We start from the raw sequence: 115343 nt of genomic DNA, 5'->3' as shown, positions 1-115343 counted from the left end.
ACCGGCGCCTGCCGCGATTCCGATGAGGATGGCCGCATAGGGATCGACGTTCGCACACGCCGGGGTGATCGCGACGAGGCCGGCGATCGCTCCCGAGACGCTGCCGATGCTGCTCGGTCGCGAGGCCCGCAGGCGTTCGATCATGATCCAGGTGATCATGCCGGCAGCAGGTGCTGCCAGCGTGTTGATCCAGATGAGTCCGCCCTGTTCGATGGTGGTGGCGGCACCGCCGTTGAACCCGAACCAGCCGAACCACAGCAGCGCAGCCCCGAGCACGGTGATCGGGATGTTGTGCGGCTTGTGCGGGGTCGAGAAGCGGGCACGACGACCCATGACGACGACGAGCACGAGGGCGGAGATGCCGGCATTGATGTGGACGACCGTGCCTCCGGCGAAGTCGATGGCCGGCCCGAACAGACTGCCGATCGCACCGGATTCGCTGAGCAGTCCGTCTCCCCAGACCATGAACGCCAGGGGGCAGTACACGAGGGTCACCCACGCGGCGGAGAAGACCAGCCAGGTGGAGAACTTCGCCCGGTCGGCGACCGCGCCGGCGATGAGGGCGATCGCGATCATCGCGAACGTCGAACCGTAGCCGATGGAGATCAGCGAGGCCGGGTCGTTCGCGACCGAGCCGGTGAGTCCGAGTTCGGACAGCGGGTTGCCGACGATTCCGGCGATCGAGTCACCGGAGCTCAGTCCGTAGCCGAAGAGGACCCAGACGAGTCCACCGACGGCCATCGCGGAGAAGACCATCATCATCATATTGATCGCCGAGGTGATCCGCGTCATTCCTCCGTAGAAGAACGCCACCCCGGGGGTCATGAGCAGCACCAACCCTGCGGCGACCATCATCCATACATTCACTGCATCGAGTTCCATGTCGTCTCTTTCGTGTCTCGGCCGGTTCCGAATCGAACCGGGCAGACACAGTCTGCATGACACATGTCACAGTGGTGAGTCGTCAATGTTTCCGGAATGTGACGAGCCTCGTCTCACCCTGCGAATATGCGGGTGAGACCAGGCTCGAAGAATGCGCGGGATCAGTTGCGCGACAATGCAGTCGGGACTGCTGAGCGTTCAATCAGCCCTCAGTCGAGCAGGGCGTCGACGAACCCTTCGGCGGTGAATGGCGCCAGGTCGTCCGCGCCTTCGCCGAGGCCGATGAGTTTGACCGGCACCCCGAGTTCACGCTGGACGGCAACGACGATTCCGCCCTTCGCTGTGCCGTCGAGCTTGGTGAGCACGATCCCGGTGATGTCGACCGCCTCGGCGAAGACCTTCGCCTGCTGCATGCCGTTCTGACCGGTGGTCGCATCGAGGACGAGGAGCACCTCGTCGATCTCGTGGCCCTCCCCCAGCGGTCGGGTGGCCACTCGTTTGACCTTGCCGAGTTCGTCCATGAGTCCGCGTTTGTTCTGCAGACGTCCGGCGGTGTCGATGAGGACGACGTCGGAACCGTCGGCCTGTCCCTTCTCGACGGCTGAGTAGGCCACCGAGGCGGGATCGGCGCCTTCTTCCTTGCGCACGGTTTCGACGCCGACACGTTCACCCCATGTGGCCAGCTGTTCGGCCGCGGCGGCGCGGAAGGTGTCCGCGGCGCCGAGCAGCACGGACTTGTCCTCAGCGACGAGCACGCGGGCGATCTTGCCCACCGTCGTCGTCTTCCCGGCACCGTTGACCCCGACGACGAGGATGACCGAGGGGTCGCCGTCCTTGCCGGTATCGGCGAGCGAGCGGTCCATGGTCGGATCGACGAGTTTGATGAGCTCTTCGCGCAGCAGCCCGCGGACCTCTTCGGGATCCCGGGTGCCGAGCACCTTGACGCGTTCGCGCAGGCGGTCGACGAGCTCGGTCGTCGGTTCGACCCCGACGTCGGCGAGGATGAGCGTATCCTCGATCTCCTCCCAGGCGGACTCGTCGAGATTGTCGCGGGAGAGCAGGTTGAGCAGTCCGCGCCCGAGCCCCGAGTTCGACTTCGCCAGGCGCTCGCGCAGGCGGACGAGGCGGCTGGCCGGTTCGGTGGGAACTTCGGAACCGCGCGCTTCGGCTTTGTCCTTCTCGACCGCCTCGGCGACGTCATCGATGCTCAGCTCACCGGTGACCTCCGCATCGATGCCGCGCTTGTCATCGAGGCCCTTCTTGCGCGCGTTGACGCGCAGGGAGATGCCCAGCGTGACGACGAGAGCGAACACGATCGCCGCGACGATGAGCAAGATGATCGGCTGATCCATGGTTCTTCCGTCCTCCTTTGAGTGCCGCCGTTCTGGCCATTGGCACTCGAGTTCCCGGACTCTTCCGGTGGTGTCAGTGTGTCGGTGAGCGCGCCGGAATCAGTCGGCGCGGTCTCCATTGTCGCGGGCCTCGACCACTCGAGGCCGCATGGGTCTCAGGTCAGGATCCGCGGCTGCCGAAGAGCAGCCCGGCGGTGGTCTTCCACCCTGTTCCCGACTCGGGGATCTTCCAGTGGCGGGTGCGCGGGCGGACCGTGATGAGCGAGGGCGCGGCATGGCGTCGGGGCTGCGGCCGGAGCACATAGGAGTGATCGCGGATCGCGGTCACCGCCGCCTGTTCCCTGGTCGCTAGGTGCGAGGTGCCGTCATCATGGCCGAAGAATTCGTGGACTTCGTCGTCGTAGCCGGTCCACTCGGGCGGCAGACGGAATCGCTGCACGTCGGAGGAGTATCGCAGGCGTCCTTCGGCGCGCAGGCCGGGCAGAGCCACGAGAAGGACGACGACGAGTGCCAGGGCGAAGGAGATCGCGAGTCCGACGATGATGACAAGTACCGAATTCATGCCCTCGAGCCACCTCGCAGTACAGCAGCCTCGGCCATGGACGTCCCGCTCCTCACGTTCTTCGAATACCTGTGTCTCGGCCCAAGTCTATAGTCCCCGGCCACGACTATTGTGCTCGCCCGCCGTGCGGCAGTTGCAAAATTCCCTGGGACTGTCCTGGGCATCACCGTCAAACGGCCTTGTGCCCCAGCGGCGGGCCTACCACCTCGGGCGCGCCGGCCGAAGAGCGGACTGCCGATCACGGGATCCGCTGGGATATGACTTTCGACACTCCATCGCCGTGCATCGTCACGCCGTAGAGGGCGTCGGCGATCTCCATCGTCCGTTTCTGGTGGGTGATGACGATGAGCTGCGAGGAGTCCTGGAGCTCTTCGAACACCGTGAGCAGCCGCGAGAGGTTGAGATCGTCGAGGGCCGCTTCGACCTCGTCCATGACGTAGAACGGGCTCGGCCGGGCCTTGAAGATCGCGACGAGCATGGCCACGGCGACCAGTGACCTCTCCCCTCCCGAAAGCAGAGACAAACGTTTGACCTTCTTGCCGGCCGGGCGCGCGTGCACGTCGACGCCAGTGGTGAGCATATCGTCGGGATCGGTCAGGCTCAGTGCGCCCTCACCGCCCGGGAAGAGGCGGGAGAAGATGTCCTCGAACTCCCTCGCCGTATCCGCATAGGCTTCGGCGAACACGCGTTCGACGTGCCGGTCGACCTCCTCGACGAGCTGCATGAGGTCCTTGCGCGAGGATTCGATGTCCGCGATCTGCTTCTCGAGGAACTGATGCCGTTCCTTCAGCGCCTCGTATTCCTCGAGCGCGAGCGGATTGACCGTGCCGATGCGCTTGAGCTGCGACGCCGCCTGCTTCTGCCGCTTCTCCACTTCTGCACGCACATACGGACGATCCTCCCCGTCCTCGTCGAAGGACGGAACCGGCAGATGCGGCCCGAATTCGTCGATGAGGCGGTCGATGCCCAGCCCCGTCTCCTCTTCCGACCGATGCGCGATCTCTTCGAGCTTGAGTCGGAACCGCTCCTTCGCGAGTTCCGCCTCGGCGGCGGCGTCCTTGAGCTTCTGCAGCTGGGTTCGCGTCGACCCCAATTCCTCGCCGAGGCGGCCCTTCTCTTCGCGCAGACCGCCGCGTTCGTCAACGAGGACCTGGATCGCCTCACCGAGTTCGGCCACCGTGGAGGTGGCCAATTCCGCGGCTTCGGCCGCGGTTTCGGCGATGAGCTGCACCGAGCCGGCCGCGCGCTTCTTCTTCGCGATCGTGCGCTGAGTCTGCTCCCGCGCTGCCTCTTCGGCCTTCGCCGCCCGCAGGAGGGAGTCGACCCTATCGCTGAGGAACCGTGCTCGGTCGGCAGCGGAGCGGTGACTGATGCGGGCTTCGACGAGGTCTTCGGAGGATTGGGCAACCTGTGCGCTGAGTTCGTCGCGGGCGGCGGTGTCGACGACTTCGTCGACTTCGGCGGCTCCGTCCAGTGCCGCCGCTGCCGACTGAGAGTCGCGTTCGGCGGCGGCGAGGCGGGATTCGAGTTCGGTGGCGTTGTCTTCTGCTCGCTGCAGGCGAGTGCGGGCCACGCCGATCTCTCCGGTGATGCGTGAGACTTCTTCGGCGGCGGCCATGATCTTCGCGTCCGAAGAGTGGAGGGCATCGAGGGCTGCCCCCGATTCCTCGCGTGCTGCGGTCAGTCGCGGTTCGAGTTCCTTCAGCGCAGCATCGAGCTTCTCTGCCCGGCTCTCAAGATCGGCGATCTGGGAGTGAGTGTCATCGAGCGCGGTCTGTGAGGCCAGGCGTGTGCCCGAGGCCGTGCGGGCGCGGCTGATCCGGGTCGCGGTGAGGACTTCGCCGTGGACGGTAACGGCGGTGAGTTCGGGCCGAGCTTCCGTCAGCTCGATTCCGGTGCGCGCATCGGGGACGCAGACGACTCCGTGCAGTGCTCGTTCCAGCAGGGCGCGCAGTTCGGGGACGTCGCTGTCGACGACGTCGGAGAGCCAGCGCAGGTCGCCCTTCGCAGGCAGTTCGGCCAATGCGGGAAGGGCACTCCCGCCGCCTTTCCCGGACGATGCTTCGGCACCGGCGGGGATCGTCAGAGACACGTTCGTGTCCTCGCCGAGGTGGTCGAGCACTGCCAGCGCCACTTCGCTGTCATCGACGATGACACCGGAGACCGTGGTCGACAGGGCCGCTGCCGCGGCCATCTCGAACCCGTGGTCGACGCTCAGCCGTTCGGTCACGGCCGTGCGAACTCCCGGCAGCTCCGCATTGACGATGTCTTCGAGGTCGGCTTCCAGAGCGGTGCCCAGGGCCAGGGCCTCCGCGCGGGCCTTCGCCGAGGACAGTTCGGAGGCGACCTTTGCCCGCTGTTCCTGCAGCTCGGTGCGTTCGGTCTCCAGCTTCTCGAGCTTCTCCTGCGCGGCCTCGTAGGCGGAGTCGAGTTCGGTCTCTCCGGCTTCGACGTCTTCGACACCGGTCTCGGCGGTTTCGAGTTCCCGGCTGCGCTCGGTGATGCGAGCGGAGACGGTTTCGATCTCCGTCTGGTTGGCTTCGATCCGAGACTTGAGGTCGGTGATCCGCTCGGCCGCTTGGGTCTGCTTCGACTGCAGGGCCGAACGGTTCTTCACCGCCTCGGTGATGGCGATCTGTGCGGCCTTGACCTCGTCCTCGGCAGTCTTCAGAGCTTGGGTGAGCTCTTCCTTCCGCGCTTGGCTGGCTTCGAGTGCATTCGTCTTCTCGGTCACGGCATCTTCGGCGTCGCTGAGTTCGCCCCGGAACCGTTCGGCCTGGGCGCGCAGCTCTTCAGGTGACTTCGATTCCCTCTGACCCAGGCTCGTGACCTCGGAGAGCAGATGGGAGCGTTTGTCCTGGGCACGTTGGCTCAGTCCTTGGGCGCGCACGATCTGCGTCTGTGTCCGCGACTCCGCGGTGCGTTGGACTTCGAGTTCGGAGTCGAGTTCGGACAGACGGGCTTCGATCTCGGAGAGTCGCGCCTCGGTACGGGTGCGGCGGTGGTCGAGCTCGGCGATGCGGTCGCTGTGATCTTCGCCGTCGCTGGATGAGGCGAGCGAAGACTGCATCCGCACGGCATCGTCGGCGAGCAGCCTGGCGGTGGCGTCGCGCAGAGTCGCTTGGACGGTCGCGGCTTTCGCTGCCGCTTCGGCCTGCCGCCCCAGGGGCCCCAACTGGCGGTTGAGTTCGGTGCGCAGGTCGGTGAGCCGGTCGAGGTTCGTCTGCAGTCCGGTGAGTTTGCGGACCGCTTTGTCCTTGCGCCGTCGGTGTTTGAGCACCCCGGCGGCCTCTTCGATGAAGCTGCGCCTCTCCAGCGGGTCGGCGTGGAGGATCGCGTCGAGGCGGCCCTGACCGACGATGACGTGCATCTCCTTGCCCAGGCCGGAATCATTGAGCAGCTCTTGGATGTCGAGCAGTCTGGCCGGGGCACCGTTGACGGCGTATTCGGATCCCCCGGTGCGGAAGAGGGTCCGCGAGATGGTCACCTCGGTGTAGTCGACGGGGATGGCTCCGTCGGTGTTGTCGATGGTCAGAGTCACCTCGGCGCGTCCCAGAGCCTGACGTTTCGAGGTTCCGGCGAAGATGACGTCGTCCATCTTTCCGCCGCGCAGATTCTTCGCACCCTGCTCGCCCATCACCCAGGACAGGGCGTCGACGACGTTGGACTTGCCCGAGCCGTTGGGTCCGACGACGCAGGTGATTCCCGGCTCGAATCGGAGGGTCGTCGCCGAGGCGAAGGACTTGAATCCCCGCAGTGTCAGGCTTTTGAGATGCATATTGGCTCCCAGCATATCCGCAGGCGGCGGCAAGATCCTGAATCTTTTGGTAGAGTTTCTCCTCGTGCGTAGGCGACTGCGCTGTTTTCCTCCGTAGCTCAGTTGGCAGAGCATTCGACTGTTAATCGAAGGGTCGCTGGTTCGAGCCCAGCCGGGGGAGCTGGAAGGGGCCCTGTCGTGCGCGGCAGGGCCCCTCATCATTTAACGCCCCGTGGGGCGGTGAAGCACAGCGAAAGGCGACCGATGGGGGTCCGAGAAGAGGGATTTCCGACCATCTTCGCCCGTGTTCTGTCATGATCATGAGTGAGAAGTGTTCGGGTGCACTCGGCTCGGATTCCTTCGGCCACCTGTCCGATGCAGTCCATTCAAGGAAGGAACGCCGAGGCGGCAGCCCGTTCTCATCTGCTCCACTGAGGACCCGCGCCTGATCGGCCCGATCATATGAGCAGTGAACACACTAAGACTCAGGAGCTCATCGAGCACCTGAAGCATCCGACGACCGCACTCAAGCCCTTCAAACGTGAAGGTTTGGACAAGGTCGTGTTCTTTGCGGCAGGCATCCTGGCCGTCGCGTTCGTCGTCTGGGGCTTCGTCTCCCCCGACAGCCTCGGTGCGGTGGCGGGCACGCTGCTGACCGGCGTGATGGACAACTTCGGTTGGCTCTTCGTCATCGCCGCCACGGTCTTCACGATCTTCGTCATCGTCGTCGCCGTCAGCAAGTTCGGACGGATTCCGCTGGGCAAGGACGATGAGAAGCCGGAGTTCAAGACCTCCTCGTGGATCGCGATGATGTTCGCCACCGGCATGGGCATCGGCCTCGTCTTCTCCGCGGTCGGCGAACCCCTGTTCTTCTACATGTCGCCTCCCCCGAACACCGTCGACGGGTCCACGCCTCAGGCGATGGGCACGTCCATGGGCACGACGCTGTTCCACTGGACGCTCTACCCGTGGGCGATGTACGCCATCGTCGGCCTGGGTGTGGCCTACGGTTCGTTCCGTCTGGGTCGTTCGCAGCTGTTCTCGTCGATGTTCACCCCGCTCTTCGGTGAGCGCGCTGTCAACGGCTTCGGCGGCAAGGTCATCAACATCCTCGCGATCCTCGCGACTCTGTTCGGTTCGGCCTGCTCGCTGGGTCTGGGCGCCATCCAGATCGGCGGCGGCATCGAGTCCGCCGGCATCATGTCCGATGTCTCCTCACCGGTGCTCGTCATCATCATCGCCATCCTCACCGCGGCCTTCGTCGCTTCGGCGGTCTCGGGCGTGGAGAAGGGCATCCAGTGGCTGTCGAACATCAACATGGTGCTCGCCGTCATCGTCGCCCTCATCGTCTTCATCGGCGGACCGACGCTGTTCATCCTCAACGTCATCCCCTCCTCGGTGGGTTCGTTCATCCAGGATCTGCCTCAGCTGGCTTCCCGGACGGCCGCCGATGGTCAGGGCGTCAATGAGTGGCTGTCGTCGTGGACCGTCTTCTACTGGGCATGGTGGGTGTCATGGTCGCCCTTCGTCGGTCTGTTCATCGCGCGCATCTCGCGTGGTCGCACCGTCCGTCAGTTCGTCACCGGTGTGCTCATCGTCCCCTCCGTCGTCTCGACCATCTGGTTCGCGATCTTCGGTGGCGGCGCCATCGGCATCCAGGAGCGCGCCGAGCGCGGTGAGGGCACGGTCAAGGCTCTCGCGAAGGTCGTCGACGGCGAACCGGACATCAACATGGACACGATCCTGTTCGACCTCCTCGGCGCTCTGCCGCTGCCGAACCTCATCGCGATCATCCTCATGATCGTCACGGTCATCCTCATCGCAATCTTCTTCGTCACCGGTGCGGATTCCGCGTCGATCGTCATGGGCACCCTGTCGGCCAACGGCATGCAGGAGCCGGGTAAGGGCCTCGTGATCTTCTGGGGCACCGCGACCGGTGCCGTGGCTGCGGTCATGCTCTTGGCGGGTGGCTCCGATCCCGCCGAGGCACTCGACGGGCTGAAGAACATCACGATCGTCTCGGCATTGCCGTTCGTCATCGTCATGCTGCTGCTGTGCGTGGCTGTGTGGAAGGACCTGTCGAAGGATCCGCTCATCATCCAGGAGCAGCTGGCCGCACACGTGCTCGAGACCTCGGTGGCCACCGCGGTCGACGAGTACGACGGCGAGATCTTCGGCCTCGAGACCTCCGAGCTCGAGATCGAGGAGGACCCGGCGGACTCCGAGTCTGAGGCAAAGCCTAAGGACGAGGACTCCTCCAAGGCTTAAAACCCCGCTAATTACTACCTGACGGCGGCCCAGCTACCTCGCGCGAGGTTGCTGGGCCGCCGTCAGGTGCTTTGAAGGAGAAGAGGACGACGAGAAATGAACAGAGTGATCAGACGCGAGGGGAACATCTCAAAGGTCATCGGTTGGATGCTGGTCGTCATGGCGATAATCGCGTTCATCACGGTAATCCTCTTGGCGATCTTCGCCGAGCCGGTGCTTCTCATCTTTCTCTTCGGCCCAGTCATCCTGCTCATCGGCGCGTGGGTGAATTTCCACCTGGGTGCACGTGCTCGGCTGGAGATCACGCCCGAGGAGTTCATCTGGTGCGGATTCACCGGCAGACCCCGACGGATTGCGTGGCGGGAACTTGACCTCATCCTCATCCCTGCCCCTGGTTCTCGTTATCGGCTGGCAGCGGCCGCGCGTCTCAGAGACGGCCGGATCGTCGAAATCGACTCACTGTGGCTGTCTCCGACGAACCCTGCGAACATGCTCACTCCGCCTGACCACACCGAGGCTCAGCGAGCCCTCATCGACGGCCACAAGGCGTATCTGGCAAGCATGCCCGCTCAGGCCCAATTCCCCAAGCGCTGATCGCAGGAGCCCCTCACCACTGGTGTCATTTCACCCCAATGCAGCAGTGTACAAAGTGGCTTGCGGTGAGTGATGACGCACGGACTGTAGGAATTGCCGCTAGTGGGAGGAACTACGAGCAGCGGTACATTAACGGTTCTGCGGGAGTTACCGATACCGCGGTGGCTTCTGGCAGTTCGGGCAGAAGTGGGTTCCGCGACCGCCGACGGTGATCTTCGCGATCTCCGTCCCGCAGCGCACGCAATCCTGTCCCCCGCGCCCGTAGACGAGCAGGGCACGGTCGAAGTAACCGGATTCGCCGTTGACGTTGACGTAGAGAGCGTCGAAGCTCGTGCCGCCAACGGCCAGAGCATCGCTCATCACCTTCGTCGCGGATTCGAGGACCTCGACGAGGCGGCTCTTACGTGTCCGCGACGGCACCGCAAAAGGGTGGACTCCCGCCCGGAACAGTGCTTCGTCGGCGTAGATGTTCCCGATGCCGCTGATGAGCGTCTGATCGAGCAGCGCAGCCTTGATCGCCGTGCGCTTCTTCGCCAGCTCCGCCACGACCCGTTCCAGATCGAACGCGGGCTCGAGCGGATCGGCCGCGATATGAACCGCCGAGGCGGGGACGAGCCGACCGTATCCGTGCACTAGAGGTTGGACGCCGATATGGCCGAAGATCCGCTGGTCAACGAAGCGCAGTTCGCGTTCGCTGTCGAGGTGCAGAATCGCCCGTGTGTGCCGATGGATCTCTTCGCCGGATGAGTGGATGCGCAGCTGACCGCTCATGCCCAGATGCACGAGGATGCCCAGCTCGGGCCGCGGCATCGGCTGCCCGGCCGCGACGCCCCCGGCGGAATGCACAGTCCCCTCCCCCAGGCTGAGCCACATGAATTTCCCGCGCCTTTCGGCACCGAGGATGTGCGACCCGGTCACGGCCGTAACGAACTCGGAGGCCGCGGACGGATCGATGCGACGCTGGGACGTCGTGCCCAGGATCCGGGGGTCGGCCACCTCGGCGCCGGTGATCGTCGTTCCGGCCGTCCATTCGTCGACGCCGCGACGAACGCTCTCGACCTCGGGAAGCTCAGGCATCAGGACATCGCCCCATCAGGCAGCGAAGAACCTTTCACCCAAGAAGACCTCAACGAAGAAGTCCTCAGCGAAGAACCCAGCGGCACGGAGCGACTCAGCGCCGGTAGTCCGGGTAGATGGTGCGGATGGCTTTGACTGCCACCTCGGCAGCCGCGGCTTCGGCGGCCTTCTTCGAGGATCCGTCGCCGGCGCCCCAGTTGTTGACGCCGAGCATCGCGGTGGCGGTGAAGACCATCGCATGATCGGGGCCGGATGAGGTGATCTCGTAGCTCACGGTGCCGAGGTCGAGGTCGGCGGCGGCCTCCTGCAGGGTGGTCTTGAAGTCCATCCCCGCGCCGAGGTTGACCGCGTCATCGAGCATTCCGTCGATGAGGCGGTGAACGAAGGCGAAGGCCTCTTCGCGTCCGCGGGAGACGAAGGTCGCGCCGATGAGGGCTTCGACGGTGTCCGCGAGGATCGAATCCTTGTTCCGGCCTCCGGTCAGCTCCTCACCCTTGCCCAGCAGAATGTGCTCGCCGATTCCGTGCCGGCGGGCGATCGATGCCAGCGCGCGCGTGTTGACGACGGCCGAACGCATCTTGGCCAACTGGCCTTCGGGCAGATCCGGGTTGTCGTAGAACAGCGACTCGGTGGCGACGAGGCCCAGAACGGAGTCGCCGAGGAACTCGAGGCGCTCGTTGGTGGGGATGCCACCGGCTTCGAAGGCGAATGAGCGATGTGTGAGCGCGAGACGAAAAGTCTCGGGATCAATATCGATCCCGAGACTCTTCTTCAGTGCTGCTGTGGTGTCAGTTTCCACAGTCTCAGACGTCAGCGACCTTGCGGCCCTTGTACTCGAGGTACAGCGGGGTGCCGGCTGCGTCTTCGACGACCTTGGCCTGGTGGGGGCGCGAGTACACAACGCGACCGTTCTCCACAGTCTTGACCAGGTTCGGAGCCTTGGCCTTCCACTGCGAACGACGGTGGCGGGTGTTGCTGCGCGACAATTTACGCTTCGGAACAGCCACGTCTAGCTCTCTTTCTTCTCTTCCAACAGATTCTTCAATGATGCGAACGGCGATTCGGATTCGTCCTCGTCCACCTCGAGGTCCTCCCCCAGGGTGTAGCTGAACTCCTCGCTCTCATCCCGTGAGGGATTGAACGGCAGAGCCATCACGACGGCGTCTCTGATCGCGGGCTCGAGGTCGAGCTGATCCCGGTCGATGACGTAGGAGTCCTCGTCCCCTTCGGCCTGCTCATAGACGTACATCTCCTGGATGTCCACATCTATAGGCAACTCGATGGGTTCGAGCGTCCTTGCGTCTTCGCCGCGGGCCGTCGCCGAGACTGTCCCCGACACGTAGATCCCCTCCGACACACTCTCGAACATCAGCTCGAGCGTCAGTGGTGAACCTTCCGCAACCCCGATCACTTCGATCTTGAGATCCGCTGGAGCCGACAAGGTGGTGTTCACCCGTTCCCACTCACCCGGATGACCGAGCAATCCCATGGATCTGAGATCATAGACGAATTCAGATCTGTTCTTCATGCCCTGTCCTCCTGGTGCGTTTGAGGATGTCGCTCCTGCGTTCACACGCGACTCACCATTCTAATCATCTTCAGCGGCCATTACCAATCGATCCGGAACCGCCCCGCCAGTGTTCCTCGTCACCATCGTTCGTGATGATTGCGCCAGGTCACTCCCCCGGCGAGGATGAGAAGCGCCCCGGACATCGTGAACACGATCCCGGAACCCGCAAGGACAGTCAGCGCCGAGGCGGCCGAGGGGATCGCGACCTGGCTGAGTCGGTTGCCCGCCAAGCGGATCGAGAGCACCGCGGCCCGGTTCTTCGCATCGGCCAGCGCGGACACCCAGGACATCGTCAGCGGCTGGGTGAGGCCGAAGCAGAATCCCGCGACCGTGAGCAGCACACCGAGCATCCACGGCTGGCTGAAGATGGGGATGAGAATGACGCTGATCCCGGCCATCGCCGAGGCGGTCCACAACAGAGACAGGTCCCGCCACCTGGCCGTGAGGCTTCCGATGAAGAGCCGTGAGACCACCGAGGCGAGGGTGCGCAGGGCGAGCAGCCAAGTCACCGTGGTCACGGACAGTCCGTTCTGCTGACCGATGAGCGGCAGGTATGCGGTCATCAGGTCAACGGCGGCGAGCGTGGCCATGGACGCGAAGATCGCCGGCTTCATCCCGCGCAGCGACAGCAGATTCCACGGCGACTGCGCACCTTCGGCTGCGTCGGCGCGGGAGACGTGAGGGGTCCTACCGCGGAGCATGACGATGACGGCGGCGATGAGAGTGAGCGCGGAGACCGCGGTCATGAACCACAGCGCGTTCGTGATCGCCGTATCGCCCGAGGTGGCATCGGCGACCATTCCCGCCATGGGCAGTCCGACGGTCTGGCCGATCGAGACGCCGAGAGTGAGGTGACCGAACTTCGAAGTCATCTGCGCCGCTGGGAAGCTCTGCGGGATGAGCGCCTGGGAGGCGACCGTGGTCAGAAGCTGTCCGACACCGAGGCTCATCGTGGCGATGAGGAGGACGCCGAGGTTGGGGGCCATGGCCGCGAGCGCGACGGGCAGGACCGACAGGACAGTTCCCGTCCACAGCACCGCGGTGGCGTAGCCCCGATCGACGAGGCGGCCGACGAAGAGAGCGGTGAGCAGCGGGACGAGGGAGTACACGGCCGTCATCAGGCCGAGGACGAATCCCGATCCGCCGAGTTCGAGTGTGCGGTAGGAGATGAGGACGCGGACGCCGTTGTAGGTGGCGTGCGCGAGCACGGTATGGATGACGAGGCCTGGGAACCAGGCCCGGTTGGCTGGAGTCGCTGCGCCCATCCCTCAGCGGGCGCCGTCGTCAGCGGCCGCATCGCCTCGCAGAGCTGCCAGCACCGAGGTGGGGACGAGGCCTTCGATGTCCCCGCCGTTCGCGTGGACTTCCTTGATGAGCGACGACGAGACGTGTTCGAACTTCGGATCGCCGGGGACGAAGATCGTCTCGAGCTCGGTCAGGTGTTTATTCATCAGCGCCATCGGCAGTTCGTAGGCGAAGTCCGTGCCCGAACGCAGGCCCTTGACGACGGCGGGAGCACCGATTTTCGTGCAGTAGTCGACGAGGAGGCCCCCGGAGACGAGGTCGATCGTGATGTTCTGCGCCCCCTGAGTGCGTTCGTCCTCGGCCAGGGACCGGCGGATGAGGTCCGCACGTACTTCCGGGTCGAAGCGACCAGACTTCGAAGGATTGTGGACGACCGCCACGACGACCTCTTCGAACATCCGAGAGCTGCGGGCGATGATATCGAGATGACCCATGGTGATCGGGTCATAGGAACCGGGGCAGACGACCTTCATGCCCTCATCGTATCGTTACGCGGGCCTCAGGCGATCGCCGATCCGAGTCGCGGACCGGCGAGGCGAGCCGCTTTTCGAGCCTGAACGATCTGCCAGATCACTGCAGTGAGGATGGAGAAAGTGAAGAAGATTGCCGAATGGAACAGTTGGACCCCGACGGTCTGAGACAGTGACATGCCGCTGCCGGATGCACTGACGATCACCGAATAGATCGCAGTGAGACCAACCGCGATCACTCCGGCTGCGGCAAGACCTCCGATGCGTCGGAGACGAAGGCGACGTCGAACGTGGGTGCGACGAGGCCCGCTTACTGCGCCCGCTCGCGCAGCCGCAGCCACTGGTCGTCGGTCGGCGTCTCGCCCTCATGACCTTTGACGACCTGCGCGTCGAAGCCGTCCCGGGGCCCGTGCAGACGGGAGGCCGCTTCGGCCATGATCTGGGCAACGATCGTCAGCGAGCGGGGCTCGTCACCGGCGGCGACCGCCTCGGCGAGTCTGCGGTGACTGTCGATGAGGTCGCAACGGACCTCGTAGCCGCGCTTATCGGACAGCGACAGCAGGCGGGTGTGGACCATCGAGACCTTCATGAGGTCGGTCAGCCGTGCCGATCCTGAGCACGCGACGATCGCATGATGGAAGTTGAGGTCGGCATCGCCGATCGTGCGCGCGACGTTCTCCTCAATCGCGTGCTCGAGTTCTCGCAGCGCCTGGCGAATCCGTGAAGTGGACCGACCATGACGGATGACGAGCTTGACCGCCTGCGATTCGATCGCCTCGCGAACGGCGTAGACGTCGTCGATATCGGCGGTGCGCATCCGCCTCACGTGCACGCCCCGTCCGGGAGCATGCGTCATCACGCCTTCGCTGATGAGCCTCTGCAGAGCCTCCCGCAGAGACGGTCGCGACACTTCCAGCAGCTCCGCCGTGCGCACTTCGTTGATCGACTGGCCGGGCTCGAGCGAGCCGGAGTAGATGGCGTTGCGGACCTGGTCGACGATGAGGTCGATCGTCGAGGATCGGACCACTTTGCGCAGCACCGGGAGCTCGGAAGTCGGAGGATTCGTCACGGTTACGATCATATAACGTTGTCAGACAGTGTGACATTCGGACAACATGAGTATTGAATACTGTTTCAGAGACGCATGTCACGTTGATGTGTCGACGTTCAAGGAAGGAACTGCACATGAAACTCAAAGGACTGGCTGCCGCGACATCGATTCTCGCGCTGACGCTGACCCTCGGTGCCTGCGGCGGAAGCGACTCCGACAAGTCAACTCTGCAGAAGGCCATCGACGACGGAAAGATCTCCGTGGGCTTCGCCGGTGAGGCCCCGTACAGCTTCGAAGAGGGCGGTGAACTCCAAGGAGCCTCGGTTTCCCTGGCGAAGGCCGTGTTCAAGGAGCTCGGCGTCGAAGACGTCGAAGGCGTCAACACCGAGTTCGGTTCGCTCATCCCCGGCCTCAACGCCGATCGTTTCGATGCGATCTCGGCCGGCATGTCGATTCTGCCCGACCGTTGCGAACAGGCCGCCTTCGGTGACCCCGAGTTCATGTACACCACTGCCCTGATGACCAAGGAGGGCAAGCTCGACGGCATGAAGAACCTCGACGACGTCAAGAAGAAGGGCGTCAAGCTCGCCACCATGACCGGTGCCATCGAGTCCGACTACGCGAAGAGCCTGGGTATCAAGACTCAGCAGGTCGGCACCCCGCAGGACGGCATGGATGCCGTGACCACCGGTCGCGCCGATGTCTTCGCACTCACCGCCATCTCGCTCAACTGGATGGAGAAGAACACGAAGGACTCCGGTGTCGAGGTCAGCGATTCCTTCGTCCAGGAGATCGACGGAGTCCCACAGGTCGGTGCCGGTGCCACGGTCTTCCGCACCGATGACAAGGAACTGCGCGACGAGTGGAACAAGGGTCTGGAGAAGATCGTCTCCGACGAGAAGGCCTACCTCGATGTCGTCGGCGACTACGGATTCACGAAGGAAGAGCGTCCCGACGGTTCGATCACGACCGATCAGCTGTGCAAGGGCGAACTTCCCACCGCTGACTCCTGAGTCGGTTCTTCCCACGCACCATGAATGACAATGTCACGACGTTGCTGAACTTCCTCCCACAGCTGTGGGAGGGAGTTCAGACAACCATCATCCTCACGGTCGTCGGCAGCATCGGCGCCGTCCTCATCGCACTCATCCTCGGTCTGACGATGACCTCGCCGAGCGCCTGGCTGCGCATTCCGGCCCGCATCATCGTCGAGTTCTTCCGCGGGACTTCACTGCTCGTGCAGCTGTTCTGGCTGTTCTACGTGCTTCCGCTCCTCGGCGTCGACTTCGATCCCATGGCCTGCGGCATCGCCGCTCTGGCACTGAACTACGGCGCCTATTCCGCCGAGGTGGTCCGCTCCTCGATCAAGACAGTGGCCCCCGGCCAGTGGGAGGCCGCTATCGCGCTGAGCCTCTCCCCCACGCGCCGAATGATCCGTGTGATCTTCCCCCAAGCATGGGCGCTCATGATCCCTTCGCTGGCTACGCTGCTCATCCAGCTGCTCAAGGGCACAGCGGTCGTCTCGTTCATCACGCTCTCCGACCTCACCGACAAGACCGAACAGCTGCGCCAGTCGACCGGCGACACGATGTTCGCCTATTCGATCAGCCTCCTCATCTACTTCGCACTGGCGTGGCTGCTCCAGGAGTTCATGAACTTCCTCGAACGCAGAGCCACTGCCGCACTCGGCCGCAGACGCCCGAACTCGCGCACCGACCGCCGCGAGGCCCGGCGCACTGCCCGTGCCGATGCCGCACGAAAGGATCGTCTCAAGTCGCACGCTGCGGCCGGTGAGGGCGCCGAAAACACCAAGGGTCCCTTCCCCGGACAGGGAGGTGGCCTCTGATGTGGAATTGGGAATTCGCCGCCGACGCCCTGCCGATCCTGCTGCGCGGTTTCGTCAATACTCTCATCGCGACCGTTGTCGGCACCGCCATCGCCGTCGTCCTCGGCCTCATTCTCGCCGTGGCCATCCGCGGTCTGCCGCGTTGGATCAATTGGATCGTCCGACTCATAGTGGCGTTCATCCGCAACACCCCGTTGGTCGTGCAACTGCTGTTCGTCTACTACGCTTTCTCGGACATTCCGGGGCTTGTCGATGTGCCGGCTCTCGTGGTCGGCTTCACCGTCATCGGCATCCACTATTCGACGTACATGTCCGAAAGCTACCGAGCCGGAATCGATGCTGTACCGCCGGGACAGTTCGAGGCCGCCACCGCGCTTTCCTTGCCGCCGGTGCGCACCTTCACCGCGATCGTGCTGCCGCAGGCATTGCGAGCGACCATCCCTTCCCTGGGAAACTACGCGGTCGCGATGTTCAAGGACACCCCGTTCCTGTTCGCGATCTCCGTCGTCGAGCTCGTCACCGCAGCGAAGGAATTCGGCGGTGCGACCTTCGCCTACACGGAAGCCTTCACTCTGGCGGGAATCATCTTCCTCGCCGCCAGCTACCCGACCTCACTGCTCATTCAGAGATTGGATCGACGCCTTGCCAAGTACTGAGAACACCCCAACTGCACCATCTGCCTCGGCGACCCCGGCGATCGAGTTCAAAGACGTGGAGAAGAGCTTCGGACCGACCACCGTGCTCAAGAACCTCAACTTCACGGTGGCTCCCGGCGAACGCGTCACCCTCATCGGACCCAGCGGTTCGGGCAAGACGACGATCCTGCGCCTGGTGATGACCCTCGAGGAGCTCACCGGCGGCTATATCTTCGTCGACGGCAAACCACTGACCTTCGAAGAGCGCGACGGCAAACGCGTCGAGCTGCCGAAGAAGCGCACGCGTGAGATGACCACGCGCATCGGCATGGTCTTCCAGCAGTTCAACCTGTTCCCGAACATGACCGTGCTCGAGAACATCATCGAAGCTCCCGTCCATGTGCTCGGCAAGTCCAAAGCCGAAGCGACCAAGGAAGCCAAGGAGCTGCTCGAACGCGTGGGTCTGGCCGATAAGGCCGATGCCCATCCGACCCGCCTCTCCGGCGGTCAGCAGCAGCGTGTGGCGATCGCCCGTGCGCTGGCGATGAGTCCGGAGATCCTCCTCCTCGACGAGGTGACTTCGGCACTCGACCCCGAGCTCGTCGGTGACGTGCTCGGAGTGCTGCGCGATATCGCCGAGACAACGGACATCACGATGCTGCTGGTCACGCACGAGATGCAGTTCGCTCGCGATGTCTCACACCGAGTGATGATGTTCGACGGCGGTCAGGTGCTCGAAGAGGGTCCGCCGGACCAGATCTTCAACAACCCTCAGCACGAGCGCACCCGCTCGTTCCTCTCCAGCGTGCTCTAGTCCACGTCCGGCTCCCCGACGAGTTGGACGAAGTGGATCGCGGTCTCGCCGAAGGTCTTCGCCCGGAAGACTTCGAGTCCGTCGGGCATCGTCGGCTCCGGCGAACGCGCGGCGCGTTCGACGACGACGATGGACTCCAGATCCAAATGCGCACTCAATCGGCGGAGGATCTGTGTGACCGCGTCCTCCCCCAGCGGGTAGGGCGGGTCCATGAACACGAGGTCGAAGATCCGCGCCTCCGGGTCATCCTGTCCGGGCAGCCCGGCGAGGTAGTGGAGCACATCTCCGGTGTGGACTTCGGCCGAATGATCGAGGCCGAGCTTGTCAGCGTTGGATTCCAAGGCGCGGGTTGCGGCCAGGGAGGAATCGACGAAGTCGACCTGTGCGGCTCCCCTGGACATAGCTTCGAAGCCGAGACCGCCGGAACCTGCGAAGAGGTCGAGGACGTTCGCGGCCTGCAGCACTCCGTAGCCGTCGAGCATGGAGAACAAAGACTCTTTCACCCGGTCAGACGTCGGACGGGTGTTCGCCCCCGACGGGGAGGTCAGTTTGGCCCCTTTGTGTGCTCCGGCGATGATCCTCATGTCTGCCTCCTCAGCCTGCCTCGATGAAGTGTGCGTCGTCCTCGGGCAGGACGCGCCTGATGAAGGCCTTGAGCGCAGGCACTGCTTCAAGTGTCGGGTCGACGGCGACGATCTGCTCGGCGATCTTCTTCGCTTCGGCCACGATCTCGGAGTCGCGGAGGATCGACAGGTGCCGCAGCGAGGAGCCGCCCCACTGGGACCCGCTGAGCACATCGCCTTCGCCACGAGCGTCCAGGTCGTATTCGGCCAGGGTGAACCCATCCAAGGTCTGAGCCACGGCCTGCAGCCTCCCGTAGCTCTCGTCCGTCTCACTCATCTCGGTGAGCAGGAAGCACATGGCCGAGCTGCCGTCACGGCCGACGCGACCGCGCAGCTGATGCAGCTGAGCGACGCCGAAGTTCTCGGCTTCGATGATGACCATCATCGTCGCCCGCGCCACGTCGACGCCGACTTCGATGACCGTCGTCGAGACGAGGATCTCGATATCGCCCCTGTCGAAGTCAGCGAGCACCCGGTCCTTCTCCGCAGCTGACATCCGCCCGTGCAGCAGACCGAACTTCTTGCCGGCGAGCTCCGGAGTCTCCTGCAGCTTCCGCGTGATGTCTTCTATGCCCTGCTTCTGACCGAGCACCTCCCCGGATTCCGGATCTTCGATGTCCATCGGTTCGATCCGCGGGAAGACGACGAACACTCCCCGCTCGTCCTCGACGGTCTGCCGCATGAGCTCCCGCACCCGGGCATACCAAGCAGGCTGTTCGACGATCGGCACCACGTGCGTGGCAATGTCCTTCGGGCCCGCCGGCATCTCGTCGAGCGTCGAGATATCGAGGTCAGCGAAGACCGTCATCGCCACTGTGCGCGGGATCGGGGTCGCCGACATCACGAGCGTGTGCGGGGTCGTCTCCCCGCCCTTGGCGCGCATCGCCTCACGCTGTTCGACACCGAAGCGGTGCTGCTCGTCGACGACGATGAGGCCGAGGGCAGCGAACATCGTCGATTCCGACAACAGTGCGTGCGTTCCGACGACGATGTCGATATTCCCGGCGACGAGGTCGAGCGCGAGTCCACGGCGCTCCTTCGCGGGCATCGACCCGGTCATCAGCGCCACAGTCACCTGGTCGTCGTCGGAGAGCAACGGCGACAGCGCCATCTGTTCGTGGAGGAGGCTCTGAATGGAATGGTAATGCTGGGCGGCGAGCACCTCGGTGGGTGCGAGCATGGCGGCCTGGGCACCGGAGTCGACCGCGGTGAGCATGGCGCGCAGAGCCACAAGGGTCTTACCGGAGCCGACGTCACCGTGGAGCAGCCGGTGCATCGGCCGATCGGCGGCCATGTCCTCGGCGATCTCCTCACCGACCCTGACCTGGGAGGCGGTGAGGGTGAAGGGCAGGTCGTCATCGAAGCGTTGGCTCTTCGCTCCTTGGGTGAGCAGCGGGGTCGCCTTCTCCGCGGCCAGAGTGGCCTTGCGGGAGGCGAACTCGGTCTGCAGGGCGAGCGCTTCCTCCCACTTCCACCGCAGCCGGGCCCGTTCGACGTCCTCGATCTTCCTCGGCCGGTGCATGTCCTCGAGTGCCGTGCGCAGATCCGGCAGCTCAAACGTCTCCCGCAGCCCCTTGGGCAGCGGGTCCGCGAACTCCTCGTCTCCGGCGACGGTGAGCAGAGTCTTGATCGAACTCCACAGTCGGGACTGGGCGATGCCTTTGACGGCCGGGTAGATGGGGAACGGAGAATTGAGGTCCTCGGGGGTCCACTCATGGTCATCCTCGGTGCGGTTGAGCCACACCGGAGACGCCAGGGTCAGCTGCCCGCGGAACGATTCGACCTTGCCGCCGAAGACGACGGTCAGGCCCGGCTTCAGCGACTTCTCCAACCAGTACTGGTTGAAGAACGCGATCTTCATCGACTGTTTCCCGTCGTGGACGACGACCTCGGTGATGGTGCCTTTCCGCTGCTTCATCCGCCGTGTCTCCACCCGGATGACTTCGGCCTGGATGATCGCGGTCTCTCCCAAAGGCAGATCCCCGAGCTCTGTGCGCTCACCGGGCACGAGATAGCGGCGAGGGAAGAATCGGAGTAAGTCGGTGACCGAATGCACCCCGCGTTTGGCCAGGTGAGTGCGATCGGCCTTGCGGAAGTTGTCTTCGAGCCGGGTCGTCATTCGACCCCCATGATCACGAGCACTCCGGGGTCTTTGGCGTCGATGTCCTGGAAGTGGACGGTCTCATGTGACTTCTGGATCCAGTCCCGCAGGTGGTCGAGCACCTCGGGTCCGCAGTCTGGCCCGTGGACGACGGTGAGCAGTTCTCCCCCGGCCCCGAGCAGCCGATCGGCGAGCTTCTCGACCAAGGTGCGCAGCTCCGTACTCTGGGTCTTCGCTTTGCCTTCGATGAAGACGCGGTAGAACTGCGCCGGATGAGCCGCCACAGCCGTGCCAGCGCCCGCATCAGGAGCAACGCCCTGCCCCGCGCCAGCACTCTCCCCGCCGTCCTCGTGGACGACGGGCAGCATCCCGGTCGGCGGGTCGGAGGCGAGCTGGTCGGCCGAGTAGATCGTGCCCGCCCTGGTGCCCGCGGCTGCTTCGGTCATGTCCGCGAAGATCTCCCCCGCCGGCGCGAAGGGATCGTAGACGGCCAGGGCCGAGAGCAGGGTGGCAACATTGCGGGAGCGCACGACATGCGCCCCCAGCCCGGTCAGGGACTTCAGCGCCGAGGTGGAGCTGGGGATGACGATGACCGCCCGGTCCTCGGCGGCGATGAGTTCGGACATCGTCTCGAACAGGTCCCCTACCTCAGGGGTCAGCGCCGTGGCTCCGTTGAGCGCGGTGTGCATGAGCAGTCCCGTGCCCTTGACCAGGGCGATGAGCTTCGTCTCCCCCTCCTCTTCGTGCATCCGCAGGTCTTCCATGTCGAGTCGGGCGAGCCCGTACTCGCCGAGGCGGTCGATGACGGTCGCGGCGGTCGTTTCGTCGGCGACATGGACGTGGACCTTGGCCGCGTTGATGACGATGGAGGTCCCACCGAGGCGGTCGAGTTCGTCGGCGAGCGAATCCCTGGGTGTTTCAGCGAGGATGGCGACGATTTCGAGTTCGTCGGCGGTGGCTTCGTGGATGATCTTCGGGGCGCGGGCCACCTCGGCGAGCATCGAATCCTGCGGGGTGCGGCCGGTGACAGTGGCGTAGAGGAGGTCGAAGAGTTCGACGATTCCCGTCGATCCGGCGTCGACGACCTCGGCCTCGCGCAGCACAGTGAGCTGTCCGGTGGTCTCCCGCAGTGCGGACCGGGAGCGTTCGCGCACGGCCGCGATGACCTCGAGCAGGTCGGCTCCGCCATCGGCACGTTCGCGGGCCTCGGTGGCCATGGCGTCGAGGACGGTGAGCATGGTGCCGTCGACGGGACGGGCGACGGCGGCACGGGCCCGGTCGGACGCCGTCTCCAGAGCGGTGGCCATGGCGTCGGCGGTGGCGACGGTGACTCCGTCCAGGGCATCGGCGACCCCTTGCAGGGCGACGGCGAGGATGAGTCCGGAGTTGCCGCGCGCACCTCGTCCGGCTCCGGCGGCCAGTGCCGCGACGACGTGCGGGAGGGTGACGGGGCCGGTGAGCTCTTCGACGGCGAGGTAGGCGGCACGCAGCGTGTGGTACATGTTCGTGCCCGTGTCACCGTCGGGGACGGGGAAGACGTTGAGCTCGTCGATCTCGGTGCGCTCCTTGCGCAGCCGGTCGACCGCGCGGCGGGCCCAGCGTGCGGCCAGACGACCGTTGAGGCTGATGGCGTTGCTCATGTCACTTCCCGAAATGGCTGAAACCGCTCGCCGGCACGGGTGTGCCGTCGAGGCTGACATCGTGTCCGGTGCGGATCTCACCGATTCTCCGCCAGCCTACTCCAGGGTCCTGACGCGGCGACGCAGACGCGGCGAAGCCGTGGTCCTCTCCCCCGTCGAGGACCCAGGACAGTGCCAAGTCCTCTGCCGTCATGACAGGGCCATTCGCCGAATCCGCCACACCCTCCGCGTCGCCGGAGACTCCCTTTGCCCGCGAATCGAGCACGTACTCGGCCGCCGGCAGCAACGGGTCGACGAGGTCGTCCAACAGGGCCCGCTCGAGGTCGATTCCCACCCCCGAGGCGGCCGCCACTCGGGCGAGGTCGAGGCTGAGTCCATCGGAGACGTCGATCATCGCCGAGGCGGCCCCGAGAGTGCGCAGTGCACCGTAGTCGGGCTGCGGGGCCAGTTGGGTGTCGATGAGTGAGCGCAGTTCCGGGCCGGCGGTATCGCGTCGCAGGCCGGCGAAGAGCAGGTCGAGTCCGGCGGCCGCGCGTCCGACCGTCCCGGCCAGATAGAGCGAATCACCGGGGCGAGCACCGGAGCGCAGTGTCGCGGAATCCTCCTGCACCGTCCCGAGCGCGGTGATGGCGATGACGATGAGTTTCGAGGAGGACAGGTCGCCGCCGATGATCGGCACTGTGCACTCCAACGCGGTGCCTACCCGCTCCGCCTCCTCGAAGAGTCCGGAATACAGGGCTTCGATGTCGGTGATGTCCGTGTCATTCGGTACCGCCAGGGATACGAGAAGTCCGTGCGGGGTCGCACCCATGGCGCAGACGTCGGCGAGGTTCTGTGCCGCGGCCTTGCGTCCGAGCAATTCCCAGTCCAACCAGTCGCGGGTGAAGTCCTCATTCTCCACGAGCATGTCTGCGGTTGAGACGAGTCGACCCTCCGGTGCGGTCACGGCCGCATCGTCTCCGGGTCCGACGATCACGTGTGCGGGCTCAGGGTTGCGGGTGAGCACGCGGGAGATGATGTGTGATTCGCCAAGTTCGGACAGTCGGGTCATGGCTCCAGGTTATCGGGAGATACGGTAGACCTATGAGATCTCGCCCTGCTTCGACGCGCCGTTCTCCGCGGCCCGCGCACCGTCGTCGTTCTCTCACCTTCGTCGCCTTGGCCACGGTGCTCACCGGCCTCGCAGTGACCGGGTGTTCGCGCACCGTCATCGTCGAACCGGCCAAGGACGCGGCGGACCCGAAGTGTGCCGACATCATGCTCACCCTGCCCGATGAGATCTCGGGCCAGAAGGCGCGGACCACCTCGTCGCAGGGCACGAAGGCCTGGGGAGATCCCAACGTCGCGGTGCTGCGCTGCGGAGTCACTCCTCCCGGACCGACGACGGATCAGTGCGTGAGCGTGTCCGGGGTCGATTGGATCTCGAAGCCCTCAGAAGACGATGAGACGACGTGGAAATTCACCAGCTACGGACGCACACCGGCCGTCGAAGTGCTGGTCAACCGCAAGGCTGAGTCCGGCAACGACGTGCTCGCCGCAATCTCACCGGCGCTGTCGAAGCTCCCACCGGAGAACGAGTGCGTCGGCGCCGAGGACATCGCCGGCTAGAGCCTGCCCGCGACGCCCCAGCTCACTTCGCGCGGGCGTGATCGATCAGGGCGATCGAGATGAGTTCGCCGATGAGTTCGGAGTACTCGAGTCCCGACTGCGCCCACATGAATGGGTACGCCGAGGTGGGGGTGAACCCGGGCAGGGTGTTGAGTTCGTTGATGACGACATCCCCAGTGTCCGTGACGAAGGTATCGACACGGGCCAGCCCGGTGCAGTCGAAGAGTCGGAACACCGAGGCGGCCAACTCCTGAACCCGAGCCGTGACCTTTTCGTCGAGGTCGGCCGGACAGGTGACCTCCGCGGCGGAGAGGTCGAGGTACTTCGCGTTGAAGTCGTAGAACGAGTGGTCTCCGCTCACGCGGATCTCGCCGGGTGAGGACACCCGCAGGTCTGTGTCATAGACGGAGCCGAGCACGGCGCATTCGACCTCACGTCCGCTGACCTCGGGTTCGACGATGACTTTGGAGTCGTGTTCGAACGCACCGAGCAGGGCGACTTCGAGGTCGGCCGCCTCGGCGACGCGGCTGACTCCCATGGACGATCCGGCACGGGCGGGTTTGATGAACACGGGCAGACCGAGTTCGGCCACACGCTTCTCCGCCTCTGCACGATCTGCGGCCCACATCGTCTCGGTCACGAGCTCCCACGGGCAGGTGGGGATTCCGGCCTGCGCCATGAGTGACTTCGTGAAGTGCTTGTCCATGCTCGCAGCCGACGAGAACACTCCGGAGCCGACGAAGGCGGTGTTGCTGAGTTCGAACAGTCCCTGCAGGGTGCCGTCCTCACCGAAGCGTCCGTGCATAAGCGGGAAGAACACGTCGACCGAACCGAGTTCGGTGAAATTGCCCTCGGCGTCGCGGTGCAGCAGAGGTGCCCCGTCGGCGGAGACCGGCGGGATCACTTCGGTGCCGTTGTCCGTGACTTCGGGCATTGCCTCCGGGTCGAAGCGCATGCTCGCCCAGTCGTCGACGACCCGCCACACGCCGGTCTTCGTGATGCCGATCGGCAGGACCTCGAAGGCCTCGGAGTCGATGGCGCCGATCACTCCGGCCGCCGTGACGCAGCTGACGGAGTGCTCGCTCGAACGGCCTCCGAAGAGGACTGCGACAAGGGGCCGGTGATCGTTGTCTGCCATGGATTTCCTTGCTGAAGTGGTACTCCCGCGAACTGGGGCTGGACGCGGGGTGCACACACGGGTTCACGTGTGCGCGGACTGAAAGACTCTAGCTCACTTGGCCTCGTACGTGCATTCCAGCCACGCCCGGCCGATGCCCTTGAAGAACATGTTGAAGCCAGCGAAGGCAGGAGATGCGGATTCGTCGATGCCCAGAGGTTCGGCCAGGGCGGTGACGATGAAGAAGTAGCGGTGAGGTCCGTGTCCTTCCGGCGGGGCGGCACCGACGAAGCGGGGTTCGCCGGCATCGTTGCGCAGAGTCACGGCTCCTCCGGGAAGGAGGTCGGCGGCCGGGTCGCCGGCGTTGGTGTCCAGGCTCGTCACCGAGGCGTCGAGGTCGGTGACGACCCAGTGCCAGAATCCCGAACCCGTCGGGGCGTCGGGGTCATAGCAGGTGACGGCGAAGGCCTTGGTCTCTTCGGGGAAGCCGGACCAGGTCAGCTGCGGGGAGATGTCCTCACCGCCGGGCACGCCCATGGCACCGGAGAGCTGGGGGCCGGTGAGCACCCCACCGTCTTCGATGTCGGTGCTGGTCAGCGTGAAGGTCGGAAGTTCGGGAAGGTTGAAGAACGGTGAGTTGGCGCTCATGTGTGCTCCTAGTTTTCCAGCGGGTTGCCTGAAGACGTGGTCCGACTCAGGCCGGTGGTCCTTCGTGCTTACGTTTCCGAGACAACAGCAATCCGGCGAGTTCGTCAACCTGCAGTTTCCCGGCCAGCACCGCACAGACCGCCTCGGTGATGGGCAGGTCGACGCCGTTGCGTCGGCCCAGAGCGAGGACGGCAGGAGCGGACTTCACGCCTTCGGCTGTCTGCGAGGTATGGGCGATGACATCTTCGAGGCTCATCCCCTCACCGAGGTGGCGCCCGAAGGTGCGATTGCGCGACAGGGGTGAGGCGCAGGTGGCCACGAGGTCGCCGAGTCCGGCGAGTCCGGACAGAGTGTGTGCTTCGGCGCCCATGGCTGCGGCCAGGCGAGACGTCTCGGCGAGACCGCGGGTGATGATCGAGGCTTTCGAATTGTCGCCGAGCTTCTGCCCGTCGGCGATGCCCACGGACAGGGCGATGATGTTCTTGATCGCACCGCCGATCTCGACGCCGACGACGTCGGTGTTCGTGTACGGGCGGAAGTACGCGTTCGCGCTGATCTCAGCGACCATCTCGGCGGTGGTGATGTCGGAGGACGCGACGACGGTGGCGGTGGGCTGCCGGTCGGCGATCTCACGGGCGAGGTTCGGGCCGGAGACGACGGCGATCTGGGAGTCGGCGACCTCGGCGACCTCGGCGATGACCTCGGACATGCGTTTGCCGGTGTCGACCTCGATGCCCTTCATCAGGCTCACGAGCTTCACTCCGGTCCGCAGGTGCGGCTTCCACCGGGTGAGGTTCTCGCGCAGGGTCTGGGCGGGAACGGCGAGGACGATGAGGTCGGCATCCGTGACGGCGGCGATATCGTCATCGGTGGCGCTCAGGCCCTCGGGCAGGACCCGCTCGCCCAGGTAGCGCTCATTGGTGTGGGTGGAGTTGATCTCCGCGGCGACCTCGGGGCGGCGGGCCCACAGGGTGACGGGGAATCCGGCGTCGGCGATGACCGCAGCGTAGGTGGTCCCCCACGACCCTGCTCCGAGGACGGTGATCTTATCGACGCTCATTCGCCTGTCTCCTTACTCATGAAACGCTGCGGCAGTTCGCGTCCCGACAGTTCGGCCACCATCGCCGCCACGGTCTTCTTCACACGCTGGGAGAGGTCTCCCATCGTCTTCTTCTCATCCCGCTGATCCCACAGATCCGAGTAGTCGATGGCGGGGCCGAAGGCCACGACCGTGTCGTGGCTGAAAGGGCGGAAGCGGAACTTCTTCTGCCCGCGCGGGTAGATCGTGTTCAGCCCCCAGTGGGCGACGGGGATGATCGGGGCTCCGGTCTCCAGCGCCAGCCGGGCGGTGCCGGTCTTGAAGTGCTGGGGCCACAGCTCCGGGTCCTTCGTCAGCGTGCCCTCGGGGTAGATGACGACGGTCTGGCCGTGTGCCAGGGCGTCCTTCGCGTATTCGAGGGAGTCCCCTGCCTGCGCCGAGGAGCGCAGCACGGGGATCTGTCCGATGGTCTTGAGGATCTTGCCGAGCACCCCGGTGAACAGCGTCGACTTCGCGAGGAAGTGCGGCATCCGGCCGTTGCGCTTCAGGGCCAGTCCCACGAGGATCGGGTCGAGATGGTTCGCATGGTAGGCGGCGACGATGATACCCGTGCCGGCCGGCGGCAGGTGCTCACGCCCCCGCACGCTCATCTTCGTGGCCGTGCGCATGAGCCCGAAGGCCGCCGTGGCGGCGACGGTTCCGGCGCGGTTCTGAGAACGCACCGAGGCGGGGTCGAACGAGACGAGATCGTGGTTGTTCGCGTCCGGTTCGGTCAACTGGCTCATGCAGAGACCTCGGCACCGAGACCGATGAGTTTGTCGAGGAAGTTCTCGTAGCCGCGGTTGATGAGTTCGATGCCGTGGACCTCGCTCGTGCCCTGAGCGGCCAAGGCGGCGATGAGGTGGCTGAAGCCGCCGCGCAGATCGGGAACGTCGATGCGGGTGCCCTTGAGGTCGGTGGGTCCGGAGATGACGGCCGAGTGCTGGTAGTTCCGCCGTCCGAACCGGCAGGGAGTGCCGCCGAGGCATTCGCGGTAGAGCTGGATCTGCGCACCCATGTCACGCAGGGCGTCGGTGAAGCCGAACCGGTTCTCATACACGGTCTCGTGGATGATCGACAGCCCTTCGGCCTGAGTCATCGCGACGACCAGCGGCTGCTGCCAGTCGGTCATGAAGCCTGGATGCACGTCGGTCTCGAGGGCAAAGGACCGGAGTTTGCCGCCGGGGTGGCGGAAGCGGATGCCGGACTCCTGCACATCGAATTCGCCGCCGATCTTGCGGAAGACGTTGAGGAAGGTGATGAGCTCAGGCTGGCTGGCGCCTTCGACGAAGATGTCTCCGCCGGTGGCCAGAGCCGCCGAGGCCCAGGACGCGGTCTCATTGCGGTCGGGCAGGGCGCGGTGGATGAACCCGCGGAGGGTGTCGACACCTTCGATGCGCACCACACGGTCGGTGTCGACGGTGATGATCGCGCCCATCTTCTGCAGCAGAGCGATGAGATCCATGATCTCGGGCTCGATGGCCGCGCCCCGCAACTCGGTGACGCCTTCGGCGCGCACCGCGGTCAGCAGCACCTGTTCGGTGGCTCCGACGGAGGGATAGGGCAGTTCGACCTTGGTGCCCTGCAGGCGGCTGTGGGCCTTGAGCATGATGCCGCCGGGGGTCTTATCGACCTCGGCTCCGAACTTGCGGAGCACATCGAGGTGGAAGTTGATGGGGCGGTCGCCGATATGGCAGCCGCCGAGGTCGGGGATGAATGCCTGACCGAGGCTGTGCAGCAGCGGGCCGCAGAAGAGGATCGGGATGCGGGAAGATCCGGCATGGGCGTCGATGTCGACGATGGACCCCGAAGCCACATCGGCCGGATCGAGGTGGAGTTCACCGTCGGTCAGGTCACCGTCGGGACCGGAGGTGACACGCACTCCGTGGAGTTCGAGGAGTCCGGTGACGATCTCGACGTCGCGGATCTGAGGCACGCCGCGCAGCACGGACGGGGTCTCACCGAGCAGAGAGGCCACCATCGCCTTGGGCACCAGATTCTTGGCGCCGCGGACTCGGACGGTGCCGTCCAGCGGATTTCCCCCACGTACTTCGAGCATGTTCCTCCCTGATTCCGATGATCGGATCCGGGCAGGATTCCACCCGGAGACGGTGCCCGCTGATTGCCGCGGGCACCGTCCTAGACTAACCCAGCCGACGGTCTCCCACCCATTCGCCGAGGTGGCCCCGAGGTCGCGTTCGAGCGATTCGGTGGGCCGCCTCGGGGGAGGTCGGATCGTGGCGCTGGGTTGCCGCGGTGAGGGTCAGACCTTAGCGGGCAGGGTCGTGGGTTTGAAGGCGAAGCGGGAGGATTCGTAGGCGACGATCTCGTCTTCCTTGGCCAGGGTGAGGCTGATGTCGTCGTGGCCTTCGAGGAGGCGCCAGCGCGTGTAGTCGTCGATCTGGAAGGATACGGTGACGGTGTCGCACGTCACGGTCTTCTCATTGAGATCCACGGTGATCGAGGTGCCGGGATGGTTCTCGAGGATCTTCCAGATCAGTTCGATGTCGGCCTGTTCCAGCTGGGCGGCCAGCAGGCCCTCCTTGCCGGAGTTGCCGCGGAAGATGTCGCCGAAGCGGGAGGACAGGACGACGCGGAAGCCGTAGTCCTTGAGTGCCCAGACGGCGTGCTCACGGGAGGATCCGGTGCCGAAGTCGGGGCCGGCGACGAGAACGGAGCCGTTCGCGAAGTCCGGGTCGTTGAGAACGAAGTCGTCGTTGGTCCGCCAGCGGTAGAACAGGGCGTCCTCGAAGCCGGTGCGGGTGACGCGCTTGAGGAACTTCGCGGGGATGATCTGATCGGTGTCGATATTGGATCGGCGCAGAGGAACGCCGATGCCGGTGTGGGTGGTGAAAGCTTCCATGGCTCGTCCTCCTTCTTCAGTCGTTCGCCGAGACGGGTGTCAGGTTGAGGGACAGGCGGTTGTCGGCCCATTCCACGGGTTCGGCGTCCCGCGGCAGGTCGGCGACGTCGCCCGGTGAGGACAGGGTTCCGCGCACTGCGGTTGCCGCGGCGACGAGCGGGGACACGAGGTGGGTGCGTCCGCCCTTGCCCTGACGGCCTTCGAAGTTGCGGTTCGAGGTCGAGGCGCAGCGTTCGCCCTCTGCCAGCTGGTCGGGGTTCATGCCCAGGCACATCGAGCAGCCGGCGAAGCGCCATTCGCCGCCGAAGTCCTTGAAGATGACGTCGAGGCCCTCTTCTTCGGCCTGGAGGCGGACCTTCGCGGAGCCGGGGACGACCATGAAGCGGACGTTGTCGGCCTTCTTGCGTCCGCGGACCACCTCGGCGGCGGCCCGGAGGTCTTCGATCCGGGAGTTCGTGCACGAGCCGAGGAAGACGGTGTCGACTTCGATCTCGCGCAGCGGGGTGCCCGGCGTCAGGCCCATATAGGCCAGTGCGTTGGCTGCGGAGGCCTTGTCGTTCTCGTCGGTGAAGTCGTCGGGGCTGGGCACGGAGGCCGACAGCGGCAGGCCCTGGCCGGGGTTCGTGCCCCAGGTGACGAAGGGTTCGATGTCTTCGGCCTTGAGGACGACCTCGGCGTCGAATTCCGCGCCTTCGTCGGTGTAGAGGGTCTTCCAGTATTCGACGGCGGCGTCCCAGTCAGCACCTTCGGGGGCGTGCGGGCGGCCTTTGACGTATTCGAAGGTCGTCTCATCGGGGGCGACCATTCCGGCGCGGGCGCCGGCTTCGATCGACATGTTGCAGATCGTCATCCGGGCTTCCATCGACAGCTGACGGATGGCCGAACCGCGGTATTCGAGGACGTAGCCCTGTCCCCCGCCGGTGCCGATCTTCGCAATGATGGCGAGGATGATGTCCTTCGCGCTCGAGCCTTCGGGCAGGTCGCCGTCGACGGTGATCGACATCGTCTTGAAGGGCTTGAGGCTCAGCGTCTGCGTGGCGAGCACATGTTCGACCTCGGAGGTGCCGATGCCGAAGGCGAGCGCTCCGAAGGCTCCGTGAGTGGAAGTGTGCGAGTCGCCGCAGACGACGGTGGTGCCCGGCTGAGTCAGGCCCAGCTGCGGTCCCACGACGTGGACGATGCCCTGGTCGGCGTCGCCAAGGCTGTGCAGGCGGATGCCGAATTCCTCAGCGTTCTTGCGCAGGGTGTTGATCTGCGTGGCCGAGGTGGGTTCGGCGATCGGCTTGTCGATGTCCCAGGTCGGGGTGTTGTGGTCCTCGGTGGCGATGGTGAGGTCGGGGCGGCGCACGGGGCGCCCGGCGAGTCGGAGTCCGTCGAAGGCCTGCGGGCTGGTCACCTCGTGGACGAGGTGCAGGTCGATGTAGATAAGGTCCGGCGCACCGTCAACACCTCGTGAGACGACGTGATCGGCCCAGACCTTCTCGGCCAATGTGCGTGGCATGGTTCCTCCCGCCGGTGCAGGGATCTCTGCACCCGATGTAGACCTGACGGGCCGCGGTACGGCACGTCGATGAACTGCTGAGTGAGCACTGGAGTGAGTGCGTATTCGAAATCTACTCGCCCGTATCGCAATGCGAACTTGCATCTCGCCCACTGAGACGCGCACAATAGTGCCTATGACAAGCAATGGTAGCGGCGTCGGGGTCATCGACAAGGCCGCAATGGTTCTCTCCGCACTTGAGGCCGGACCCGCCTCTCTCGCCGAATTGGTGACGCTGACCGGACTGGCACGCCCCACTGCCCACCGCCTGGCTGTTGCCCTCGAATTCCACCGCATCGTCGGTCGCGATCTGCAGGGACGATTCGTCCTCGGCCCGCGTCTGGCCGAGCTGTCCTCCGCTGCCGGCGAGGATCGCCTGCTGGCCGCGGCCGGCCCCGTTCTGGGTCAGCTGCGCGACCAGACGGGCGAGTCCGCTCAGCTCTTCCGCCGCCAGGGCGATCTGCGTCTGTGCGTGGCCGCAGCCGAGCGTCCGGTTGGTCTGCGCGACTCCGTGCCGATCGGCGCGACCCTGTCGATGCGCGCCGGATCCGCCGCTCAGGTGCTGTTGGCCTGGGAGGAGCCGGACCGTCTGCACACGGGCCTGCGCGGTGCCCGGTTCTCCGCCACCATGCTCTCCGGTGTCCGTCGCCGAGGATGGGCGCAGTCGATCGCCGAACGTGAGCGGGGCGTCGCCTCGGTGTCGGCCCCCGTGCGCGGGCCGAGCAATCGTGTGGTCGCCGCCGTCTCGATCTCCGGACCCGTCGACCGGCTGACTCGCCAGCCCGGTCGCCTGCACGCGAAGTCGGTCATCGACGCTGCGCGTGCGCTGACCGAAGCACTCGTGCGCGGCTGAGCAACGCACTTGTGCGCGGCCGAGCGCCGCTGAACTCTTCGCGACAGTCCGCGGGCCCGGGAGATCTCTCTCCCGGGCCCGCTGTCTGTACTATGGCCCCATGATCGCCGCCCAGAGACGCAATATCATCGTCGACACGATCGAGAGAGACGGCGCCGTCTCCATCACTTCCCTATCGGAGAAGCTCGACACTTCGGCCGTGACCATCCGCCGCGACCTCGATCAGCTCGCCGAGGAGGGCAGGCTCGTCCGCACCCACGGCGGTGCTGTTCTCGCGTCGAGCGCGCGGGAGTCGAGCTATGCGGAGAAGCTCGAGCAGGCCCTGGCCGAGAAGACGGCGATCGCTCGCGCAGCGGCGACGCGGGTGCGCAACGGCGATGTCGTGGCGCTCGGTCCCGGGACGACGACCGAGCTGTTGGCCAAGGAGCTCGTCACGCGCTCAGGTCTGCGCGTGGTGACGAATTCTCTGCTCGTCGCCGAGGCTATGGTTTCCTCCCCCGACAATGAGGTCATCGTCGTCGGCGGTCTGCTGCGCCATTCCATTCGCGCCTTTGTCGGCGGCGGCACTGTGTCACAGCTGCTCGGGCTGCGCGCCGATACCGTCTTCCTCTCCGGCAACGGCTTGGCCGCGGACTTCGGTCTGTCGACTCCGGCGTTCCCCGTCGCCGATACTGACCGGGCGATGGCCGCTGGGGCGGGGCGCGTCACCGCGCTCGTCGATCACACGAAGGTCGGACTCCGGTCGTCGGTGCTCACCGTTCCGACCGAGCAGATCCAGCAGCTCATCACCGATTCGAAGAGCTCCGAAACCGAGCTCACGGCCCTGCGCGAGGCCGGCGTCGAGGTCGAAGTCGTCTGACCTTTTGACCAAACGATCAAAACTGTTCAGGTTCGATCACTAGCGATCAAGCTCACAATCCTCTAAAGTGTCCACTCGGGTGTCACACACCACACGCAGCCATGCGCTGACGCACTTTGAAGACATGCACTGACGCATATGGAGGAACCTTGGAAGCAATCCGCTTGGACGCACAGTGGATCGACTATCTGCTGATAGCGATCTACTTCATCTTCGTCCTCGGCATCGGGTGGTTCGCCAAACGCGGCGTCTCCTCGAGCATCGAGTTCCTCCTCTCCGGACGGAGCCTTCCGGCTTGGGTCACGGCTCTCGCGTTCGTCTCGGCCAACCTCGGCGCCGTGGAGATCATGGGTATGTCCGCCACTGGCGCGCAGTACGGCATGCCGACGATGCACTACTTCTGGATCGGCGCGGTCCCCGCGATGCTGTTCCTCGGTGTCGTGATGATGCCCTTCTACTACGGTTCGAAGGTCAGATCCGTGCCCGAGTTCATGCGCAAGCGCTTCGGCACCGGTGCCCACCTGGTCAACGCGTTGTCGTTCGCGATCGCGCAGATCCTCATCGCCGGCGTCAACCTGTTCCTGCTGGGCACGATCGTCAATCGTCTGCTCGGATGGCCGCTGTGGATCGCCCTCGTCGTCGCTGCCGTGATCGTGCTCTCCTATATCACGCTCGGCGGGCTCACCGCGGCGATCTACAACGAGGTGCTCCAGTTCTTCGTCATCGTCGCAGCTCTCCTGCCGCTGACGATCATCGGGCTCAATCGCGTCGGCGGCTGGGAGGGCCTCAAGGAGCGAGTGAGCAGCGACGGAATGCTCGGCGCCGAGCAGCTGAGCAGCTGGCCGGGCGAACAGCTCTCCGGCTTCTCCAACCCGGTGCTCTCGGTCGTCGGCATCGTCTTCGGGCTCGGCTTCGTGCTCTCCTTCGGTTACTGGACGACAAACTTCGTCGAGGTCCAGCGGGCCATGGCGTCGAAGTCAATCAATGCGGCGCGGCTGACGCCCATCCTCGGCTCCTTCCCGAAGATGCTCATCCCCTTCATCGTCATCATCCCCGGCATGATCTCCGCTGTCCTCGTGACGCAGATGACGCAGTTCAAGCAGATCGCGTCCACCGTCGACGAGGCGACCGCGATCGAACAGACGGGCGTGACGTATAACGATGCGCTCCTGCTGCTCATGCGCGAGGTCCTGCCGAACGGTCTGCTGGGCATCGCGATCGCGGGTCTGCTCGCCGCGTTCATGGCGGGAATGGCCGCGAACATCTCCGCGTTCAACACGGTCTTCAGCTATGACCTGTGGCAGCAGTACGTGGTCAAGGACCGGGAGGACGGCTACTACCTCAAGGTCGGCCGCTACGCCACGATCGGCGCCTGCATCGTCGCGATCTTCACTGCCCTCATCGCCGGCAACTTCTCCAACCTCATGGATTATCTGCAGACGCTGTTCGGCTTCTTCAACGCACCGCTGTTCGCCACTTTCATCCTCGGTATGTTCTGGAAGCGGATGTCGGCGACCGCAGGTTGGGTCGGCCTGGTCGGCGGCACGCTCTCCGCCGTGGCCGTGTTCGTCCTCGCCGAGACCGGAGTGCTCGATCTGCCCGGTCAGGGTGCGGCATTCCTTGCCGCCAGCACCGCGTTCGTCGTCGACATCATCCTCTCCGTGATCGTCACCTTCAGGACTGCGCCGAAGCCGGCGCATGAGCTGCGCGGGCTCGTCTATTCGGAGACTCCGAAGACCGACCTCGAGGATCTGGGCGAACCGAAGCCCCCGGTCTGGAAGCGTCCGGTGCCCATCGCGGGAGTCGCCTTGGTCCTCGTCATCATCCTCAACGTGACCTTCGGGTGAAGGAGCCAGTGAACACCATGAGCAAAGCAAACGAACTGACGAAGACCGCAGGCGCCTTCGACATCCGCAACTTCATCGGCGTCCTGCTGGGGATCTTCGGCATCATCCTCACGATCGCCGGGATCGTCGGCTTCACCCCCGATGAGGCGGAGCGCACCGGCGGAATCGATGCGAACCTGTGGACCGGGATCGGCCTCATCATCGCCGCAGCCGTCTTCCTCATCTGGGCGAAGCTGCGTCCGATCCGCATCATCGAGACTCCCGACGACGATGCGGACACCGGCACCGAGGCGGCCCCCGGCACGAACTGATCCCCGGAGTCTGCGTGGGGTCGGTTCAGAGCCCGACCATCGCGGTCACGACCTCGGGGACGTCTGCGGCCGGCACGGCCGTCGAGGCGTTCTCGAGGACAAGAAGCCGCGCCCCCGGAATCTCACGGGCGATCGCTTCACCATTGCCCACGGGAAAGAATGGATCAAGGCGTCCGTGCACGACCAGCGTCGGCACCTTCAGCTGCGGCAGGCGTTCCCTCCACCGAGGCTGGCAGTCGAGGCGGGAGAACACCATTCCGAGCTGATCGGCCAGGTGAGTCTCCGGATCCGTGTCCTGCGTCCGCTGCCAGATTCGCGCTGCGACTTCACGGGCCTCGTCAGCATCGTTGCCGAGGATCCGTGCGCCTTCGGCCATAAAGTCGGCCGCCGAATCGACATCCGTCCAGTCCGGCAGCGGACGGGAGAAGAGCGGCTCCATCGTGGCCTGATCATGATCCGGCAGGTCATCGTCGACTGGCCCGGGAGCGACCGGTCGGGTTCCGATGAGCGTGAGTGCCGAGAACGTGTCCGGATGGTCGAGAGCCGCGACCTGCGCAATCATCCCGCTGATGCCGATTCCCGCCAAATGAGCGGGCCGCTCGTCGAAGGCACGAGCGAGTGCGGCGGCATCGGCGGCGAGGTCCCGCAGTGTGTAGTCCGGTGATTCGAGGTCACCATGACTCGAGGCGCCGGCATCACGGAGGTCGCAGCGCACAACATGGCGTCCCTGCGCTGCCAGTTGCTCGCACAGGGCATCGGGCCAGGACAGCATCGTCGGGGCGCCGAGGCAGAGGACCAGTGGCGCATCCGGCTCACCGAACTCGTCGACGCCGAGGCTCACTCCATTGACGTCGCAGATGTCCATACCGCTCGCCCGCCTGTCTGAACCTATCGCGTCTCCATCGACCGTCGCGTCGGCCACAGTCGACTGAGGTTCCAGCATGAACCGCGGAGGTTCGGAGAGTCAACGGTCGCTCGACCTGGTCTGCCGCCTGGCGAAACTGCGGCCCGACCGAGGCCGGACCTCAGTCGAACCGGGCGGCGCCCCGTCCTGCACTGACGGCGAAGATGTCAGGTTCCCGAAAACCGTGCTCGGCGAAGGCCGCGGTGACGGCGGCGCCGACTTCGTCAACCTGGTCTGCATGGATGAGTGCGATCCCGGAGCCGCCGAAGCCTCCGCCGATCATCCGAGCTCCAAGTGCCCCGGCGCCCATCGCGGCCGTCACTGCCACATCGAGTTCGACACAGGAGACCTCATAGTCGTGCGCCAGGGATTCGTGGGAGGCGACCAGCAGGTCGCCGATGGCACGGATGCGTGCGTCATGGTCGCCGCCGGTCGAGCGTTCATTGTCTTCGAGCAGTTCGACGGTGGCCCGGACTCGCGCGTTCTCGGCGATGACGTGTCGAACGCGCTTGCGCTGTTCTTCGGTCAGCTCGCTCAGGTCGACGTCATCGGCGAGTTCCCGCAGGCTGTCGACGCCGAAGAGAGCGGCGGATTCCTCGCAGGTCTTCCGCCTGGCCCCGTAACCGCTTTCGCTGTGCGAGTGCGAGACCTTCGAGTCGATGACGAGGAGTCGGAGTCCTTCGGCGTCGAGGTCGAAGGGAATCTGGCGGGCGCTGAGGTCCCGGCAGTCGAGGAAGAGCGCGTGCCCGGCCTCGGTCATGATCGAAGCGGCCTGGTCGACGATGCCCGTCGGTGCACCGACGAAGTCGTTCTCGGCACGCTGAGTCAGCAGTACCTTCTCCCGGTCGTCGAGGCCGAGGTCGAACACCTCGTCGAGGGCGATGAGCACCGCAACCTCGAGTGCATGTGATGACGACAGTCCGGCGCCGACGGGAACGGTGGATTCGATATAGAGGTCGACCCCGCCGACGATCGTGCCTGTGGTCTTCGCGATCTCATCGACGACTCCCGCTGCGTGGCTCAGCCAGCCGGGCAGGGTCCCAGGCACGAGCTCCGCAGCCGTGAACTGGCCGGACAGACGCTGCCCGGTTTCATCGCGATGATCAGAGACGATGCGGATGCTCTCCCCGCCCCGAGGCGGCTCTACAGTTCCCGTCCCCACGACGTCGTCCTCGCCTCGTCCTTCAGAGCTGCCCTCGGGTCGCTGACCGATGGCGACGTACACGGCCCGGTCGATGGCGATGGGCAGGACGAACCCGAGGTTGTAGTCCGTGTGTTCGCCGATGACGTTGACACGTCCGGGCGCACGGAAGGAGCCGAGCGGACGGTACCCGAACAGGGCCTCGAACTCTTCGGCGAGATGATCGGGGGTCGGGGCCGCCACGGTCGTCGACGTCTCGGCGCTCATCGTCGATCCCCTTCCGTCGCGGTCGCGGCGCTGTTCGCGGTCACTGAGCTGCTCGCACTCGCGGTCACGGCCACCTCGGCGAGGGGTTCCAGGGTCACCGCACGCAGCCTGGCTGCGGTCTCCTCGGCGGAAACGTCGCCGACGAAGGCACCCATGGCGGCCTCCGACCCGGCGAGGAACTTCAGTTTGTTCTCAGCTCTCCTCGGGCTCGTGATCTCGAGGTGGAGCCATTCGGCGCGACGGTCGGCGCTGTTGACCGGCGCCTGGTGCCAGGCCGCGATATACGGTGTAGGACTCGGGTAGAGGCCGTCGATGCGCTGCAGCACTTCCGGGTAGACGCGGGCCAGGTCGTCGCGTTCGGTCTCGTCGAGTTCGTCGACGCTTCCGACCTGGCGGTGCGGCACGATGTGGACTTCGATCGGCCAGCGGGCCGCGAAGGGCACGAAGGCGGAGAAGTGGTCGGTTTCGAGGATCATCCGCTCCCCTGCCTCACGCTCTAAGGCGAGCACGTCGCCGAGCAGCGGTCGCCCGGTTCGGCGCAGGTGATCGTGCGCCCGTGCCGAGGTGATCGCGGTGTGCGGGGTGACATAGGGGTAAGCATAGATCTGTCCGTGCGGGTGATTCATCGTCACCCCGATCTCCTCCCCGCGGTTCTCGAACATGAAGACCTGCTCAATGCCAGGCAGGGCGGAGAGTTCGGCAGTTCGGTTGGCCCAAGCGTCAATGACTGTGCGGGCACGGGCGGTGCCGAGCCCGCCGAAGGAGCCGGTGTGCTCAGAGGAGAAGACGACGACTTCGCAGCGGCCGTACCCGGGTCCCGACAGCGCAGAGGTCACGGTGTCGGCGGAGTCGGCGGCCGCCTCGGCGAAGGTGGTGTCCACCGCCCGGGAGGAGGGAACATCACCGAGGCCGGGGCCGAGTGAGGGAAAGCGATTCTCGAAGACGGCGACGTCGAAGTCAGCAGCCGGGATCTCTGTGGGACGGTCTGGCGTCGACGGGCACAGCGGACATTCGGCGGCGGCGGGCAGGTGGGTGCGGGTCTGTCGGTGCGTGGCCACGGCGACCCATTCGCCGGTGAGGACGTCGAAGCGCAATGTGCCGCTGTCGGGTCGCGAATCGTTTGGCCGGGGGTCGGCGGCGATCAACGGTGCAGGTGAGTCGTGGTCCTGGTAGAACAGGATCTCGCGACCATCGGACAGGTTCGCCCTTTGATGCGACGCTGGCATCAGACCTCCCAAAAGTTATCATTTTCGATCATAATGCTAACATCTGGCGGCTCAGATCGGTGCGGACAGCGTAGAATATCTGCAACTGTTCTTCCCGCGCTCGAGCACCTTGGAGACCCATGACCGCCACCATCGAACTCGCCTGCGACGAGTCAACGGCGGCCATCTCCCCCATCGGTGCGAGCCTGGTTCGCTTCAGCGTCGGCGATCGTCCGATCGTGGTGCCGATGAACGCCTTCGACGGAGCCGTGCTCGCGCCGTGGCCGAACCGGATCGACGGCGGCCGTTTCGACTTCGCCGGCGACAGTCATCAGTTGCCGATCACCGAACCCGAGCGCAATACCGCACTGCATGGCCTCGTCGCCGATGTCGAATGGTCCGTGGTCGAGCGCACCGAGTCGACGGTCAGCCTCGAATACGCGCTGGAGCCGACGGAGGGGTACCCGTTCGAGTTCAGCCTGCAGGTGGATTTCGAACTCGCCGAGGCGGAGCTGCGTATGCGTGCACGTGCCCTGAACACGGGGTCCGCTCCCGCCCCGTTCGGCTTCGGTTTTCACCCGTGGCTCTCGGGCGGGGCCGGTGAGCTCGTCGATGAGGCGCAGCTTGTCATTCCCGCTGCGCATTGGTATGAGACGAATGAGCGGCTCATACCCACGGCCGTTCGTCCTTTCGATGACGGTACGGCGGTCCCTGCCGATCACGTCTCCGATGATTCCGCATGCATGGTCTGCAAGGATTTCCGGGCATTGCGTCTGATCGGCGGAACGGTCCTCGATGATGCTTTCGGGCAACCTCGGCGCGGTGACGACGGGTGGTCGCGGGCACGGTTGAAGGGCACAGATCTGCGCGAGGTCATCGTCGGGATGGGGCCCGGTTTCCGAACCTGGCAGACATGCACGGGTGACGGGCTCGACGAGGATCTGGCGCGGCGGGCGATTGCGATCGAGCCGATGACGTGTCCGCCGAATGCCTTCGCCGCGGGCGAGGCAGGCGTTGACTTCGATGTCGTCGCACCAGGTGACGAGCTTGTCGTCGAGTGGAGCATTGCGCTGACCGGTGTCGATGACGAGTCCGAAGCCTGAGTCAACGCTTCGCTGTTCCTCCCAAAATGACAGTCACCCTGCCACGTGTCTGTGCATCCTGATAGGTTGCGACTACAGGCAGATATCAGGCGAGCGTGCCCTGCCCTGGGTGCGTTCCTTTCGCGAGAGGGACACAATGTCGACACCGCAGAACCCGAACGACCCGAACAGCAGCTCGGCTGAGCAGAACCTCGACGGCCAGAACCCGAGCGCCGGAGACCAGACGGAGAGTGCCCAGTCCGCCGCGGACCAGTCGGCGCAGAATCCTCAGAACGCTCAGTACCAGGCGGGTCAGGATGCACAGGCATCGCAGCAGGGTCAGGACGCGCAGTTCCAGCCCGACCAGCCCACCTACCAGCAGGGCACCTATGATCCCAATGCCTACCAGGCACAGGGTCAGAAGTACCAGCAGGGCGGATATTCGCAGCCCGGCGCTTATCAGCAGGATCCCTATCAGCAGGGTGCCTACTCTCAGGGAGCGGCGCAGCAGCAGGCTTATGGTCAGCCAGCCTACGGTCAGCCAGCGTATGGGCAGGCGCCGCAGTCGACTCCCCCGCAGGCCGGGTTCTTCAAGTCGCTGTTCGACATCCGCTTCGACAACTTCATCGCAGTGAAGTGGGCGGGCTTCATCTACATCATCGCGATCGTGGTCGCGGCCCTGTCCTATCTCGGCACCATCGTCGCCGGCATCACCACGGGAATCGCCGCGGGTTCGGCATCGAGCTACCTCAGCGGCGGACCGAGCTTCAGTGTGCTGCCGCTGATCCTGTCGATCATCTTCGGCTGGATCATTCCGGCGCTGTGGGTCATCGGCGTCCGTCTCGTGCTCGAGCTCATCGTCTCCAACATCAAGACGGCTGAGCACACGAAGCGCATCGCCGATTCCGTCTCACGCTGAACCCGATTCCACGCAAACATCCGACTGACGACTCAACCACGTCGGGAAAGTCTGGACTGGTCCTGTGACAAGGAAGTTCGCTGATGAGCGAGTATGTTGATTGGCCAAACGGGCATGACGAGCCAGTGGGTCTCACCGTGCTGCTGCCGGGGAGGAACTATCCCGCGACGATGCCGTTGCTGACCTTCGCGGGCCGAACAGCCGTACAACACGGCTGGCACGTTCGTGCGGTGTCATGGGACGCGCCCGACCTCGACACTGAAGCCACCGTCGAATGGGTCGGGACACAACTGGCGGAGGCAGTCGGCGACTTCGAGGGTCGGGTCTTGGTCGTCGGGAAGTCGCTGGGCACTTGCGGGGCCGCCTATGCCGCCGCGCGAGACTATGAGGCCATATGGCTGACTCCCCTGCTCCATCTGCCGCAGGTGGTCCAGGCGATGTCTGACAACACAAACCGGCAGATGCTCATCGGCGGCACAGACGACCCAGCATGGAATCCTGACGCAGCGCGCTCAACCGGGGGTAAGATCACCCAGATCGATGACGCCGATCATGGAATGTTCACTGACGACGCAGTGCGATCTGCGGAGATACATGTCGAAGTGACGCGTGAGATCAGCCGGTGGCTCGGAAACACATAGGTACTGCCACTCGAACGCCTGTGAATTAGAGTGAGCCCCGCACCGAAATTCGATGCGGGGCTCAACCGTACCCCCGAGCAGATTCGAACTGCCGTTACCGCCTTGAGAGGGCGGCGTCCTAGGCCACTAGACGACGGGGGCTTAGAACAACTCACCTGGAGGAACCTCCGGATGATGTCCGCTGGGCTACCAGGACTTGAACCTAGACTAAATGAACCAGAATCACTCGTGCTGCCAATTACACCATAGCCCAATGTTTTTCAAGGTTATCTCCGTGGAGAATTCCCTGAGCAACGAGATATAACTCTACACAAGCACCCCGCCTCCCGACAAATCTCAGGGGGTCATTTTCGGTGTGACCTTCTTAACAAAACAGCCTCACCGGGGCTGGCCCGCCGACAGGCTCAACTCTCCCCTGCCGACGAGCGCCGACCTCACCCGCGAGCGAGGCCGATGAGCCGGTCGAAGACACGGTATCCGTCGGCGCGCAGACCGTTGTGTTCGTACTCGTTCGTCACCCACGGGTGCACCCCGGACAGATGCTCGGCCGTGGCCAGCGAATACTCCACCGGCACGTAGGCATCTTCGAAGTACACTGCTGCAGCACCACGCACCGAGGCGGCCCGCAGAGCGTCGACATCGTAGAGGCCGGGCCATTGACGTGCGGCGACGATCTCGGCCACTTCGGCGAAGGGCGTGAGCTCCGGATCCTCGTGCAGAGACTCCGGACCGGCGTGCTCACCGGCCAGCAGGGTCGGGTCCTCACGGACGGCATCGGGCATCGCTCGCCTTGCCGCCCAATTCGTCACGGTGCCATCGGCCCAGCAGGATTCGTGGATGACCGCATAGAGCGGATTGCGTCCCGAGAACGGCAGGGACGCTGCAAGGTCATGCCGGAACGCCGCCGAGCCGAAGTCAGAGTCGAGCAGGTAGTGCAGCTTCTCCGGACCATCGGAGGCCCCGAGGAAGTGCCCGAGCAGACGGATCCGCTCCGGTGTCGCCCGTGCTCCCCCGGGCAAGGCGAGACCCTCACCGACAGAGGCGAGTTCGACGAGTCTGCGCATCTTCTCGCGGTCGCCGGGGAACGCTGTGTAGTACTGCTCAGACTTGCGGATCATCCCTTCCCACGTCCGCCCGTAGACGGTCGCCGGGTCGAGGCCGATCGCCGGCAGACCGCCGGTGAAGAACACCTCGTTCAGTGCGCTCGAATGCGCAGAGATGTAGCGCAGGGTCGTGAAGCCGCCGAAGGACTGCCCCAGCAGTGACCACGTATCCGCGCCGAGGTGGCCGCGCAGGATCTCCGCGTCCTCGACGATCGAATCGGCTCGGAAGTACGACAGCGCCTCGGCGGTCGCCGCCGGGTCCGCCCCGACCGTGTCGAGGCCGGTGATGGCACCGTCGACGGAGCCGATCGGGCTCGACTTCCCGGTTCCGCGCTGGTCGAGCATGATGACCTGGAATTCCTCGAGGGCGCGCTTCACCCACCCGCCGGGGCCGCCGGCGATGCCCGGACGCGGAGCTTCCACGCCGGGTCCGCCCTGCAGGTACACGAGGTAGGGCTTCCGGCTGTCCGCCTCGGTGGCGATGATCCTGGCGAACACGCTCAGCGTGTCCGGCAGGTTCACACTCGCCGAGGCGGCTTCCCTCGATCGTCCGAAATGGTCGAAGGGCACGGTGATCGTCACGTCTTCGAAGTGCAGTCCCCCGCGGGTCCAGTCCTTCTGCTCGACTATGGTCACAGCTGTGCCGCGAGTGCCTTGAGGCGCGTGAGCGAGGAGTCCTTGCCGAGGATCTCCATCGACTCGAACAGCGGCGGGGAGACCTTGCGGCCGGACACGGCCACACGCAGCGGGCCGTATGCCAAGCGCGGTTTGATCTCCATCTCGTCGACGAGCTTCGCCGAGAGCACCTCTTCGAGCTTCGTTGTCGTCCACTCGTCGAGGCCTTCGAGGACCTCGATGGAGGCGGCGAGCACCTCGGGGGCGGAGTCCTTGAGGGTCTTCAGACCGTCTTCGGCCATGACGAGGTCGGCGTCGGAGGTGAAGAGGAACGCGAGCAGGTCGGGAGCTTCGCCGAGCAGCTTCATCCGGGTCTGGACGAGCGGTGCTGCCTGATCGAGGATCTCAAGCTGAGCGTCCGTCGGGGACTCAGGGAGCACCTCGGCGGCCTGCAGATACGGCACCAGCCGGTCACGGAAGTCGCCGAGTTCGAGGAGGCGGATGTGGTCGGCGTTGATGGCGGTGGCCTTCTTAACGTCGAAGCGGGCCGGGTTGGGCAGGACATCGTGGATGTCGAAGGCCTCGGTGAATTCCTTGACGTTGAAGACGTCGCGGTCGGGTCCGATGGACCAGCCGAGCAGGGCGAGGTAGTTGATGAGTCCCTCGGGGATGAAGCCGTTCTCGCGGTGGAGGAACAGGTTCGATTCGGGGTCGCGCTTCGACAGCTTCTTGTTGCCCTCGCCCATGACGTAGGGCAGGTGGCCGAACTCGGGGGTCGCCTCGGCGATTCCGATGGCCTTGAGGTGTTCGTAGAGCGCGATCTGGCGCGGGGTCGAGGACAGGATGTCCTCGCCGCGGAGCACATGGGTGATGCCCATCAGCGCGTCGTCGACGGGGTTGACCAGGGTGTACAGCGGCTGGCCGTTGGCGCGGACGACGACGTAGTCGGGCACGGTGCCGGCTTTGAAGGTGATGTCGCCGCGGACGAGGTCGGTGAAGGTGATGTCCTCATCGGGCATGCGAACGCGCCATACGGGTTCGCGGCCTTCGGCGCGGAAGGCGGCCTTCTGCTCGTCGGTGAGGTCGCGGTCAAAGCCGTCGTAGCCGAGTTTCGGGTCGCGACCCGCGGCCTTGTGGCGGGCTTCGACCTCTTCGTTGGTGGAGTAGGACTCGTAGATATGGCCGCCGGCCTTGAGCTTCTCGATGACCTCGGCGTAGATCTCACCGCGCTGCGACTGGCGGTAGGGTCCGTTGTCTCCGCCGACCTCGATGCCTTCGTCCCAGTCAAGGCCCAGCCATTTGAGGGCCTCGACGACCTGGCCGAAGCTCTCTTCGGAGTCGCGAGCCGCGTCGGTGTCTTCGATGCGGAAGACGAACTTGCCGCCGGTGTGCTTGGCGTAGGCCCAGTTGAACAGGGCCGTGCGGACCATGCCGACGTGCGGGGTGCCGGTGGGTGATGGGCAGAAACGAACTTTGACGCTCACGATTGTCCTTTGCGTGATCTTCTCGGGTGTGAGTCTGTGGTGTGCGCGGTGGCGCTTTTGGTGCTGGATGCGATCGCCGAGGCGGCGGTCGCCTCAGGCGTCCATGACCGGGTTCGACAGGACGCCGAGCCCTTCGATGGCGATGTCGACGCGGTTGCCGGACACGATCTGGCCGACTCCGGCTGGGGTCCCGGTGAGGATGACGTCGCCGGGCAGCAGGGTAATGGTCTCGGACAGGTGCTCGATGAGGGTCGGGATGTCGAAGATGAAGTCGGCGGTGGTCCCGTCCTGCTTCTTGTCTCCGTCGACCCAGGAGCGGATGTTCAGGTCATCGACGTCGAGTTCGGTTTCGATCCACGGGCCCAGCGGGCAGGAGGTGTCGAAGCCCTTCGCCCGCGACCACTGCTTGTCGGCCTTCTGGATGTCGCGCAGGGTCACATCGTTTCCGGCGGTAAAGCCGAGGACGTGGTCGAAGGCGTTCTCGGCCTTCACACCCTTGGCCACACGGCCGATGATGACGGCGAGTTCGGCCTCATAGGAGACATATTCACTGATGGCGGGCAAGCGGATGGGGTCGCCGGGGCCGATGACCGAAGTGTTGGGTTTGAAGAAGGTCAGGGGTGAGACCGGCACTTCGTTGCCGAGTTCGGCGGCGTGGTCGGCGAAGTTGCGGCCGACGCCGATGACCTTCGAGCGCGGCAGGATGGGGCTGACCAGACGCACGTCGTCGATCTTCAGCCTCTCCCCCGTCGATTGGGCCGGAGAGAAGAAGGGGTCCGAGTCGAGAACGGCGAGTTCGAGTCCCGACGTGTCCCAGCTGCCGTCGGTGATCGGCGGCACTTCACCTTCGACGACTCCGTATTTGGGCTCGTCCTGATATACAAATCTGGCGATACGCATGTGCCCCAGTCTAGTCAGTGCCGCGTGCCTTCCGCGCGTCGGTGATCGTCGGCGTCGCGACGTCGACCTGAGAGACTGGTGTCATGCCCGATCCGTCCGTCCCGCAAACCTTCGATCTCGCCCGCATCGGGGCCGGATTGCCCGCCGCCGCGCTCATCGATGAGCTGAACCTCGCCGAGGCGGCCCCCGCCCCGAGATTGGTCGTAGAGGCTCCTCCCGGAACCGGTAAGACCACCGTGGTGCCGCCGATGATCGCAGAGTACTTGGCTGGGACTGCCGGATCGGCTGGCACCGCCGGCACGGAACCGGGCCGCATCATCGTCACCCAGCCACGGCGGATGGCGGCCCGCGCCGCGGCCAGGCGGCTCGCAACGTTGACGGGGACCCGCCTCGGCGAGGTGGTGGGTTTCACTGTCCGCGGGGAGTCGCGGACCTCGGCTGCGACGCGCATCGAGTTCGTCACCACGGGTGTGCTGCTATCTCGGCTTCTGCGCGATCCGGAGCTGACCGGAGTCGCCGGGGTCATCCTCGACGAGGTGCATGAGCGGCAGTTGGATACGGATCTTGCGTTCGCGATGTGCCGGGAGTTGGCGGATCTGCGTGAGGATCTGTCTTTGGTCGTCATGTCTGCGACCTTGGATGCGCGGCTGTGGGCCGCGCGCCTCGGGGACGGTCCGCAGGCGCCGTCGACTCTGCTGTCGGTGGCCGCCGATACTCATCCTCTGGATGTCCGGTGGGCACCAGCGAAGGAACGACCGCTCGATGCGCGGGGCGTGACCTGGAATTTCCTTGATCATCTGGCTGCGACGACGGTGCGTGCACTGACTGAGACCGGCGAGGGCGACGTCCTCGTCTTCGCTCCAGGTGCACGCGAAGTCGACGAGGTGGCTTCCCGCGTGCGACGCCGTGTGGAATCAGATGGCGGTTCGGGTGATGGCGGACCGATCGGCTCTGGTGGTTCGGGTATCGGTGACGCGGTCGAGGTGCACACCTTGACGGGGCGGACCCCCGCGAAAGAGCAGGACGCGATCCTGCGCCCACGCACCGACCAGGGACGGAACCGTCGCGTCATCGTCTCGACCTCGGTGGCGGAGTCGGCGCTGACGATCGATGGAGTCCGCATCGTCGTCGACTCCGGCCTCTCCCGGGGGCCACTTCTGGATACGAGGCGGCGCATGTCCGGGCTGGTGACGATGCGTGAGTCGAAGGCGTCGGGAACTCAGCGCTCCGGTCGTGCCGCCCGGCAGGGACCGGGTGTCGCGTATCGGTGCATGTCAGAGGCGGATTGGGCGAGCCTGCCCGAGCACACTCCTCCTGAGGTCGCGACCTCCGATCTCACCTCCGCAGTCGTCGCGCTTGCGGTGTGGGGCGGAGACGAGAGCCTCCTGCCCGATCCGCTGCCTGCCGGACCGAAGCGTCAGGCGGTCGACAACCTGGTCGCGTTGGGAGCTGTGGAGGACTCGGCTCTGCACGTCACCGAGACGGGGCGGGCGATCGCGGCGGTTCCCGCCTCGGTGTGGTCGGCACGTGGCCTCCTGGACGGGGCTGCGCTGCTCTCTCCCGCTCGTGCGGCAGAAGCAGTCGCCGTCATCGAATCCGAGCAGAGGGCTCCAGGCGCCGATCTCTCCGCTCTGCTGCGGCAGCTGCGGCGCAGCAAGGATGCTCGATTCGCTCAGGACCGCAAACGGTTCGCGTCGATCGCACGCGAGTTCGCCTCGAGCGGCGATGGCGGAGACGCGGGAGACGGCACCGGGAACGGCGGAATCGGCGACCGTGGCATGGTCACCGGCGATTCCGGCGCGTCGCTGACCCCCGAAGATCTCGGACTCGTCACGGCACTGTCCTATCCCCTGCAGATCGCGCGGCTGCGCAGCGCTTCGGACTCCGAATACCTGCTGGCTTCAGGCACGGCGGCGAGCCTGCCCCGAGACTCCTCATTACAGGGCAGCCCATGGTTGGCCATCGCCGAGGTGGGCCTGGCCGGATCGCGAGCGATCATCCGGTCTGCTGTGCCGATCGACGGCGACACAGCGGAACTCGCCGGCGCCGGACTGCTGCACACGGAGGAGACGGCGACGTTCGAGTCCGGGAAGGTCCGTGCGGTACGGCGCAGCCGCCTCGGCGGAATCGAACTGACTTCCACTCCGATCCAGGCCGGCCCCGAACTCGCCCGCCGCGCCATCGCCGAATCGGTGCGCGAACGGGGAGCCCGCGAGGTTCTGCGTCCGTCCGAGGCTTTCGAATCGCTGCGCGCCCGGCTGGGACTGCTCCGCGCGATCTACGGGGACCCGTGGCCGGAGGTGACGTGGGAGCACCTCTCTGACACGCTCGATCAGTGGTGTCCTGATGCGCTCGACCGGATCGCGAAGGGCTCCGATCCTGCCCGCGTGGACCTCGTCTCCGCGCTGCGCGGTCTGCTGCCCTGGCCCGAGGCTGCCCGCCTCGACGAGCTTGTGCCGACCCACGTCACAGTGCCCAGCGGGTCACACGTCCGGCTCGAGTATCCGAATCCCGACCTCGTCGAGACGATCCCGGTCCTCGCGGTCAAACTCCAGGAGTGCTTCGGCTGGACGGATGTGCCGCGCATCTGCGACGGACGGGTTCCGGTCACCTTGCACCTGCTCTCCCCTGCCAGGCGGCCCCTGGCAGTGACCAGCGATCTCGCCTCTTTCTGGGCGAATGCTTACGCCCATGTCCGGGCCGAGAACCGGGGCCGCTACCCGAAGCATCCGTGGCCGGAGGACCCACTCACCGCACCTGCGGCGAAGGGCACGAAGCGCTCCGGTCGCTGAGCTGGAGCCCGCTTCGACCGTCTGGGACAATGGTGCGGTGACTTCCGCACTCTCGACCACGACTCCCGCCCCGCGCAGGGAGGCGACCGAGCGTACCGACGCATCGTCGGGCCGCCTCGGTGTTGGTGTCGTTCCTGCCGAGACCTGGCGTGAGCTGCGTGATGAGCACGAACAACGGATCGCCGAGCGCACCGATGCGCATATCGAACGGCGGATGCGACAGGAGACCCACCCGGTCGAAGACTTCCTCTTCACCTACTACCCGTTCAAGGTCGGGCAGCTGAAGAAGTGGCATCCAGGTCCTGGTGTGCGCGTTGCACTTGAGACGGCCGATCATCGTCGGTATTTCGATCGCCGGTGGTATCGCATCGACGATGCGCAGAATTTCGCCGAGGTGGACCTCGAGTCCTGGCGCACCGACCGTGGAGATGGGGCGAAGTTCATCGCCTCGCTGCTGTCGTCGACGCTCAACCGGGAAGCGAACTTCGGGTGTTTCGGCATCCACGAATGGGCGATGGTCTACCGTCTCACCGACGAGCAGCGCCGGCATCAGCAGGTGCCGCTGCGGCTGAGCCCCGCCGAGACGGATGCTGTGGTCGAAGGCCACCGCATCCAGTGTTCTCATCATGATGCGTTCCGATTCTTCACCGAACCGGCCCGGCCTCTCAACACCTTGCAGCCGAGCCGCGAGGGCATGATCATCAACGAGCAGCCCGGGTGTCTGCACGCGGGGATGGATCTGTACAAATGGGCGATGAAGATCTCGCCGATCGCTGATTCGGATCTCGTCGTCGACTGCTTCGACCTGGCGCTCGACATTCGCACCTTGGATATGGAGGCCTCCCCCTATGACCTGCGCGGATGGGGCTACGGGGTCGTCGCCATCGAGACCGCTGCGGGCAAGGCCGAGTACATGGAGCGGCAGAAGGAGTTCTCCGGCAGGGCGCAGTCGCTGCGGGCGCGGCTGCTCGATGCCTTGTCGGTCGCCGGAGTTCATCCGCGCTGACGATTGCGGCAGGTCGCCACTAAGCGGACACGCTCGGCTCCCACCGGGCGCGCGCCCTACGATCGGCGGTATGCGTGCCATCGTCTTCGATCAGTTCTCCGTCCGTCCTCGGCTCGAGGAGGTTCCCGCTCCCACGTCCCCCGATGGCGGCGTCGTCATCGATGTCGAAGCCACTGGGGTGTGCCGAAGCGACCACCATGCGTGGGCCGGACACGATTCGACGATCACCCTGCCCCATGTTCCCGGGCATGAGCTGGTGGGGCGGGTCGCCTCGGTGGGTGCCCATGTGCAGGAATTCCACGTCGGCCAGCGGGTGACCGTTCCATTTGTGTGCGGGTGCGGGACGTGCCGGTGGTGCGTTTCCGGCAATGCGCAGGTGTGCCCCGATCAGACGCAGCCGGGATTCACGCATTTCGGGTCGTGGGCGGATCAGGTCGTCATCCACAATGCCGATGCGAACCTCGTGGCCGTGCCCGACGATCTGCCGGCCGCGGCCGTCGTCGGGCTCGGATGTCGATTCGCCACTGCCTTCCATGGTCTGCGGGTGCGGGCTCGGCTTGCCGCGGACGAGACGGTTGCCGTCTTCGGCTGCGGCGGGGTGGGACTGTCGGCGATCATGATCGCCCGCGCCCTCGGCGCGAAGGTGGTCGCCATCGACGTCAGCGATGCGGCCTTGGAATCCGCCCGTGAGTTCGGTGCCGCACGATGCGTCAACGCACGGGGTCTCAGTCCCGAGGGGCTGAGCGCCGAGGTGGTCGCGCAGTTTGCCATGACCGATCCGGATGGGGTGGCGGTGACCGTTGATGCTCTGGGTCGGGAGGACACGATTCGGGCGGCGATCGGTGCCCTGGCACCCTTGGGCCGGCATGTGCAGATCGGGCTGCTGCCCGCGGAGCCGGTCGTCGACCTGCCGCGGGTGATCGCGCTCGAACTCAGTGTGCTCGGCTCACATGGCATGGCTGCGGCTGAGTACCCGGAGCTCGTCGACCTCGTCGTTCAGGGGCGCTTGCGACCGCAGGACCTCGTCACGAATGTCATCGGCCTCGACGAAGCGCCCGCGGCGATGGAGGCGATGGGCTCCCCTGCTGCCTCGGCGGGGATGACGATCATCGACCTGGCACGGTGACGGTCGGCTACCCCGGCACTGTGCACCGCCTCGGCGAGGTCGGCCGCGACGATAGAGTCCGCACCTGCGGCGGCGGCTCCTCATCCCTCGCCGAGTGACTCCCGCATACTCGCGGCCAGAGAGCCGATGAGCTCCTGATCTCCGCGGACGCCGGGTGCGAACGGCAGACTCAGGCGGTCTTTGTCCTTGTCCCGGTAGCGCGGAATGACGTGCATATGGAAGTGGAAGACCGACTGCCAAGCCTCGGCACCACAGCAGTTGAGGAGGTTGACGCCATCGGCTCCCCAGGCGTCGAAGGCGTGTTTGGCGATGCGCTGGGACTCGAGCACCACTGTGGACAGATCCTCGGCCGGGATATCCCGCAGGTCCGTGCTGTGACGCTTCGGAACGACAAGCAGATGCCCATCCGACCCGGGCTGGATGTCCATGAACGCGAACGTCGACTCGGTCTCGGCGATCGGCGCACTCGGTGCGTCACCTGCGACGATCTGGCAGAAGATGCAGGCACTGCTCATGATTTCCGGTTCCTCCTCTGCGGTGACTGGGCTGTGCCGTAGAGTGCTCGGTCGGATCGCTCAGACCATGATGGCGAGGACGACATTCGTGTCCTGGCCTTCCCAGCGGCCCAGCAGCAGACCTGCGTCGGACTTCTCGGCTGGTGATTCGGGCGAGAGACGGTAGAGGATCTCGACGTCGCCGGCGCCCGGCAGAGGTCCCGTCCCGAAGGCGTGGGCCACCTCGGTGATCTCTTCTCCCCGGTTGCCCTCCTCGTCGACGCGGTACTGCTTCGCCGCGGTCGACGCGGTGGCGATGGTGTGGTCGAGGCGCTGTCGGAACAGCGGGTCGCCCATGCCGGCGTAGACCCATCGCCTGCCGAGCACCGAGTGATCCATGTTCGCCACGAATGCTTCGTCGGCGCCCTCGAGCGGTGCGCCGCGATAAGTCAGCGGCACCTGCAGCAGCTGGTCGCCGCTCCTCACGATGTGGATCTCGATGCCCACTTCGCCTGCGGGGTCGTCGAAGCGGTACGCGGTGACTGCCTCGAGCGGGTTTGCCGCAAGGTCGAGCTCGGTGGCCCAGTCCTGCTTGGCCACCCAGTCGGTAACGACGTCGAGCTTGCCGGGATTGAGCTGAGCTGCGTAGATATCTGCCATGACGGTTCCTCCTGAAATCTGTCTGACGTCGGCGTCAGGTGTGGCTGGGCGCAACAGGTGTCTGTAGGTGTGAGGCGCTCGGCGGTCTCCGGACGCTTCGCATCATGTCTTGCGTGGTCTCAGGCCTTGCGGGTGCCGGGGACCCATTCTCCGTCGACGACTTCGTAGTCGGCGAATACCGCCGGGGCCTCTTCGCGCATGACCTCGCCGATCTTGTTGAAGATGAGGCGGATCTCCTCTTCAGCGCCCTTTGCAGTGCGCATTTCGATGACGTGACGCAGCGAACGCAGGTTCGCGGTGTAGACGATTCCGGTGGCCAGGCCCTCGGGGGCGAAGCGACGCATGAACGAGGTCATGTGCTTCTTGTGGGAGAACTTCGTGCCCTCCTCGTCGAGTTCGAAATGCTCGGCCATCCACTGCTGATGCTCCTCGAGGGTGTCGAGGACCTTGAGGCTGCGTTCCATGAGTTCGGGATCTTCGCGTGCCCACTCGGGGAACCAGAACGGAATGTCGGTGAGGCGAACGTATCGCAGCGATTCCTGCGAGAACGCGGATCCCGCGCGGTGGCGGATGAGTTCGTGGGTGAGCACACGCGAGACGTTGTGGAGGACGAAGGTGAAGTTCGCGTGTTCGAGGACGGACCCGTGCTGGGACTTCACCACATTTCCGAGGTACTGCGCGGAATCGGTGCGCACGCGCGAGACGTTCGGGTTGAGTCCCGGCTCCCACGATCGGTAGCACATGCGTCCGGAGAACTCGAGGAGATCCTCGGCGTCGGGAGATTCCGCATCTTCGACCCGGTCCGCCCAAGAGGATCCGCCCACCTCGTCGAGGTAAGTCCTCATCGCTTCCCAATCGATATTGGGCTTGGCGAGCAGTTCAACGGACGGTTCGACCTGGCGCATGGCTCTCCTAGTGCAGGGGACGTGATTGATTCCCAATCCTACAGACAGCCCGGCTGGTTTCGGTGACCGGTCCGCACCGAAATCCTCCTCGCCTCAGCCGTCTTGGCTGACAGGTGCGGCGGGTCCCTTATCGTCGAAGTTGCGCAGGCTTCCGCCCGTATCGACGATGTAGGCTCGTGCCCCCGCGGATTCCGCCATCACCGAGGCGGCCGCACCGTCGACGTACACGACCGCGGCATGATCATCGATGGCGGTTCCGGGGCCGGGAAGTCGGCCACGCGCGATCCATTCCCGGAAGGATTCCTTCCGCCCGGGTTCGCCGTGGAAGTGCGGGCAGGCACTCCCCCGCAGGAATCCGAGCCCATCATGCAGCGGAGCCAACGGACCGAACGAATCCGTCGAGGAGGCCTCGAACCAGCAGTTCGCACCGGCGCTGATGCCGGCGAGGATGGTCCCTCCGGCAGCAGCTTCTCTCATCCGCTGGTCGACGGCATGCCTGCGCCGGAGGCTGAGCAGGTTCGCCGTGGAGCCGCCGCCGACGTAGATGAGGTCCATGTCGAGCAGCATCGCCGGATCCTGGTAGTCCCACGGACTCTGCCCGAACAGGGAGAGGACATAGGTTCGCGCACTCGCCTCGAATGCCGCTTCGAACCGCTCGATATAGTCGCGGCTGTCGCCGGATGCCGTCGGGACGAAGCAGACGTGTGGGAGTCCAACAGAGGCGCCGAAACCGCTCTGAGCACCGGCCTCGTCCTCAGTGCCGGCGCGGATCCGTCTGGCGGCCATGCGCACCAGCTCGTCATCAATGGCCGAGGCCCCGGTCTCGGACGTCGAGAACCCACCGCCGCCGAGGGCCACGATCGTGCCACGGAAAGCAGTGGGTTCAGCGTTGCCCACGGCACGCTGTGCGTCAGCACTCACGGCACGCGGTGCGTCCATTTCTCGGTCCCGAACTTCTCGTCGACCAGTTCCTGCGCCCGCTTCAGCTCGTCCTCGGTGTAGGTGCCGTAAGTGGCCCCATAGCGGGTGGCGAAGGTGTCGGCCATGACATCGATGATGTCCTTGCGCGCCTCACCCGTCTGGCTCCGAAGCGGATCGACGCGCTTCTTCGCACTCGCCACGCCCTTGTCGGAGATCTTCGCTTCGCCGATGCGCAGCACCTCGACCATTTTGTCCGCGTCGATGTCATAGCTCATCGTCGCGTGGTGGAGCAGGGTGCCGTCGCGCATCCGCTTCTGTGCGGCTCCGCCGATCTTGCCTCCGGTCGAGGAGATGTCGTTGATCGGCTTGTAGAACGCCTCCACCCCGAGGGTCTTCAGGGCTGCGAGCACCCATTGGTCGAGGAACACATATGACTCTTCGTAGTCGAGACCGGCGACGAGGGCAGGCGGGACGAACATCGAATAGGTGATGCAGTTGCCGCCCTCCATGAACATGGCTCCGCCCCCGGAGATGCGGCGCACGACCTGGACGTCGTGCTTCTCCACGCCTTCGGGCCGCAGCTCGTTGACGTAGGACTGGAATGCTCCGATGACGGTGGCCGTGTCCTCCCATTCCCAGAACCGCAGGGTCGGCTGGCGACGGCCTGCCGCGACCTCTTCGAGCAGAACCTGGTCGAGTGCCACGTTGAGCTGAGTGGGCAGCACCTCGCCGCGGATGACCTGCCATTCGAAGTCGGTGAAGTTCGCCGCTGATCCCAGCGCACGACGCACGACTGTGGCGATGTCGGCGGTGGAGAATCCGTGCATCGCCAGTTCCGAACCGTAGCCGGCCAGGGCCTCGTCGAGGCGGCCGCGCAGGGTCGCATTGTCGGCGTTGACGCTGGCGCCGACGAGGGCGGGTGCGAGGTCGAAGTAGGCTTCTTCGGGTTCGAGGAAGAAGTCGCCGGAGATCTTCACTTCGGTGATGGTCTTACCATCGGTGGTCACATCGGCGACGACGAGTTTGCCGCCGATGACCTTGTACTCGCCGTGGAAATGCTGCGTCTCGTTCGTCATGTCTCCCAACCTACTCCCCCGTGAGTGCGTTCCACATGAACCGGTAGCTCAGTGCCCGGGTGAACGCGGTCTGCTCATTGTCCGAAGCTGCGGAATGCCCGCCTTCGGTGTCTTCGAAGAACCACACGTTCTCAATTCCCTGCGCCTGCATCCGGGCCGCCATCTTCCGTGCCTGCACAGGTCCCACCCGATCATCCGAGGTGGCTGTCCAGAACAGAACCGGCGGATAGTCCTGCCGGTCTTCGATGAGGTGGTAGGGCGAGAATTCCTTGATGAACGCCCAGTCCTCGGCCACGTCCGGGTCACCGTATTCGGCCTTCCACGAATAGCCGGCGCTTAGCTTCGTGTACCGAGCCATGTCCAGCAACGGGACTCCGCAGGAGACTGCGCCGAAGAGCTCGGGATATTGGGTGAGCATATTGCCGACCAGCAGACCTCCGTTGGATCCGCCAGCGCAGGCGAGCGTCTTCGGGCTCGTCACTCCCCGGGCGATGAGATCGCGCGCCACGGCCGAGTGGTCTTCATAGCAGCGCATGCGGTTCTCCCGCATTGCCGAGGTGTGCCACTCAGGTCCGTATTCGCCTCCGCCGCGGATGTTCGCGAGCACGTAGACGCCCCCGCGACCGGCCGGGAGAGTATTGGTCGAGTCACCGGCCGTCGTCGCTCCGGCAGCCTCGTCGGACTTCTGTCCGGCGGTGCTGCGACTCAGCCAGCCGATGCCGACGACGGGCGAGTATCCGGGAGTGCGGCTGACTTCGAAACCGCCGTAGCCGTCGAGCAGTGTGGGATTGTCGCCGTCGAGCACGAGGTCGTCGGCCCCGATCTGGAAGTACGGGATCTTCGTTCCGTCGGCGCTGGTGGCGAAGTGCTGTTCGACGCTCAGTCCTTCCGCGTCGAACATCGCCGGTGCTGATTTGATCACCTCTGTTGTGGGCTCGTCGGAGTCCGTTCCGAGAGTTCCGTACGACAGTGTCGAGGGGGTGAGGAAACCGGTACTGACCATCCAGAAGTCATTGGCAGTGGCCGAATCGAACTTGTCGACCGCGCCGAGGCCGACCATGTGGTTGGCCGGGACACCGGGAAGGGTGGATTCGGCGAAGTCGTTGCCCAGGTCGAGGACCGTGAGCTTCGACTGTACGTCGGCGAGCAGTTCGAGCACGAGGTAGTCCCGTGTGAAGGTGAAGGACTGCAGTGAGGTGTGGGCGTCCGGGGTGAAGATCACGCGCGGAGCGATCTCGCCTTCCTTGACGGCATCGATATCGGCGATGGCAAGTCCGCCAGCAGCGACCTCGGTAGTCGTGGACTTCCATGTCGACTGGGGTCGGAAGAGCACGAGGTCGCGTTCGAAGCCGACCTCGACGTCGGTGGGGGCGTCGACCTGGTTGAGTGCGTCTGCCCACTTCGTCGGTTCGGTGAAGAGCGAACCGTCTACGGCCCTGATGTCGTCGAGGTCGAGGAAGCTCATCGTCGAATTGAAGAAGTCGATGGCGTCGACGATGACGGCACGGTCGGTGGTCTCGGTGTCGGGCCGGATGTCGCTTCCGACGAAGATCGCCACATGGTCGCGTGGCACTTCGGCGACGATCGGGGCGTCGTCGAGGCTCTGCCCGCGGCGGAGCGCTCTGGCTTGGCGTGGATATGACGATGTCGTCAGTGAGTCGGCGTCGGTTTCGGTGGCGACGAGTACGGTGTCGTCGTCGAGCCAGGCCAGTCGTGTCTTGGCGGCGGGGATGTCGAAGCCTCCGTCGACGAAGGTGCGGTCCTCGAGGTCGAATTCGCGAACTCGGTGTGAGTCGCCTCCGTCCGGGGACAGGAGGACGAGTGCGCGCCGATTGTCGCTGCGCCGAACCATCGCTCCGGACCAGACCCAGGCGGTATCTTCCTCTGCGGCAAGTGCGTCGAGGTCGAGCAGCACGTCCCAGTCGGGTGAGTCCGTGCGGTAGCTGTCCGAGGTGGTGCGCCGCCACAGGCCCTTCGGGTTCGTCTGATCACGCCAGAAGTTATAGAAGTGGTCCCCGCGTTTGGTGACCATCGGAATGCGATCGTCGGAGTCCAGCGCGGTTCGCAGATCACCGGAGATGCTGTCGAAGAGGCCGTCGTGGAATCGTTCGAGGGTCTTCGAGTTCTGATCTTTCACCCAGGCGATCTGTTTCTCGCCGTAGATGTCTTCGAGCCAGAGGTTTTCGTCTTCGGGCAGATCGGCACTCGTCGTCGGGGCCGCTGATGGAGAGTCTTCTTCACGCATGTACCCATCCTAGTGACCACCGCTGACGTGGGTGCCGCCTCACCGCGGGCTGCGGAACATGACCAAGCCGGGTTGCCCATTGGGTGCTTCGGGGCCGTGGCCGAGCTCGGTGAAGCCGAGTCTTTCGTAGAGCCGTCGTGCCGGACTGTCGATATCGTCGGTCTGCAGCCAGCAGCCGAAGCGTCCGACCTCCCCGATCCACATTTCGAGGGTTCGTCGGCCCAAACCTCGATCGCGCTGTTTCGGATCACGCGCGAGCAGGTTGAGAGCGAAGGTCGATTCGAGTTCGATCGAGGCCTCGCCGAGACGGCTCTGCAGTTCGAATGCCCACGGATACTTCTGTTCTTCCCACTTCCAATGGTGTCCGTAGGCGAATGAGGTCAGTCGTCCGTCGGGCTGGGTTCGTGTCAACGTCATGAGGACCTGTCCGTTGCGGACGGAGACGTCGTAGACATCGGCAAATATCGCCGCAAACCTGGGGTCCTCGTTCAGCGGTGGTTCTGCGGCAGCGGCGCCGTAGAGCGCTTCGATCTCGCGGCGGGGCGGAAGGACTCCGGAGATCCCCGGACCCGAGGGCACGCCCTCCCACAAAGGGCCCAACCCCTTGAGCATTCCCCATACGATCTCGACCGCTGGTTCGTCTGCTGGGACGGAGCGTGCAAGGCAGTCACCGGGCGACGGCTGCCCGTTGAGGTCGTTCATGACTATCACCATAGTCCTGTGATGGAGCAGGCAGTTGAACTTTCGGTGACCACTTGTCATCGACCCGGCGGACTGGGTCAACGCTTGCCTCTGTGTTCGAGGATTGCGGCGCAAAGTTGTTCTTCGGTGGGGCTCATCGGTCGTTCGTCGGCATCGAAGATGTCGATTCCGATAGTAGAGCCGCCGATATCGATGGTTGCCGGCTGCGATTTCCGGTGTATGTACCGCCATGGAATCATCACGGAGAACTCGGGGTCGGCGCTCAGTGGTGCGGCTCGGGCTCTATTACCCGGCGGACCAGCAGTCGCCTCAACCAAAGATTCGTCATGGCGTTCCCCCGGTTCGGGACCATGTTGCCGATCGGGACCGCGCTCTCTGCCAACGTGTTCTTCCTGATCGGAAACGCGCTTGGAATCAGGAGGACCGAGCGGTTTGGTGCGGGTCTTGTAGTGGTGGCCGGTCGGTGTGATGACTTCGAGGTCGTCGGCTGTCGCCTTATGACGCCACCCGCCGAGTTCCTTCAGATAGTTGCAGGCGGCGCACAGTCCAGAGGAGTTGTCCCAGTCGGTTTCTCCACCGGAAGCAGCGCTCTCGGCGTGATCGGCGTGTTTGATGGGTGCCTCGCACCAGGGCGAGCGGCAGACGTCGTCACGGAAGACGACCATGCGTCGAAGCAGGCCGGAGAATTCCCTGCGACGCGAATCCATCCGCACAAGCTGACCGTCTTCGGGCCTCGTGTACAGCCTGCGGATGAAGGTGGCGGCTTCGTTCTCAGCAATGATGTTCCTCGCGGCTTTCGCCGGGATCGGTCCGACTCCGGGGAACCATGCCGATTCCTCGCCGGGGCCGAAGAGGCTGCTGTCCTGCATGATGAGGTGGACCTCGGTGGGCACAGCCGCGGCAGCATCCTGCCCTGTCAGTCGCTCGACCAAGATATCGGCAGCGATCTGATTCTGGCTGCGCCCTTCGGCTTCGCCGGTGGCAATGTCGGTCTGCGCCGACTTCTTGAGGTTCGCGTAGGCAGCAACTGCCTGCGCCATCGGCAGCAGAGCAGTCAGATAAGCCATATTTCCCGGTGCCGGACGCACACTGACCGAGCGTTCTTCGACACAGCGCTCGAGGTGGTCGACGGCAGCCTGCTGGTCGAGCTTCTGCGCCAAGGCTCTCGCTTCGCTGCCCAGTCGTTTGACGCCGACCTCGGGGAGGCGATCGGCCATGCGCTCGTCTAGCTCATGCTTCTTCTCCCGTGGAAGCCAGTCGGATTCCTTGGCGACTACTCTCGCCTTCTCTTCGGAGATGTCGCCGCCCTTCATCGCCGCATATGTATTGGGCAGATCCATCAGCAGGGTGCGGGAGAATTTCAGCAGTGCGTCTCCGCGCGAGCGCGAGACCTTCCGTGCCAATGCCACCTCGGCACCGAGGCCGCGCCCCTGCTTCTTGCTGGAGACACCGTCCTCTGCTTCGCGGTTGCGGCGGAGCATGTCGAAGGTCAGGGTCTCACGGGCCTGCGCGGCGGCGCACGCGGAGGTCAGCTCTTCGAGCGCTGCGATGCGATCAATGGCTTCTTCTTCGGTCTTCGCCGGAGGCAATTCGGACAGGCTGTCGCGCCACCGGTGGATCTCGGTGAGGACGTTTGGAACCTGCTCTGCTTCCATGCCAACCACACTATAGGTCGGCACTGACACGAGATCTATTACCTGGATCTGCCCAGGTCAGAGCCGATCTACCCATCCGCAGGGCTCTTCCTCGGCGGTGCTGGAAATCAGACCGCAGCAGGGCTGGAAATTCAACGTCTGCAGGGCTGGGATTCAGCTCAGATGAGGCCGGGCTGAACTACATCGGACGAGACTTAGAAACGAACTCAGCTCAGCTCTTCACCAGTGGTCTCTCGCGCCATAAAGCTCATCAGGACGACAGCGATGACCACAAGCGCTCCGGTGAGGATGAACGTCAGCGTCAGTCCGAGCACCGGCCACATGAACGCACCGAACACGATCGGAGCGATTCCCGTGGCGAGGCGCGAAGCCGCCGAAGCCCAACCGAAACCGGATCCGCGCAGTCGGGTCGGATAGAGCTCGGAGACGTAGGTGTAGAGCGTCGGAATGGCGATCTGGATGACGAAACCGAACCCGATGATCGTCGCCTTCGCTGCGAAGGTGAGGTTCGCGCCCGAGGCTTCGATGAATACTGCCGCGCCGACGAGCAGCACCGCCGCGATGATCGAAGAGACGCCGAGGACGACCTTGCGTCCGAATCGTTCGACGATGAGCGCCGAGGCGATCACGCCGAGGATGCCAACCGCCGTCATCGACCCCGTCACGAGGAATGCTGCCTGGTCGGCCATCCCCTGCTTCTTGAGGATTCCGGGTAGCCATGTCAGTGCCGCGTAGTAGACAAGGAGGACGGAGACGAAGAGCGACCACGAGACGAGGGTCGTCTTGGCGGAGTGCTGCCACAGCTGCACGAGCTGGCCGCTCGCGGCTCGCAGCTGTCGGCTCACGCTGGGTTCGGCCTTCGGCGCAGGCGCTGCGGACGAAGAGGTCGCCGGGGGCACGCCGGGCGATTCGGGTTCGTCGGGTGAAGCAGGCGCCGCTGCCGCAGCGGGCGCTTCGTGCGTCCACTCGCGCACGTCGGCACCGGTGCGCTCAACGAGGCGGGCGATGATGGCGTCGGCCTCTGCATAGCGGCCGACGGAGGCGAGGTAGAGAGGTGATTCCGGTATTCCGAAACGCACGGCGACGGTGAGCAGCGCGGGAACGATCATGACGAGCATGATCAGCCGCCAATCGCCGAAATCGAGCAGGTAAGCCGACACGAATGCACAGAGTGAGGCGCCGATCGGCCACCAGCCGTCCATCGCGGTGAGCACGCGTCCGCGGTGACGGCTCGGAGTAAACTCCCCGACGAGGGCGTAGTCGACAGGGATGCATCCGCCAAGCCCGAATCCTGCGAGGAAGCGGAAGAGGATGAACCATCCATAGGCGGGTGCGAATGCTCCGGCGACGGTGAAGATCGAGAACACGAGGAGCGTGAGAGTGAATGCCTTCTTCCGCCCGATGACATCGGCGATGCCGCCCCAGATGAAGGCTCCCAGAGCCATGCCGATGAGGTTGGCGGTCGCGATCCAAGCGGCCTGGCCGACGCTGAGGCTCCAATAGTCGCTGAGCAGCGGAATGAGGAATCCGTTGAGGGCGACGTCCCAAGCGTCGAACATGAAACCGAGCCCGCCGATGATGAAGATGGCACCTTGAGTGCGCCACTTCCATGGCAGGTGAGCGATGACTTCGGAGGCTGTCGGAATCGACGCCGAGGTGGTCGTATGCACGAGGCCACAGTACCTCAATTAACTCATAACTGAGTAAAATGATGCCCCTTGGTCTCGGTGGCCGAATCGATCTACACTGGCACGACTTCTCGGTCAGCGGCGCCGTCTGACAGCAGCGCTCTCTCAGTCAACAGCGCGCCCTCTGACAGAGGCGCTCCCCCAAGCAGACGCATTGAGCAACGGAGCAGGTGGGCTGCATGAACGACCACAGTGAGATCAGCGCCGCAGAGGTCGTCGCTTCTTTGGCCTTCGACAGAACCAGTTCCCAGCTCCGCCTCGCAATCGGCGGCTGCGGTCTGTTCTTCGCAGCCGTCTTCACTGTCGGCGCCGTCGCGACCTGCCTCGCCACCGACCCCGCCTCCGCGATCCGGGTCATCCCTGTCTCGCTCGCCCTCAGCGCTGGGATCACCATTGCGTTTGCAAAGTGGGGTGCGCTGTCGATGATGATGCTCGTCGCCGATGAGCATTCCCGGGTACGCGCAGTCTTAGGTGCCTCGGGTGTCAGGCGCCTGTCGAAGAAGCTCGGGGACCGGGCCTACCTGAGGAAAGAATTTCTCCTCGGCGGGATCATCGTTGTCGCCTACCTGCTCATCGCGGTACTTGTGGCCCTATCGGGCCTCGGCGTCAACGGCGCTACGGCGTTCCTGGCCCTGCCGATGTTTTGGCTCGGCACCGGCGTCGGCATCTTTATGATCCGTGCGGCGCTGAAGGTCCGCCCCAGCGACACTCCTCTGGAAAGCACCGTCGCCGCACCTTTGGTTGCCGCCTACCTCCAAGAGCACGACTGTCACGACGAACTCACCTCGGGCATTCCCGCCGACGTGCTCGTCAGCAGCCTTTCCGACTCTGACATGGCGAACGTTGCCAGCGTTGCCGTCGCCCTGGCTCACATCCGCAAGCCATTCGACATCTGACCGGGCAAATCAACACACACCACCGAATCGCTGCCCCCAGCACGACTCCGCACAGCAAAGGGGCCGGGAACCGCGATCAATTCGCAGCTCCCGGCCCCTCTCAGCTCATTCCGACCGGTACGTCGGACCGGCCAATCCGACCGGTGCGTCAGTCCCGTTCATTCCGACCAACCCGCAGAGCCAGCCCAGAACAGACGACGCCTACCGGGTCAGGCCAGACGCACGAGCCAGTTGTTCTTGTCCTCGACACGTCCGTACTGGATGTCGAGCAGCGTCTTGCGCAGCTCCATGGTCTTCTCACCGGCGTCCTCACCATGGTCGATGGTGAAGTCTTCGGCGACGAGCTTGCTGATAGGCGTGATGACCGCGGCGGTGCCGCACGCGAATGCCTCGACGATCTCGCCGCTGGCCACGCCTTCGCGCCACTCCTCGACGGAGATCTGACGCTCTTCCGGCTCGAGGCCGAGCTGCGGAGCGAGTTCGAGCAGCGAACGACGAGTGACGCCGTCGAGGATCGAATCGCTGAGCGCAGGAGTGAGCAGCTTGCCGCTCTTCGTCACGAGCATGAGGTTCATACCGCCGAGCTCGTCGATGTACTTGTTCTCGACCGAATCGGTGAACAGCACCTGCTGGCATCCCTTGGCGGCGGCCTCGTTGGTGGCCACCAGCGACGATGCATAGTTGCCGCCGCACTTGGCGAATCCGGTGCCGCCGGCACCGGCGCGCTTGAGCTTGGGCGAGAGCCAGATCGACAGCGGCTTGATGCCGCCGGAGAAGTAGGGTCCTGCCGGCGATGCGATGACGTAGTAGTCGACTTCGTGGCTGGCCCGCACGCCGAGGAACCGCTCCGTAGCGATCATGAACGGGCGCAGGTACATGCTCGACTCGTCGGCTTCCGACTCCGGCGTCGGAACCCAGGCCTGGTCGAGGCTGACCAGCTGCTTGAGCGAGTCGATGAAGTCCTCTTCGGACAGCTGCGGCAGTGCGAGGCGCTCGGCGGACTTGTTGATGCGCGCAGCGTTGCGCTCGGGCCGGAACGTCCACACGGATCCGTCGGCATGACGGTAGGCCTTGAGACCTTCGAAGATCTCCTGGGCGTAGTGGAGAACTGCGGCTGCGGGATCGAGGAGCAGCGGCCCGTACGGCCTGACCTCGTGTCCCTGCCAACCGTCATCGACCGTGTATCGGATGTGCGCCATATGGTCGGTGAAGTACTGGCCGAAGCCGGGATCCTTCTTGATGTTCTCGCGCACCAGCTCAGGTTGCGGCTGGAGGTTCTTAAGAACGGTGAAATCTGTCATGAAAAACTCTCTATCTCATTTGTGATGAGTGACACTTTCAGGGTAGTCCATCACCCCGGCGCTCGTCGCACCGGGGTGATGTCGTCGACCCTGAGATCAGGTGTCAGTCAATTGGGTTCATCCTCGCAGGGGTGACCCCGTCGTCTCTCGTCCGCCCCCTCGCCGAGGCGGTCGACCGCGTCAGCCGAGACGTGCCGCGATCGCGTCGCCCACCTCGGTGGTGGACCGCTGCGTTCCGTCGCGCTCGGCGAGGTCGGCCTCGACGGCCGTCTCAATCGCCTTGGCGACGGTCTCAAGTCCCAGGTGGGAGGCCATGAGCGCTCCCGAGAGAATCGAGGCGGTCGGGTCGGCGATCTGCTGGCCAGCGATGTCCGGAGCGGATCCGTGTATCGGCTCGAACAGGCTCGGCGCCGTTCCTTCGACATTGAGGTTCCCCGAGGCAGCCAGACCGATTCCGCCGGTGACCGCGGCCGCGAGGTCGGTGAGGATGTCACCGAAGAGGTTGTCGGTGACGATGACGTCGTAGCGCTCGGGATTCGTGACCATGTAGATCGTGCACGCATCGGTGTGCTCGTAGTTCACGGCCACCTCGGGGTATTCCTGGCCGACCTTCTCGACCACGCGACGCCAAAGGTGTCCGGCGTGGACCATGACGTTGTGCTTGTGCACGTAGGTGAGCTTCTTGTTCCGAGCCTGGGCGCGAGCGAAGGCGTCGCGGACGGCCCTCTCGACTCCGTACCAGGTGTTGACCGAAACCTCGGTCGCAACTTCCTGCGGGGTGTCCGTGCGCACGGATCCGCCGGACCCGGTGTACGAACCTTCGGTGCCCTCACGGACGACGACGAAGTCGATCTTGCCGGGATCGGCCAGCGGGCTGGTGACTCCGGCGAACAGCTTCGAGGGACGCAGGTTGACTGCGTGGCCCAGTCCGAAGCGCATCTTGAGGATGACTCCGCGCTCGAGGACGCCGGAGGGCACGGACGGATCTCCGCAGGCGCCGAAGAAGATGGCATCATGTCCACGCAGCGATTCGAGCTCTTCGTCGGTGAGCGTCTCACCGGTCTCGTGGTAGCGCTGGGCACCCACCTTGTAGTCGGTGAGCTCGAGATCGACGGGCTCGCCGGACAGCTCGATGGCGCGTTGGAGGACTTTGAGGCCTTCGGGGACGACCTCGTTGCCGATTCCATCTCCGGGCATGACTGCGATTGAGAACTTCATGCTCACAGAATAAGACTGCATCTCACGATACAACTACAGTGTCTTACATTGTGAACTGCGGGCACCGCCGATACTCTGCCGATACACAGGCCCGAGGCGCGGCGACCTCAGCTTCCCACAGCGCTGCTCCTCACTGCGCGTAGCCCGCCATCCCCGCGTCCGACCTCACGATCCGTGGGCGTCCGGCCGCTCGACCAGTGTGCGTCCGACCCCACGCTCGGTGTGAGGCCGACCCTGCGATCCGTATGCGTTCATGAACAATTTCACGTCTGAAACCCTGATTTCGGCTACACATCCGTCGCCGCAGGGACGAAGATGGATAAAGCACCCCAAACCCCGTGGGGCTGCGAACAATCAGCCCCGAGAGAAAGTCGATCATTGACCGAGACCATCCGCAATGCACGTGCCGCAGCTCTGCCCGCCAAACTCTCCCGGTCCTGGCTGCTCGTCAATGCTGCGAAGGAGGAGATCTTCACTCCCGCGCAGACCTCGGAAGCGGACTCCGTCATCTTCGACCTCGAAGCCTCGGTCTCCGACGACAAGAAGCTCGAAGCCCGCGACAATGTCGTGCGCGCACTTGAGAACGGAATGTCGGCCTGGGTGCGCATCAACAAGATGGAATCCGAGTTCTGGGACGACGACCTCGCCGCCGTCGCCATGCTGCCCGGACTGCGCGGAGTCATGCTCCCGGAGACCGAACGCCCCGAGCAGGTGTCCTACACTGCGATGCGCGCAAAGGCTGGACTGCCCGTGCTCGCCCTCCTCGAATCGGCCCGCGGAGTGGAGAACGCCACTCGCATCGCCGAGGCACCCGGCACTTTCCGCCTCGCCTTCGGCACGAACGACTTCCGCAAGGACACCGGCTTCTCCGGCGATCCGATGGCTCTGGCCTATGCCCGTTCGCGCCTGACGATCGCCTCCCGCATGGGTGGACTGCCCGGCCCGATCGACGGACCGTCACCCGCCGATGCCGACGATGACAAGGTCTGGGCCGACGCCGAAATCACCCACATGATGGGCATGACCGGAAAGCTCGTCCTCACCGTCGACCAAGTCAACACCCTCAATGAGGCGATGAGCCCGAGCGAGGACGAGCGCGACTGGGCCCGTCAGATGCTCGAAGCCGCCCAGGGCGGATCCGAGATCACCGACGGCTCCTACCTGCCGCGTCTGGCCCGTGCGAAGAAGATCGCATCCCTGGCCGACACCTACGGCCTCTGGAACGCTTGAGCCGACAGCCGTCCTGGCTGCTGTGGGCGACTCTGCCGGCCGTCCTGCTCGTCATCGCCTTCGGCCTATGGCTGCACCTCGAACGCATCGGCCCCACCCCGATCGACCATTCGTGGCTGGAATTCGTCGGCCTCGACAAGGGCTCGGTGCCCTACTGGATCGCCGTCGTCCTCGCCGAGGTCGGCGGCGGCACCGGAGTGGTCATCTGCACCGCACTGCTCACGGGCATCTTCGCACTGCGCAGACGCTGGCGTTCGGCGATCTTCCTCGTCACAACGATGCTCGCCGGCATCGCCACCTCGGAGATCCTCAAGGCCATCGTCACCCGTCTGCGCCCCGGTGATCAGCTCTACGAGTCCCTGGGCTTCTCCTATCCCTCGGGACATTCGATGGGCGCGGCCGCACTGGCCATGAGCCTGGCGATCATCGCCAGCCGTCGACACCAGCGCAGATCGGCAGCTCAAGCAGCAGAAGCTCAGTCACCGAGGATGGGCTTCCACTGGTCGTTCATCCTCGCCGGGATCTGGATCCTCGGCATGATGTGGTCGCGCACCGCACTCCAGGTCCACTGGCTCACGGACACGATCGCGGGCGCCTTCATCGGCATCGCCATCGCCGTTCTCGTCGACGAGTTCTGGACCCTGACAGCGCAGAGGACCCGCTCACCCCGCCTAGCTCTGTGGCTTGCGGGCTGAACGGGTCCTCTGACCGTCCCTCAGCTCAGCTGATTGAAATGGGTCAGTCTTCCTGCAGCGAAACGCCGGTGAAGGCCGATGCGTTCACGGCTCCGGCCACGGCCTTGACGACCTCGTCGGAGACGACCGAGTCCACGGCCAGGACGGACAGGGCCTCGTTGCTCGTCGATGCGGGCGAAACCTGCATTCCGGCGATGTTGACGTTGTTGGCGCCGAGCGCCAGGCCCAGCTGACCGATGATTCCCGGACGATCCTCGTAGCGGAAGATCAGCAGGTTATCGGTCAGCTCGATCTCGAGCGAGTAGCCGTCGACCTCGGTGAGCTTCTGCACGAGCTTCGGTCCGGTCACGGTGCCGGAGACGGAGATGCGCTGCCCGGAGCTCGTCGTCGCGGTCAGTCGAGTGATGTTGCGGAACGATTCGCAGTACGGATCGGTGACGAGCTCGACGCCGATTCCGCGCTCCTCCGCCAGCAGCGGAGCGTTGACATAGGAGACCTGGTCGGACACGACGTCCTTGAACAGGCCCTTGAGTGCGGAGAGCTTGAGGACGGAGACGTCCTTGTCGGCGATCTCGCCGTTGACCTCGACCTTGAAGTGCGTGACCGAGGAATCGGCCAGAGCGTTGACGACCCGGCCCAGACGTTCGGCCAGGGGAATGCCCGGACGCACATCCTCGTGGATGGCGCCGCCCGCGACGTTGACCGCATCGGGGACGAGTTCGCCGGCCAGGGCCTTGCGAACGGACTTCGCCACGGCCACACCGGCCTTCTCCTGGGCCTCATGGGTCGAGGCGCCCAGGTGCGGGGTGACGTTGACGGCGTCGAGGTCCATGAGCGCCGAGTGCTCCGGCGGTTCGACGTTCCAGACGTCGATTCCGGCTCCGCCGACCTCACCGCTGGCCACGGCCTCGGCCAGGGCCGCCTCGTCGATGATGCCGCCGCGGGCGACGTTGATGAAGCGGGCTCCGGGCTTGGCAGCCTTGAGCTCCTCGGTGCTGATCATGCCGATCGTCTCGGGGGTCTTGGGCATGTGCACGGTGACGAAGTCGGACACGGCGAGCAGACCGGGCAGGTCGAGGACCTCGACGCCCATCTGAGCCGCACGGGCCTGAGTGATGTAGGGGTCGTAGCCGACGAGGCGCATGCCGAAGGCTTTTGCGCGCTCGGCGACGAGTCCGCCGATGCGGCCGAGGCCGACGATGCCCAGAGTCTTCTCGTAGAGTTCGACGCCGGTGTACTTCTTCCGGTTCCACTCCCCCGCTTTCAGCGAGGTGTTGCCGGCACCGAAGTAGCGGGCCGAACCGAGGATGTGGGCCATCGTCAGCTCGGCTGCGGAGATGATGTTCGACGTGGGTGCGTTGACGACCATCACACCCGCCGAGGTGGCTGCTGGGACATCGACATTGTCGAGTCCGACTCCGGCGCGGGCGATGACCTTGAGGTTCTTCGCAGCGTTGATGGCCTCGGCGTCGACCTGGGTGGCCGACCGGACGAGGATCGCATCGGCGTCAGCGATGGCGGGCAGGAGCTGGGATCGGTCAGCGCCCTCGGTGTGACGGATCTCGAAGTCTCCTCCGAGAGCATCGATGGTGGCCGGTGACAGTTCTTCGGCGATGAGCACGACGGGCTTGGGCACTGATTTCCTCCTGTTGCGTCCGGGACGCGTCCACCTTATGAGACTTTCAGGATTCCTTCACAAGGTCTCAGATTCTGGGAACAATCGCTCAACAGAACTGCCAGCCGGATCAGAAACCGTTCGGCGAATACGGTGCCCGGCCGAGGCTGAACATTGCACTGGCGAGAACCGCTGATCCCGGTGTCTGCTCGTCGATGCGTCCGGCCCGAGCGAGGATGACGGGGTCGGCACCGCCGAGGTACAGCGACCCGAGCTCTGCGATGCCGAGCCCCAGATCTGCGGGCGTCGAATCGGAGGCGGGGGTCACCTCGGCGCTTGTGCCGTCCGAGGTGATCGTGAACCGCCCGCCGGCGAGGTCGAGGGAATCGTCGATGTCGATCGTCAGCGTCCCGGGGACATACCAGGGCCTGGCTTCGAGCGCGGCCTTGACGTCGAGGATGCGGATCCAGATATTGTCCTCGCTCGCGACGGTCTTCACGCGACGCGAATCGGTGAGCAGCCACGGCAGCGGCGAGTATTCGGCGGACTCGCCGAAGGTCACGCGGGTCGACAGGTCGATGGCGGCGAGGAACGACCACAGGGAGGCGTAGGCGGCATCGGTGACGGCCACGAAGTCGATGATGTCGACGGTCGGCGGGGTCTTCGACCAGCCTGCGAACTTATAGGACACATACCCGTCGGGCTCGCCCTGCTCGTCGAAGTGCAGGGCCGCGCGGACGCCACGGTCCTCTTCGCCGGTTTCGACGTTGAGGGCACCGGTGGCGCGTTCGATATAGGTCTGCTGGCGCTCCATCGCTCCGGGCGAGGTGCGCATGAATCGGTCGTAGATCTTCGGGGCCAGTTCGCGCAGCTCGCTGGGCAGGCACATTTCGACACGGCGGTCGGGCTCGCGGACCATCTTGAACCCGGGCGAGGTGTCGACTTCGATCGAATGCGACCATGTGGCCACTCCGAAGCCGAAGCGCGAATAGATTCCGCCTTCTGTCGCGGTCAGTGCAGCAAACGGGTAGCCGGCCGCCTTCGCCTCGGCGAGGTCCGTGGTCATCAGCGATCGCAGCAGTCCACGCCGGCGATGAGTCGGGCGCACCGTGATCCACGTGATGAGGTGGCCGGGCACCAACCGCCCGCCGCCGACGTTGACGAGCTTTTCGAACCACGCGAAGGTCGCGACGGGGATGGACGAATCCAATCCGTGCTCGAACTCCTGGTCGGCGTAGACGGCGGTGAGCTTGCGCCCATCGGCGATCGCCCGCTGCACCCTGTTGACCAGGGCCTTATCCGTGGAGCGCGGGTCGTGGAAGCCGACGCTCGTCGAGGCGAAGTACGCCTTGGTGCGCTCATCCGGCTCGCCGGTGGCTTCATCGATGGTGGGCTCGAAGTCTTCGAATCTGTAATTCGTCACACATCCACAGTAGTCCAGATCGGTGCCGCCGTCGGGAGATTCTCCCGATCGATGGTCGATCGATGTCCGGCCCACCAGGATCGCCGAGGTGAATGAGAAGGAGCCCCGGACACCGAGTGGTGTCCGGGGCTCCTCTTGATCAGATTCGAGTCTTGATCAGATTCGAGCGATCAGACTCAGCGAGCGGCAGTGCCCTCGGTGTAGTCGTCGTCCGAGTCCTTCAGCCATGCGAACATCTTGCGCAGCTCGCGGCCGGTGGACTCGATCGGGTGCTGCTCTTCCTTGGCGCGCAGCTCCTTGAACTCCGGTGCGCCGTTCTTCTGGTCGTTCATGAAGCGCTCGGCGAACTTGCCGTTCTGGATGTCGTCGAGGACGCCCTTCATGTTCTCCTTCACCTCGGGGGTGATGACCCGCGGGCCGGAGACGTAGTCGCCGTACTCAGCGGTGTCGGAGCAGGACCAACGCTGCTTGGCGATGCCGCCTTCGACCATGAGGTCGACGATGAGCTTGAGCTCGTGGAGGACCTCGAAGTAGGCGATCTCGGGCTGGTAGCCGGCCTCGGTCAGGGTCTCGAAGCCGTACTGGACGAGGTGCGAGACGCCGCCGCAGAGCACGGTCTGCTCACCGAACAGGTCGGTCTCGGTCTCCTCGGTGAAGGTGGTCTTGATGCCGCCGGCGCGCAGGCCGCCGATGCCCTTGGCGTAGGAGAGGACGGTGTCCCAGGCCTTGCCGGAGGCGTCGACCTCGACAGCGACGAGCACGGGCACGCCGCGTCCATCGACGAACTCACGACGGACCACGTGGCCGGGTCCCTTCGGGGCGACCATGATGACGTCGACGCCCTCGGGAGCCTTGATGTAGTCGTAGCGGATGTTGAAGCCGTGGATGAACACGAGGGTCTTGCCGGGAGCCAGCTGGTCCTTGATCTCGTTATTGAAGATCTCGGCCTGAACCTGGTCGGGTGCGGCGATGGTGATGACATCGGCCCATGCGGCCACCTCGGCGGGGGTGCCGACCTCGAGGCCTTCGGCTGCGGCCTTGTCGCGGCTGGACGAGCCTTCCTTGAGACCGATGCGGACTTCGGCGCCGGAGTCGCGCAGGCTCAGCGAGTGGGCGTGGCCCTGGCTGCCGTAGCCGATGACGGCGACCTTCTTGCCCTGGATGATCGACAGGTCTGCATTGTCGTCGTAATAGCGTTCTGCTGCCATAGTTCTAGCTCCTTATGCTTACGGGGTGATGTCCCCATTGTTTCACAGTTCGGTACTGCTGTTCACGTATTGAGATGACAGGGGTTCCACAAGTTGGAACGCGAAATCAGCCTCGGAGAGCGCGGTCGGTGATCGACTTCGCACCGCGGCCGATGGCCACGGTTCCCGACTGCACGATCTCCTTGATGCCGAAGGGTTCGAGGACCTCGCGCAGCGCTTCGACCTTGCCGAGCTCGCCGGTGGCCTCGATGCTCACGGACTCGGGTCCGACGTCGACGATCTTCGCCCGGAACATCTCCACCGCCGAGGCGACCTGCGGCCGTGTCGCCGCGTTCGCCTTGACCTTGTAGATGATGTGCGCACGACGCACCGAGGTCTCGGGTTCGAGCTCGACGATCTTGATGACGTTGACGAGCTTGTTCAGCTGCTTCGTCACCTGCTCCAGCGGAACATCGTTGACGTCGACGACCACAGTGATCCGCGAGAGCTCATCGTGCTCGGTCACGCCGACGGCGAGGCTGTGGATGTTGAATCCGCGGCGGGCGATGAGTCCGGTGAACCGGGTGAGCACACCGGGCTTGTTCTCGACCAGGACTGAGAGTGTGTGCCGGCTGTTTGTCATTCCAGGCCTCCTTCGATCTGAGCCACGGAACGCACCGTGCCGTCTTCGTTCGTTCCCGCCTCGGCGATGGCGGACTCGGCTTCCTCTTCGCCCTCCCCGTCGAATTCGGGGCGGATGCCGCGGGCGTATTCGATCTCATCGTTCGACACGCCTGCAGCGACCATCGGCCACACCATCGCGTCCGGTGGGACCGTGAAGTCGAGGACGACCGGTCGATCATTGATCGACAGCGCCTTCTCGATCGCGGCGTCGACATCCTCGTTGCGGTCCACGCGCAGCGCTTCGCAGCCGTAGGCTTCGGCGAGCTTGGTGAAGTCGGGGATGCGGATCGTCTCGTGACCGGTGTTGAGGTCTGTGTTCGAGTAGCGGCCGTCGTAGAACAGGGTCTGCCACTGGCGGACCATGCCCAGGGACGAGTTGTTGATGATCGCGACCTTGATCGGGATGTTGTTGAGCGCACAGGTAGCCAGTTCCTGATTCGTCATCTGGAAGCAGCCGTCACCGTCGATCGCCCACACCACACGGTCGGGCTGACCGACCTTCGCACCCATGGCCGCGGGCACGGAGTAGCCCATGGTCCCGAGTCCGCCGGAGTTCAGCCACGACTTGGGGCGCTCGAAGTCGATGAACTGAGCCGCCCACATCTGGTGCTGTCCCACGCCTGCGGCGTAGACCGCCTCGGGGCCGGTGAGAGCCGAGATCCGGGAGATGACGTACTGCGGATCGCACAGTTCGCCGTGCGTCTCATAGCCGAGTGGGTAGGTCTCCTTGAGGCGGTTGAGGAAGCGCCACCACGGCTCGCGCTGACGCTCCAGGGCCTTGGGGAACTTGCTGCGCATCTCAGCGAGCATCTCGGCGAGCACCTCGCGGGCATCGCCGACGATGGCGACGTCGACCTCACGGTTCTTGCCGATCTCGGCCGGGTCGATATCGGCGTGGATGACCTGCGCGTTCGGGGCGAAGGAATCCAGCTTGCCGGTCACGCGGTCATCGAAGCGGGCACCGATGGCGATGAGCAGGTCGGCCTTCTGGAAAGCGGTGACCGCGGGCACGCTGCCGTGCATTCCGGGCATGCCCAGGTGCAGCTGGTGCGAGTCAGGGAAGGCACCGCGGGCCATGAGTGTGGTGACCACGGGAATGTTCGTGGCTTCAGCCAGACGCAGCAGCTCCTTCTCGGCCTCCGAGCGGATGACTCCGCCGCCGATGTAGAACACAGGACGCTGAGCCTCCGACATCATGCGCGCGGCCTCGCGGATCTGCTTGGCGTGCGGCTTGAGGATCGGGCGGTAGCCGGGCAGAGCCGGCTCTTCCGGCCAGACGAACGGGGCCGTTCCGGTCTGGGCGTCCTTGGTGATGTCGACGAGCACGGGGCCGGGGCGGCCGGTGGTCGCGATGTGGTGGGCGTTGACGAGGACTCCGGGGATATCCTCGGCGCGGGTGACGAGGAAGCTGTGCTTGGTCACCGGCATCGTCATGCCGACGATATCGGCCTCCTGGAACGCGTCGGTGCCGAGCAGCGACGAGGCCTGCTGACCGGTGATCGCGAGCATCGGCACGGAGTCCATGTTCGCGTCGGCCAGGGCCGTGATCAGGTTCGTCGCACCCGGACCCGAAGTCGCGATGCACACGCCGAGCTTGCCCGATGCAGCCGCATAGCCTTCGGCCGCATGGCCTGCGCCCTGCTCGTGGCGGACGAGGATATGGCGGATCTTGTCGGTCTCGAACAGCGGGTCATAGGTAGGAAGGATGGTGCCGCCGGGAAGCCCGAATACCGTGTCGACCTCGAGCTTCTCGAGGCTGCGGACGATCGCCTGCGCGCCGGTGAGGACCTCGGGGCCGGTGTTGCGGCGAATACTGGACGGTGTGGCTGTGACCGGTGCGGACGCGGGTTGAGTGCCCGTGTCCTTTGCGGTCGAGGGCTTGGCTGCCATCGATTCCTATCCTTCCTAGGTTTCCTTCTCATCTCCACATGAAAAACGCCCCTCCGGATTCGGTAGGGGCGCGCGGAACGTGTCGTCTCGACAGGCTACGGAAGATCCGCGCGCTGGTTAATAACGACGACAAGAAGGTGAGTCATGCCTCAATAGTTCCCCTCAGCACTTGAGGGTGTCAAACCTTGCAATCGTTCGTCCCAGTATTCGAGACAACTGATGGTTGTCATTCGAGATTCGCCGAGGCGGCGCTCCGTTCCCATTCCCCCGCCGTCCTCGTCCTGTCAGTGATATTCAGCGGACAGAGAAACGGGAAGTCAGTTTGCCGGATTCGTGGAATAGGTCACAGTCTGCGACTAGGCTGGATATTCGTGCGCCCCCTCCTCCGTTTCTGGCCTGATCTCCGCTCCCGCATCGGCGTGTACGTCCTCGTACTCGTCCTCACACTCCTGGCCACCGGCATCCAATTGATCATCCCCGTGATCACCGGCTACATCATCGACGGACCGATCGCGCACAAGGACCTCAGCGCTTTGTGGCTGCCGGTCTTCGGGGTGCTGATCATCGGCCTCGCCGAGGCGGTCGGAATGTGGGCCAGGCGGATGATCGTCGCTCCCGTCGTCTCGACCTGGGAGGTGACTTGGCGTTCGCGTCTGTTCGATCGCCTCCAGTACACCTCGGTGGCGATCCATGATTCCTGGGAGTCCGGCCAGCTGCTCTCGCGCGCGGTGAATGATCTGTCCCAGCTGCGTCGCTTCTTCGCGTTCGGGCTGCCGTTTCTCGTCTCCACCCCGATCGTTCTCGCCGTCGGCACGGTGATGCTCGTGATCATGCAGCCCGTGTTCGGTCTGATCATGATCATCATGGCGGTGCCGGCGATCATTGCGGTCGCCGTCTTCGAGAAGCACTATCGGGACACCTCCCGCCGCTCGCAGGACACCATGGGCGAGGTGACCACTGACGTCGAGGAGTCCATTCAGGGCATCCGCATCCTCAAGTCCTTCGGTCGCTCCCCCTGGGCCGCCGAGCGCTTCTCCGAAATCTCGGCCCGACTGAAGTCCTTGGAGATCCGCAAAGCGAAGCTTGACTCGTGGCTGTGGAGCGTGCTCCTGCTGCTGCCGACCCTTGCCCAGGCGGCGATCGTCGCCGTCGGCACCTGGGGTGTCATCGAAGGCTGGACGACGATCGGCACGGTCGTGGCGGCAGTGACGATCTCGATGGTGCTGCGCATGCCCATCGAAATGCTCGGCTTCCTGCTCGCCGATGCGCTCATGGCGCTCACCGCCGCCGGCCGGTACTGGGAGGTCATCGACATCCGGCACGACATCACCGATGCCGACGGCGGTGTCGACGATGCTCCCGAGGTCGGGCGATACAGCGGGAAGCTGCGCTTCGACGATGTCGATTTCCATTTCGCCGATACCGAGCGGCTGACCCTGCAGGGTCTCGACCTCACGATCGAGCCCGGACAGACACTGGCTCTCGTCGGGGCGACAGGCTCGGGCAAGACGACGCTGGCGTCTCTCGTCCCCCGCCTGCAAGACGTCACTGCGGGCAGGGTGAGCATCGACGACGTCGATATCCGGGACATGCCGGTCAACGAGCTGCGTCACCTCGTCTCCGTATCCTTCGAGGATCCGATCCTGTTCTCGACCTCGGTCGCAGAGAACGTCGAGATGGGTGCCCCCGGTGCGAGCGAGGATGAGATCTGGGAGGCCCTCGAGATCGCGGCGGCGAAGGACTTCGTCTCCCGACTGCCCGATGGCTTGGACACACAGGTCGGTGAACAGGGACTGTCTCTGTCCGGCGGTCAGCGTCAGCGCCTCGCCCTGGCCCGAGCGGTCATCGGTCGGCCACGTGTCCTCGTCCTCGACGATCCGCTCTCGGCCGTCGACGTCGACACCGAGGATCGGGTGCAGCGGGCTCTGCGGGAGATCCTGCCGGATTCGACGACTCTCATCATCGCCCACCGCCCTTCGACCGCGGCGCTGGCCGATGTGGTGGCCGTGCTCGATGAGGGCAGGATCTCGGCGCTGGGCACACATGAAGAACTGCTCGAGTCCTCGAAGCTCTACCGCGAGCTCATGGGGGCGAGCGCAAAAGCCGAAGCCCACGCACACCCGGGCACGCAATCGAGTGCGCAGACCACCACTTCGACTCAGTCACAGGAAGGAGGACGCTCATGAGCATGCCCCGCCTCGACAGCGACGATGAAATCGAGCAGCTGCCGCCGGACATTGCGAAGAAGGCACGCGCCCTGCTGCTGTCGCTGGTCAGGCCACATCTGGCGATGGCCGTCTTCCTCGCCGTCATCGTCGTACTCACGGCCGTCTTCATGGTCATCGGGCCGGTCTTCATCGCCGATGCCCTCGACAACGGCGTTCCGGCGGCGATCGACGGCGATATGGGTCCGCTGATTCGGGCGGTCACGCTCTTCGTGATCTCGGCGGTCGCCTCGGCGATTCTCGCTTTCACCTCGACCAGGCTGGTCGGGATCACCGCGCAGAGGATCCTCTTCACCTTGCGCGAGCGCGTCTTCACGCACGTGCAGCGCCTTGACCTGGGCTATCACGAGAAGTCGACCTCGGGTCGGCTCGTGTCGCGGCAGACCTCGGACATGGAGTCGGTGCAGCAGTTCCTGTCGTATTCGCTCTTCGAGACGGCCCTGGCCGTGCTGCAGATGCTCTTCATCGCCGTCACCCTGGTCGTCCTCGATATTCCGCTGGCGATCGTCGTCTTCGCCGGATTCGTGCCGCTGTTCTTCATCACGAAGGCCGCACATTCGACTCAGCGCAGTGCCTACCGGCGCACGCGGACGTCGATCGCGAAGGTCATAGTCCACTTCGTCGAGACGATGGGCGGCATCCGCGCCGTACAGGCGTATCGCCGTCAGCCCGAACGTCGCGGGACCCTGAGCGATCAGGATGCGCGCTACCGGGATGCGAACACCGACGCCCTGCGCGGGGTGGCGTGGTTCGCCGGATGGACACGACTAGTCGGCAACATCACGCAGACGGTCATCATCGTCGTCGGTGCGTGGCTCGTCATCGAGGGATGGACGGAGATCGGGGTGCTCGCCGCGTTCATCCTCTATCTGCGCCGCTTCTACGGTCCGCTCGACGAACTCGTGCAGGCGTTCAATCTCTATCAGTCCGCCTCGGCGGCGTTGGAGAAGATCGCGGCGGTCCTCGACACCGACCCCGAGGTGGTCGAACCGACCCAGCCGCACGCGCTGCCCGCGCACGCGAGCGGTGACGCCGCGGCCAGCGGTCGTGCCCTCGACCTCGAGGAGGTCCGCTTCGCGTACGCCGATGGTCCCGATGTCCTCCCCCGCTTCGATCTCCACATCCCGGCGGGACAGATCGTCGCGCTCGTCGGTGCCACCGGTGCGGGCAAGTCGACGCTGGTCAAGCTCGTCACGCGCTTCTATGACCCTAGCGAAGGTCGGATCACTCTCGACGAGGTGGATCTGCGTGACCTCGATGATGCGCAGCTGCGGTCGTCGGTCGTCATGGTCACTCAGGAGTCGTTCCTCTTCGCCGGCACGATCGCGGACAACATCCGCATCGGCAACCCGAATGCCAGCGATGATGACGTCGTTGCGGCAGCGACCGCCGTCGGCTTGGATGCGTTTATTCGCCGGCTGCCCGAGGGGTATGCCACGGATGTGAAGAAGCGCGGCGGCCGGTTGAGTTCGGGTCAGCGTCAGCTCGTGTCATTCGCCCGAGTGTTCCTCGCCGATCCGGATGTCGTCGTCCTCGACGAGGCGACAGCGCACCTCGACATCCCGTCCGAGCGGCTGGTGCAGAACGCCCTGGCCACGGTGCTCGAGGGCAGGACTGCGATCATCATCGCCCACCGTCTGTCCACCGTCGAGATCGCCGACCGGGTGCTCGTCATGGAGTCCGGTCAGATCATCGAGGACGGGACACCGGACGAACTCACCTCCGGCACCGGCAAGTTCGCGCAGCTGCACCAGGCCTGGCGCGACTCCCTCGTGTGAGGTCACTCGCTGACGAGCGGCACGAACCGGTACCAGCCGTGCCGAGTGATCGTCAGTTCGTCGGCGCCAGTGCCGCCACGAACGACTCGGAGCATCTCCCCCGCGACGGGAATGACCATCGTGGCACCGACGGCCAGCTGATCGACGAGCTCGTCGGGCAGTGAGTCGGCACCGGCGGAGGCGAGGATCCGGTCGAACGGGGCCTCAGCCGGGAGACCGAGGGCACCTGGAACGGCTTCGTGGATGGCCGCCTCGGCGAGGGTCTCCCCGTCTGCGAACTCAGCGGCCACGGATTCCAGTGCCGCCTGCGAGGATTCGACAAGCTCGGGATGCCGTTCGACCCCGAGCACTCGCCCGGTCGGGCCGACGAGGACAGCGAGCAGCATCGAGGTCCACCCGGATCCTGATCCGAGGTCGAGGACGACGTCACCCGGCCGCGGGTCGAGGAGCCGAAGCATGTCCGCGACGGTGCTCGGCTGCGAATTCGTCTGTCCGTGCCCGATCGGCAGGGGCACATTGTCGGAGGCGTTTTGCCGCTCCGCGATCGGCAGGAACGGTTCTCGCGGAACCTGGGCGAACGCCTCGGCGATTCGATCATTCGTCGCATCCGACGTCATGGCTCCTCCGATCCGCGATAGCCTCCGGTACCTTCTATTGTGCCGATCCGTACTGAGGGCACAATGCCGTCACCGAGTATCGTTGTCCCGTGACTCAATCTGATCTCGCCCGCGCCCAGAGCCTCATCACCTCGATTCCCGACTATCCAGAGCCGGGAGTGATGTTCCGCGACATCTCCCCGCTGCTGGCCGATGGTCCGGCGATGCGGGCCGTCACCGAGGCGCTCATCGAGCCTTTCGCCGGACAGTTCGATATCGTCGGCGGGCTCGAAGCCCGCGGTTTCCTCTTCGCAGGTGCCATCTCGACGATGACGGGGGCCGGAATCCTGCCGATCCGCAAGGCCGGGAAGCTCCCCCGACCGGCTGCCGCCGTGTCCTACACACTCGAATACGGCACTGCCACCATCGAAGGCCCCGATGTCCTGAAGGAGGGCGAGCGCGTCCTCCTCATCGATGACATCCTCGCCACCGGAGGGACGCTCACAGCCGCCCAGGCACTTGTGCGCGATCTCGGCGCCGAGGTCGTCGGATCGGCAGTGGTCCTCGAGCTGACCGCGCTGGGCGGACGCGAACACACAGGCGAGGTTCACACTCTCTTCGCCGAGTGAGGCGCCTCAGCCCGCATCGATCAGCCCCGACAATCGGCATGTCACTCCGACTCAGCGACAGGTGTCGTAGAGAGTTCGCAGCTGATCCTGGAGCGTCTGGGTTGCGGATGTGATCTGGCGGTCCGGGTCCTCGTCATACTCGCATCCGCCTACGTTGACCAAGCCTTTGGTCGAATAGTCAACGGCGCCGGTCGGATCTGAGCCCAGTGCCCAATCGAAGTACCAGGGTTGAGCGTCCGGGGAATCGACGCGTTCGATGATGCCTCGCAGCCGGCTGACCACGTCCGGTCCGTCAGGGACGACGACAAAGAGCCCTGACACCTGGTTGTCGTCGATCACGACCTGCACTGTCGTGGGGAGAATCGGTTCGATTGCGGTCTCCAGGCGAGCCTGCGCCTGCTCCGCGTAGGGGAAAGCCACTGCCCATTCAGTCTGGGCAGAGCCTCTGACCCTCAGGTCGAACTGTTCGGTACCGAGCTCTGCCCTCACTGCGTTGATCGTCCCGAAGATGTCGTCCTGCGGATCCGTCAGCTCCAGGACATCTTCGAAGGTCGTCTGCTCCGAGGCCTGACGCCATTCCAGTCGGTTGACAGACATTTCTGATGCGAGCGCGAGAAGGTGCGATGCCCTGTCCGCCATGATGTCGCTGTTTGAAGCGTCACTGATCTCGACCGCTCGACCTGACAAGAGCAACCTGAGTTCCTGATCGTAGCGATCGAACTCGTCGCCCGTCTCCTGGTCGAGTGCGGCGGCCACATCGACAGATTGGGCGGTTGATGCACCGGGGACCATCTTGATGATGTAGTTGATGCTTCGACCCGAGTCGAAGCCGTTCTGGTACTGGGTCTCGACGTCCTCAACTCCCGGCTTCGCGGACAGGACCGCGCCGATATCGTCTGCACGGCCGCTGAGATCTGGACCCATACACCCGGTCAGTCCCACGGCCCCGATAACAGCGACGATGACGGCCGCGATTCGAAGGCGAAGGCGAGTTCCACATACCAGCATGCTCATCAACTTAGCGGAGGACACTCCGCCAGGCATACAGCGCCTCAGCTCAAGCGGACGCCTCAGCCGATTCGGATCAGGGCGTCGCCCGCGTCGATCGGTCCCGCCTCGGCGAGTGTCAGGTCCCCGGCATTGGCCTCGAGGACGACGACTGGCACGACCACGGACTTCTCCGCCTCTCTTGCTGTACCTAAGTCCCAGACGATGAGCTCATCACCGGCCTCAACCTGCTGGCCTGCCTCAGCACGGAGCGTGAACCCTGCACCCTTGAGATGGACCGTGTCGATGCCCAGGTGGACGAGCACCCCCTGATCGGGCCGGTGGGAGATGACGAACGCATGAGGTTTGAGGCTCGTCAGCTTTCCCGAGACGGGAGCCGTGACCGTCAGCGTCGCGGCCTCGCCGGGGTCGATGGCGACGCCGGGACCGACAAGTGCCTTTGCGAAGACGGGGTCTGGAACCTCCGTCAGGGGTATCACAGTTCCGGTGATTGGTGCAGCGATTGTGACTGCCATAGTCAGCAGGCCGCCTTTCTCCAAAATCAGAAGTATTTCGCTTAGACTGACCTCAGACTACAGACAAGGCTCACTGTCGACCAGCAGATGCTCACCGGCGAGCAGAGGAGACGAAGACGTGACTCAGCCCATGAGGTCTTCGATGTCATCGACGAGGTTGTCGGCCTCCGGACCGACGACGACCTGGACTGCGCTTCCCTGGACCACAACACCGAAAGCACCGGCAGCGGTGAGCGCCTGCTCATTGACAAGTGAGTCGTCGTCGACCTCGACCCGCAGTCGGGTGATGCACGCTTCGATGTCGTCGATGTTGTCGGCACCGCCCAGTCCGGCGAGGATCTGCGCTGCTTTGTCCATGTCTGTCACCTTCATCTCCGGCGCTGATGCGCCGGCGTCGATTTCACGTTCTGCGATCTGCGTCACAAGTCTACGGCGACTCGTGGCCGGCTGCCCCACTTCCGAGGAGGATTCCGATGGCCATCCCATCCGCTGAAGCACCGAAGAAACGTAAGAAGGCGATACCGGGATTCGCCCAGCTGCAACGCGTCGGCCGTTCTCTCATGCTCCCGATCGCCGTCCTGCCCGCCGCAGCCCTGCTGATGCGATTCGGTCAGCCGGACATGCTCGGCGCCGATGGGCTCGGTAAGTTCGCGGACTGGCTGCTGCCGGTGGCGACGGTCTTCGCGGCCGCCGGTTCTGCTCTGTTCGACAACCTGCCGTTGATCTTCGCCGTCGGTGTGGCCATCGGATTCGCGAAGAAGGCCGACGGCTCCACCGCGCTGGCCGCGGTCGTCGGGTATATGGTCCTCACCGGAGTCTTCACGGCCATGTCTCCGAGCTTCGGCTCGGACAACGGCGAGGGTGAGAACGTCATCAACTTCGGAGTGCTCGGCGGAATCGTCGTCGGCATCATCACCGCCCTGCTCTATCAGCGCTATCACCGGATCAAACTGCCGACCTACCTCGGTTTCTTCGGCGGTCGTCGTTTCGTTCCGATCGTCACTGCGGTCGCGTCGATGGTCATCGCCGTGATCATGGCGCTCATCTACCCTGTCTTCGACGCCCTCATCAACAAAGGCGTGGGTGGCTTCCTCATGGAGCACGGAGCCAATCCGGGCACCGGATTCGTCTTCGGCACGATCAACCGACTCCTCATCCCCTTCGGGCTGCACCACCTGCTGAACAACCTGCCGTGGTTCCAACTGGGTTCGTGCACGACCGCCGCGGGAGACACCGGGCACGGCGACATCACCTGCTTCTTCTCCGGCGTGGACGGCACAGCCGACTGGACGGGATCGTTCATGACCGGCTTCTTCCCGATCATGATGTTCGCTCTGCCGGCCGCGGCCCTGGCGATCTACCGCACCGCTCATCCGAAGCGTCGCAAGGTCGTCGGCGGCATCATGCTCTCGGTGGCACTGACCGCCTTCATCACCGGAATCACCGAGCCGCTCGAATACGCCTTCGCCTATGTCGCCTTCCCGCTCTACGCGGTCCACGCCGTGCTCACCGGCACATCGCTGGCGTTGGTGAATGCGCTGGGCATCAAATCCGGCTTCGGCTTCTCGGCCGGCGCACTGGACTATCTGCTCAATCTCGGACGAGCGTCCGAACTGTCCGGAGGAATCGGGCCCGTCCTGCTCCTGCTGGTCATCGGTCTGGCCTACGCCATCATCTACTACTTCCTCTTCCGGTGGGCGATCATCAAGTTCAACCTGCACACCCCGGGCCGCGAGGACGAGACCGACACCGGCAACGGTGCTCCCTCGGTCTTCGATGAGGCTCAGATCGCAGCCGAGGAATCCACGGGCAAGAAACGCGCACAAGACGAGGGTCGAAGCTGAATGGAATGCTGCTGGGCTCGGTGACGTTATAGGCTCGGTTCGGTGCTCTCACCGAGCGCCGAACCGACGGGTCCGATCAGCTTCGGATCCGTCCTGACCAGTGCATACGTGACGAAAGGCGGCACCATGACGGTTCCCACACTCACTCTCAACGACGGCAAGACGATTCCCCAGCTGGGCTTCGGCGTCTTCAAGGTCGACCCCGACGAGACCGAACGCATCGTCACCGACGCCCTCGAGGTCGGCTACCGTCATATCGACACTGCGGCCATCTACGGCAACGAGGAGGGTGTGGGCCGGGCCATCGCGAAGTCCGGAATCGCCCGTGACGAACTCTTCGTGACGACCAAGCTATGGAACGACCGCCACGGAGCGGAGGAATCCAAGCGCGCCCTCGGCGAATCCCTGGAGAAGCTCGGCCTCGACCATGTCGACCTCTACCTCATCCACTGGCCGACCCCGCAGAACAAGAACTCCGTCGAGACCTGGGAGGCCTTCCCCGCCTACCGCGACCAGGGCCTGACTACCTCGATCGGCGTCTCGAACTTCGACCACCGCTTCCTGCCCGAGATCCTCGACACCGGCATCATCCCCGCCGTCGACCAGATCGAATGCCACCCGCAGTTCCAGCAGGTCGAGACCCGTCCGCTGCTGGCCGAGCATGACATCAAGATCGAAGCCTGGGGACCGCTGGGACAGGGCAAGGTCGACTACGCCGGCTCCGTCATCGGTGAGATCGCCGCCGCCCATGAGAAGTCGTGGGCCCAGGCCATCATCCGCTGGCACCTGCAGAAGGGTCACGTCGTCTTCCCGAAGTCGAACAACCGCGACCGCATGGAGCAGAACTTCTCAGTCTTCGACTTCGAGCTCACCGACGCCGAGGTGGCAGCCATCGATGCGCTCGAAAACGGCGGCCGCGTCTCCGCTGATCCCGCTGAGGTGAACTGACCCCGTTCAGGTGGGGTGATACCTCGCCGAAGCGGCCCTCCCCTAGTCAGGTCCGCTGAGCAACGACGAAGCCGCCGGAGAGTTCCGACTCTCCGGTGGCTTCGTCGTTCTCCGGCCGTTGCATGCCGGCAGGCGTTCACTCCACCGGTTGTCCTCAGGCGCCGAGGACGACGGCGTCGATGAGCACCGGCCCGTCTGCCTGCAGCGCCTCACGGTAGGCGGCGTCGAACTCTTCGCGAGTCGTGGTCCGGCTGGCCGGGACACCGTATCCCTGTGCCAGGGAGACGAAGTCGATTGTGCCCAAGGTCAGTCCCGGGGTGTCCGGGACGCCCATCCGCTCGGCGAAACCGGAGAGCGCGCCGTAGCCGGAGTTGTTGACGATGACAAAGATCGTCTTCGTGCCCAACTGAGCTGCCGTGTACAGAGCTGTGAGTCCGTAGTTCGCGGAACCGTCACCCACGGTGGCTACGACGGTCTTCTCCGGGTCGCCGATGGCCATCCCGACGGCGACCGGCAGTCCGAAGCCCAGTCCGCCCGAGGCCGGGAAGTGGTACATTCCGGGTCTGTCGATGACGATCCGCTCGAGGTATTCGAGGTCGAGGGTGGTCGTCTCATTGACGTAGACGACGCTGTCGTCGACGTGCTCGTTGAGGACGTCGAGCACCTCGGGGCCGGTCATTCCCTGCTCCGAGCGCGGAGGTGCAGGCACGGCTCGGGCCCCGCGGTCGCCTCGGCGATTTCCGCGATCCGCGGTTGCTTCTGCGAGGTCGGCGAGCGCGGTTGCGATATCCGCGACGACGGCGCGGCCGAACGGTGCCCGAGTCGCCTCTCGCGCATCCTGGGTGATCTGGATGACCTCGGTGCCCGGCTCCAGGTAGTTCGCCGGTTCCCATCGGTGGTACCGGAAGGTGGCGGCTCCCATGACGAGGACGACGTCGTGGCCGATCAGCCGGTCACGCACCGACTTGATTCCCGGAACCAGGACGCCTTCGAAGTTCGGATGGGTCGTGGGGAACGGGCAGCGCGTCGGTGAGGGCGCGACGAATACAGAGGCGCCGAGGCGTTCGGCCAGTGCCACTGCATGCTCATAGACCGTCGGATCATCGACGGCGGCGGCATCGACCTGTGGTCCGAGGACAAGGGCCGGGTTCTGTGCCCCGTTGAGGACCTCGGCGAGTTCGCGTCGCAGCGACTCCGACATGGTCCCCGCTGTCGTCACCGAGCGTTGCGTCAACAGCTCATCGTCGGGAAGTGCTGTCTCGTCCCAGTCGTCGAGCGGGACGGACACATAGACGGGTCCGCTCGGTTGGGTGACTGCTTCGAATGCCGCCTGCGACAGAGTGCGCGGCACGTCGGTGGCCGCCAGCGGCTCGTGCGAGTATTTCACCAGCGGGGCGGGCAGCGTCGCGGCGTCGACGTTGGCGAGCATCGCCTCCTGCCCGACGGTGCGGCGCACCTGCTGACCGGCGAGCACGACGAGCGGCACGTGCCCGTAGTGGGCGTTCGTCAGGGCACCCATGCCGTTGCCCGACCCCGAGGCGGCGTGCAGGTTGACCAGAGCCGGCCCTCCCGTGGCGCGGGAGTAGCCTTCGGCCATACCGACGACGACCTGCTCATGCAGACCGAGGATGAACCGGAAGTCATCCCCGAGACCTGCGAGGAACGGCAGTTCGTTCGAGCCCGGATTTCCGAAGATCGTCGTCAGCCCGTGGGCACGGAAGACCTCCAGACTGGCTTCGAGGACTGTCTTCTCACCTTCGGGCTGATCGGCCATGGCGCCTCTGCTTTCGTTCTCGGTGCTGCGGTGGAGGGACCGTGTGGTTATGGCGTCCCTCTCGCCTCACCATAGTCGTTGGCAGGCTGATCCGGCTCAGCCGATCACGCGGATCGGCGCACCTGCGATCCAGGCGGCGATGTCGTCGACCGCCTGAGTGAAGAAGATCCGATAGGTGTCTTCAGTGACATAGCCCAGGTGCGGGGTGAGCACGGTGCGCGGAGTGCTGCGCAGCCGATGGTCGACCGGCAGCGGCTCTTCGTCGTGGACGTCGAGTCCTGCGCCGCGGATTCCGCCGGCCTCCAGCACGGTGATGAGTGCGTCGGTGTCGACGAGTCCGGCGCGCGAGGTGTTGACGAGAATGCCGTCGGGCTTCATCGCCTCAAGCTCCGCTGCTCCGACGAGTCCCCTGCTGCGATCGCTCAGTTTGTAGTGGATCGTCACCACATCCGCGGTGGAGAACAGTTCGTCCTTGCTCACCGCGCGCACGCCCAGCCCGTCGGCTCGTTCCGCGTCGAGGTTCTGGCTCCACGCCACGACGTCCATGCCGAACGCCGCACCGACCCGGGCGACCTTCGTTCCCAACCGTCCCAGACCGACCACACCGAGGCGGTGCCCGTCGAGGTCTCCACCGACCGTCGACTGCCAGCCGCCGCCTCTGACAGCGGCGTCCTCGGCCGGGATGCTGCGCAGGACCGAAAGGATGAGTCCCCAGGTCAGCTCCGGTGTCGCCGAGGTGGTCGACTCGGTTCCGCAGACCACGATCCCCTGCGATCGCGCCGCCTCCACGTCGATGGAGGCGTTGACCCTCCCCGTGGTCACGAGCAGACGCAGGTCCGGCAGCCGTTCCAGCCGACCGGCGGTGAAGGCGGTTCTCTCACGCATCGCCACAACCACCTCGGCGCCGTGGAGGACCTTCACCAGGTCATCGTCGTCGACGATGGGGCGCGAGATGAACTCGACCTCGGCATCGAGGCCGCTCCAGTCCGCGAACTCCCCTGCCACCTGCTGATAGTCATCGAGAACGACGATGCGCATGCTTCCCCTCCTGTGCTCGTGTGACCTACATCCTAGAGCCGATAGGCTGGGTGGGTGAGTGCACCGATCATCCTGAGACAACGCAGCGGCCCCATCATCACGGTCATCGTGTGGGCTTTCCTCGCTTTCCTCCTCGGCGACGCACTTCTACGCGGAGCATGGGATACCGTCGGTCGTTTCGGACCCGCTCTTCTGCTCATCGGATGGGTCGCATTCGCCGTCCTGTGGAGGCCGGCGCTCGTCGTCGGAACCGACGAGGTCGAGGTCCGAGAGATACTGCGCACGATATCGGTGCCGTTCACCCGCATCCGGGATATCCGCTTAGGTTCGGTCGTGACGATCGAAGCATCCTCGCCGGACGGGGCCACGCGCACCATTCGACCGTGGAACGCTCCGGGAATGCCGAGAAGGAAGATCGATTCCGGACTGACCGGTGGCACTCGACCGGAGTCTCTGGACAATCACCCGGCGTTCGAACTGCTGCGTCGGTGGGAACATGATCAGAATGATGCACCCGGCAGGGAGATGCGAGCCGGCACGTCTGCTGGTGCCGAGGAAGTCAGAACTCGGTGGAGCTTCGGCGTCATCGGTGTGACTCTGGTGCTCGTGCTCCTGGTAGCGATCGAACTCATCTGAGCACAGAAAAACCGGCCCCGTGGGGAACGTGATCCCACGGGGCCGGCAGTCTCGGTTGACTTCAATCGATCAATGCATCACTTCTTGAAACCGATCTGGGTCCAGTCAGGGGTTTCGAGCTGACGCGGTCCGAGGTTGATGACGTCATCCCTGACGCCCCATACGTAGGGTGTCGGGTAGAAGGGAATGAGCGGCTTGAGCTTGAGCACTGCCGCGTCGCCCTCATTCGCCAGTTTCTTCGACTCGGCCGGGTCGAGTGTCTTCGTTGCCGCCTTGAACTTCTCGCCGATCGCATCGCTCGAGATCTTCGAAAGGTTCTGGGCAGAGTCTGCAGGGAAGAACAGGTTCGAACCCGAGGAGATCGGGAAGGCTGTGCCCTGCCAGGTGAACGTCGCCATCTCAAAGTTGCCGTTGAGCACGTGATCGGCGAAGTACGCAGCCACGGGAACGGTTTCGATCTCGACCTTGAAGCCGATCTCGTTGAGATCCTTCATCACCTGTTCGGCACGCTGAGCATTCGAAGCGGTGTCGGCGGGAACGACGATCTTGAACTTGAGCTGCTCGCCGTCCTTCTCGCGGACTCCTCCGTCGCCTTCTTTCCAGCCGGCATCGTCGAGGATCTTCTTCGCCTTCTCCTGGTCGAAGTCGAGTCCGCCGTCGGTATTGTCCTGGTAGCCTTCCTGGCCGGGCATGAATGTGACGTTGTTGACCAGTGTCACCGGAGCCTCGACTGGACCGATGGCGGCTTGAGCGATGGCTTCGCGGTTGATCGCGTGACCGATTGCGTCACGGACTTCCTGCTCCTTGAGCGCGCCTTTCTTCGCATTCATCGTCAGGTGCGTGTATTCCATGCCCTGCGACTTGTAAATCTCACCGTCTTCGCGCTTGCCTGCAGTCTTGTATGAGTCGCCATCGGTGCCGACGTCGACAAGGTCGATCTCCTTGTTGGCGTAAGCCTGAGCCTGCTGGGCCTGTGAGACGACCTTGAATACCACCTTGTCGAGCTTGGGCTCCTGTCCCCACCATTTGTCGTTCTTGACCATTGTGAGGACGCCGGACTTCGTGTCGAGCTTGTCAGCCTTGTACGGTCCGTTCGAAGGCAGGACCTTCTTCGTGTAGCCCTTATTGAACTTGTCGACCGACTTCGAGATCTCATCCGGCAGGAAGGCGCCGATGTAATTGGGCCAGTCGATGTTCGGGGTCTTGAAGGTGACCTTGACCTCGTGCTTGTCCTTGCCGGATTCGATCTTCTCGATGTCTTCGAAGCCCTTGGTCGAGGCGACCTCGTACTTTTTGTTTGAACCGTTCTGCGTCTTCCAGAAGGCCTTGTAGTCGTCCACATCGATGGCGGATCCGTCTTCCCATACGGCGTCCTTGTTGAGCTTGACGTCGATGACCAGGGGATCCTTACTGGCGATCTCGACGCTCTCAGCGTAGTTCTTGTCGACTTCCCAGGTGCCGTCGTCCTTGATTTTGACCGGTCCGCCCAAAGAGGTGCCGTAGATGTTGTTGTTGTCCACGTGAGCGCCGTCGGCGTGGTAGTAGTTGAGGCTCGCGGGGACTTCGGTGATCGGGTAGGTCAGCGTTCCGCCGTCCTTGACCTCGTCGTATCCGGCTTTCTGATAGTCGGTGGTGGGGAGACCGGAGATCTCCTTGTCCGCCTTGTCGCTGTCGACTCCGCCGGAGTCCTTGTTCGCCTGCTGGCAGCCGGACAGTGCCAGGCCCAGCGCAGCGGTCGCGGCGACGACCATTGTCGCCTTCTTCCTCATTCTCATGAGTTCCTCATTTCTAGTGTGGTGTTCCTCGAGGTGGTGTGTGGGCGGGGCTTCAGGTTGCGATGTCGAGCTCCGTGATCCGTTCCGCATGGTGGCAGGCGACGAGGTCGCCTTCCAACGGACGCGGACGAGGGTCATCGGTCAGGCACACTTGCCTGTCGCCGTCCGGCAGCAGGTTGAACAGCGGACATCTGGTGCGGAAGTTGCAGCCCGAGATCTCATCGGTCGGGCTCGGCAGATCACCAGTGAGCAGCACCCGTTCCCGTGACCGTTCGACTTCAGGGTCGGGCACCGGGATCGCCGACATCAGTGCACGTGTATAGGGGTGCCGTGGCTGGCGATAGAGCGCATCGGATTCGCCGTACTCGACGATCCGACCGAGATACATGACAGCCACATAGTCCGAAATCTGTCGGACGACTGCGAGGTCGTGAGCGACGAACAGATAGGACAGCCCCAAGGTGTCTCGAAGATCTTCGAGCAGATTGATGACTCCGGCTTGGACGGACACGTCGAGAGCGGAGACGGGTTCGTCGAGGACGAGCAGCTTCGGATTCGTCACCAAGGCCCGAGCAATGCCGATACGCTGACGTTGACCACCGGAGAATTCGTGCGGATAGCGTTCGGCCATCGAGGCGTCGAGGCCGACGAGTTCGAGCATCTCGGCAACTTTGTCGTTGCGTTCCTGGGCCGGCACCTTGTGCACAGTCAGCGGTTCGGCGATCACCTCGCCGACCGGCAGGCGCGGGTCGATAGCAGCCATCGGATCCTGAAAGACGACCTGGACGTCTTTGCGCATGGCCAGACGTTCGCGCTTGTTCAGGTCCGCGACATCAACGCCGTTGATGACCAGTCGCCCCTTCTGCGGAGAGACCATCTCCAGGACTTCGCCGATCGTCGTCGACTTCCCACAGCCCGATTCGCCCACCAGACCGAGAGTCTGACCGGCCTTGATTTCGAGGTCGATTTCGTCGACGGCTTTCACCGTGCCGATCTGCCTCTTGAACACGGCACCCTTGAGCAGAGGGAAGTGCTTCTGCAGACCGGTGACCTCGAGGATGTTCGGTGCTGAATCGTCCCTCACCCGAGTCGCCACCGGGTCGGGGCGAGGGTAGATGTCCTTGGCTTCCAGATCGCCCCGCGCGATCTCATCGGCACGGTGGCAGGCGGCCAGCACCCCGGCGATTCCGTGCTCGCCGAGTTCGGGTTCGACCTCGCGGCACTTGTCGACCGCGATCGGGCAGCGCGGTGCGAATGGACATCCCGGCGCCAGGTTCGACAGCGACGGCGGTTTGCCCTCGAGCGGTACGAGTCGTTGGGTCCCTGCGGTCGCCAGGTTCGGCACTGACCGCAGCAGCCCTGTCGTGTAGGGCATCTGCGGGCTGCGGAAGACCTGTTCCACTCCCCCGGTCTCGACCAGACGGCCCGCGTACATGACGGCAATCCGGTCTGCGTTGCCGGCGACCACACCGAGGTCGTGGGTGATCAGCACGATCGCTGCACCGGTGATCTCTCGAGCCTTCTGCAGCACGTCGAGGATCTGGGCCTGGATCGTCACATCCAATGCGGTCGTCGGCTCGTCGGCGATGATGAGGTCCGGGTCGTTGGCGATCGCAATAGCGATCATGGCTCGCTGCCGCATGCCTCCGGAGAACTCGTGCGGATAGGATTTCACCCGCCGTTCCGCCCCGGGAATGCCGACGATCTTGAGCAACTCGATCGCTCGGTCGTTCGCTGCCTCCTTCGACAGACTCGGATCATGGATGATCAGGCCCTCGGAGATCTGTTCGCCGATCGTAAAGACGGGAGTCAGGGCCGACAGCGGATCCTGGAAGACCATTGCGATTTCGCGGCCGCGCAGCTTCGACATCTGGTGGTCGTTCATATCGAGCAGAGACTGTCCGCGGTAACGGATGGAGCCGGCGATCTGGGCAGTGGAGGGAAGCAGCCCCATCACAGCCATCGAGGACACGGATTTGCCGGAGCCGGATTCGCCGACGATGCCGAGGAATTCGCCGGGCTTGACCTCATAGTTGACTCCACGCACGGCGTGGACATCGCCCTTGGGGTTGGGGAACGTCACTGTCAGGTCTCTGACCTCGAGAATGGGTTCGGCCGCGGTGACGGGGTCGAGATCGATGTCAAGGGTTTCAGTCACGGTTGACTCCTGAGGTCGGGTCGATCGCATCCCGCAGGGCATCGGCCATCAGGCTGATCGCGAAGAGCATGAGCACGAGCACACCCGCGGGGAAGACGAACAGCCAGGGGCGTGTTGCAGCCGCGCCGGAGCCGTCGGCCAGCAGAGTGCCGATCGAGACGTCGGGCTTCTGAATGCCCAGGTTGAAATAGCTCAGAGACGTCTCGGCAAGAATTGCCGACACCACACCCAAGGTCGCATCGACGATGAGGATCGATGCCACGTTGGGGATGATGTGACGGCTGAGGATCTTCGGAGTCGAGACCCCCATATAGCGAGCCGCCCGCACGAAGTCGCGGTCCTTGATCGCCTTGGTCTGATTGCGCACGACCTGGGCCATGATCATCCAGCCGAAGAGCACGAGGAAGACGACGATGGCCGTCCACGACAGCTGCCTCAGCAGCGGTGCCATGAGCACAAGGATGAAGAAGGACGGAAGCACGAGCAGAAGGTTGATGAACCAGACGATGATCGCTTCGACTCGACCACCGAAGTAACCTGCCGTCGATCCGATGATGGCGGCCAGAATGCTCGCACACGGTCCTGCGATGATGCCGATGAGCAGCGACTTCTGCAGTCCGACCACGGTCTGGGCGTAGATGTCCTGGCCGATCGTGTTCGTGCCGAACCAGTGCTGGGCGCTCGGCGGTTCGTTGAGGGCGAAGACGTCCTGGTCGGTCGGCGAGTATATGTTGATGGTGTTGCCGAACAGTGCGAAGAGGACGAAGAACGCGAGCAGGATCCCGCCGACCCAGAATCGCGGGGTCGAGCGCAGGCGCCGCCAGATGAGCATCGCCCGAGAAGTCGGCTTCGAACGCTTCGACACCACCTCGGTGCCGGGTTCTGTGGAGATCGGGATATCTGTTGCCATGTCAGATCCTCACTCTCGGGTCGAGCGCGGCATAGAGAACCTCGGACAGGGTCGAGGCCAAGAGTGTGAGCACTGCGACGAAGAGGACGGAGCCTGCGGCCGCGTTGATATCGGACCCCAGGATCGAGTTGATAGTGAACTGGCCCATGCCATTCCAGGAGAAGACGACTTCAAGCATCGCCGAACCCGCAACCAGCGTGCCGAATGCATAGGCGAAGTAGGTCGACATCGGGATGAGTGCGACGCGCACGCCGTGCTTGACCAGCGCGGTCTTGCGGGTGCGGCCCTTGGACCGAGCCGTGCGGATGAAATCGGAGGCGAGCACATCGAGCATGACCGAACGCTGGTAGCGCGAGTACGTCGCGGCGCCCATGAGCACGAGCGCCAGAGTCGGCAGCAGCATATGCGATAACTGGTCGGTGAACCACGGGATGAACCCGGGGTCGATATTCGCCGAATAATCACCCGAGAAGCGGATGAGCGTCGTGCCGAGGGCATTGTTGAAACCGGTGGCGATGATCATGAGGATCACACCGATGACGAATGTCGGGGTGGCGATGATGAGGTAGGACGAGTAGGTCACGACCTGGTCAGACGCCTTGTACTGCTTGACGGCTCCCCAGACGCCGAGGATGACACCGAGGATCGCTCCGATGATCGAACCGATGAGCAGGAGCTTGAGGCTGACACCGGCGCGGACGAGGATCTCCTGCAGCACCGGAGAATTGTGCACCGTTGTGCCGAAGTCAGCGTGGAGGAAGATGTTCGTCAGCCAGTTCCAGGTTCTTTCGAGAACCGGGACTTCGGGATTCGTGCCGTGGCCATTGAGGATTGATCGGATCGAATCCTCTGACAGCGGCGGATTCTGGCCGCGGTACCGGGAGGCCGGATCCATGAAAGAGCTGGAAGTGATGTAGGCGGTGACCGTCGCTATGAACGCGAGGATGAAGTAGTTGATGAACCGCCGCAGAACGTATTTGCCCATGGCGTCGACTACGACACAGGGATCAGCCGAGCCTCACCGGTCATCGAGTAATGGTGCATGGGACCCGGCAGCTGAGAGTAGATCTCACGGCGAATCGGGTAAGCGGTGCGAATCATCAACGATCAAGGTTCCTTTGCGCGAATTTTCCTCTGATCAGTCAATATGAGTGAACCGTCAATGGTTCATCACAGAAGACTGAACGTGTCTGCACTGTATCCCTGTGTGACCTGTTGCACAAACGTCTCTTGCAGTAATCATTGCGACAAGGCCGCGTGTCCCCCGGAAATCCGCGCGACACGCCGAAGTAACTTTTCGGTAACTGTAGTTCCGTGTCGCGGCTTCAGATCAGCTGATGCTGTGATCAGCGAAGATCCCCACAAAATCGCCGAGGCGGTGCAGACGTGACGTCTGCACCGCCTCGGCGATGGTGGTACCGATCCGTGTCGCTGAGCGTCACGCGGAAGCGTGCGGGGTCAGCAATGGACCTTGAGCTGGATCAGAAGCAGACCGCGCCCTTCGACGCCGACTGCACGAGCTTCGCGTACTTGCCGAGCACGCCGGTGAGGCGATGGTTGTCCGGGATCGTCCAGGACTTGCGACGCTCGGCCAGCACCTCCTCGTCGACGTGGAGCTCGATCGAGCGGGCCGCGATGTCGACGGTGATCTTGTCACCGTCCTCGACGAGCGCGATCGGGCCGCCGTCGACCGCCTCGGGGGCGATGTGGCCGATGCACAGACCGGTCGAACCGCCGGAGAAGCGGCCGTCGGTGAGCAGCAGGACGTCCTTGCCGATACCCGCGCCCTTGATGGCTCCGGTGATCGCGAGCATCTCGCGCATTCCGGGTCCGCCCTTGGGTCCTTCGTAGCGGATGACGACGACGTCGCCTTTCTTCAGTTCGCCGTTCAGCACGGCATCCATCGCCGGCTTCTCCTGGTTGAAGACGCGAGCGGTGCCTTCGAATACATCGGCGTCGAAGCCCGCGGACTTCACGACGGCACCCTCAGGAGCTAGAGATCCCTGCAGCACGGTGAGGCCGCCGGTGGCGTGGATCGGGTTGTTGAGCGCGCGCAGGATCTTCCCGTCCGGGTCCGGCGGGTTGATCGACTCGAGGTTCTCGGCCACGGTCTTGCCGGTCACGGTCAGGCAGTCGCCGTTGAGCAGACCGGCGTCGAGGAGGGCCTTCATGATCACGGGCACGCCGCCGATCTTGAAGACATCGTTCATCACGTACTGGCCGAAGGGCTTGACGTTGCCCAGGTGCGGAACCTTGTCGCCGATGCGGTTGAAGTCGTCGAGCTCGAGTTCCACTCCGGCCTCGTGGGCGATGGCCAGCAGGTGGAGGACTGCGTTCGTCGAACCGCCGAAGGCCATGACCACGGCGATGGCGTTGTGCAGCGATTCGCGGGTGATGATGTCGCGCGCAGTGATGCCCTGGCGCAGCATGTTCACGACCGCCTCGCCGGACTTGCGAGCGAACATCGTGCGATTGCGGTGGATGGCCGGCGGAGCGGCCGAACCCGGCAGCGACATCCCCATGGCCTCGGCGGCCGAGGCCATCGTGTTCGCCGTGTACATTCCGCCACAGGCACCCTCACCGGGGCAGACGGCACGTTCGATGGCGTCGACGTCCTTCTGGGACATGGTGCCGGCGCGGCAGGCGCCGACGGCCTCGAAGGCATCGATGAGGGTGACTTCCTTCTCCGAGCCGTCCTCCATCTTTGCGGTTCCGGGCATGATCGAACCGTTGTAGAGGAAGACGCTGGAGAGTCCGAGGCGGGCGGAGGCCATGAGCATTCCGGGGATCGACTTGTCGCAGCCGGCCATGAGCACGGAGCCGTCGAGCCGTTCGGCGCTCATCACGGTTTCGACGGAGTCGGTGATGACCTCACGGGAGACCAGCGAGTAGTGCATCCCCTCGTGGCCCATCGAGATTCCGTCCGAGACGGAGATGGTGCCGAATTCCAGCGGGAAGCCGCCGGCCTCGTGGACGCCTTCCTTGGCGGCCGAACCGAGACGCTGCAGCGACATGTTGCAGGGGGTGATCTCGTTCCACGAGGTCGCGATCGCGATCTGCGGCTTCACCCAGTCATCGTCGCCCATGCCGACGGCGCGAAGCATTCCGCGTGCGGCGGTGGCTTCGAGGCCGTCCGTGACATCGCGGGAACGGGGTTTGATGTCGGGAGTGGTGTTGTCTGTATCGATGCTCATGCAGGCATGCTACGCCCGATTTCAGCATCCGCACGCCGGACTCTCGCATGGTGGAACCTCTCCTGGGCACCACGCGAGAGTCCGACAGCGAGGCGGAGTTGCGGGCCTGCTTAGGTCAGATTCGCGTGACCTAATGACGGCACGTCAGCCCTGTTCGAAAGCCTCAGTGCTGCGGTGGAACATCAGGCCTTGATGAGGTTGACCGGCTGCTGCCCGTCGTTGATCCGCCTGACCTGCTCGGCGAGAATCTTCACGACTCGGGGCTCGAACGCCGAGGTGTCGCCTCCGACGTGGGGCGTAATGAGGGTGTTCGGGGTGCCCCACAGTGCGTGGTTGCGCGGCAGCGGCTCCGGGTCGGTGACGTCGAGGGCGGCATGGAGTCGGCCGGTGGCGAGCTCGGCCACGAGCGCATCCGTGTCGACCACCTTGCCGCGGGCGACGTTGACGATGAGCGCATTGTCGGGAAGCTGGCTGAGGAACTTCTCGTCGACGAGGTGGTGGGTGCCCTCGTTGAGCGGGGTGATGAGCACAACCACCTCGGTGTGGGGCAGCAGCTTCGGCAGCTCGTCGACGCCGTGGATCTTCCCGCGCTCGTCCTCACGCGCGGTCGAGGCCACGCGAGTGAGCTGAACCTCGAAGGGGTCGAAGCGATCGGCGATGGCCGAGCCGATCTCACCGACGCCGATGATCATCACGCGACGGTCCTGCAGCGAACGGTAGCGATGGTGCTCCCACACCCGCGAGACCTGCGAGCGCACGGCGTCGTCGATGCCGCGTAGGCTGGCCAGGGTCAGTGCCAGAGCGAGCTCGGCGGTTCCTCCGGTGTGCACGCCCGAGGCGGTCGCGACCTGGATCCCGCGTTCGGGCAGGTGGGAGACGGGGTCGAATCCGGTCGTCTGCGTGATCACCAAGCGCAGGTTGGGCAGTTCGTCGAGCAGCTCGATCGTCGGTCCGGAATCCAGGTAGGGCAGGACGACGACGTCGACATCGTCGCGGCTGAGCTTGGCCGATCGCTCGGCATCGGAGAAGACGACGAGGTCGACATCGGCGCGCTGGTGAGCAGGGATCTGAGCGATCACACGGTTGCGGAGCTCGGAGTTCGGGAAGGCGATTGTGGTGATGGACATGCCCACATTGTGGCACGCAGACCCGCCCCGCGCCGAGAACTTCGTCACTCTGAGATGGCGGGCCTCAGCACACGGGAGGAACCCGCTTCATCACTCGGCCGGAACCCGCTTCATCACTCGGGCAGGGAGTTCCCGATCCGTGTGAACACGGCCTCGATCACCTCGAGTTCGGCGTCGCTGACATGGTCGAAGAAGACCTCGTCGACATAGCTCTTGTGCTTGGAGCCCGCGGACAGGAATGCCCGTGCCCCCGCCTCGGTCAGCGCCACATTGTGCGCGCGCCCGTCGTCGAGGCACTGGGTCTTCGTCACCAGTCCTGCGTCGACGAGGACCTTGATCCGATAGTTCAGCCGCGACGGCGAGAATACGAGCTTCTTCGCCAGGGCGCTCATCGTCAGTGTCCGCTCCGGTGCTTCCCACAGCAGGAGCAGAGTGTTGTAGTCGCTGACGTCGAGCCCTGCATCGTCCTTGAGCTGGACTTCGAGGGCCTGACGGAGGCGCTGCGAGGTCTCGAAATAGGTCCGCCACGCGTTCTGCGCCAGCGTCTCCTTCCCGAGTCCGAATCTGATCTCCGTCATCTCAGCCCTCGAGCAGCTGTGCGAACGGGGTGACGTTCGCGGGGTCGAATTCGTCGACGATTCCGCGATGCACCGAGGAGGTGCCCCGGGTCGCGTTCGCCCCTGCACCTGCGTGCGAATCGGGGTCGGCCACCTCGGCGAAGTCGTCATTTCCGGCCCCGATGATCGTTGCGGTCAGGGACACGAGTTCCTCCCCCGCCTGGCGGATCCGGGCGGTCAGCGCACGGCCGCCTTCGACGGTTCCCCAGTCGTCGGTCGCGGCGAACACCGTGGTGGGCACGACGATGCCCTTGAGGTAGGACAGCATCGGCCGCAGCACCGCGTCCCCGGCCAGCGAATGGCGGGCAGTTCCGCCGGTGGAGGCGATGAGCACGGGCTTGCGGCTCAGCGCCCTGTCGTCGACGAGCTGCCAGAACAGGGTGTGCAGGCCGACGGGGGCTGCCTTGTACACCGGTGCGACGGTGACGATCGCATCGGCGGCGGCGATGGTCGCAAATGCCTGCTCCAACGCTTCGGAGCGGAACCCGGTCAGGGTCATATCCGTGAGCGCGGTGGCGAGGCTGCGGACGTTGATGACGTCCGTGGTCACGTCGATGCCCACCGATTCCCCCGCCGAGGCGGCAGATGCGAGCACTCGATCGGTGAGTTTGAGTGTGGTCGAGTCCTCGCTGAGCGAGGTGGTCACGGCCACGATGTGCATCGTGTTCGTACTCATGAGCGATTCGCTCCTTCCTGTGTCGCATTCTGGGCCGCTTCGGCGGCGCGTGCCTGCCGGTCTTCGAACGCACGCGATCCCTCTCCGCCGCCGGGGATCGGGTCCCGGCCTTCGCGATGGCGGATGACGAGGGATTCGTGGGTGGGAGCGTCGGGGACGTCGGCCGGGCGGCCCTTCGCGAACTCCTCGCGGAGGACGGGGATGACCTCTTCGCCGAGGAGGTCGAGCTGTTCGAGCACCGTCTTCTGCGGCAGTCCCGCATGATCGATGAGGAAGAGCTGGCGCTGGTAGTCCCCAGCCCATTCGCGGAAGCTCAGGGTGCGTTCGATGACCTGCTGCGGCGAACCGACGGTCAGCGGGGTCTGCGTCGAGAAGTCCTCGAGGCTGGGTCCGTGGCCGTAGACCGGGGCGTTGTCGAAGTAGGGGCGGAACTCGCGGACGGCGTCCTGGGAGTTCTTGCGCATGAATACCTGACCGCCGAGGCCGACGATCGCCTGGCTGGCCGTGCCGTGGCCGTAGTACTCATAGCGCTGACGGTAGAGCTGAACCATCCGCGCGGTGTGCGAGGTCGGCCAGAAGATGTTGTTGTGGAAGAACCCGTCGCCGTAGTAGGCGGCCTGTTCGGCGATCTCGGGGCTGCGGATCGATCCGTGCCAGACGAACGGCGGCACTTCGTCCAGTGGGGTCGGGGTGACGGTGAAGCCGCCCAGCGGAGTGCGGAACTTGCCTTCCCAGTCAAGGTTCTTCTCACGCCACAGACGGTAGAGCAGGTTGTAGTTCTCGACCGCCAGCGGGATGCCGGCACGGATGTCCTTGCCGAACCACGGATAGACGGGGCCGGTGTTGCCGCGGCCCATGATCAGGCTGATGCGACCGTCGGAAAGGTGCTGCGCGTACGAGTAGTCTTCGGCGATGCGCACGGGATCGGTCGTGGTGATGAGCGTCGTCGCCGTGGAGAGTTCGAGCTTCTCTGTCTGTGCGGCGATATTGGCCAGCAGGATCGGCGGGTTCGCCGGGGCCACGAAGGGCGGGTTGTGGTGCTGACCGGTGGCGAAGACGTCGAGGCCGACTTCTTCTGCCTTCTTGGCGATCTCGACGGTGTTCTTGATCCGCTGGTTCTCGCTGACGGTGGTGCCGTCGGTGGGGTCGGTGGTGACATCGCCGATGGTGAAGATTCCGAATTCCATGACGCCTCCTGCATCTGGGCCGATCGGGGTTCGCACGACCGGCCTCCTCATTGGATTAACTTCAATTTTGAAGTAACTAGTTGAAATCTTAACAGAAGTGGCCGCGAAAGTATTCCCGGGGATGCAGAGCGGCCCCCGCCGAAAGGCAGGGGCCGCCTTCACGCGGTTCGGGGTGGTGGTCAGATCCAGAGAGCAGGGTCCTCGAGGATGAAGTCCGGACGTTTCGTCGACGCTTCGACCTCCGCTTTCGCCGAGGCGGCTCCGTCCTTCTTCTTCGAGCGCACGGTTGCGGGAATTCCCACAGCACTCGAGTCGGCTGCCACGTCCTTGACGACGACTGCATTGGCGCCGACCGCGGAGTTGTCGCCGACGACGACAGGGCCGAGGATCTTCGCCCCGGCACCGACAAGCACGTGATTGCCGATCGTCGGGTGCCGCTTCGTCTGCGCCATCGACGTGCCGCCGAGGGTGACCTGGTGGTAGAGCATGACGTCGTCGCCGATCTCCGAGGTCTCGCCGATGACGACGCCGTTGGCATGGTCGATGAAGAATCGACGCCCGATCTCCGCTCCCGGATGGATCTCGACCCCGGTCAGCGTCCGCACGAGCTGAGACATCAGTCGAGCCGGCACCTTTCCCGCGTCGTGCTGCCACAGCCGGTGCAGTCCGCGGTGCGCCCAGATGGCGTGCATGCCGGGGTAGGAGACCAGCGAGACGAAATCATTGCGTGCCGCCGGGTCGCGTCGCTTCACGGTCTCAAGGTCTTCTTTGAGCGTCTCGCGCACACCGGGTCGGCTCAGTCCATAGGCTGCCGCACCCACGGCGGCCGCGGCCGCTGCCCACAGTGCCTTCATCGTTGACTCCCTTGCTCATCAGTCTCGGTCTATCTCGTGCAAGTCGGATCCGGTCGAAAGAATTCCCACGCCTCTCTGACGCAGAACTCCTCAGACAGCGAGGGCGCCAAACCGAAGTCTGACGCCCTCACGCTGATCACTCGATGTCAGTCGAGGTATTCGGAGAACAGCGGTGTCGACAGGTAGCGCTCACCGAAGTCAGGGAGGATGACGACGATGCGCTTGCCGGCGTTCTCCGGGCGTGCGCCGACAGCCTCGGCCGCCGCCAGGGCAGCACCGGAGGAGATGCCCACGAGGAGGCCCTCTTCCTTCGCGACCTCACGGGCACGCTCGATGGCTGCATCGTTGTCGACGGTGGCGACTTCGTCGTAGATCTCGGTGTTGAGCACCTTGGGCACGAAGTTCGCGCCGAGCCCCTGGATCGCGTGCGGTCCGGCCTTGCCTTCGGTCAGCAGCGGCGAAGCGGCGGGCTCGACGGCGACGATCTTCACGTCAGGGTTGGCCTCGCGCAGGGCTGCGCCGGCACCGGTGATGGTGCCGCCGGTGCCGATGCCGGAAACGAAGATATCGACCTTGCCGTCGGTGTCGGCGAGGATCTCGGGGCCGGTGGTGGCCTTGTGGATCTCGGCATTGGCCTGGTTCTCGAACTGGCGCACGAGCACGGCGCCGCCGGCGGCGAGTTCCTCGGCCTTGGCGACCGCACCCTTCATGCCGTCGGCCTTGTCGGTGAGGACGAGCTCGGCCCCGAAGGCGCGCAGCAGAGCGCGACGTTCCTTCGACATCGACTCCGGCATCGTCAGCTTGACCTTGTAGCCGCGCGAGGTGCCGACCATCGCCAGGGCGATGCCGGTGTTTCCGGAGGTGGCCTCGACGATGGTGCCGCCGGGCTGCAGTTCGCCCGACTTCTCGGCTGCGTCGATCATCGCCACACCGATGCGGTCCTTGACGGAGTTGCCCGGGTTGTACGATTCGAGCTTCGCGACGATTTCGGCACCGGAGCGTTCGCTGGCCTTGTTGACGCGGATCAGTGGGGTACGGCCGACCAGATCGGAAACGTTGTTGAAGATGGTCAAAGTAAGTCCTTTCACGCTACTGTGTGCACCCGCCGTCACAGGCCTCTCACCACTCGGCAGGGATGTTCCGGCAGGGGGTTGAGCGACAGCTTTCATCTCGTGGTCCGAGACGGCTTGTGCTCATCATAACCACGCCGACCCTGAAAATGTTCCCAGAAATGTTGCTCAACAATCTCTGTTCGCTGGGGGCGAAACTTTATGACGCCGTGTAACACAGACCCGAGATAATCACGTATCGATCGACCTGCATCAGAGCCGGATCGGGCCAACCGCTGAGCAATCGGTGAACCAAATCACCGAAATGGCCGCCTCGGTGAGTTCGTCCCTGCACTGACGGGGAACTGGCGTCGGGCGGGGTCTGAGACGGTCTCCATAGACCGATACGATTGTCCTCATGGCTATTCATCCCATCGTCGTCTACGGCGAGCCCGTTCTGCATCGTCGTGCCGAGAAGATCACCGAGTTCGATGACGATCTCGCCGAGCTTGTTGCAGACATGCACGAGACCCTCGATGCCAGCAACGGCGTCGGTCTGGCCGCGCCGCAGATCGGCGTCGGAAAGTCCATCTTCGTCTTCAACGCCGACGACGACTATGGTGTGCGTCGTCGCGGCACCTTCGTCAATCCCGTGCTCATCGCATCGAAGGTCCCGGACACGCGTCCCGATCCCGACGATGAGACGGAAGGATGCCTGTCGGTGCCGAGTCTCGACTTCCCGCTCAAACGTGCCGACAGGGTCACCGTCAACGGCTTCGATGAGTCAGGTGCTCCGGTAACGCTGAGCGCGGACGGGTGGTTCGCCCGCATCATGCAACACGAATACGACCACCTGCAGGGAACTCTCTACGTCGACCGTCTCGATAAGCGCTGGTCGAAGAAGTGGAAGAAGGCCCAGGAGGCTCATGGCTATAATCAGCCGGGGCTGTCATGGATGCCGGGAGTCGACCCGGACCCCTTCGGTCACTGAGTTCGGGCCGGTGAGGGCCTAAGCCTCGAGTTCGTCCACGGACTTCTGTGCCGCGGCCAGACGGCTGTCGAAGTCGTCGAAGTCATCGGCGGTCTGATCGAGTTCGGCGACGAGCCCGGAGATGATCGAAGACTGCGAATCCGCATCGATGCGCAACTCTCTGAACTGCCAATCGGCGGAATCATCGGCGGCTGTGCGGGACAGCACGTCGAGCACCCGATCGCCGAGTTCGCGGGAGCGTTCGGAGTTGTGCAGCAGCATGAGCTGCTGATCGAGGTCGAGCAGACGCTCATAGTATTCGTGCATCGACTCCACGCGGCGCGCCATCGACGAGAACGCGACGGCCAGTTTCGACAGATATGTCTCCACCGACTTCGCGGTTCCCGCATCGCGGATGCCTTCGATCTCCTCGCGCAGACTGACGAGTTCCTGCAGTCGCACGCCGATGGAGGCCACAGCGTGGTCGAGGTCGACGCGGGAGACGTGGTCTTTGAGTATCGGGTGGGTCCAAGCACGGGTGCGCACGATCTTGCGAGCAATGGTGACGGCGAGATGGAACAGGCGCTGTTCGTCTGTATCGCGGCCTTCCTTGCGACCGGGCAGATAGCCGAGGCTGGCCGGGGTCACCCATTTGGCGCCGGCGACCTTGCGCCGGTTCTTCCGGCTCAGACGCTTCGGGTCACGCAGGTATTTGGGGCCGGTGACGGCGGCGAAGATCCCGGTTCCCACGGCAGTTGCCGCTCCCATTCCGCCGAAGGTCAGTGCGGCATCGGCGAATCCCGAGACCAGTGCCAGTCCACCAGGTGCTGCGAATCCTGCGGTCACGGCAGTGCCGGCGGCGGTACCGCCCTTGAACAGGACGCTGGAGCGGAAGAAGTTCCGGCTCATTCCCCCGGTGAGCATGATCGCGCTCGGGGCTCCTGCCGTGTAACGGTAACCGCGGGCGCTCCAGGCACGCAGCACCGCCTCGTTGACGCTGTCGGGCACGAGCACCCGATAGATCGGCGCGGACTTCCCGCATTCGCTCTTCCACAGCGACTTCCACTCAGACACCGCTTCACCTCCACGCGTGTGGGTCACGCATTCGGCCCTGTCCCTGCGGGCCATCGCTTGCGGGGAATGCGAACAGCCACACCCTCCGCTGTGTTCGGGAAACCGTTCGGTTCCCTTGGACGCACAGTCTAGAGGGTGTGGCTGGATCAATCCTGAGTTTCGGTCGGCGCTATCAAGCACCGGCTCCGATCAGGATCAGCGTCGGACCTGTTCTCAGCCGTTGATCTTGGCGAGGATGAGGTCCTTGGCCTTTCCGGCATCGGCCTGTCCGCGGGTGGCCTTCATGATCGGACCCATGAGCGCACCGATGGCCTGCATCTTTCCGCCCTTGATCTTCTCGACCACATCGGGGTTGGCCGCGATGGCCTCCTCGACGGCGGCTTCGAGCGCCCCGGTGTCCTCGACGATCTCGAGGTCGCGGGCCTTCATCACTTCGGCGGGCTCGCCTTCGCCGGCGACGACTCCGGTGAGCACATCCTTGGCCAGCTTGTCGTTGAGTTTGCCCTGATCGATGAGATCGACGAGGCCTGCCACCTGGGCGGGTGTGATGATCTCGGTGGGGTGCTTATCTTCCTGGTTGGCCAGGCGGGCGACCTCACCGGTCCACCATTTGCGCGCCTTCGCAGGCTTCGCACCTGCGGTGACGGTGTCCTCGATGGCTTCGAGGAGTCCCGCGTTGACGATGTCGCGCATCTCCAGGTCGGAGAACTTCCACTCACCGAGGAGGCGGCGGCGCTTCTGCGCCGGCAGCTCGGGAAGGGTCGCCCGCAGCTCCTCGACCCATTCGCGGGACGGCTGCAGTGGGACGAGGTCGGGCTCCGGGAAGTAGCGGTAGTCGTCGGCGTCGGACTTCGGACGCCCCGACGAGGTCTCGCCGGTCTCCTCATGGAAGTGGCGGGTCTCCTGCACGACCTTCTCCCCTGCTTCGAGGAGGGTCGCTTGGCGGCCGATCTCGAAACGCACTGCGCGTTCGATCGAACGGAAGGAGTTGACGTTCTTCGTCTCCGTGCGGGTGCCCAGCGGTGCATCGGGGCTCTCCCGCAGGGACACGTTTACGTCGGCGCGGACGTTGCCCTGTTCCATGCGGGCTTCGGAGACGTCGAGGGCGCGGAAGATGTCACGGAGCGTGCGCACATAGGCGGCGGCCACCTCGGCGGCTCTCTCCCCTGTCCCGGTGATCGGGTGGGTGACGATCTCCACGAGCGGGACACCGGCGCGGTTGTAGTCGACGAGAGAGTGGTCGGCACCCTGGATCCGGCCGGTGGCCCCTCCCACGTGGGTGTTCTTGCCGGCGTCTTCCTCCATGTGGGCGCGCTCGACGGGGACGGTGACGATGGTGCCGTCCTCGAGTTCGACCTCGACCTGGCCTTCGGCCGCGATGGGCTCATCGGACTGGCTCGTCTGGAAGTCCTTGGGCACGTCCGGGTAGAAGTAGTTCTTGCGGGCGAACCGGCAGGTCTCGGCGATCTCGCAGCCGAGCGCCAGACCGATCTTGATCGCGTACTCCACACCCTTCTCGTTGACCACGGGCAGGGACCCGGGCAGGCCGAGGGAGGTGGGGGTCACGTTGGTGTTCGGTCCCCCGCCGAAGGTGTTGGGGGCGGCGTCGAACATCTTGGTCGCGGTGCCGAGTTCGACGTGGACCTCGATGCCGATGACCGGATCGTATTTCTTGATCGCGTCTTCGTATTTCACTTGGCGTTCAGTCCTTCCGCGAGAGTGTCGAGCACGCGTCCGCCGGCGGATTCGAGTGCGGCTTCCAAGGGGCCGGCCACCTCGTAGAGTTTGATGTCCTCACGGGCCGGAGCCAGGATCTGGAAGCCGACGGGCAGACCATCGGCCAGACCTGCGGGCAGGGAAAGTCCGGGGATGCCGGCGAGGTTCGCCGGGATCGTCGCGACGTCGCCGAGGTAGAGGGCCATCGGGTCGGCGGCCTTCTCCGCACCGAACTTCAGCGCGGTCGTCGGAGTCGTCGGAGACACGAGGACGTCGCAGGCGGCGAAGGCCTTCGCGAAGTCGTTCTGCACCAGGGTGCGGATCTTCTGCGCCGAACCGTAGTAGGCGTCGTAGTAGCCGGCCGACAGAGCGTAGGTGCCGAGGATGATGCGGCGCTTGACCTCATCGCCGAAGCCGGCGGCACGAGTGGCCGACATGACGGTCTCGGCGGTGACGGGACCGGATTCCGGTTCGACGCGCAGGCCATAGCGCATGCCGTCGTAGCGGGCCAGGTTCGAAGACACCTCGGAGGGCATGATGAGGTAGTAGGCGTCGAGGGCGTAGGAGATCGACGGGCAGTCGACCTCGACGATCTCGGCACCGGCGGCAGCAGCGGTCTCGAGGGCTGCGGTGAACGCGGTGCGGACTCCGTCCTGGTATCCCTCACCGGCCAGTTGCTTGATGACGCCGAGCTTCTTGCCCTTGAGATCGCTGGTCTGAGCGGCATTGAGGAACCCGCCGACCTCATCGGGCAGCGAGGTCGAATCGAGCGGATCGTGTCCGGCCAGCAGTTCGTGCAGAGCTGCGGCATCGGCGACGTTGCGGCCCATCGGCCCGACCTGGTCGAGGCTCGAGGCCATGGCGATGATGCCGAAGCGCGAGATCGAACCGTAGGTCGGCTTCACGCCGACGGTGCCAGTGAACGCTGCGGGCTGGCGGACGGATCCGCCGGTGTCGGTGCCCACGGACAGCGGGGCCTGGAAACCGGCGAGGGCTGCGGCCGCACCACCAGAGGAACCGCCGGGCACGTGCTCGAGGTTCCACGGGTTGCGGGTGTTGCCGAAGGCCGAGTGCTCGGTCGTCGATCCCATCGCGAATTCGTCGAGGTTGGTCTTGCCGAGCACCGGCAGACCAGCGGCCTTGACCTTGTTGTGCACGGTCGACTCGTAGGGCGGAACCCAGTTCTCGAGCATCTTCGATCCCGCAGTGGTGGCCACACCTTCGGTGACGACGAGGTCCTTCAGCGCCACCGGGACGCCTGCCAGGGCGTGGAGGTCCTCACCGGCGGAGCGCTTGGCGTCGACGGCCTTCGCGGTCTCCAGGGCGAGTTCGTCGGTGACGGTGATGAAGGAGTTGAAGTCATCCTCGGTGGCGGAGATGCGGTCGAGGTGGGACTGCGTGACTTCGACGGAGGAGAACTCACCGGATTTCAGTCCTGCGGCGAGTTCGAGGGCGCTCTTGTTCGTCAGTTCGGTCATCTCATTCCTCCCCGAGGATCTGCGGGACGAGGAACTTGTCGTCCTCGGCGGCCGGGGCCGAGGCCAGTGCCTGTTCGCTGGTCAGCGTCTCGCCCACGACGTCGGGGCGCATGACGTTCGTCAGCGGGATGGGGTGGCTGGTTGCGGGTACGTCGTCGCCGGCCACTTCGTTGACCCTGGCGACGTTTCCCAGAATTGTGCTGAGATCACCGGCGAGCGATTTCAGCTCGTCTTCGCTCATGGCGATCCGAGACAGTGAAGCCAGATGCTCCACCTGTTCGGGGGTGATTGCGGAAGACTCCGTCATTCCCTGCCTTTCATCGTCGTTTTCACTCGCCCCCAGTCTAGTCTCTCCACCGGACGCGGTTCCGACGGTGCGCTGTGACCTTCCCCCATTACTACCTGACGGCGGCCCAGCAACCTCGCGCGAGGTTGCTGGGCCGCCGTCAGGTAGTAATTGTCAGGAGGTGAGGCGTTCGGGCCAGGTGCGGTCGCCGTGGATGTAGGGGGCGATGTCAGCGAGGACGCGGTCGGCGTCGGCCTGGGTGAACTCGCCGGCCGAGACTCCGGCCTGCAGGTCGGCAGAGAGATCGGCGATACGGGACTGAGCGTCGGCCGTGGTGGCTGCGACGAGTTCGGTGCCGGTCGAGAGTGCGGCGGCTGCACTCGAATCATCGACGATGGTGCCTTCGATGACCTCATGATCATCTGTCGAGTCGCCGACGAATGCGGTCGTCGACTCCTCGGTTCGCGCAGTGGCCGGTGCGGCCGGAGTGCGCATGGACGTCAGTGCCGGCTGAGCACTGCGTTTGGTGCTGTTCGGTCCCGGGTTGAGAACCAGGTCTGCCAGGCCTGCCGTCACCGGCACTGCGGTCAGGGCCGCGGCGACGACCACGCAGGTGCCGGCGAGGAGTCGGGGAATCCATCTCATGTCCCACACTCTTCCACTCGAAGCTGTCTCTGAGCTTGGCTGAGTCTGAACCCCGACTTCGAGTTCGGTTACGAACGAATCACAGCCGCACCATGGAACCTCCCGGGTCCGGGATGTATTCCATCAGTCGAGGCTGCCGGTCTCCAGCAGTACCCTGAACTGGTCTTCGTCGAGCACGGGCACGCCCAGCGACTCAGCCTTCTCCAACTTCGATCCAGCATTCTCACCGGCGACGACATAGTCGGTCTTCTTCGACACCGAGCCTGCGGCCTTACCGCCGGCACCGAGGATCGCCTCCTTGATCCCGTCGCGGGTGAACGAGCTCAGCGAGCCGGTGGCCACGATCGTCAGCCCTTCGAGGGTCTGCTCGGCTGCCTCGACCTCGTCGTCTTCCATCCGCACTCCGGCGGCCGCCCAGGTCTCGACGATCTCGATGTGCCAGTCGATCTCGAACCACGCGCGGATGCTCTGCGCGATCGTCGGCCCGATGCTTTCGACGGCGGAGAGCTCCTCGAGGCTGGCCTCACGGATGGCATCGAGGGTGCGGAACGTCGCGGCCAGGGTCCGTGCGGCGGTCGGTCCGACATGGCGGATCGACAAAGCGACGAGCACTCGCCACAGATCCTGATCCTTCGCCTTCTCCAGTTCGTCGAAGAGCTTCTTCGTGTTCGCGCTCGGGGCGCTCTGCTTCTTCGCGGTTCCGCGGGTATAGAAGTAGGGCACGAGCTCGCGCTCACCGGTCTCCACGCCCTTGGACTTTTTGTTCCGCCAGATCTTGACGTCGGCCAGATCCTCGGGAGTCAGGTCGAAGAGGAATGCTTCCGAGGTCAGCGGGGGCGTCTCCGGTTCGGCCGGGGCCGTCAGCGCCAGCGCGGCCTCCTCGCCGAGGGCTTCGATGTCGAAGGCCGCACGGGAGGCGAGGTAGAAGATGCGGTTGGCCAGCTGCGCCGGGCACGACCGCGAATTCGGGCACCGCAGGTCCTTGTCGCCTTCCTTCTGCTCACCGAGCTCGGTCCCACAGGACGGGCAGTGGGTGGGCATGACGAATTCGTGTTCGGACCCGTCCCGCAGCGCGGCGACCGGGCCGAGCACCTCGGGAATGACGTCTCCGGCCTTGCGCAGGGTGACGGTGTCGCCGATGAGCACGCCCTTGCGTTTGACCTCGTACCCGTTGTGCAGGGTCGCCCGTTCAACGGTCGATCCGGCTACGGTCACCGGTTCCATCACGGCGAACGGGGTCACGCGCCCGGTCCGGCCCACCTGCACCTGGATGTCGATGAGCTTCGTCGTGACTTCTTCCGGCGGGTATTTGAAGGCGGTCGCCCACCTCGGTGCGCGTGAGGTGTAGCCGAGTGTCTCCTGCACGGCGATATCGTCGATCTTGATGACGATTCCGTCGATCTCGTGGGTGACGTTGTGGCGGTGTTCGCCGTAGTAGGTGATGAAGTCTTCGATCTCGTCTACGGTGTCGAGGACCTTGAAGTAATCGCTGATCGGCAGCCCCCAGGACCGGAACTGTTCGTAGACCTCGGACTGGTGGGCCGGTTCGGGATGCGAATCGTCGGCGGCGGTCCACACGGCGATTCCGTGGACGAGCATATGCAGGGGTCGGCGTGCTGTGACGGCCGGGTCCTTCTGTCGCAGCGAGCCTGCCGCGGAGTTCCGCGGGTTCGCGAAGGGGGCCTTGCCCTCGGCGACGAGGGAGGCGTTGAGCTCGGCGAATTCCTCGACTGGGAAGAACACCTCACCGCGGATCTCGACTTCGGCCGGCGGATGCTCGGTGTTGAGGTGGTGCGGGATATCGGAGATCGTACGCACGTTCGCCGTGATGTCCTCACCGATGCGCCCGTCGCCGCGGGTCGCGGCCCGCACAAGTTCTCCGTTGCGGTAGAGCAGGTTGACCGCGAGACCGTCGATCTTGAGTTCGCACAGGAACTTCGACTTCACCGAGGTGGCCGACCGCACCCGTTCGTACCAGGCCCGCAGTTCGTCATAGTCGAAGACGTTGTCGAGGCTGTACATCGGACCGATGTGTTCGACTGGGTCGAAGGTCGAGGTGTCGACGACGCCGCCGACGGTCTGCGTCGGTGAGGAGTCGGTGACGAGTTCGGGGAACTTCGCTTCGAGGTCTTCGAGGCGATGGACGAGCTCGTCGTACTCGGCATCGGAGACCAGCAGGGAGTCCTGGTAGTAGGCGGCCCGCAGCTCCTCGATCTTCTCGGTCAGCTGAGCATGGACCTGGGCACGGGTGGCCGCATCCGACAGGTCTGCGTTCTGCAGATCGGGCGCCGACGATTCGGCCGATGAGTCGGCGTTCTCCGGTGTCGTGGTCATTCGATCTCCTCAAGAGCTCGCCGCAGACCGGCGGCGATGGTCATGGTTCCCCGATTAGTTTCGGGCCCGATCCCCTGCTGGTCCTCCAGCAGCGGCGGGTAGGTCATCGGCAATTCGGGCCCGGCGATGATCCCGAATTCTCGCAGACTCGCGACCCCCATGCCGATGCGCGACCATGGGGTGCGGATCCGCTCACACCAGTGGTTGACCGCGTCCGGTCGCCCACCGGCCGAAGACGGCAGGTGGATCCAGGTGCCGAGCCCCGCCTCGGCGAGGATGGCCAGCTGTTCCCAGCTGTGTGGTCTCAGGCTATCCAACGGCACTGACACGGAGCGGGCACCGGTGCGGCGGACCGCCTCGGCGGCGGGGATCTCCTTGCCCTGCAGGTGCAGGGGGTCGAGGTTCGGCAGGGCGAGCACGGTGGGCGGGAGGTGGCGCAGCGTGGATTCGAGGGCCGCCCACACTTGGGCTTCGCTGATGGCGGGCAGGCTCGCCCAGCCGGATACGGTCGGCCAGGTGCCGGTGAGGACCGGGGTCAGGCGGGATTCGACGAGGCGGACGGTCGGCTGCATGCCCAGGCTCGCAATGCGGTCGGTGAAGGCGGCGATGCCGTAGGCGTAGGCCTGGACGACGTCGCGGCGGGCGCCGTGGTCGCCGAGGACGCGGGCGCCGGAGCTCAGGCTCAGCGCGGTCACGAGCGTCCATGGTCCAGGCAGGCTGATCTGGACCTGCCCGGGCCTGGCTTGACAGTATTCGGCGATCGCGTCGAAGGCTTCGATCAGGGCCGAGTCCTCGAGTCGTTCGTCCTTGCCCGCCGAGGAGGTCAGCCGCCATCCGTACGACGTGCGGTCGACGTGGAGTTCGGTGAGCAGGCCGACGGCGCGGCCGATGGCGTCCGCACCCCAGCGGCCCTCTGACCGGTCGGCGGTCAGGGGCACCGGAGGAAGCTGGTCGGCGAGGATGTCGAAGCCTGCAGCTGCGGCCTCGCGGACCGGGCTGGTCGCGATGTAGTCGCGGCGCGGATCGCGGGCTCCGGGCAGCCAGATTCCCGTGGTCGTGGCGGCGGGCAGAACGATCGTCGGGATTTCGGGGGCGGCCGCCTCGGCGAGGGTAGGACCGGAACGATCCCGGTCGTGATCGCGGTCGTCGGTGCGGTGGTCAGCCATGCTGGTGGGCGCGGGGGATTCCGAAGACGTCGACATAGAATCCGAACTCGCTTTCCAGGGAATCGATGATGGTCTCGGCGCGGACGAAGCCGTGGGATTCGCCCTTGTACAGACGGTAAATGTACTCCACTCCGGCCAGTTCGAGTGTATCGACGAACTCCTGGGCCTGTGAGGGCGGGACGATCGGGTCTCGGTCGCCTTGCATCACGGCCACGGGCACGTTGATATCCGTGGTTCGGCGGATCGGCGACCGGGTGATGTATTCGTCCTGTGCGGCGGGCCAGGGGCCGACGAGTCCGTCGATGTAATGGGATTCGAAGTCGTGGGTGTCGACGACGAAGCGCATGAGGTCGGTGACCCCGAAGTACGAGGTGCCGCAGGCGAACACGTTCGTCGAGGCCAGGGCGGTCAGCACGGTCCATCCGCCAGAGGAGGCTCCGGAGATCGCGATGCGGTTCGGGTCGGCGAGTCCAGCGGCGACGAGTCCGTTGACGGCGGCGACGGTGTCCTCGACGTCGACGATTCCCCATTGCCCGCGCAGCCGGTCGCGCCACGCTCGGCCGAATCCGGTCGACCCGCCGTAGTTGACCTCGAGGACGCCGATGCCCTGCGAGGTGAAGAAGCTCGTGCGGGCCGTCATCTCCGGGGTTGCCTGCCCTGTCGGTCCGCCGTGGATCGAGACGACGAAGGGTGGGAGTTCGTCGTCGGGGGCTGCGAAGCGGGGGTTGTGGGGCGAATGGATGACGACGGGCACTCCCCCGAGTTCGTCGACCCGCGGGCGGGAGTAATAGCCCTGGTGGGTGTCGAGGCGTTCGCTGGCGATCTCGGTGAACAGTCCGGTCACCCGGTCGACGGCGTAGAGGACTCCGGTGCGCCGGGTCGACTTCGCAGTCAGCAGCAGGTGGGTGCGTCCGAGGTCGAGGAGTTCGATCGTGCCGAACGTCTCCCCCGTCGAGTCGATGGTCTCCCAGGTCGTGGCGGCTGCGCCGGGGGCCGTGGCGGCGGGGTCCGTTGCGGCCGGGTCGGGAGCGACCGGGTCGAGGGACGGTGCGGCGGTTGCGTCAGTGAAGTTGCGGCGCACGAGTGTTGCGGTGGCCGCCTGCGAATGCGCCCACACTTCATCGCCGTCATTGAGATGCCACCTCGTGCCCAACTGCCAGAGGGCACCGCCGATCTCCTCACCGGTGTCGATGACCGGTTGCAGCCGGTCGAAGCCGATCTGTTCGGGGGCCGGTGCGTGACGTGGGGCGGTGATGAGGGGACGCGCGGCGACGGGGTCGATGTCGAGGCCGTACAACGACCAGTGGCCGTCGTGGTCGGAGATGACGTGGAGGGAGGAATCCGAGGTGAATTCCGCCTGGAGCAACGAGATTCCTGGGTCGGTCGGGCTCGGCAGCCCCGGGTCGGATCTGCGCGGACGTTCGATGCCGTCGCCGCTGAGCACTGCGACCGCCGGGATGGCGGGGGTGCGGACATCGACCAGCCACAGTGTGGTTCCGTCCCAGGGCATGTTCGGGTGCTCCCAACCGATGAATGCCAGGGTGCTTCCGTCGGGTGAGAGCCTGGGCCAGGCCATGAAATGAGAGTAGGTCGAGAGCACATTCGTCGTCCCGTGCTTGGTCAGCAGCACGATGGCGCGTTCACGTCGAGTGGACCGGCAGTCCTCACGCACGCACAGCAGACCCCACGGACTCATGTGCAGATCTCCATAGCGGATCCGCCCCGAGGTGTCCGGGGTCAGGGCATGCGGGGCACGCCCCGGAATGATCTGCCAGACGCGCTGATCAGCGGCGTTGACGAAGTAGATGACCTCGCTGCTCTGGTCGAGAGCCCACGAGGCTCCCCCGTATTCGTGGACGGCGGAGCGGATATTGAAACCCGAAGGAATGATCTGCTCGCTGTCTCCCGGATGCGACAGCGACGTGCGGACGAGACCGGTGCGGGCCTTCTCTGCGGGGATCTTCGTCGAGTAGAAGATCTCGTCCCCGCGGAAGGCGGCATCGAAGATCGGAGCGGCACCGGCAGCCACCTCGGCGGCATTGAGAGGTGAAGACCAGGTTCCATAAGGTGCCGTGACGACATCTTGGGGAAATTCCTTCATGCCCCCAGAGTATCGCCAGTGGCAGACATCGGGACCGAATCCGTCACCTCGGTGAGGTGCGGCGGCTCAGATGCCAGCGACGAGGCGGTTCAGGTGCCGGCGAATTCGGGCGCCGGGGTGATGCGGTCCTTCGCCGTGGCGTCGATGGTGGCCTGACCGAGCACACGGGTGCCGCGGTAGATCACCATGGTCTGGCCCGGGGCGACTCCGGAGAGTTCCTCATCGACGTCGACGTGCATGAGCTGCCCGGCCGGACGTGCGGCAGGCACCTCGACTTCGTCGATGACCGGATTCGCCTCATGCTCGGGCGCCTCGGCGACGAATTCGCCGAGCCAGGCACGAGCCGGCACCGGGTCGGCGTGGGCACGGATCTGCACTTCGCAGTCGATGCCGGTCTCCGGGGTGTCCCCCATGTCCGACGGGGCGGCTCCGGCCCAGGAGGTGCGGATTCCGGTGAGGTGGGAGACCGCGAGGTCGGCGCGGGATCCGACGGTGACGGTGTTCGTCGCCGGGTCGAGACCGGTGACGAAGCGCGGCTTGCCGTCGGCAGCGGGCTTCTCGATGCCGAGGCCCTTGCGCTGGCCGATCGTGTACGTCATCGCTCCGTCGTGACGCCCAAGCACTTCGCCTTCGGAGTCCTTGATGAGACCCGGACGCATCGGGATCTTGTCGGCCAGCCAGGCCTTCGTGTCACCGTCGGGGATGAAGCAGATGTCGTAGGAGTCGGGCTTGTTCGCCACGGAGAAACCGCGCTCGGCCGCCTCGGCGCGCACTTCTGCCTTCGATGCGGTGGCACCGATCGGGAAGTAGCAGTGCTCGAGCTGGTCGGAGGTGAGCACACCGAGGACGTAGGACTGGTCCTTGGCCAGGTCCTCACCGCGGTGCAGTTCGGGCCGGCCTTCGTCGTCGCGGAGCACCTCGGCATAGTGGCCGGTGGCGATGGCGTCGAAGCCGAGCGCGAGGGCTCGGTCGAGGAGGGCGGCGAACTTGATGCGCTCGTTGCAGCGCATGCAGGGGTTCGGGGTGCGTCCGGCGGCGTATTCGGCGATGAAGTCATCGACGATGTCTTCCTTGAACCGTTCGGAGAAGTCCCAGACGTAGAAGGGGATGTCGAGCATTCCCGCCACGCGGTGGGCGTCGCGGGAGTCTTCGATCGTGCAGCAGCCACGCGATCCGGTGCGCAGGGTGCCGGGCATCCGGGACAGGGCGAGGTGGACGCCGACGACTTCGTGTCCGGCGTCGACGGCGCGTGCCGCGGCTACGGACGAATCGACTCCGCCGGACATGGCGACGAGTACTCTCATGATGCTCCTTGCATCCATCGGGGTGTTGCCGAAACCATCCCGGCTCGGCGTGCCTGTTCGACGACCTCGGGCAGGGCCGCGAGCAGCGCATCGACATCGGCTTCGGTCGTGTCGTGACCGAGCGTGAAGCGTTGTGTGGTCCGGGCGCTGTCCTCATCGAGCCCGCATGCCAGAAGCACGTGGGAGGGACGGGAGACGCCTGCCGAACAGGCCGAACCCGTCGAGGTGGCCAATCCCCTGGCATCGAGACCGAACAGCAGCGAATCCCCCTCGCAGCCCGGGAATGTGAAGTGGGCGTTGGCCGGCAGCCGGTCCGCTCCGCGGGGACCGGAGAGCACGGCGCCGTCGATGCTCGATTCGATTCCCGCAATGAGGCGGTCGCGCAGCTCCGACAGTCGTGCCGACCGGGCTTCGAGGTCGGTGGTGACGAGGTCGACGGCCGCGGCGAAGGCCACTGCTCCGGCGACGTCGAGGGTGCCCGAGCGCACGCTGCGTTCCTGTCCCCCACCGTGGAGGATCGGCGCCGGAGTCGCCCCACGGCCGAGCAGGAGTGCGCCGATGCCGACGGGTCCACCGATCTTGTGTGCGGTGATCGTCATCGCCGTCGCCTTGAGGGCGGCGAAGTCGAGCGGGATCTGCCCGAGTGCCTGCACGGCGTCGACGTGGAAGGGAATGCCGAGTTCGGCGGCGACTTCACCGATCTCGGCGATCGGCTGCAGAGTGCCGATCTCGTTGTTTGCTGCCATCACGCTGATGAGTGCAGTGCGTTCTGGGTCGCGGCGCAGTTCCGTCAGTGCCGCGTCGAGGTCGAGACGTCCGGTGGAGTCGACGTCGAGATAGACGGCTTCGGCGCCCTGAGCTTCCAACCACTCCACGGTTTCGATGATCGCTGGGTGTTCGATGGTCGTCGTCAGCACCCGCGGGCGTGCGGGCGCGGTGAACGTTCCGCCGTTCCGGGCGAGGTAGAGGCCCTTGAGGGCGAAATTGTCCGCCTCGGTGCCTCCCGAAGTGAAGATCACCTCCGACGAGGTGGCTGCGCCGACCGCGCGGGCGATGCCTTCGCGTGCTTCCTCGATGCGCATCCGTGCCGCCTGTCCGACCGCGTGCAGGGCCGAGGGATTGGCCCTGCGGGCCAGCTCCTTCGTGTACACCTCGAGCACCTCGGCGGGCATCGGCGAGGTGGCTGCGTGATCGAGATAGATGGGCACCCTGCAATTTTAGGGCGTGTGCCAGGCTACGGCCAGGATCCGTGCGGCATCTCACCCGCGCATGGGCACATCCGGACGAGTTGCCAAGACCGGATGCCGACTAAACTGGGTCGGGTGTTCACAGTTTTCACCTACGTCCTCTATGCCGTCACCGGCATCCTGGCCCTGTGGTCGATCATCGAGACCATCCGCAACCGTCCGGCAGGCAAGGCCCTGCTCGGCGGTGCCGCTATTCTTCTGCTGCTGCTCATCGTGCAGCTGATCATCTCGATTGCGACCTTCGGCTCCACTCATGATGTCGACCCGCTGCTCTACTTCGGCTACATCATCACCGCGATCATGGTCATGGCGCTGGCAGGGTTCTGGGCATTCGCAGAGCTCAGCCGCTGGGGGCCGGGAGTGCTGGCCGCGGCAGGACTGACGGTGATCGTGATGATCGAGAGATTGGACCAGATTTGGCAGTGACCAGGCGCAACCGGTTCGGCGGGGATTCCGCCGACGATGCGAACTCAGCGGACAATGTGGACTCCGGGGCCGCCTCGGCGAGGGGAAAGACGGCACGCTCGCCGTATTCGGCGATGCATACGGGACCGGGGCGGGCACTGACTGCGGTGTACGCGGTCTTCGCGCTCTCGGCCACGGCTCGGGCGGGCTACCAGCTCATCCGCGAATTCGACGTCGCGCCGATCGCATACTCACTGTCCGCGCTGGCCGCGGTGATCTACATCCTCGCCACGGTCTGCCTGGTCATCGGCAACCGCGTCTCGCACCGGATCGCCGTCGCAGCCTGCGCGATCGAATTCGTCGGCGTCATCGTCGTCGGCATCCTCAGCCACACCCATCCCGAGGACTTCGCGAATCCCTCGGTGTGGTCGAACTTCGGCAGCGGATACGGCTATATTCCGCTGATCCTGCCGCTCATCGGCCTGTGGTGGCTGCTGCGCGTCGGCCGCCGCGCCGACCGCGGCTGAGCGCGTACCGCGGTTGACTGCGGTATCAGCGGGTTCAAAACTCATATGTGGTGATCCTGATCAGTGCGTATGAATTTTGAACCCGCTGGTCCTGACACGCCGAGCGAAGCGCCCAGGGTCACTCAACCTTGGAGGACAGCACGTTCCAGTCGGTGGCCACAGCCGTGAGTTCGTCACCGGTTTTCATCAGCACGTATGGGTGTGCGGTGTCGACCTTGATGGTGTCGCCCTCTTTGTCGTTCGTCTTCACGGCCTCGACGGTGTCGCCGAGGTCGAGAGCGTAGTCCGACGGGGCCTTGATCGTCAGCGTGCAGCGGACTTCGCCCATCCCGATCGCACCGTTCTCGGTGCTCAAGTTCATGTCCTCGAACTTGAGGTCCTCATAGGGCTTGCAGTCGACGTCGACCTTGTCGAAGCCGGAGTCCTTGTCCCGCAGGTCGCCCAGGTAGTCGCGGAATCCCTTGAATCCGCCCTCCTTGAGTCCTTCGGGCCCCCCGGACTTCGCCTTGCCGTCGACGAGGAACGATGAGACGTCACCGGAGGCGGTCTTCATATCGTCGGCGAAGTCCTCGGGCCCCTCCTTCACGGCACCCTTGTCATCGGCCATGAGG

The 115343-nt window shown here is 64.8% G+C and carries 102 protein-coding genes and 3 tRNA genes (2 of these 105 only partly in view); 30 read left to right on the top strand and 75 right to left on the bottom strand.

Features of this window, described 5'->3' with window-relative positions; all coding sequences use genetic code 11:
- The 4 genes from BEP01S_RS12960 to smc form a co-directional block, all read right to left on the bottom strand.
- On the bottom strand, positions 1-882 hold the 5' portion of the coding sequence (locus BEP01S_RS12960) for an ammonium transporter (RefSeq protein ID WP_062243915.1). It extends 339 nt beyond the left edge of the window; 882 of the gene's 1221 nt are visible here — the first part of the coding sequence; it begins with the start codon at positions 880-882; its stop codon lies beyond the left edge, outside the window.
- A gap of 209 nt (positions 883-1091) precedes the next feature.
- Positions 1092-2234 (bottom strand): signal recognition particle-docking protein FtsY, encoded by a 1143-nt coding sequence (gene ftsY / locus BEP01S_RS12955; RefSeq protein ID WP_062243912.1) that lies wholly within the window; start codon positions 2232-2234, stop codon positions 1092-1094.
- A 160-nt stretch (positions 2235-2394) separates the two neighbouring features.
- Positions 2395-2796 (bottom strand): hypothetical protein, encoded by a 402-nt coding sequence (locus BEP01S_RS12950; RefSeq protein ID WP_039210980.1) that lies wholly within the window; start codon positions 2794-2796, stop codon positions 2395-2397.
- Positions 2797-3034: 238 nt separating this feature from the next.
- On the bottom strand, positions 3035-6574 hold the full coding sequence (smc, locus tag BEP01S_RS12945) for a chromosome segregation protein SMC (protein ID WP_062244368.1): 3540 nt from the start codon (positions 6572-6574) through the stop codon (positions 3035-3037).
- A gap of 87 nt (positions 6575-6661) precedes the next feature.
- On the opposite strand from smc, the gene BEP01S_RS12940 reads away from it, so the two are divergent.
- From BEP01S_RS12940 to BEP01S_RS12930, 3 genes are all read left to right on the top strand, one after another.
- A tRNA-Asn gene (locus tag BEP01S_RS12940) sits at positions 6662-6734 on the top strand.
- 281 nt (positions 6735-7015) lie between these two features.
- Positions 7016-8821: a BCCT family transporter gene (locus BEP01S_RS12935; RefSeq protein ID WP_244882227.1), complete on the top strand. Its 1806-nt coding sequence runs from the start codon at positions 7016-7018 to the stop codon at positions 8819-8821.
- 96 nt (positions 8822-8917) lie between these two features.
- A complete protein-coding gene (locus BEP01S_RS12930; RefSeq protein WP_157070572.1) occupies positions 8918-9415 on the top strand; it encodes a hypothetical protein in 498 nt (165 codons plus the stop codon).
- Positions 9416-9562: 147 nt separating this feature from the next.
- Here the strand turns inward: BEP01S_RS12930 and mutM are convergent, their stop codons facing one another.
- The 8 genes from mutM to BEP01S_RS12890 all read right to left on the bottom strand — a co-directional run bounded on the left by mutM (position 9563) and on the right by BEP01S_RS12890 (position 14906).
- Positions 9563-10492, bottom strand: a complete 930-nt coding sequence (gene mutM, locus BEP01S_RS12925; RefSeq protein WP_062243906.1) for a bifunctional DNA-formamidopyrimidine glycosylase/DNA-(apurinic or apyrimidinic site) lyase — start codon at positions 10490-10492, stop codon at positions 9563-9565.
- 94 nt (positions 10493-10586) lie between these two features.
- Positions 10587-11291, bottom strand: coding sequence for a ribonuclease III (gene rnc / locus BEP01S_RS12920; RefSeq protein WP_039210982.1), 705 nt, complete (start codon positions 11289-11291; stop codon positions 10587-10589).
- A gap of 4 nt (positions 11292-11295) precedes the next feature.
- On the bottom strand, positions 11296-11499 hold the full coding sequence (gene rpmF / locus BEP01S_RS12915; RefSeq protein WP_025777330.1) for a 50S ribosomal protein L32: 204 nt from the start codon (positions 11497-11499) through the stop codon (positions 11296-11298).
- Between the two features lie 2 nt (positions 11500-11501).
- On the bottom strand, positions 11502-12020 hold the full coding sequence (locus BEP01S_RS12910) for a YceD family protein (RefSeq protein WP_039210983.1): 519 nt from the start codon (positions 12018-12020) through the stop codon (positions 11502-11504).
- 119 nt (positions 12021-12139) lie between these two features.
- The gene (locus BEP01S_RS12905) at positions 12140-13327 is read right to left on the bottom strand and encodes an MFS transporter (protein ID WP_062243905.1); all 1188 of its coding nucleotides are present in this window, start codon (positions 13325-13327) and stop codon (positions 12140-12142) included.
- A gap of 3 nt (positions 13328-13330) precedes the next feature.
- A complete protein-coding gene (gene coaD, locus BEP01S_RS12900) occupies positions 13331-13840 on the bottom strand; it encodes a pantetheine-phosphate adenylyltransferase (protein WP_062243902.1) in 510 nt (169 codons plus the stop codon).
- 26 nt (positions 13841-13866) lie between these two features.
- Positions 13867-14016, bottom strand: a complete 150-nt coding sequence (locus tag BEP01S_RS12895; RefSeq protein ID WP_157070571.1) for a hypothetical protein — start codon at positions 14014-14016, stop codon at positions 13867-13869.
- A 131-nt stretch (positions 14017-14147) separates the two neighbouring features.
- Positions 14148-14906, bottom strand: a complete 759-nt coding sequence (locus BEP01S_RS12890; RefSeq protein ID WP_062243896.1) for a GntR family transcriptional regulator — start codon at positions 14904-14906, stop codon at positions 14148-14150.
- 116 nt (positions 14907-15022) lie between these two features.
- On the opposite strand from BEP01S_RS12890, the gene ehuB reads away from it, so the two are divergent.
- From ehuB to ehuA, 4 genes are read left to right on the top strand one after another with little or no spacing between them, the layout of a single operon-like run.
- The gene (gene ehuB, locus BEP01S_RS12885; protein WP_062243894.1) at positions 15023-15901 is read left to right on the top strand and encodes an ectoine/hydroxyectoine ABC transporter substrate-binding protein EhuB; all 879 of its coding nucleotides are present in this window, start codon (positions 15023-15025) and stop codon (positions 15899-15901) included.
- A gap of 20 nt (positions 15902-15921) precedes the next feature.
- Positions 15922-16734: an ectoine/hydroxyectoine ABC transporter permease subunit EhuC gene (gene ehuC / locus BEP01S_RS12880; RefSeq protein WP_083532709.1), complete on the top strand. Its 813-nt coding sequence runs from the start codon at positions 15922-15924 to the stop codon at positions 16732-16734.
- Positions 16734-17390, top strand: coding sequence for an ectoine/hydroxyectoine ABC transporter permease subunit EhuD (gene ehuD, locus BEP01S_RS12875; protein WP_062243891.1), 657 nt, complete (start codon positions 16734-16736; stop codon positions 17388-17390). The genes ehuC and ehuD overlap by 1 nt, the downstream gene beginning before the upstream one ends.
- On the top strand, positions 17377-18183 hold the full coding sequence (gene ehuA, locus BEP01S_RS12870) for an ectoine/hydroxyectoine ABC transporter ATP-binding protein EhuA (protein WP_062243888.1): 807 nt from the start codon (positions 17377-17379) through the stop codon (positions 18181-18183). The genes ehuD and ehuA overlap by 14 nt, the downstream gene beginning before the upstream one ends.
- Here the strand turns inward: ehuA and rsmD are convergent.
- From rsmD to thiL, 4 genes are read right to left on the bottom strand one after another with little or no spacing between them, the layout of a single operon-like run.
- A complete protein-coding gene (gene rsmD, locus BEP01S_RS12865) occupies positions 18180-18767 on the bottom strand; it encodes a 16S rRNA (guanine(966)-N(2))-methyltransferase RsmD (protein ID WP_062243885.1) in 588 nt (195 codons plus the stop codon). The genes ehuA and rsmD overlap by 4 nt on opposite strands.
- A 10-nt stretch (positions 18768-18777) precedes the next feature.
- Complete coding sequence (locus tag BEP01S_RS12860) at positions 18778-20925, bottom strand: ATP-dependent DNA helicase RecG (protein WP_062243884.1); 2148 nt, start codon at positions 20923-20925, stop codon at positions 18778-18780.
- Positions 20922-22547 (bottom strand): DAK2 domain-containing protein, encoded by a 1626-nt coding sequence (locus BEP01S_RS12855; protein ID WP_062243882.1) that lies wholly within the window; start codon positions 22545-22547, stop codon positions 20922-20924. The genes BEP01S_RS12860 and BEP01S_RS12855 overlap by 4 nt, the downstream gene beginning before the upstream one ends.
- A gap of 1 nt (position 22548) precedes the next feature.
- Entirely contained in the window at positions 22549-23598 is a 1050-nt protein-coding gene (gene thiL / locus BEP01S_RS12850; RefSeq protein ID WP_062243880.1) for a thiamine-phosphate kinase, read from the bottom strand.
- 32 nt (positions 23599-23630) lie between these two features.
- Here thiL and BEP01S_RS12845 point away from each other — a divergent pair, with 32 nt between their 5' ends.
- Positions 23631-24155 carry a DUF3515 domain-containing protein gene (locus BEP01S_RS12845; RefSeq protein WP_083532708.1) on the top strand — a complete coding sequence of 175 codons (525 nt, stop codon included), beginning with the start codon at positions 23631-23633 and terminating at the stop codon, positions 24153-24155.
- A gap of 22 nt (positions 24156-24177) precedes the next feature.
- Here BEP01S_RS12845 and BEP01S_RS12840 read toward each other — a convergent pair whose 3' ends face one another.
- From BEP01S_RS12840 to leuC, 7 genes are all read right to left on the bottom strand, one after another.
- The gene (locus tag BEP01S_RS12840) at positions 24178-25293 is read right to left on the bottom strand and encodes a D-alanine--D-alanine ligase family protein (RefSeq protein WP_062243877.1); all 1116 of its coding nucleotides are present in this window, start codon (positions 25291-25293) and stop codon (positions 24178-24180) included.
- 93 nt (positions 25294-25386) lie between these two features.
- A complete protein-coding gene (locus BEP01S_RS12835; protein ID WP_039211001.1) occupies positions 25387-25920 on the bottom strand; it encodes a YbhB/YbcL family Raf kinase inhibitor-like protein in 534 nt (177 codons plus the stop codon).
- A 46-nt stretch (positions 25921-25966) separates the two neighbouring features.
- Complete coding sequence (locus BEP01S_RS12830) at positions 25967-26980, bottom strand: NAD(P)H-dependent glycerol-3-phosphate dehydrogenase (protein ID WP_062243874.1); 1014 nt, start codon at positions 26978-26980, stop codon at positions 25967-25969.
- Positions 26977-27744 (bottom strand): lysophospholipid acyltransferase family protein, encoded by a 768-nt coding sequence (locus tag BEP01S_RS12825; RefSeq protein WP_062243871.1) that lies wholly within the window; start codon positions 27742-27744, stop codon positions 26977-26979. Before BEP01S_RS12825 ends, BEP01S_RS12830 begins: the two co-directional genes overlap by 4 nt.
- On the bottom strand, positions 27741-29057 hold the full coding sequence (murA, locus tag BEP01S_RS12820) for a UDP-N-acetylglucosamine 1-carboxyvinyltransferase (protein ID WP_062243868.1): 1317 nt from the start codon (positions 29055-29057) through the stop codon (positions 27741-27743). Before murA ends, BEP01S_RS12825 begins: the two co-directional genes overlap by 4 nt.
- Positions 29058-29261: 204 nt before the next feature.
- Complete coding sequence (gene leuD / locus BEP01S_RS12815; protein WP_039211008.1) at positions 29262-29861, bottom strand: 3-isopropylmalate dehydratase small subunit; 600 nt, start codon at positions 29859-29861, stop codon at positions 29262-29264.
- A gap of 16 nt (positions 29862-29877) precedes the next feature.
- A complete protein-coding gene (gene leuC, locus BEP01S_RS12810; protein ID WP_062243866.1) occupies positions 29878-31362 on the bottom strand; it encodes a 3-isopropylmalate dehydratase large subunit in 1485 nt (494 codons plus the stop codon).
- A gap of 175 nt (positions 31363-31537) precedes the next feature.
- On the opposite strand from leuC, the gene BEP01S_RS12805 reads away from it, so the two are divergent.
- The 4 genes from BEP01S_RS12805 (at position 31538) to BEP01S_RS12790 (ending at position 35271) form a co-directional block, all read left to right on the top strand.
- Positions 31538-32254 (top strand): IclR family transcriptional regulator, encoded by a 717-nt coding sequence (locus BEP01S_RS12805; RefSeq protein WP_025777351.1) that lies wholly within the window; start codon positions 31538-31540, stop codon positions 32252-32254.
- 100 nt (positions 32255-32354) lie between these two features.
- Complete coding sequence (locus tag BEP01S_RS12800; RefSeq protein ID WP_062243863.1) at positions 32355-33113, top strand: DeoR/GlpR family DNA-binding transcription regulator; 759 nt, start codon at positions 32355-32357, stop codon at positions 33111-33113.
- 149 nt (positions 33114-33262) lie between these two features.
- The gene (locus BEP01S_RS12795; RefSeq protein WP_062243860.1) at positions 33263-34960 is read left to right on the top strand and encodes a sodium:solute symporter family protein; all 1698 of its coding nucleotides are present in this window, start codon (positions 33263-33265) and stop codon (positions 34958-34960) included.
- Positions 34961-34977: 17 nt separating this feature from the next.
- On the top strand, positions 34978-35271 hold the full coding sequence (locus tag BEP01S_RS12790; protein ID WP_039211285.1) for a hypothetical protein: 294 nt from the start codon (positions 34978-34980) through the stop codon (positions 35269-35271).
- A 25-nt stretch (positions 35272-35296) separates the two neighbouring features.
- Here BEP01S_RS12790 and BEP01S_RS12785 read toward each other — a convergent pair whose 3' ends face one another.
- The 3 genes from BEP01S_RS12785 to galT form a co-directional block, all read right to left on the bottom strand.
- Positions 35297-36214 carry an alpha/beta fold hydrolase gene (locus tag BEP01S_RS12785; RefSeq protein ID WP_244882225.1) on the bottom strand — a complete coding sequence of 306 codons (918 nt, stop codon included), beginning with the start codon at positions 36212-36214 and terminating at the stop codon, positions 35297-35299.
- An 82-nt stretch (positions 36215-36296) separates the two neighbouring features.
- The gene (locus BEP01S_RS12780) at positions 36297-37583 is read right to left on the bottom strand and encodes a galactokinase (RefSeq protein ID WP_052240071.1); all 1287 of its coding nucleotides are present in this window, start codon (positions 37581-37583) and stop codon (positions 36297-36299) included.
- A complete protein-coding gene (gene galT / locus BEP01S_RS12775) occupies positions 37580-38809 on the bottom strand; it encodes a galactose-1-phosphate uridylyltransferase (protein WP_062244364.1) in 1230 nt (409 codons plus the stop codon). Before galT ends, BEP01S_RS12780 begins: the two co-directional genes overlap by 4 nt.
- Positions 38810-38928: 119 nt before the next feature.
- Here galT and BEP01S_RS12770 point away from each other — a divergent pair, with 119 nt between their 5' ends.
- The 3 genes from BEP01S_RS12770 (at position 38929) to BEP01S_RS12760 (ending at position 41430) form a co-directional block, all read left to right on the top strand.
- Positions 38929-39891: an aldose 1-epimerase family protein gene (locus BEP01S_RS12770; protein ID WP_062243855.1), complete on the top strand. Its 963-nt coding sequence runs from the start codon at positions 38929-38931 to the stop codon at positions 39889-39891.
- 136 nt (positions 39892-40027) lie between these two features.
- A complete protein-coding gene (locus BEP01S_RS17240; RefSeq protein WP_039211019.1) occupies positions 40028-40789 on the top strand; it encodes a DUF4282 domain-containing protein in 762 nt (253 codons plus the stop codon).
- 83 nt (positions 40790-40872) lie between these two features.
- Positions 40873-41430 (top strand): alpha/beta hydrolase, encoded by a 558-nt coding sequence (locus BEP01S_RS12760; RefSeq protein ID WP_062243852.1) that lies wholly within the window; start codon positions 40873-40875, stop codon positions 41428-41430.
- Positions 41431-41498: 68 nt separating this feature from the next.
- On the opposite strand, the gene BEP01S_RS12755 is transcribed toward BEP01S_RS12760, so the two are convergent.
- From BEP01S_RS12755 to BEP01S_RS12735, 5 genes are all read right to left on the bottom strand, one after another.
- Positions 41499-41571, bottom strand: a tRNA-Glu gene (locus tag BEP01S_RS12755).
- A gap of 40 nt (positions 41572-41611) precedes the next feature.
- Positions 41612-41683: transfer RNA gene (locus tag BEP01S_RS12750), tRNA-Gln, on the bottom strand.
- Positions 41684-41864: 181 nt separating this feature from the next.
- The gene (locus BEP01S_RS12745) at positions 41865-43169 is read right to left on the bottom strand and encodes an alpha/beta fold hydrolase (protein WP_062243848.1); all 1305 of its coding nucleotides are present in this window, start codon (positions 43167-43169) and stop codon (positions 41865-41867) included.
- Positions 43166-44632 (bottom strand): glutamate--tRNA ligase, encoded by a 1467-nt coding sequence (gene gltX / locus BEP01S_RS12740; protein WP_082819393.1) that lies wholly within the window; start codon positions 44630-44632, stop codon positions 43166-43168. Before gltX ends, BEP01S_RS12745 begins: the two co-directional genes overlap by 4 nt.
- A gap of 93 nt (positions 44633-44725) precedes the next feature.
- Positions 44726-45532, bottom strand: coding sequence for a fumarylacetoacetate hydrolase family protein (locus BEP01S_RS12735; RefSeq protein WP_062243842.1), 807 nt, complete (start codon positions 45530-45532; stop codon positions 44726-44728).
- 83 nt (positions 45533-45615) lie between these two features.
- Here BEP01S_RS12735 and hrpB point away from each other — a divergent pair, with 83 nt between their 5' ends.
- The 3 genes from hrpB to BEP01S_RS12720 all read left to right on the top strand — a co-directional run bounded on the left by hrpB (position 45616) and on the right by BEP01S_RS12720 (position 50456).
- A complete protein-coding gene (gene hrpB, locus BEP01S_RS12730; RefSeq protein WP_062243828.1) occupies positions 45616-48324 on the top strand; it encodes an ATP-dependent helicase HrpB in 2709 nt (902 codons plus the stop codon).
- 37 nt (positions 48325-48361) lie between these two features.
- Positions 48362-49330 carry a 3-methyladenine DNA glycosylase gene (locus BEP01S_RS12725; protein ID WP_244882223.1) on the top strand — a complete coding sequence of 323 codons (969 nt, stop codon included), beginning with the start codon at positions 48362-48364 and terminating at the stop codon, positions 49328-49330.
- Positions 49331-49400: 70 nt separating this feature from the next.
- Positions 49401-50456 (top strand): zinc-binding dehydrogenase, encoded by a 1056-nt coding sequence (locus BEP01S_RS12720; RefSeq protein ID WP_062243825.1) that lies wholly within the window; start codon positions 49401-49403, stop codon positions 50454-50456.
- 80 nt (positions 50457-50536) lie between these two features.
- Here BEP01S_RS12720 and BEP01S_RS12715 read toward each other — a convergent pair whose 3' ends face one another.
- The 9 genes from BEP01S_RS12715 to BEP01S_RS12675 form a co-directional block, all read right to left on the bottom strand.
- Positions 50537-50971, bottom strand: a complete 435-nt coding sequence (locus BEP01S_RS12715) for an HIT family protein (RefSeq protein ID WP_039211031.1) — start codon at positions 50969-50971, stop codon at positions 50537-50539.
- A 60-nt stretch (positions 50972-51031) separates the two neighbouring features.
- A complete protein-coding gene (locus tag BEP01S_RS12710) occupies positions 51032-51610 on the bottom strand; it encodes a maltokinase N-terminal cap-like domain-containing protein (RefSeq protein WP_062243822.1) in 579 nt (192 codons plus the stop codon).
- A gap of 119 nt (positions 51611-51729) precedes the next feature.
- Positions 51730-52515: an FAD-dependent thymidylate synthase gene (gene thyX / locus BEP01S_RS12705; RefSeq protein ID WP_062243820.1), complete on the bottom strand. Its 786-nt coding sequence runs from the start codon at positions 52513-52515 to the stop codon at positions 51730-51732.
- Positions 52516-52608: 93 nt separating this feature from the next.
- Positions 52609-53454, bottom strand: coding sequence for a Type 1 glutamine amidotransferase-like domain-containing protein (locus BEP01S_RS12700; protein WP_083532707.1), 846 nt, complete (start codon positions 53452-53454; stop codon positions 52609-52611).
- Complete coding sequence (lplB, locus tag BEP01S_RS12695; protein WP_062243818.1) at positions 53433-54512, bottom strand: lipoate-protein ligase small subunit; 1080 nt, start codon at positions 54510-54512, stop codon at positions 53433-53435. The genes BEP01S_RS12700 and lplB overlap by 22 nt, the downstream gene beginning before the upstream one ends.
- Positions 54513-54522: 10 nt before the next feature.
- The gene (locus tag BEP01S_RS12690; RefSeq protein ID WP_062243815.1) at positions 54523-56757 is read right to left on the bottom strand and encodes a prolyl oligopeptidase family serine peptidase; all 2235 of its coding nucleotides are present in this window, start codon (positions 56755-56757) and stop codon (positions 54523-54525) included.
- Positions 56758-56796: 39 nt separating this feature from the next.
- Positions 56797-57459 carry a GNAT family N-acetyltransferase gene (locus BEP01S_RS12685; protein ID WP_062243813.1) on the bottom strand — a complete coding sequence of 221 codons (663 nt, stop codon included), beginning with the start codon at positions 57457-57459 and terminating at the stop codon, positions 56797-56799.
- Between the two features lie 77 nt (positions 57460-57536).
- Positions 57537-59114: an HNH endonuclease gene (locus BEP01S_RS12680; protein WP_083532706.1), complete on the bottom strand. Its 1578-nt coding sequence runs from the start codon at positions 59112-59114 to the stop codon at positions 57537-57539.
- Positions 59115-59320: 206 nt separating this feature from the next.
- Positions 59321-60784, bottom strand: coding sequence for an MFS transporter (locus BEP01S_RS12675; protein WP_062243810.1), 1464 nt, complete (start codon positions 60782-60784; stop codon positions 59321-59323).
- A gap of 197 nt (positions 60785-60981) precedes the next feature.
- On the opposite strand from BEP01S_RS12675, the gene BEP01S_RS12670 reads away from it, so the two are divergent.
- Positions 60982-61698 (top strand): hypothetical protein, encoded by a 717-nt coding sequence (locus BEP01S_RS12670; protein ID WP_062243806.1) that lies wholly within the window; start codon positions 60982-60984, stop codon positions 61696-61698.
- A gap of 209 nt (positions 61699-61907) precedes the next feature.
- Here BEP01S_RS12670 and BEP01S_RS12665 read toward each other — a convergent pair whose 3' ends face one another.
- Positions 61908-62999 (bottom strand): branched-chain amino acid aminotransferase, encoded by a 1092-nt coding sequence (locus BEP01S_RS12665; RefSeq protein ID WP_039211041.1) that lies wholly within the window; start codon positions 62997-62999, stop codon positions 61908-61910.
- A gap of 180 nt (positions 63000-63179) precedes the next feature.
- Positions 63180-64217, bottom strand: coding sequence for a 3-isopropylmalate dehydrogenase (locus tag BEP01S_RS12660; protein ID WP_039211042.1), 1038 nt, complete (start codon positions 64215-64217; stop codon positions 63180-63182).
- Positions 64218-64595: 378 nt separating this feature from the next.
- Between BEP01S_RS12660 and BEP01S_RS12655 the strand changes: the two genes are divergently transcribed.
- Positions 64596-65447, top strand: a complete 852-nt coding sequence (locus tag BEP01S_RS12655; protein ID WP_062243804.1) for an HpcH/HpaI aldolase/citrate lyase family protein — start codon at positions 64596-64598, stop codon at positions 65445-65447.
- A complete protein-coding gene (locus BEP01S_RS12650; protein WP_062243802.1) occupies positions 65444-66142 on the top strand; it encodes a phosphatase PAP2 family protein in 699 nt (232 codons plus the stop codon). Before BEP01S_RS12655 ends, BEP01S_RS12650 begins: the two co-directional genes overlap by 4 nt.
- A 43-nt stretch (positions 66143-66185) precedes the next feature.
- On the opposite strand, the gene serA is transcribed toward BEP01S_RS12650, so the two are convergent.
- From serA to BEP01S_RS12625, 5 genes are all read right to left on the bottom strand, one after another.
- The gene (serA, locus tag BEP01S_RS12645) at positions 66186-67778 is read right to left on the bottom strand and encodes a phosphoglycerate dehydrogenase (RefSeq protein ID WP_039211044.1); all 1593 of its coding nucleotides are present in this window, start codon (positions 67776-67778) and stop codon (positions 66186-66188) included.
- Between the two features lie 109 nt (positions 67779-67887).
- A complete protein-coding gene (locus BEP01S_RS12640) occupies positions 67888-69180 on the bottom strand; it encodes a GNAT family N-acetyltransferase (RefSeq protein WP_039211045.1) in 1293 nt (430 codons plus the stop codon).
- 176 nt (positions 69181-69356) lie between these two features.
- Entirely contained in the window at positions 69357-70388 is a 1032-nt protein-coding gene (gene ilvC / locus BEP01S_RS12635) for a ketol-acid reductoisomerase (RefSeq protein WP_039211047.1), read from the bottom strand.
- 106 nt (positions 70389-70494) lie between these two features.
- On the bottom strand, positions 70495-71010 hold the full coding sequence (gene ilvN / locus BEP01S_RS12630) for an acetolactate synthase small subunit (RefSeq protein WP_062243800.1): 516 nt from the start codon (positions 71008-71010) through the stop codon (positions 70495-70497).
- Positions 71007-72941: an acetolactate synthase large subunit gene (locus BEP01S_RS12625; protein ID WP_039211049.1), complete on the bottom strand. Its 1935-nt coding sequence runs from the start codon at positions 72939-72941 to the stop codon at positions 71007-71009. Before BEP01S_RS12625 ends, ilvN begins: the two co-directional genes overlap by 4 nt.
- 371 nt (positions 72942-73312) lie before the next feature.
- Here BEP01S_RS12625 and BEP01S_RS12620 point away from each other — a divergent pair, with 371 nt between their 5' ends.
- Positions 73313-75127, top strand: coding sequence for an ABC transporter ATP-binding protein (locus BEP01S_RS12620; RefSeq protein ID WP_236853117.1), 1815 nt, complete (start codon positions 73313-73315; stop codon positions 75125-75127).
- On the top strand, positions 75124-76944 hold the full coding sequence (locus BEP01S_RS12615; protein ID WP_062243797.1) for an ABC transporter ATP-binding protein: 1821 nt from the start codon (positions 75124-75126) through the stop codon (positions 76942-76944). The genes BEP01S_RS12620 and BEP01S_RS12615 overlap by 4 nt, the downstream gene beginning before the upstream one ends.
- A 2-nt stretch (positions 76945-76946) precedes the next feature.
- Here BEP01S_RS12615 and BEP01S_RS12610 read toward each other — a convergent pair whose 3' ends face one another.
- Positions 76947-77561, bottom strand: coding sequence for a protein-L-isoaspartate O-methyltransferase family protein (locus BEP01S_RS12610; protein WP_062243794.1), 615 nt, complete (start codon positions 77559-77561; stop codon positions 76947-76949).
- 89 nt (positions 77562-77650) lie between these two features.
- On the opposite strand from BEP01S_RS12610, the gene BEP01S_RS12605 reads away from it, so the two are divergent.
- Positions 77651-78169, top strand: coding sequence for an adenine phosphoribosyltransferase (locus BEP01S_RS12605; protein WP_039211053.1), 519 nt, complete (start codon positions 77651-77653; stop codon positions 78167-78169).
- Positions 78170-78220: 51 nt separating this feature from the next.
- On the opposite strand, the gene BEP01S_RS12600 is transcribed toward BEP01S_RS12605, so the two are convergent.
- The 3 genes from BEP01S_RS12600 to BEP01S_RS17235 form a co-directional block, all read right to left on the bottom strand.
- Positions 78221-78925 (bottom strand): hypothetical protein, encoded by a 705-nt coding sequence (locus BEP01S_RS12600; RefSeq protein WP_156483895.1) that lies wholly within the window; start codon positions 78923-78925, stop codon positions 78221-78223.
- Between the two features lie 314 nt (positions 78926-79239).
- Positions 79240-79692, bottom strand: a complete 453-nt coding sequence (locus BEP01S_RS12595; RefSeq protein ID WP_062243788.1) for a PTS sugar transporter subunit IIA — start codon at positions 79690-79692, stop codon at positions 79240-79242.
- A gap of 123 nt (positions 79693-79815) precedes the next feature.
- Positions 79816-80178 (bottom strand): PTS sugar transporter subunit IIB, encoded by a 363-nt coding sequence (locus tag BEP01S_RS17235; RefSeq protein WP_082819395.1) that lies wholly within the window; start codon positions 80176-80178, stop codon positions 79816-79818.
- Here BEP01S_RS17235 and BEP01S_RS12585 point away from each other — a divergent pair.
- The gene (locus tag BEP01S_RS12585; protein ID WP_062243785.1) at positions 80166-81536 is read left to right on the top strand and encodes a PTS transporter subunit EIIC; all 1371 of its coding nucleotides are present in this window, start codon (positions 80166-80168) and stop codon (positions 81534-81536) included. The genes BEP01S_RS17235 and BEP01S_RS12585 overlap by 13 nt on opposite strands.
- A 126-nt stretch (positions 81537-81662) precedes the next feature.
- On the top strand, positions 81663-82484 hold the full coding sequence (locus BEP01S_RS12580) for an aldo/keto reductase (protein WP_039211058.1): 822 nt from the start codon (positions 81663-81665) through the stop codon (positions 82482-82484).
- A gap of 154 nt (positions 82485-82638) precedes the next feature.
- Here BEP01S_RS12580 and mdlC read toward each other — a convergent pair whose 3' ends face one another.
- Both mdlC and BEP01S_RS12570 read right to left on the bottom strand, forming a co-directional pair.
- Complete coding sequence (gene mdlC, locus BEP01S_RS12575; protein ID WP_062243782.1) at positions 82639-84258, bottom strand: benzoylformate decarboxylase; 1620 nt, start codon at positions 84256-84258, stop codon at positions 82639-82641.
- A gap of 96 nt (positions 84259-84354) precedes the next feature.
- Complete coding sequence (locus BEP01S_RS12570) at positions 84355-85296, bottom strand: D-2-hydroxyacid dehydrogenase family protein (RefSeq protein ID WP_062243779.1); 942 nt, start codon at positions 85294-85296, stop codon at positions 84355-84357.
- 54 nt (positions 85297-85350) lie between these two features.
- Here BEP01S_RS12570 and BEP01S_RS12565 point away from each other — a divergent pair, with 54 nt between their 5' ends.
- The gene (locus tag BEP01S_RS12565; RefSeq protein ID WP_062243776.1) at positions 85351-85932 is read left to right on the top strand and encodes a PH domain-containing protein; all 582 of its coding nucleotides are present in this window, start codon (positions 85351-85353) and stop codon (positions 85930-85932) included.
- A 77-nt stretch (positions 85933-86009) separates the two neighbouring features.
- On the opposite strand, the gene BEP01S_RS12560 is transcribed toward BEP01S_RS12565, so the two are convergent.
- From BEP01S_RS12560 to cysK, 11 genes are all read right to left on the bottom strand, one after another.
- Complete coding sequence (locus BEP01S_RS12560; protein ID WP_062243774.1) at positions 86010-87707, bottom strand: ABC transporter family substrate-binding protein; 1698 nt, start codon at positions 87705-87707, stop codon at positions 86010-86012.
- Positions 87708-87759: 52 nt separating this feature from the next.
- Positions 87760-89865, bottom strand: coding sequence for an ABC transporter ATP-binding protein (locus tag BEP01S_RS12555; RefSeq protein WP_062243770.1), 2106 nt, complete (start codon positions 89863-89865; stop codon positions 87760-87762).
- Positions 89858-90775 (bottom strand): ABC transporter permease, encoded by a 918-nt coding sequence (locus BEP01S_RS12550; protein ID WP_062243767.1) that lies wholly within the window; start codon positions 90773-90775, stop codon positions 89858-89860. The genes BEP01S_RS12555 and BEP01S_RS12550 overlap by 8 nt, the downstream gene beginning before the upstream one ends.
- 1 nt (position 90776) lies before the next feature.
- On the bottom strand, positions 90777-91760 hold the full coding sequence (locus BEP01S_RS12545; protein WP_062243764.1) for an ABC transporter permease: 984 nt from the start codon (positions 91758-91760) through the stop codon (positions 90777-90779).
- Between the two features lie 496 nt (positions 91761-92256).
- Complete coding sequence (gene ilvD / locus BEP01S_RS12540) at positions 92257-93969, bottom strand: dihydroxy-acid dehydratase (RefSeq protein ID WP_039211062.1); 1713 nt, start codon at positions 93967-93969, stop codon at positions 92257-92259.
- 182 nt (positions 93970-94151) lie between these two features.
- Positions 94152-95096 carry a 2-hydroxyacid dehydrogenase gene (locus BEP01S_RS12535; RefSeq protein WP_062243761.1) on the bottom strand — a complete coding sequence of 315 codons (945 nt, stop codon included), beginning with the start codon at positions 95094-95096 and terminating at the stop codon, positions 94152-94154.
- Positions 95097-95209: 113 nt separating this feature from the next.
- A complete protein-coding gene (locus BEP01S_RS12530) occupies positions 95210-95674 on the bottom strand; it encodes a MarR family winged helix-turn-helix transcriptional regulator (RefSeq protein ID WP_052240075.1) in 465 nt (154 codons plus the stop codon).
- 1 nt (position 95675) lies between these two features.
- A complete protein-coding gene (locus tag BEP01S_RS12525) occupies positions 95676-96389 on the bottom strand; it encodes an NAD(P)H-dependent oxidoreductase (protein ID WP_244882221.1) in 714 nt (237 codons plus the stop codon).
- Entirely contained in the window at positions 96386-97576 is a 1191-nt protein-coding gene (locus BEP01S_RS12520; RefSeq protein ID WP_039211302.1) for an LLM class flavin-dependent oxidoreductase, read from the bottom strand. The genes BEP01S_RS12525 and BEP01S_RS12520 overlap by 4 nt, the downstream gene beginning before the upstream one ends.
- Positions 97577-97755: 179 nt before the next feature.
- Entirely contained in the window at positions 97756-98430 is a 675-nt protein-coding gene (gene epsC, locus BEP01S_RS12515; RefSeq protein WP_083532705.1) for a serine O-acetyltransferase EpsC, read from the bottom strand.
- A gap of 146 nt (positions 98431-98576) precedes the next feature.
- On the bottom strand, positions 98577-99503 hold the full coding sequence (gene cysK, locus BEP01S_RS12510; RefSeq protein WP_062243758.1) for a cysteine synthase A: 927 nt from the start codon (positions 99501-99503) through the stop codon (positions 98577-98579).
- 394 nt (positions 99504-99897) lie between these two features.
- Between cysK and def the strand changes: the two genes are divergently transcribed.
- The gene (gene def / locus BEP01S_RS12505; RefSeq protein WP_062243755.1) at positions 99898-100470 is read left to right on the top strand and encodes a peptide deformylase; all 573 of its coding nucleotides are present in this window, start codon (positions 99898-99900) and stop codon (positions 100468-100470) included.
- Positions 100471-100488: 18 nt separating this feature from the next.
- On the opposite strand, the gene BEP01S_RS12500 is transcribed toward def, so the two are convergent.
- The 10 genes from BEP01S_RS12500 to BEP01S_RS12455 all read right to left on the bottom strand — a co-directional run bounded on the left by BEP01S_RS12500 (position 100489) and on the right by BEP01S_RS12455 (position 113761).
- The gene (locus BEP01S_RS12500; protein ID WP_235355181.1) at positions 100489-101523 is read right to left on the bottom strand and encodes a hypothetical protein; all 1035 of its coding nucleotides are present in this window, start codon (positions 101521-101523) and stop codon (positions 100489-100491) included.
- Between the two features lie 213 nt (positions 101524-101736).
- Positions 101737-103218 (bottom strand): Asp-tRNA(Asn)/Glu-tRNA(Gln) amidotransferase subunit GatB, encoded by a 1482-nt coding sequence (gene gatB, locus BEP01S_RS12495; protein ID WP_039211075.1) that lies wholly within the window; start codon positions 103216-103218, stop codon positions 101737-101739.
- Positions 103215-104717 carry an Asp-tRNA(Asn)/Glu-tRNA(Gln) amidotransferase subunit GatA gene (gene gatA / locus BEP01S_RS12490; RefSeq protein WP_062243752.1) on the bottom strand — a complete coding sequence of 501 codons (1503 nt, stop codon included), beginning with the start codon at positions 104715-104717 and terminating at the stop codon, positions 103215-103217. Before gatA ends, gatB begins: the two co-directional genes overlap by 4 nt.
- 1 nt (position 104718) lies before the next feature.
- Positions 104719-105024: an Asp-tRNA(Asn)/Glu-tRNA(Gln) amidotransferase subunit GatC gene (gatC, locus tag BEP01S_RS12485; protein ID WP_039211078.1), complete on the bottom strand. Its 306-nt coding sequence runs from the start codon at positions 105022-105024 to the stop codon at positions 104719-104721.
- 153 nt (positions 105025-105177) lie between these two features.
- On the bottom strand, positions 105178-105648 hold the full coding sequence (locus BEP01S_RS12480) for a hypothetical protein (RefSeq protein ID WP_039209629.1): 471 nt from the start codon (positions 105646-105648) through the stop codon (positions 105178-105180).
- 123 nt (positions 105649-105771) lie between these two features.
- The gene (gene ligA, locus BEP01S_RS12475; protein ID WP_062243749.1) at positions 105772-107982 is read right to left on the bottom strand and encodes an NAD-dependent DNA ligase LigA; all 2211 of its coding nucleotides are present in this window, start codon (positions 107980-107982) and stop codon (positions 105772-105774) included.
- Complete coding sequence (locus BEP01S_RS12470) at positions 107979-109148, bottom strand: uroporphyrinogen decarboxylase/cobalamine-independent methonine synthase family protein (protein WP_062243747.1); 1170 nt, start codon at positions 109146-109148, stop codon at positions 107979-107981. The genes ligA and BEP01S_RS12470 overlap by 4 nt, the downstream gene beginning before the upstream one ends.
- Positions 109141-111249 carry a S9 family peptidase gene (locus tag BEP01S_RS12465; protein WP_062243744.1) on the bottom strand — a complete coding sequence of 703 codons (2109 nt, stop codon included), beginning with the start codon at positions 111247-111249 and terminating at the stop codon, positions 109141-109143. Before BEP01S_RS12465 ends, BEP01S_RS12470 begins: the two co-directional genes overlap by 8 nt.
- An 89-nt stretch (positions 111250-111338) precedes the next feature.
- Positions 111339-112553 carry a tRNA 2-thiouridine(34) synthase MnmA gene (mnmA, locus tag BEP01S_RS12460; protein ID WP_062243741.1) on the bottom strand — a complete coding sequence of 405 codons (1215 nt, stop codon included), beginning with the start codon at positions 112551-112553 and terminating at the stop codon, positions 111339-111341.
- The gene (locus BEP01S_RS12455) at positions 112550-113761 is read right to left on the bottom strand and encodes a cysteine desulfurase family protein (RefSeq protein WP_062243739.1); all 1212 of its coding nucleotides are present in this window, start codon (positions 113759-113761) and stop codon (positions 112550-112552) included. The genes mnmA and BEP01S_RS12455 overlap by 4 nt, the downstream gene beginning before the upstream one ends.
- A gap of 114 nt (positions 113762-113875) precedes the next feature.
- On the opposite strand from BEP01S_RS12455, the gene BEP01S_RS12450 reads away from it, so the two are divergent.
- Both BEP01S_RS12450 and BEP01S_RS12445 read left to right on the top strand, forming a co-directional pair.
- Entirely contained in the window at positions 113876-114226 is a 351-nt protein-coding gene (locus tag BEP01S_RS12450; protein ID WP_062243736.1) for a hypothetical protein, read from the top strand.
- Positions 114227-114339: 113 nt separating this feature from the next.
- Positions 114340-114732 carry a hypothetical protein gene (locus BEP01S_RS12445; protein ID WP_039210112.1) on the top strand — a complete coding sequence of 131 codons (393 nt, stop codon included), beginning with the start codon at positions 114340-114342 and terminating at the stop codon, positions 114730-114732.
- Positions 114733-114850: 118 nt separating this feature from the next.
- On the opposite strand, the gene BEP01S_RS12440 is transcribed toward BEP01S_RS12445, so the two are convergent.
- Positions 114851-115343: the 3' portion of a hypothetical protein gene (locus BEP01S_RS12440; protein ID WP_244882219.1), read on the bottom strand. It continues 1181 nt past the right edge of the window; 493 of the gene's 1674 nt are visible here — the last part of the coding sequence; its start codon lies beyond the right edge, outside the window; its stop codon occupies positions 114851-114853.

It is taken from the genome of Brevibacterium epidermidis NBRC 14811 (genome assembly GCF_001570805.1).
GTDB lineage: Bacteria > Actinomycetota > Actinomycetes > Actinomycetales > Brevibacteriaceae > Brevibacterium > Brevibacterium epidermidis.
Note: the sequence above shows the minus strand (reverse complement) of the source record. Positions and strands in the feature narration are given on the sequence as shown.

Bases quoted from the DNA above. Each gene is read 5' to 3' on its own strand.
- ilvC (WP_039211047.1), bottom strand. From the start codon at position 70,388: ATGGCAGCAGAACGCTATTACGACGACAATGCAGACCTGTCGATCATC.
- BEP01S_RS12720 (WP_062243825.1), top strand. From the start codon at position 49,401: ATGCGTGCCATCGTCTTCGATCAGTTCTCCGTCCGTCCTCGGCTCGAG.
- mdlC (WP_062243782.1), bottom strand. From the start codon at position 84,258: ATGGCCGATCAGCCCGAAGGTGAGAAGACAGTCCTCGAAGCCAGTCTG.
- BEP01S_RS12580 (WP_039211058.1), top strand. From the start codon at position 81,663: ATGACGGTTCCCACACTCACTCTCAACGACGGCAAGACGATTCCCCAG.
- epsC (WP_083532705.1), bottom strand. From the start codon at position 98,430: ATGAAGGCACTGTGGGCAGCGGCCGCGGCCGCCGTGGGTGCGGCAGCC.
- leuC (WP_062243866.1), bottom strand. From the start codon at position 31,362: ATGCCACGCACATTGGCCGAGAAGGTCTGGGCCGATCACGTCGTCTCA.
- BEP01S_RS12685 (WP_062243813.1), bottom strand. From the start codon at position 57,459: ATGAACGACCTCAACGGGCAGCCGTCGCCCGGTGACTGCCTTGCACGC.
- BEP01S_RS12710 (WP_062243822.1), bottom strand. From the start codon at position 51,610: ATGGCAGATATCTACGCAGCTCAGCTCAATCCCGGCAAGCTCGACGTC.
- BEP01S_RS12930 (WP_157070572.1), top strand. From the start codon at position 8,918: ATGAACAGAGTGATCAGACGCGAGGGGAACATCTCAAAGGTCATCGGT.
- BEP01S_RS12840 (WP_062243877.1), bottom strand. From the start codon at position 25,293: ATGGCAGACAACGATCACCGGCCCCTTGTCGCAGTCCTCTTCGGAGGC.
- BEP01S_RS12835 (WP_039211001.1), bottom strand. From the start codon at position 25,920: ATGAGCGCCAACTCACCGTTCTTCAACCTTCCCGAACTTCCGACCTTC.
- galT (WP_062244364.1), bottom strand. From the start codon at position 38,809: ATGCCAGCGTCGCATCAAAGGGCGAACCTGTCCGATGGTCGCGAGATC.
- BEP01S_RS12595 (WP_062243788.1), bottom strand. From the start codon at position 79,692: ATGGCAGTCACAATCGCTGCACCAATCACCGGAACTGTGATACCCCTG.
- BEP01S_RS12895 (WP_157070571.1), bottom strand. From the start codon at position 14,016: ATGTCACTGTCTCAGACCGTCGGGGTCCAACTGTTCCATTCGGCAATC.
- BEP01S_RS12785 (WP_244882225.1), bottom strand. From the start codon at position 36,214: ATGCTGGAACCTCAGTCGACTGTGGCCGACGCGACGGTCGATGGAGAC.
- BEP01S_RS12910 (WP_039210983.1), bottom strand. From the start codon at position 12,020: ATGAAGAACAGATCTGAATTCGTCTATGATCTCAGATCCATGGGATTG.
- BEP01S_RS12700 (WP_083532707.1), bottom strand. From the start codon at position 53,454: ATGGACGCACCGCGTGCCGTGAGTGCTGACGCACAGCGTGCCGTGGGC.
- BEP01S_RS12760 (WP_062243852.1), top strand. From the start codon at position 40,873: ATGAGCGAGTATGTTGATTGGCCAAACGGGCATGACGAGCCAGTGGGT.
- ehuB (WP_062243894.1), top strand. From the start codon at position 15,023: ATGAAACTCAAAGGACTGGCTGCCGCGACATCGATTCTCGCGCTGACG.
- ilvD (WP_039211062.1), bottom strand. From the start codon at position 93,969: ATGAGCATCGATACAGACAACACCACTCCCGACATCAAACCCCGTTCC.
- hrpB (WP_062243828.1), top strand. From the start codon at position 45,616: ATGCCCGATCCGTCCGTCCCGCAAACCTTCGATCTCGCCCGCATCGGG.
- BEP01S_RS12525 (WP_244882221.1), bottom strand. From the start codon at position 96,389: ATGAGTACGAACACGATGCACATCGTGGCCGTGACCACCTCGCTCAGC.
- thiL (WP_062243880.1), bottom strand. From the start codon at position 23,598: ATGACCCGACTGTCCGAACTTGGCGAATCACACATCATCTCCCGCGTG.
- BEP01S_RS12625 (WP_039211049.1), bottom strand. From the start codon at position 72,941: ATGGCAGCCAAGCCCTCGACCGCAAAGGACACGGGCACTCAACCCGCG.
- def (WP_062243755.1), top strand. From the start codon at position 99,898: ATGGCTATTCATCCCATCGTCGTCTACGGCGAGCCCGTTCTGCATCGT.
- ehuC (WP_083532709.1), top strand. From the start codon at position 15,922: ATGAATGACAATGTCACGACGTTGCTGAACTTCCTCCCACAGCTGTGG.
- BEP01S_RS12715 (WP_039211031.1), bottom strand. From the start codon at position 50,971: ATGAGCAGTGCCTGCATCTTCTGCCAGATCGTCGCAGGTGACGCACCG.
- BEP01S_RS12735 (WP_062243842.1), bottom strand. From the start codon at position 45,532: ATGCGTATCGCCAGATTTGTATATCAGGACGAGCCCAAATACGGAGTC.
- BEP01S_RS12950 (WP_039210980.1), bottom strand. From the start codon at position 2,796: ATGAATTCGGTACTTGTCATCATCGTCGGACTCGCGATCTCCTTCGCC.
- leuD (WP_039211008.1), bottom strand. From the start codon at position 29,861: ATGGAAGCTTTCACCACCCACACCGGCATCGGCGTTCCTCTGCGCCGA.
- BEP01S_RS12550 (WP_062243767.1), bottom strand. From the start codon at position 90,775: ATGGCAACAGATATCCCGATCTCCACAGAACCCGGCACCGAGGTGGTG.
- BEP01S_RS12610 (WP_062243794.1), bottom strand. From the start codon at position 77,561: ATGACGTCGGATGCGACGAATGATCGAATCGCCGAGGCGTTCGCCCAG.
- BEP01S_RS12660 (WP_039211042.1), bottom strand. From the start codon at position 64,217: ATGAAGTTCTCAATCGCAGTCATGCCCGGAGATGGAATCGGCAACGAG.
- rsmD (WP_062243885.1), bottom strand. From the start codon at position 18,767: ATGAGGATCATCGCCGGAGCACACAAAGGGGCCAAACTGACCTCCCCG.
- BEP01S_RS12680 (WP_083532706.1), bottom strand. From the start codon at position 59,114: ATGGAAGCAGAGCAGGTTCCAAACGTCCTCACCGAGATCCACCGGTGG.
- BEP01S_RS12905 (WP_062243905.1), bottom strand. From the start codon at position 13,327: ATGGGCGCAGCGACTCCAGCCAACCGGGCCTGGTTCCCAGGCCTCGTC.
- BEP01S_RS12530 (WP_052240075.1), bottom strand. From the start codon at position 95,674: ATGACGGAGATCAGATTCGGACTCGGGAAGGAGACGCTGGCGCAGAAC.
- mnmA (WP_062243741.1), bottom strand. From the start codon at position 112,553: ATGAGAGTACTCGTCGCCATGTCCGGCGGAGTCGATTCGTCCGTAGCC.
- BEP01S_RS12670 (WP_062243806.1), top strand. From the start codon at position 60,982: ATGAACGACCACAGTGAGATCAGCGCCGCAGAGGTCGTCGCTTCTTTG.
- BEP01S_RS12845 (WP_083532708.1), top strand. From the start codon at position 23,631: ATGAGATCTCGCCCTGCTTCGACGCGCCGTTCTCCGCGGCCCGCGCAC.
- BEP01S_RS12520 (WP_039211302.1), bottom strand. From the start codon at position 97,576: ATGGAATTCGGAATCTTCACCATCGGCGATGTCACCACCGACCCCACC.
- gatA (WP_062243752.1), bottom strand. From the start codon at position 104,717: ATGACCGAACTGACGAACAAGAGCGCCCTCGAACTCGCCGCAGGACTG.
- BEP01S_RS12690 (WP_062243815.1), bottom strand. From the start codon at position 56,757: ATGCGTGAAGAAGACTCTCCATCAGCGGCCCCGACGACGAGTGCCGAT.
- BEP01S_RS12825 (WP_062243871.1), bottom strand. From the start codon at position 27,744: ATGAGCCAGTTGACCGAACCGGACGCGAACAACCACGATCTCGTCTCG.
- BEP01S_RS17240 (WP_039211019.1), top strand. From the start codon at position 40,028: ATGTCGACACCGCAGAACCCGAACGACCCGAACAGCAGCTCGGCTGAG.
- BEP01S_RS12790 (WP_039211285.1), top strand. From the start codon at position 34,978: ATGAGCAAAGCAAACGAACTGACGAAGACCGCAGGCGCCTTCGACATC.
- gatC (WP_039211078.1), bottom strand. From the start codon at position 105,024: ATGACGGAGTCTTCCGCAATCACCCCCGAACAGGTGGAGCATCTGGCT.
- murA (WP_062243868.1), bottom strand. From the start codon at position 29,057: ATGCTCGAAGTACGTGGGGGAAATCCGCTGGACGGCACCGTCCGAGTC.
- smc (WP_062244368.1), bottom strand. From the start codon at position 6,574: ATGCATCTCAAAAGCCTGACACTGCGGGGATTCAAGTCCTTCGCCTCG.
- lplB (WP_062243818.1), bottom strand. From the start codon at position 54,512: ATGACGAACGAGACGCAGCATTTCCACGGCGAGTACAAGGTCATCGGC.
- ftsY (WP_062243912.1), bottom strand. From the start codon at position 2,234: ATGGATCAGCCGATCATCTTGCTCATCGTCGCGGCGATCGTGTTCGCT.
- BEP01S_RS12770 (WP_062243855.1), top strand. From the start codon at position 38,929: ATGACCGCCACCATCGAACTCGCCTGCGACGAGTCAACGGCGGCCATC.
- BEP01S_RS12780 (WP_052240071.1), bottom strand. From the start codon at position 37,583: ATGAGCGCCGAGACGTCGACGACCGTGGCGGCCCCGACCCCCGATCAT.
- mutM (WP_062243906.1), bottom strand. From the start codon at position 10,492: ATGCCTGAGCTTCCCGAGGTCGAGAGCGTTCGTCGCGGCGTCGACGAA.
- BEP01S_RS12480 (WP_039209629.1), bottom strand. From the start codon at position 105,648: ATGAGATGGATTCCCCGACTCCTCGCCGGCACCTGCGTGGTCGTCGCC.
- BEP01S_RS12570 (WP_062243779.1), bottom strand. From the start codon at position 85,296: ATGCGCATCGTCGTTCTCGATGACTATCAGCAGGTGGCAGGGGAGTTC.
- BEP01S_RS12470 (WP_062243747.1), bottom strand. From the start codon at position 109,148: ATGGCTGACCACCGCACCGACGACCGCGATCACGACCGGGATCGTTCC.
- BEP01S_RS12665 (WP_039211041.1), bottom strand. From the start codon at position 62,999: ATGACAGATTTCACCGTTCTTAAGAACCTCCAGCCGCAACCTGAGCTG.
- ligA (WP_062243749.1), bottom strand. From the start codon at position 107,982: ATGACCACGACACCGGAGAACGCCGACTCATCGGCCGAATCGTCGGCG.
- BEP01S_RS12855 (WP_062243882.1), bottom strand. From the start codon at position 22,547: ATGAGCAACGCCATCAGCCTCAACGGTCGTCTGGCCGCACGCTGGGCC.
- BEP01S_RS12805 (WP_025777351.1), top strand. From the start codon at position 31,538: ATGACAAGCAATGGTAGCGGCGTCGGGGTCATCGACAAGGCCGCAATG.
- BEP01S_RS12535 (WP_062243761.1), bottom strand. From the start codon at position 95,096: ATGTCCATCACCACAATCGCCTTCCCGAACTCCGAGCTCCGCAACCGT.
- ilvN (WP_062243800.1), bottom strand. From the start codon at position 71,010: ATGACAAACAGCCGGCACACACTCTCAGTCCTGGTCGAGAACAAGCCC.
- thyX (WP_062243820.1), bottom strand. From the start codon at position 52,515: ATGCGCCAGGTCGAACCGTCCGTTGAACTGCTCGCCAAGCCCAATATC.
- BEP01S_RS12860 (WP_062243884.1), bottom strand. From the start codon at position 20,925: ATGACGACCCGGCTCGAAGACAACTTCCGCAAGGCCGATCGCACTCAC.
- BEP01S_RS12935 (WP_244882227.1), top strand. From the start codon at position 7,016: ATGAGCAGTGAACACACTAAGACTCAGGAGCTCATCGAGCACCTGAAG.
- BEP01S_RS12800 (WP_062243863.1), top strand. From the start codon at position 32,355: ATGATCGCCGCCCAGAGACGCAATATCATCGTCGACACGATCGAGAGA.
- BEP01S_RS12560 (WP_062243774.1), bottom strand. From the start codon at position 87,707: ATGAGAATGAGGAAGAAGGCGACAATGGTCGTCGCCGCGACCGCTGCG.
- BEP01S_RS12615 (WP_062243797.1), top strand. From the start codon at position 75,124: ATGAGCATGCCCCGCCTCGACAGCGACGATGAAATCGAGCAGCTGCCG.
- BEP01S_RS12585 (WP_062243785.1), top strand. From the start codon at position 80,166: ATGGCCATCCCATCCGCTGAAGCACCGAAGAAACGTAAGAAGGCGATA.
- ehuD (WP_062243891.1), top strand. From the start codon at position 16,734: ATGTGGAATTGGGAATTCGCCGCCGACGCCCTGCCGATCCTGCTGCGC.
- coaD (WP_062243902.1), bottom strand. From the start codon at position 13,840: ATGAAGGTCGTCTGCCCCGGTTCCTATGACCCGATCACCATGGGTCAT.
- BEP01S_RS12465 (WP_062243744.1), bottom strand. From the start codon at position 111,249: ATGAAGGAATTTCCCCAAGATGTCGTCACGGCACCTTATGGAACCTGG.
- BEP01S_RS12545 (WP_062243764.1), bottom strand. From the start codon at position 91,760: ATGGGCAAATACGTTCTGCGGCGGTTCATCAACTACTTCATCCTCGCG.
- BEP01S_RS12445 (WP_039210112.1), top strand. From the start codon at position 114,340: ATGCATACGGGACCGGGGCGGGCACTGACTGCGGTGTACGCGGTCTTC.
- BEP01S_RS17235 (WP_082819395.1), bottom strand. From the start codon at position 80,178: ATGGGATGGCCATCGGAATCCTCCTCGGAAGTGGGGCAGCCGGCCACG.
- BEP01S_RS12830 (WP_062243874.1), bottom strand. From the start codon at position 26,980: ATGAGCGTCGATAAGATCACCGTCCTCGGAGCAGGGTCGTGGGGGACC.